Consider the following 111699-nt stretch of genomic DNA (forward strand, 5'->3'; position numbering starts at 1 on the left):
AGCCGCGAATACAGGCCGTCGACCGTCAGCAGCGTGGCGTCGGTCGGCTGGAACTGCAGCGACAGCGCGGCGCCCAGCCGTTCCTGTTCGATGTCATAGCTGACGAGGCCCGGGATGCGCGGGTGGAACAGCGCGGTGTCGGGATTGGTGTCGTTGATCTGCGCCTGCGTATAGCCCGCGATCGTCGATCCGGGCGCGAAGCCGCCGTTGAACCCGCCATAGGTCCAGCGCGTGATGTTCGCCCCTTCCTCGCGCAGCCGCCGCTTTTCATAGGCGACCGACAGCAGCACGCCGAACCGGCCGTCCTGCGTCGTGGTGGTCAGCAGCGTCGAGACGCGCGGCGTCACTCGTTCGGACAGGTCGTTATAGCTGGCCTGTGCCGACACGACGGCGGTCGCCTTCTTGAAATCGAACGGGCGTGCGGTCTGAAGGTCGACGGTCGCGCCCAGCGATCCTTCCTCGACATCGGCGGTCGCGGTCTTGCGGACGGCAAGGCTGTTGAACAGGTCGGACGAGAAGATGTTGAAGTCGAACCCGCGACCACGGTTCACGCCGCCCGAATTGTCGGTCCCGCCGGTGGTGCCGATCGCTTCCATGCCGTTGATGCGGACGCGGGTATATTCCGGCCCCAGCCCGCGGACCGAGATGTTGCGCCCTTCGCCGTTCACGCGGCTGATCGCCACGCCGGGAATGCGCTGCAACGATTCGGCGAGGTTCAGGTCGGGAAACTCGGCGATGTCCTCCGCCTTGATCGCGTCGATCGCCGACGTGCTGTTGCGCTTGATGTTGATCGCGCTGGTCAGGCTTTCGCGAAAGCCGGTGACGACGATCTCGTCCGCCGGTGCGTCGGTCACGTCGGGCGTCGCGGCGACGGCGGGCGATGCCGGCGGGCTGGCGGTATCGCCCTGCTGGCCGGCGGCGCGCGCGTCCTTTTCGACATTGGTTTCGGGCATGCCCTGCGCCAGCGCCATGCCCGGCGCGACGATCGCGCTGGACAGGATGAGCATATGCCTGATGGTTGCGATGCCGGTCATGGATCATCCCCTAGTTTGTCCGGCATCTTCGGCCGGTTCGTCCTGATCCTTGCCTATCCGGCACGCGGCATCGAATGCCAATTCCGATTGCGCATCGATCGTTGCGCGAATGAGGCATCAACCGGGCGAACCGATTGGAAACCCGCCGTCATCCAGTCGTGCCGTGGCTGGATCATGCCCGCTTTTGGCTTGGACCCGACGGAGACGGCGGGCTAGCCTGCCCCCAACGCCAAAAGCGCCGGAACCGCATCCGGCCGGGCACGGGAGGGATGCATGACCAGTCAGGCCGCCATGGGCGAGGCACGCCCCACCCACGTCCGATACCGCATCATCGCGCTGATATTTCTCATCACGTCGATCAACTATGCGGATCGGGCGACCTTTTCGATCGCGGGCAGCGCGGCGTCGGAGGAACTGGGGCTGTCGACGGTCGCCACCGGGTACATCCTGTCGGCGTTCGCATGGGCCTATGTCATCGCACAGGTGCCGGGCGGGGCGATGCTCGACCGGTTCGGGACGCGGCGCGTCTATGCCGGCGCGATCGGGCTGTGGTCGCTGTTCACCGCAACGCAGGGGTTCGTCGGGCTGGTCCCCGGCGTGTCGGCGATCACCATGCTGTTCGCGCTGCGGTTTCTGGTCGGACTGGCCGAAGCGCCAAGTTTCCCGGGCAATGCCCGGCTGGTTGCCGCGTGGTTTCCGGGGCGCGAGCGCGGGACCGCGTCGGCGATCTTCAATTCGGCGCAGTATTTCTCGCTGGTCGCCTTCGCCCCGTTCATGGGGTGGCTGGTCCACAGTTTCGGTTGGCGATCGGTATTCTATGCGATGGGCGCGATCGGGCTGGTCGCGGCAGCGGTGTTCGTCCGCTATATCCGCAGCCCGGTGGGCCACCCGTCGATCAACGCCGCCGAACTGGCGCTGATCGAGGAAGGCGGCGGGCTGATCCGCATGGAGGATGCGGTGGTCGACCGCGTGTCCACCTTCACCTGGGTCAACGTCCGGCAATTGCTGGCCAGCCGGATGATGATCGGCATCTATCTGGGCCAATATTGCATCAACGTGCTGACCTATTTCTTCGTGACGTGGTTTCCGATCTATCTGGTCAAGGAACGCGGGCTGAACATCATGGAGGCGGGGTTCGCCGCCGCCGCGCCCGCGCTGTGCGGGTTCGTCGGGGGTCTGCTGGGCGGGATGCTGTCCGACCGGTTGCTGGCGCGCACCGGATCGCTCGACACCGCGCGAAAGCTGCCGTTGCTGATCGGCATGATCCTCGCCAGCTCAATCATCGGATGCGTGTTCGTCGATCAGCAATGGATGGTCGTCGCGCTGATGTCGCTGGCGTTCTTTGGCAAGGGGATCGCATCGCTCGGCTGGGCGGTGATGTCCGACGTCGCGCCGCGCGAGCTTGCGGGCACGGCGGGCGGCGTGTTCAACATGTTCGGCAACATGGCAGGGATCGTGACGCCGATCGTCATCGGTTATCTGGTCGCGGCGACCGGGTCGTTCGATCTGGCGCTGGTGTTCGTCGGCGCGCACTGCCTGCTGACCATCGTCGCCTTTTACGGGATCGTCGGTCCAATCCGGCGGCTGGAGCTGACCAAATGATCGCACGGCGCGGGTTCCTGATCGGTGCGGGGGCGAGCGCGCTGCTGCCCGCCGCCGTCCGCGCCGCGACGCCCGCGATCCGGGTGGCGACGCCGATGCAGCCACCGCGATGGGCTGTGCTGCAACGTCAATTGCTGGCCGCCAACGCCGCCGCCTGTCGCGCCTATTACGACAAGTATGTCGACGCGCGCGGGTATCTGAAGGTCTTTCCACGGTGGGGCGCGAACGACGGGCCGGACGACGCGGCGGAAGCGACCAACGACTGGGAACTGCTCCACGCGCTGGGCGGCGCGGACGAGGTGCTGACGCTGTCGCGCCGGTTCTGGGAAGGGCATCTGCGGCAATATGCCGCCGCGCGGACGCAGGACGTGGCGATCGCCCGGCGGGGCATGTACCACCGCGAATTCCCGGTGCAGATGGACTGGCAGCATAATTCGGAAGGGCTGACCAGCTTCAACCGGATGGGGCTGTCGACGCCGCGCGACGCGACGCTGGTCGAGCGCACCTGTCGCTTCGCCGATTTCTATACCGGACGCGATGCGACCGCCCCCAATTATGATCCGCGCCACCGCATCGTGCGCAGCGCGATGAACGGCAGCCTAGGGCCGATGCTGCACCCGGCCAGCGCGCTCGACTGGGCGGGCGACCCGTTCGACACGTCGCGCTTCCGCATGGAGCATGGCGAGGAGAATTACGCGCAGACGCTGGGCCATTACGCCGAATATATGGAAGTGGTGGGCGATACCCCGCTCAACACCCATTGCACGATGCTGGGCCTGAACGCCTATGCGCTGGGCGGGGGCGAGCGGTATCGCCGCTGGGTGCTCGACTATCTGGACGCATGGGTCGAGCGGGCGCGTGCCAATGACGACATCCTGCCGAGCAATATCGGGCTGGACGGCACGATCGGCGGCGCGGCGCGCGGGCGCTGGTGGGGCGGGGTCTATGGCTGGGGCTTTTCGCCGCTGGTGCCGCAGACCGGCGAGCGCGAGAACCGCAACCGCGTGCTGCGCGCGCTGCCCGCATTCCTGAACGGCACGCTGTTGACCGGGGACGCCGTCTATATCGACCTGTGGCGGCGGCAGCGCGACCGGATCGATGCGGCGGGGCGGACGATCGGCGGCGTGTGGCACACGCCCACGATGTACGGCGCGGACGGCTGGTACGGATGGAAGCCCGGCGCGCATCGCACCAACGGGTTCGAGATCTGGTACGTCACGCAATCGGCGCAGGACCTCAAGGCGGCGGGCGACCATCCCTGGGTCGCGTTCCTCGACGGGACCAACGCCGCCTATCCCGAAGCGGCGCTGGAACAGGACCTGACGCGCGTCGCGCAGCGGCTGGCGCTGGTCGGGGCGGACACCACCCTGCCCGAGCGCCGGCTGGCCGACTGGACGCTCGACAAGAACCCGGCCAGCGTCACCGCGCTGATCCAACAGACGACCGGCGGGCTGCATATCGCGCGGCCGCCATGGTCGCCGACCACCGCGCCACAGGGCGGCGTGCCGCTGCATTGCCGGTTGCGCTGGTTCGATGCCGACCGTCGTCGTGCGGGACTGCCCGACGGTGTCGCCGCGCTGGTCGAGCGGATGGACGATCGCCGGACCGTGGTGACGCTGGTCAACCTGTCCGGTGCGGCGCGCACCGCCGTGATGCAGGGCGGCGCATGGGCCGAACACCGGATGGAGCGGGTGACGATCGACGGCACGACGCACGACGTTCCGGCGCGGGGCGTCGCGCTGACGCTGGAACCGGGATGCGGCGCGCGGGTCGAGGTGACGATGCGCCGCTATGCCCAGATGCCGACGCTGGCGTTCCCGTGGGACCGATAGAGCGCCAAAGGTCACGAAAGTCACACTCGTGACGAATTAGAATCGCGCCCGGTTTCCGGTCGATCGGGGACTTCAGGACCGTCGCCAAGTATTTACGCAAGAATGCTTTTCCGAGCGTCGGCGGCGTTCGCATGTCCCCCGACCGTAAAGCGTGTCCGACCGTAGTCGCCTGACGGACGCGCGTCGTGTGCGCAGCCCCGAAGGAGCGTCGGCGTGGGGCGTTTCGACCGGGTCAAAGAACGCCTAACATGGGCATATCCGTCGCGTGTAGGACAGCGATATCGCCCGGCCGCTATCCGCCCGGCTTGATATAGGGCGCGACCGCGAACAGCAGGCGTTCGTCGCGGCGGGGATCGTTCACCACGCGGGTGTCGCGATCGAACACCATCGTCGCACGATCCGCCAGCGCGAAGCGCGGCCATGCGGGCAGGACGCCGCCGTTCGGATCGCCGGTCGCGGCGAAGCGCACCAGCGCGTCCGCCATCGTCGCCGACACCGCCCGCGCGGCGGGACCGTCGCCGGTGCGCGCGCCCGGCAGCGCGGTGTTGGCGAAGACCAGCGGGATATCGAGCGTGTGGAACGCGCCCAACACGCCCCCTGCCTCCGGGGCCGGCAGGTCGAGCTGGTACATCCATGTCGGCGCGCCGATCGCGGCCCGCGCCTCCGCCTGGATCAGGTGCCCCGGCCACGATCGCCCGGCGGTCGATGCCGCCAGCAATATCTGGCCCGGCGTGCGGTCGGGATAGAAGGCGCGATAGCGTTCGACGACATGGCGCGCGTCGAGATCCTTGACCATCTGCGCGGCCAGCCGGTCGGGCAGGTTCGCCCAGTCGGTATCGCCACGCTTCAGCACGTCGCCCAGCCAGTACCCGGTTTCGTCGCGCGTGTTGCCGCAGATCAGCGGGATGTGCGCCGCTTCGCGCGGGGCATCGGGATAGAATGGGTGCCGCGCGAGTACGTGATGGTCGAGCGTCGAGGTGAAGCTGATCGACCCCTTGCCCTGGATCGGGTCGGGTGTCGCCATCGCCGCGACCAGCCGGTCGATCGGCAGGCGCGCCAGTTCGTTCGCATCCGCCGCACCCGCACGCTGCATCCATGTCCGCGCGCGGATGCCCGCGTTGCGCGGACCGGCGGCGGTGACGTGCTGGCCGCTCATCGTCATCGCCCGGTGGAACAGCGGGCGCGCCTCCGCCATCGCCATCAGCGTCACGACCTTCGCCCCGCCGCCCGACTGGCCGAACAGCGTCACCCGATCGGGGTCACCGCCGAACCGCGCGATGGCGGCCCGCACCCACCGCAGCGCCAGCACGATATCGAGATTGCCGACATTGCCCGATTCCGCCGGGCCGCCGACCGGCGATAGATAGGCATAGCCCAACCCCGCCAGCCGATGGTTGAGCGTCACGACCACGACGTCGCCGCGCCGCGCGAGGTTGCCGCCATCGGTCAGCGGATCGCTGCCCGATCCATGGGCGTGCGCTCCGCCGTGCAGATACACCAGCACCGGCCGCCGCCGATCGTCGAGCGCGGGCGTCCAGACATTGAGGAACAGGCAATCCTCGCCGGTCGGTTCGTCGGCGTTCGTTTGCGGCGCGGCGCGTCCGAAGCGGGTGGCATCCGCCACGTCGCGCCACGCGGCGGGCGGCACGGCGCGCGCGAACCGGCGCGGCGCGGTGTCGGCACCGTAGCGGATGCCGCGAAAGACCAGCACGCCGCGCTCGCGCAGCCCGCGCACCCGGCCGTGCGGCGTGGTCGCGACGGGATCGGCCGGACCGGCGCGCGCGGCGACCGGCGTGGCCGCCAGCGCCGCCAGCACGGTCCGCCGGTCGATCACGCGACCACGTCGGCGCACAGGCGGCGCATGGGGTCGAGCACCGGATTGGCATTGTCGCGCCGCCACGCCAGATGCAGTTCGACCGGGCGCGCCGGATCGGTGACCAGCGGGCGGAACTGGACGTCCATCAGATGCAGTCCCGTCGCCGATTCGGGGACGATCGCGGCGGCCAGACCGGCATGGACCAATCCCAGCATCGAATGGATCTGCGTCACGTGCTGCACGAAATCGGGGGCGACGCCGGCGGCATCGAACAACCCGGCCAGCAGCGCGTGGAAATATCCCGCGCCGCGCCGGGCATACATGATGAGCGGCGTGTCGTCGAAATCGGCGAGGGTAAATTCGGCCTGACCCGCGCGCGGATCGCCCGGCGGCAGCGCCACGACCAACGGTTCGTGCCGTACCGCCAGCGTTTCAAATTCGTGCCGGTCGACCGGCGGACGCACGAACGCGATATCGATCAGCCCGGTCAGCAGCGCGTCGACCTGATCGGTCGTGACCATTTCATGCAGTTCGAGCTGGATATTGGGCAGCGCCATGCGCGCCTGCGCCACCACCTGCGGCACCAGCGTATAGCCCGATACGGCGGTGAAGCCGATCGCGACCCGCCCCTCGTCCCCCTTCGCCACGCGCCGCGCCGCCATCGCCGCACTTTCGGACAGGCGGACGATCCGCTTGGCCTCCACGAGGAACAGCCGGCCGGCGGGCGTCAGCGCCACGGTCCGGCTGGTGCGTTCCAGCAGCGTCACGTCGAGAATGCGTTCGAGCAGCTGGATCTGGCGGCTGAGCGGCGATTGCGTCATGTTCAGCCGGATCGCCGCGCGACCGAAATGCAGTTCCTCCGCCGCGGCGACGAAGCAGCGTAGCTGGCTAAGTTCGAACATGACGTTCATGCTAGGCCAGCCCGCGCGCGGTGGCTAGGCGACGGCGCGCGCGTGCGCCGATTCGATCAGCGTGCGCAGTTCCTCCGTCTCCGCCGCCGACAGATCGGTGAGCGGCGATCGAACCGGGCCGGCATCGCGCCCGACGATGCGCATGCCCGCCTTCACGATCGACACGGCATAGCCGTTCCCGCGATTGCGCAGCGCGATATAGGGCAGCACGAACGCCTTGAGTTCGGCCAGCACCGTCGCCTGATCGTGGCTGCGCACCGCCGCGTAGAACGCCAGCGCCCATTCGGGCAGGAAGTTGAAGATCGCGGAGGAATAGGTCGTCACCCCGAGCGTGAGATAGGGCACGGCAAAGGTTTCCGCCGTCGGCAGCCCGCCGATATAGGTCAGCCGGTCGCCCATCCGCGCATGGATGCGCGTCATCAGTTCGATATCGCCGACGCCGTCCTTGTACCCGACCAGATTGGGGTTGCGTTCGCACAAACGCGCCAGCGTTTCATCGTCGACCACCGCATTGTCGCGGTTATAGACGATCACCGCCAGCCCGGTGGCGCGGCACACGCGCTCGATATGCGCCGCCAGCCCTTCCTGCTTCGATCCGACCAGATAGGGCGGCAGCAGCAACAGCCCGTCGGCCCCGGCGCGTTCCGCGTCGCGTGCGATGCCGACCGCGATTTCCGTGCCGTAGCCGCAGCCGGAAATGACCGGCACCTTGCCCGCCGCCGTTTCGACCGCCGCCGCGACGACCTGCGCCACCTCCGCCGGGGTCAACGAGAAGAACTCGCCGGTGCCGCCCGCCGCGAACAGGCCGGTCAGATCGTGGCTGAGCATCCATGCGCAATGTGCACGATAGGCATCCTCGACGAACCGGCCGTCCGCATCGAAATGCGTGACCGGAAACGACAGCAGCCCGCCGCCCATGCCCTGCATCATCGTTTTCGGATCTGTCTGCGCCATCGGGAAAAATCCTGTCGTTACAGTGCGCGGCTCCGGTCGTCGCGACCGTGCCCCTGTATCGTCGGACTAACGGCCGCGCGGCGCGCGGTCCAAACCAAAGCACGGGTCGATCGATGCGCGATGCGACTGGATCGGCGATGTCGCCGGATTGACCGCGTGCGCCGCAGCGACCGGTGGCGGCTAAAACCCGCCCGGATCAACAGGTAGCGATCGAACCCGACGGAAGGCTGGTGTCGTTCTTGATGCCGAAGGTCGTGCGGTCGCGCACGACCTGCGCACTGACGGCCCGCAGCGTCCGGCCGGCGGAGACGACCGAAAACGCATTGCCGATGATCGGTTGATAGGTGCTTTGCATTTCGGTCACCAGAATGGCGACGTTGTCGGTAGCCTTGATCCCGCCGACCGTCTGGAGCGACGCGTCCGTCTCGCCCTTGCCCTGCGCGCCATAGGCGGACCGGATCGTCTTTACGTCACCGGTACAGCGTTGCCATTCGATCCACTGTCCGCTGCGCGCGGGGTTCAGCCGTACCGACGACAGGATCACGCGCCCCTTCTGGATCAGCGGCGTGCCCTCGGCGGTCAGCCGCGCGGCGGTGAACACCTGCACGATATCCGCCTCGTCCATCTGCTGCGTACCCCGTGCCGCGTTCTGCGTCACCTGACTGGCGATCTGGGTCAGGCGTTGCTGCATCAGCGCCATGTTCGCCACTTCCAGCCCGCCCAGTGTCAGGATGAGCAGCACCGGCAGCCCCAGCGCGAATTCGATCAGCCCGACCGCGCGCCGGTCGCGAAGGAACCGGCGGACCGCGGCTGACGGGCGCGTCATCCCGGTCATGTCGCGATGCAGGTGACGGGGTTGCCCGCCGCCGCCGACATGCAGCATTCCTTGACCGTCTGGTCCTTGCCGCCTTCGAACGGCTCGTTCTGCAACGTCGCCTGCGCCTGAAGATCGATCTGCGCGTTCTTCGTCACCAGTTTCGTGACGAGCGGAAACAGCGCGGCATAGCGTAGCGTCACCTTGTAATTGATGATGTCGTTTGCCCCGCCGATTCCCGAACGCACCGGATCGGCGTCCCATTTCTGGTTCCCGTTCACGTCGGTCCAGCAATAGGGTGCGGTCGTGCCCGCCGTGTTCTTCTCCTCCGGCTGACGCACCTGGTCGAAGCTGTCGTAATAGGTCTTGTCGATGATGACCTGCGTGGTCCGGGTCAGCGAGAGTTCGCGCCGGACCATCGCGTCGATCGCGGTGCCGTCGACGCCGTTGGTATCCTCGCTGCCGGTCGTTGCCATCCGCGCCGCGCGTTCGAGGATGCCGCCCAGCCGCGCCTTGGCGAACATCATGAAGCCGAACTCGATACCGCTCATGATGACGACGAACAGCGGGATCGCGAGCATGGCGAATTCGATCGCCGCGACCCCGCGCCGGTCGCGCGCGAAACGGCGCAGTCGCAGCCCGACCTGCATATGGCGTGTCCTTGATGGCAAGAGCGGTCGCATCAATCGGACAGCCGCAGCGAGCCGATGCTCTTGCCGATGGTGGCGAACTTGGCGATCAGGTCGTTCGAATTGGCGGCGACCGCCGACTGGTCGGCGCTGCTGGCGCAGGTGTCGAGCGACGGAACCCGCCCGGTGCCGAACGCGATCGTCCAGATCGATATGCCCTTCGCCTTGGCGGCGTTGCACGCCATCAGGAAGCGCTTGGTATGGCGGCCATCGTTGTCGGTGTCGCTGGTCGCACCAGCGCGCCGGTCATAGGCTTCGATGCCATAGCCCGAATAAGCGAAGCTGCGATCGTAGGAGGTCGGATAACAATTGCTGTAATAACACGAGTCGCGCGGCGCGGAGATCGTACCGTCGGTCATATATACGATGTAGCGCTGCACCCCGATCTGGTTGAAGGTATCGGGGTTGCCCGGTCCCCAGATGCCGCCATTCGAGATCAGCCGCGTTCCCCAGATCATCCCGACGTCGTGATAGGTCGACCCGCGGGCCTCCAGCTTGGCCAACAGTCCGGTCATGTCCGCCGCCGTCATTTCGGTCAGTTCGGTCGCCCGCGTCGGGCAATAGGAATTAACGCCGTCGTCGGCGATATCGACCCCGGTATGCGGATCGAACAGATAGGCCTGAAACCTCGTATCGTCGGTGCCGTCGGGAATCCGATCGATGTCGAGATCGATCGCGCTGGCAGGCGCCGCGTCGCGAACGTCCTTTGCCGTAATGCCCGGATCGGTCCGGCGTTCCTCGACGCAGCCGTCCCAGCGCGCAGCGTAATCATCGTTGTTGCCGTTGATGTTGCCGAGCGCACCGCCCGCGACGAAATTGGACAAATTGTAGGTGCGCTGCGCGAAACTCCAGGAACCACGGCTACTCTTGTTCCATTGATAATAGGTCGCGTTGGCGCTGCGAATATAGGACGGGTTCTTCGCGTAGAGCAGCTTGCCGACATTGGCGGTCGCGGCATAGGGTACGATGCCGAAGCGCATGCGCAGCCCCTTGGCCTTCAGCAGCGACTGCGCCGGCGCGAGCTGGTCGTACAGCGCCTTCACCGCGGTCTTCAGCGCGTCGATCTTGCGCGTACCGTTGATGGGGTCGAGCATCGATCCGGTGGTGTCGAGCACCAGCATGATATCGACGTTCTTGAACGTCTGCACCGCCGTGCCGGTCGCCGCCAGTTCGATCCGACGATATCCGAACATGCCCATGACCGACGTCGGGATGGACGTGGTGGCCACGACCTTCACCGCGCCGACATCGGGCTTGGTCGTCGTGATCGTTACCGGGGCCGTACCATACAGGCCGCCGGGAAAGTTGAACGCCATGTACGTCGCGACTTCGGGCTTGGCGGTTTCGATATTGTCGCCGGTCATCACCCGGCGACCCGCCAGCGCGGCGGCATCGACCGCCTGCTGCAGCTTGGCCCTCGCCATCTGCGCGCGCCCGATGTCCAGTCCCGAACCGATCGCGGCCAGCAGCGGGAACATGGCGAACGCCATGATCATCAACGCATTGCCCCGTTCGTTCCGCAGGAACCGAACGAACGATTTCCGCGCGGAAGCTTTCGCTTTCGCCATGCAACCCTCTTCGAACGCCGCCGTCGCCGACGAACCCGAAGGTTCGACGACGTCGGATGGAACCGCGGTTCCGCCGCGGATCGGTGTAGCTCGCGCACCGATGGCGGCGCTCGCCCGGTATGCTTACCGGGCGGAAGCGGCCTCCGCCGACGCTGCCTTGCCGGCCGCGCGACGCAACGGGACGGCGCTGCGCTGAAGTTCCGAACGGCCTGCGACCGTCAGACCCTTGACGCCCAGACGCGCAAAGCCCTGCTGCCAGCTGACTAGCTCTTCGCGGCTCAGCGCATAGCGGTGCCGCGCCTCGACGACCGAAATCAGGCCCAGCTCGATACCGGCGACAACCTTTGCCTTCAGCGTCGCGGACCAGCGACGGTTGTAGCGCGGCGGAAGGTCTTCTTCGGTCATGTCGAGATAGGCTTCATCGATGCCCGGATGTAGTTCCGTGTCTTTTGTCATTGAATCGCACTCCTGTAACGACCCCCTGCCCCGATCCCGACATTGCCCGGCAAAAATTGCCGCGAGGTAAATCATCGTGGTTAACGACGCTTAATAAAATCCCGCTAAAGCATTGGTAACTAGTCTGCTTTATACCGGTGCGGGTATCACGACGCGTAGCGGGATCAACGAATGAGCAGGAAGCCGACGTCCGACAAGATCAGCGCGCCCGACCGGAGCGCGGCGTTTTCAAGTACCGGTCGCGTGTTGCGCAAGGCGTTCGCCGGCGGGCTGGTCGCCGCACAGGACCCGGTCATGGACGATTTCCTGCGGATTTTAAGCGAGACGTCGCCCCACGACATGGGTTCCTGCTGAACGCTGCGCCCGGCCGGCATGCCGGGCAGACCGTCATGCGGCCAGCCGGGCCTCACCGGTGCGATCGAGCAGCATCTTTGCCAGACCTTCGGGGTCGAGCAGCAGGATGGCGGACCGGTCGGTCGTCCCCGCCGATATGATCGCATCGACCGCGTCCGATCGGGGATCGCCGTTGCCGTCGCGCAGGACGCGGTCGGCATCGATCGGCCGTACTGTGCCCAGCGTATCGACCAGCAGGCCGTACAGCGTACCGGCGGCGCGGAACACGACCGTCGTGCGCGCCCGTGCCGGATCGTCGCCTGGTCCGATCCCGAACATCCGGCGCGGATCGAGCACCACCAGCCCCCGCCCTTCATACACCCCGTATCCCGCGATCGCGCCTGCCCGATCGGGCGGAAGCGCGATGCGATCGAGCACGATCGCTTCGACCACATCGTCGGCGTCGATCGCCAGATGCCGGTCGCCTAGCGTGAACGTCGCGATCTGACGGGACGGGCCGTCGATGCGCGCCGTGCCCGCGCCCGCGGCGATCACGCCACGCGCCGTCGCCGGCATATCGACGCACAGAAACGTCAGGCACACCGCAAACACCGTGTTGCGATAGCAATCCGTCGGCCCCTTGAACTCCCGATAGCCCGAACTGGCGCAAACACCGACGGCATAGAGACCGCCGCGCCATGCCAGCACGTCGGCGCGTGGACGGCCATCGGCAACGAACATCGCCGGCGGCAGGTCGATTGCCACCCCCACCGGCCAGTCGTCGAGCGTGGTCGCAAGCACGCGGCGGCGTTCGTCGACGAAGACCAGCCCGCTGCCCGGCACCTGCATCGCGGAGACATCGACCGGCACGCAATCGTCGAGGATCGATCGCAACTGCGGCGTCGTGTCGAACACGATCGCGATACCGCCAACGACCCGGCCCGGATCGACCGGATGCACGATCGGCGCGCCATAGATATAGGCCGGACAGTCGTCGTACAGCGGCGTGGCCGCGAAATCGGACACGCCGTAAAAGCTGCTGTCGGACCGCGCGGTAAAGCGGTCGGTCAGCGTCCGCGACAGCGACTGTCCCACCAGCGCGGCCTGCGCCGGATCGGACACGACAATGACCATGCCGTCCCGGTCGAACAGCAACAGGTTGGTGTACACCGTATAGAGATCGTTGATCGTGCGCAGGATGGCGGTCAGATCGGCGCGGTCGGCATCGCTCGCGTGCGATTGCGACAGCACGTCGCGAAACCGGCCGGTAAGTGCCCACCAGCGACAATCATTGGCACGTTCGTACAGGTTGCGATCCATGATATCGATCGCGAGGCTGGCCGCCGCGCCGCAATCGGCGACGATCGCGCCCACCGCCGTCTGGTTGAGCGACTGGATCGCGCCTGCGATGATCTGGCGCGTCCGCGCACCGGTCGCGCTGATTTCCGACAACAGCGTCCGCCGCGCCGCCGTCTGGCTGTCGTCGCGCGCCGTTCCCCGCGACAATGCCAGCGCGCCGTTCCACACGATGCGGTCCAGTTCGGCCTGGATCGCATCGCCCCGCGCCGGGATCACACGCACCTCGTCGGCGAACAGGCCGCGATTGCCCGCGATCGCCCGATAGCGATCCGCGTCGAGCCGGATCGTCGCACCTTCGTCCTCGAATGCCACATCGATCGGCACCAGCGCACAGGCGCGCCATCCGGGACCGGTATAGCCCTGATAGCCATTGGTGTCGCGGGTCGCCGCGATATAGCGCCGGCCGCCATGGCGCACGATCTGATGCCGTTCGCGCGGATCGATCGACAGCCGACAACCCGGCGCCAGTTGCCCCCCGTCGCTGGTGGCAATCACCACCCCTTGCGCATCCAGTAGCGTCAGGATCGTCCAGTCCTGCGGCGCGAGCAGGCGGGCGAAGATCCCGTCCAGCTCCGCTGTGAACCCGAACTGGAGCGCAAGGACGCCGACCGGCGGAGCGGCGGGCGCGGCCGGATCGGCGACGCGGTGGGCATAGATCAGCGCGGACCCGCCGCCCTGAACCAGATCGGAGCTGGCGAAACTTTCGACATAGGGGTCGAGGGTATCGATCGCACGGCGGACGAAGCCGTCGCCGATCGCGCCGGGCAGGCCGTCGGGGACCGCCGCCGCGCGGATGCGGCCATCGGTGCCGATCAGCAGGACGTTGTCGTAGACCGAATATTTCCGCCGATATTCGTCCAGTCGCGCGACGATCGCCGCCGTCGACGAAGACGGTTCGTCGGACAGGTACCGGAAGATGTCCAGATCGGTGGCGAGGAACCCGATATCGGCGGTACGTTCGAACAGGTTGCGGATCACGATATCGACCGTGACCTGCGCCTTCGCACCCAGCGATGCGGCGACCTTGTCGAGGCTTCCCGCCGCCAGCGCGCCGACCAGCGTTCCGGTCAGCGACTCGAACTCCATGCGCGTCGCGTTCACGTCGGCGCCGATGTCGACCACGCTGCTCATCACGTCGAGCATGTCCCAGCGGTATCCCAGCGCCGCCAGCGCTTCGCGATTCTCGTCGACGAACCGCATATGGGGAAGGACGGGGACCAGTTCGTCTGCGACTTCGATCCCCCGGTACGTCGCCATTCCCGCCCGATCCTTCCGGCCCCAAGCCATTCGTCCGCATCGGTGCAGACCCCACAATCATAGGACGGGACCGGCGTCGTTCGTGCGACGGCGGCCGCTATTTAACCGTTGGACGCATATTCGAATGCGGCCCGTGGCGCATGCGCGCGATCGTTTGCGTACCGCGCAAGCCGCCGATGCCACCAAAGCGCGAACGATGCGTTATCGCATCTTGCCCGGCCGCCCGACGCCCGGCACGATCGGTTCCGATACGTCCCCATTCAAGGATTCTGCCATGCCCCTTCCCGGCGACCTCGAAGTTTCGCGGCGCGGCGTTCTCGTCGGCGGCGCGGCATCGGCATCGCTTGCCGCCGTGCCGCTGGCCGCTGCCGCACAGGGCGCGCCGCAGCCGGCCCCGGTAACGATGGACGTGACGTTCGACGTCAACGGACAGCGCCGCGCACTAACGGTCGACACGCGCACGACGCTGCTCGATGCGCTGCGCGAGACGCTCAAGCTGACCGGCACCAAGAAAGGCTGCGACCACGGACAGTGCGGCGCATGCACCGTGCTGGTCGATGGCAAGCGGATCAACAGCTGCCTGACGCTGGCCGTGATGCACGAGGGCGACCGGATCACCACGATCGAGGGGCTGGGCACGCCCGAAAAGCTGCATCCGATGCAGAGCGCCTTCGTACGGCACGACGGGTATCAGTGCGGATATTGCACGCCGGGGCAGATATGTTCGGCGGTGGCGGTGCTGGACGAGATCCGCGCCGGCATCCCCAGCCATGCGACCGCCGACCTGTCGGCGCGTCCGCGCGCGACGACGGAGGAAATGCGCGAGCGGATGAGCGGCAACATCTGTCGTTGCGGCGCCTATTCCAACATCGTCGACGCGATGACCGACGTCGCGGGAGCACGTGCATGAGAGCCTTCAGCTACGAACGCGCCACATCCCCCGCGCAGGCGGCGGCGGCCGTCGCATCGCGGCCCGGCGCGCGCTTCATCGCGGGCGGCACCAACCTGCTCGACCTGATGAAGCTGGAAATCGAAACGCCGACGCATCTGGTCGATATCGGCGAACTGGGCCTGAACAGGGTCGAACGGACCGGCGATGGCGGGCTGCGCATCGGCGCGTTGGTCAGCAACACCGATCTGGCGAGCAACGACCGGGTGCGGCGCGATTACGGCGTGCTGACCCGCGCGATCGTCGCAGGGGCCAGCGGACAGTTGCGCAACAAGGCGACGACGGCGGGCAACCTGTTGCAACGCACGCGCTGCCCATATTTCTACGATACGGATCAGGCGTGCAACAAGCGCCGGGCGGGGTCGGGCTGTGCCGCGATCGGCGGGTACAGCCGGCAACTGGCGGTGATCGGCACCAGCGATCATTGTATCGCGACCTATCCCGGCGACATGGCGGTGGCGCTGCGCGTGCTGGACGCGAAGGTCGAGACGGTCGACGCGGCAGGCGCGACGCGCGCGATCCCGGTCGGCGAGTTCCACCGCCTGCCCGGCGACCGGCCCGACGTGGATACGGTGCTGACGCCCGGCGAGCTCATCACCGCTGTCACCCTGCCCCGCCCCGTGTCGGGCACGCATGTCTATCGCAAGGTGCGCGACCGCGCGTCCTATGCCTTCGCGCTGGTCTCGGTCGCCGCGATCGTGCGGCGCGACGGCAGCGGGCAGATCGCGATCGGCGGCATCGCGCCCCGTCCGTGGCGGATCGAGGCGGCGGAAGCGCAACTGCCCAAGGGGGCGAAGGCGGTGACCACCACGCTGCTGGCCGATGCGCGCCCGACCGCCGACAATGCGTTCAAGATACCGCTGGTCGAGCGTACGCTTGCCGCGGTCCTCGCTGAAACCAAGGGGTAAGCCATGAAGTTCGACTCCCCCGCCGGGAAGAACCCGATCGACCGGATGCAGGTGATTGGCAAGCCGACCGATCGCATCGACGGCAAGTTCAAGACCACCGGCACCGCACCCTATGCCTATGAGCGCCACGATCAGGTCGCCGACCCCGCCTATGGCTATATCGTCGGCGCGGGCATCGCCAAGGGGCGGATCAACGCGATCGACATGGCCGATGCCCGCCGCGCGCCGGGCGTGCTGGCGATCGTCACCGCCGCCAATGCGGGCAAGCTGACGAAGGGCAGCTTCAATACCGCCAAGCTGCTGGGCGGGCCGGAGGTCGACCATTATCATCAGGCCGTCGCGCTGGTCGTCGCCGCCACGTTCGAACAGGCGCGCGCCGCCGCCAAGCTGATCCGCATCGACTATGCCCGCGGCAAGGGCCGGTTCGATCTGGCCGAAGCGCTCAAGACCGCACCGCTGGAAGGCGCGAACAGTGGCGAGGGCAGCGCCGCGCCGCCGATCGACCGGGTCGGCGATTTCGATGCCGCCTATGCCGCCGCACCGGTCAAGCTGGACGCCGAATATACCACGCCCGATCACAGCCATGCGATGATGGAGCCGCACGCGTCCACCGCGCGGTGGGACGGCGACGAACTGACGTTGTGGACGTCGAACCAGATGATCGATTGGGGTCGCGGCGACGTGGCCAAGACGCTGGGCATCCCGAAGGAAAAGGTGCGGCTCGATTCGCCCTATATCGGCGGCGGATTCGGCGGAAAGCTGTTCGTGCGGGCCGACGCGATCCTTGCGGCGCTGGGCGCGAAGGCGGCGGGACGGCCGGTCAAGGTCGCGTTGCAGCGTCCGCTCATCATCAACAACACTACGCATCGCCCGGCGACCGTGCAGCGCATTCGCATCGGTGCGACGCCCGACGGCACGATCACCGCGATCGCGCATGAAAGCGGGTCGGGCGACCTGCCCGGCGGCGGACCGGAAACGGCAGTGGCGCAGACCAAGCTGTTATACGCCGGCGCCAACCGGTTGACCGCGATGCGGCTGGCGGTGCTCGACCTGCCCGAAGGCAATGCGATGCGCGCACCGGGCGAGGCACCCGGACTGATGGCGCTGGAAATCGCGATGGACGAGATGGCGGAGAAGCTGAAGCTCGACCCCATCGAGTTCCGCATCCGCAACGACACGCAGGTCGATCCCGAAAAGCCCGACCGTCCGTTTTCGCAACGGCAGCTGGTGCGGTGTCTGCGCGAGGGTGCGGAGCGGTTCGGTTGGACGGCACGGCGCGAACCGCGCGCAGTGCGACAGGGCCGCTGGTTCGTCGGCATGGGCGTGGCGGCGGCGTTCCGCAACAATATGCTGATGCAGTCGGCGGCGCGCGTACGGCTGGAAACCGACGGGCGGCTGACGGTGGAAACCGACATGACCGATATCGGCACCGGCACCTATACCATCCTTGCCCAGACGGCGGCGGAGATGATGGGGGTCGGGCTGGACCGGGTCACCGTCCGGCTGGGCGACAGCCGCTTTCCGGTGTCGGCCGGATCGGGCGGGCAATGGGGCGCCGCCAATTCGACGGCGGGCGTCTATGCCGCCTGCGTCAAGCTGCGCGAGGCGGTGGCGGCCAAGCTGGGCCTGACCGGCGACGTCGATTTCATCGGCGGGCAGGTGACGGCGGGCGGACGCAGCGTGCCGCTGACCGATGCCGCGCGCGGCGCGCCGATCGTCGGCGAGGACAAGATCGAATATGGCAAGATCGCCGAACGCGCGCAGCAATCGACGTTCGCGGGGCATTTCTGCGAAGTCGGCGTCGATGCCTTTACCGGTGAGACACGCATCCGCCGCATGCTGGCGGTGTGTGCCGCGGGGCGCATCCTGAACCCCAAATCCGCGCGCAGCCAGGTGATCGGCGGCATGACGATGGGCGCGGGCGCGGCGTTGATGGAGGATCTGGCGGTCGACAAGCGCTTCGGTTTCTTCGTCAATCACGACCTTGCTGGATATGAGGTGCCGGTCCATGCCGACATTCCGCATCAGGAGGTCGTGTTCCTCGACGAAGCCGACGCCTATTCCACGCCGATGAAGGCGAAGGGCGTGGGCGAACTGGGTATTTGCGGCGTCGGCGGCGCGGTGGCCAACGCGATCTACAATGCATGCGGCGTGCGCGTGCGCGACTATCCGATCACGCTCGACAAGCTGTTGGGCCAGTTGCCCGCGGTGGCGTGACGATGACGATGCAGACGATCTCCACCGCGCGCGCGTTCGGCGGAACGCAGGGCGTGTTCTCGCACCCGTCGACGGCGACCGGCACTGCCATGACCTTTGCCGTCTATGTCCCGCCGCTGCCGAAGGGCCAGCGCGCGCCGGTGCTGTGGTATCTGTCGGGACTGACCTGCACCCATGCGAACGTCACGGACAAGGGCGAGTATCGCCGCGCCTGCGCCGAACGCGGCATCGCGTTCATCGCCCCCGACACGTCGCCGCGTGGCGACGACGTTCCCGATGCCCCGGACAAGGCATGGGATTTCGGGCTGGGTGCAGGCTTCTATGTCGATGCGACCGAAGACCCGTGGCAGCCGCATTATCGCATGCGCTCCTATGTCGAAGACGAGTTGCCCGCGCTGATCGCGGCGGAGTTTCCCATGCTCGACCTGTCGCGTCAGTCGATCATGGGCCATTCGATGGGCGGGCATGGCGCGCTCACGCTGGCGCTGCGTAATCCCGACCGGTTCCGGTCGGTATCGGCCTTCGCCCCGATCGTCGCGCCGTCCCAGGTGCCGTGGGGCAAAAAGGCGCTGGGCGGATATCTGGGCGCGGATCGTTCGGCGTGGCGCGGTGCGGATGCGGTCGCGATGATCGAGGACGGTATGCGGGTGCCCGCGATACTGGTCGATCAGGGGGATGCCGACCCGTTCCTTGCCGAACAGCTTCGCCCGCAACTGCTGGCGGCGGCCTGTGCGGATGCGGGCATCGACCTGACGCTGCGGATGCAGCCGGGGTACGATCACAGCTATTACTGCATCGCGACGTTCATGGCGGATCATGTCGCATGGCATGCCGACCGGCTGGGATAGCTCACGAGCGTCCGGGGCGGTCTTCAGCGAAGTTGCGCTGCCTTCGCCGGGCCTCGCCGGGTCCCTGCCTGGCGGGGCGGTGGCTTCGGTCCGTTCCGGCGTTCTGGCCCCGCGCGACGAACGGGACGCTCCCGCGTTCCGGTGGAGCCGCCCGAACGGGAACCGTTGCGAGGGCGACCGACGCAGGCGCAATAACCCATATCGCCGGCCCCTGAAACGAAACGGGCGACCGGTCCGAAAACCGGTCGCCCGCGTGTGTCGTTCCGAAGACCGGATCAGTAGACCCGCTTCTTCGGCTTGATATATTCCGCCTCGTCGGTGAGCGTATAGTCGTGCACCGGGCGATAATCGATCGCAGTGGTGCCGAGCGTCCCGCCCCAGCCGGTGAATGTGGCGATCGTGTGCTTCATCCAGTTGGCGTCATCGCGATCGGGGAAATCCTCGTTCACGTGCGCGCCACGGCTTTCCTTGCGGTTTTGCGCCGATCGCATCGTCACCACCGCCTGCGCCAGCAGATTGTCGAGTTCGAGCGTTTCAACCAGATCGGTGTTCCAGATCAGCGAGCGATCGGTAACCTGCACGTCGGCGAGCGAGGCATAGATCGCCTCCATCCGCGTCACGCCTTCGTCGAGCAGCGCATTGTCGCGGAACACCGCGCAATGCTTCTGCATCGTCTTCTGCATTTCCAGCCGGATATGCGCCGTCGGACGGTTGCCCGCCGCGTTGCGGAATCGGTCGAGCCGCGCCAGCGCCAGATCGGCCGAGCCTTCGGGCAGCGGCTTGTGCGGCGTGTTGGGCTTCAACACTTCCTTGAGCCGCAGCCCGGTCGCGCGACCGAACACGACCAGATCGATCAGCGAGTTCGATCCGAGGCGGTTGGCGCCATGGACCGAAACGCAGGCCGCCTCACCCACCGCGAACAGGCCGGGGACGATCGCATCGGCATCGTCGCCGCGCCGGGTGACGACCTCGCCATGATAGTTGGTCGGGATACCGCCCATATTGTAATGGACCGTCGGCGTGACCGGCAGCGGCTGGCGCGTCAGGTCGACACCGGCGAAGATCTTGCCGGTTTCGGTGATTCCGGGCAGGCGTTCGGCCAGTACCTTCGGATCGATATGATCGAGGTGCAGGAAGATGTGGTCGCCGTCCTTGCCGACGCCGCGTCCCTCGCGCATTTCCATTGCCATCGACCGCGACACGACGTCACGCGACGCCAGATCCTTGGCCGACGGGGCATAGCGTTCCATGAAACGCTCGCCATCCTTGTTGGTCAGATACCCGCCTTCGCCGCGCGCACCCTCGGTGATCAGCACGCCCGCGCCGTAGATGCCGGTCGGGTGGAACTGCACGAATTCCATGTCCTGCAGCGGCAGGCCGGCGCGCAGCACCATCGCATTGCCGTCGCCGGTGCAGGTGTGCGCCGAGGTGGCGGAGAAATAGCAGCGGCCATAGCCGCCGGTCGCCAGCACCACGGCATGCGCGCGGAACCGGTGGATCGACCCGTCTTCCATACACAGCGCGATGACGCCGCGGCACACGCCGTCCTCCATGATGAGGTCGAGCGCGAAATATTCGATGAAGAAGGTCGCGTCGTGCTTCAACGACTGCTGGTACAGCGCATGCAGCATCGCGTGGCCGGTGCGGTCGGCGGCGGCGCAGGTGCGCTGGACCGGCGGGCCTTCGCCCATATTCTGCATGTGGCCGCCGAACGGACGCTGATAGATCGTCCCGTCCTCGTTCCGGCTGAACGGCACGCCGGCATGTTCCAGCTCGATCACCGCCTGCGGCGCTTCGCGCACCATATATTCGATCGCGTCCTGATCGCCGAGCCAGTCGGACCCCTTGACGGTATCGTACATGTGCCACGACCAGTGGTCGGGCGAATTGTTGCCGAGCGAGGCGGCGATGCCGCCCTGTGCGGCGACGGTGTGCGACCGGGTCGGGAACACCTTGGTGATGCAGGCGGTCTTCAACCCCGCTTCGGCGATGCCCATCGTCGCGCGCAGGCCGGAGCCGCCCGCACCGACGACGATCGCGTCATAGCTGTGGTCGATGATCTTGTACGAGTCGGCAGCCATTATGCGGGAGTCCCGGTGAAGGCGATACGAAGGATCGAGAAGGCGGCGAACAGCCACCCGCCGCCATAGACGAGCTGGAGCAGGATCATCAGCACGACGCGCGTTTCGTCATGCTGGTAATCCTCGATCACCGTCTGCAGGCCGATCTTGGCGTGATAGAAGACCGAACTGACCAGCAGCAGCATCGGCACCGCCGCCCATGCCGACGACAGCCATGCGAAGACGGTGTCATAGTCCCATGCCGGCAGCATCGCGAGCGAGAAGACGAACCACAGCATCAGGAGCAGGTTCGATGCCGCCGTCAGCCGTTGATACCAGAAATGATGCGATCCGGTCTTGGCGGACCCGAGGCCGCGGACGCGACCGATGCTCGTACCGTTGCCCATCAGGCTTTCCCCACCAGCAGCCACGTCCACAATGCGATCGTCGCGATCACCGCGAACACGATCGTCCCGATCGCGCCCCGGCGGTTGCGGCGCAGTTCATAGCCCGCGCCGACATCGAGGACGAAGTGGCGCATGCCCGTTCCCATATGCTGGAACAGCACATAGGTGAAACCAATGCCGAACAGATAGCCGAGCGGCGCCCATTCGCCGGTGAACCACGACAGGAAGCGCGCATAGCTGTCCTCGCCTCCCGCGATCGCGGCGAGCCACCATGCCAGCAGCGCAAGGCCGACCGTGCCCATGGCGACGCCGGTCGCACGGTGCAGGATCGACACCAGCATGTGCGGCCCCCACCGCCAAATCTGGAGATGCGGTGAAAGAGGACGGGATTTCGGACGAACACTAGCCAAGTCGGGCTTCCTTCCAGCGGATGCGGTCTATCTACGCCCCCCTTGCTGCGATGCAAGGGGCGGCGGCGCGGGTTTCGGCCCTCAAGGGGCTGGTCAACCCATAGTTAAGACCTTTTGCATAAGCCGGACGGCGAAGCGTCGATGCCGGACCACAGGCGGTCCATCGGCCGAATCGACATGGGGGATTACCGGGTGAGGACCAAACAGCTTCCTGCGGCCGAAAGCGTCAGTTCGACCATCGATCTGCCTGCCCGGTTGCGGATGTTCGATTTCGGACCCGAGGACGTGGCGACGGCGCGCGACCTGTGGACCGTGATCGAGCCGCATGCGCGCGAAATCTCCGCCGCGATCCTGCCCCATTCGGAAAAGATCGGCGGGACCGGCGTGCTGGCGTCCGACGCCGAACGCATCATCGAGCTGGGCGCCGCCTATCTGCGTAACCAGTTCACCGACCTGCTGGGCCTCGCATGGCCGCAATCCGCCGAACGCACCGTTGCCCGCGCCTTTTCGAACGACGTGTCGCTGACGGCGGTGCTGGCGATCATCGATGCGTGCGGACGCCGGACGGTGAGCGTGCTGCAACGCGAACTGATCGGCGACCCGGCCGAACTGCAAAAGCTGACGACGCTGCTGCTGCGCATCCGGTCGGTCGAAAACGACGTCTATGTGACGTTGTACAACGCCTATCAGAGCTACAACATGCAATGCGCCCGTGATCAGCTGTCGCATGAATTCCGCGACAATATCGGCGCGACCGTCGAACGCGCGAGCCAGGAAAGCGACGCGCTGCGCATCCATGCCGGCCGCACATCGGCATCGGCGCGCGGCATGCTGGGCAAGGCGTCCGAAGTCGCCGCCGCCGCCGAACAGTCGGCTGTGGCGATGCGCGAGGCGGCGGCGACGTCCGCCGGGCTGATCCGCGCGATCGAGGATGCGCGCAACGAAGTCGAGGTGGCGGCCGAGATCGCTACCCGTGCGTCGTCGCAGGCCGGCACGGCGGTCGGCATGTCCGAAACGCTGTCGGACCATGCCAAGTCGATCGAATCGATCCTAGGCCTGATCCGCGACATTGCGGGCCAGACCAACCTGCTGGCGCTGAACGCGACGATCGAGGCGGCACGCGCCGGCGACGCCGGACGCGGGTTCGCGGTGGTGGCGCAGGAAGTGAAAAGCCTCGCCAGCCAGACGGCGCGCGCGACCGACGACATCGCCGCCAAGATCGCGGCGATCCAGGCGGCGACCCGATCGACCGTCGAAACCAACGCATCGATTCGCGCGACGGTGAGCGAGGTGCAGGAAAGCGCCATCCGCATCCGCCACGCGATGGAGGTACAGGCGCAGACGGTCACCGCGATCACCGCCGCGGTCGACGAAACCGCGCTTGCCGCCGATTCGATGTCGTCGACCATCGCCGCGATCCGCGAGGATACCGAAGCGGTCGCATCCGGCATCGACCGCGTCGGCGACGGCTTCACCGCGCTGGATGGCGAACTGGGCGCACTCAAGACCAGCGCGGTCGATTTCAGCGGCAAGGTCGCAGCGTAACCGGCACGATTGCCCGATGCGTCCGCGCCGCCTAAACGGCGGGGTATGGCCAATATCCTTCTGACCGGCGGGTCGCGTGGCATCGGCGCGGCGATCGCCGACCTGCTGCGCGACGATCATGCGCTGGCGATCCAGTCGACCAGCGGCGATCTGCCCGCCGACTTCGCCGATCCGGCCGCGCCGGCCGACCTTTGGGCGCGCGCGCTCGACCGGCTGGATGGGCGGATCGACATTCTTATCAACAATGCCGGGTTGTTCGAGGCGACGCCGGTCGACCTGCCGCACGACCAGTGGGTCGCGGGCTGGGAACGGACGATGCGCATCAACCTGACCGCCGCTGCCGAGCTCAGCCGGCTGGCGGTGCGGCACTGGCAGGATGGTGGCACGCCCGGCCGGATCGTCAACATCGCCAGCCGCGCGGCGCATCGCGGCGACAGCCCGGCGCACTGGCATTACGCGGCGGCGAAGGCCGGCATGGTCGCGATGACCAAGACGATCGCGCGTGGCTATGCCGCGCAGGGCATCCTTGCCTTCGCCATCTGTCCCGGCTTCACGATGACCGGCATGGCGGAAGACTATCTGGCCAGCCGGGGCGGCGACCGGTTGCTGGCCGACATTCCGCTGGGCCGGGTGGCGATGCCGGACGAAGTGGCGGTAATGGCGCGGTTCTGCGCGATCGAGGCACCGGCGTCGATGACCGGCGCGGTGCTGGACGTCAACGGCGCGAGCTACGTCCGATGAGCTGGAAACTGACGCTGCCGTGCACCCGCGCCGAAGCGGAAGCGATCGACGCGGCCGAGGATTTCGGGATCGATCCCGCCCCCGTGCTGATGACGGCCGAGACGGTCGAGGACGACACCGAGACATGGCGGCTCGACGCCTATTTCGAGGATGCGCCCGATGCGCGGGCGGTAGCCGTCATCGCCGCGCTGGTGCCGAGCGCCACCGGGCGTGCGCCCCGGATCGAGGAACTGGGCGACGAGGACTGGGTGACGATGAGCCAGTCGGGGCTGGCACCGCTGCATGTCGGGCGGTTCTATGTCCACACCGCCGCGCAGGGGGGCGACGTGCCACCGGATGCGCGTGCGTTCCTGATCGATGCGGGGCGCGCGTTCGGGACGGGGCATCACGAAACGACCAGCGGCTGCCTGGCGATGCTCGATTCGCTGGCGGAGGATCGGTTCGCGAACGTCATCGATCTGGGCACGGGCACCGGGCTGCTGGCGTTTGCCGCGCGCGAATTGTGGCCGGCGGCGCGGGTGATCGCGACCGATATCGATGCGGTGGCGATCGATGTGACCGTCGCCAACGCCGCGCTGAACCGGGTGGAGCGGATCGAGACGATCGTCGCCGACGGCGCGCTGTCCGACACGATCGTCGATGCCGCCCCCTATGACCTGCTGATCGCGAACATCCTTGCAGGGCCATTGATGTCGATGGCCCCGGAGGTCGCTGCGATCGCGGCACCCCGTGCGACGATCGTGCTGGCCGGATTGCTTGAAACGCAGCGTGCCGACGTGGTCGCGGCGTTCACGGCATGCGGCTGTACGCTGGCGAGCGTCGACCGGCGGGGCGACTGGAGCGTGTTGCGACTGACGGCCGGTGCGGAACGCCATATCCCGACCGCGCCGATCGATCCGAAGGGCCGCGACGGCTGGGCGCTCGACCTGTAGCATCTGTAAAGATGGTTCGCGCAGAAGCGCGGAGGCGCCGAGAGAAGCGGCGACGGTAACGATCGGAAGACCTACCACGATCGAGAAACGCCGGCGATCCGTCCGGCATGCAACTACTCCGCGCCTTCGCGCCTCCGCGTGAACCAATCTTTTCTTCCGGCGCCGTGCAGAAGAAGAACGGGTTCACGCGGAGGCGCGGAGACGCGGAGGGGATTCGGTCCTCAGATCAGCGTGGCGGATCTAACGAGCGCCAGAGGTCTTCCGGTCGTGGCACTTAGCCCGTTTTGGACCGTGCGTACTCCTGCGTGCCGTGCGTCACTACGTCGTCTTCCGGCACGATGGCATCCACCGCGATCTTGGGCAGGTCGCGGATTCTGTCGTAGACCGGGGCAAAGTCGGTTTCGACGGTCACGCGGAGCAGGTCGTCGAACGACGGAATGACGAAATAGGTCTGCTGGAAATCGTCGATCCGATAGTCGGTACGCATCACGCGCGCGAGGTCGAGCATCACCCGGTTGGGGCTGGCATCCTCCAGCGAGAAGCGCGTTTCGGCGGCGCTGGACACGATGCCCGCGCCATAGATGCGCAGATCGTCCCCTTCGCGCACCAGCCCGAATTCGACCGTGTACCAGTAGAGCCGCGCCAGTTGGCCGAGCGATCCCAGTTCCAGCGCGCGCAGTCCGCCGCGACCATAGGCGGCGAGGTAATCGGCGAAGACCGGATCGGCCAGCATCGGGACATGGCCGAACACGTCGTGGAACACGTCGGGTTCCTGAAGATAGTCGAGCTGGTCCGGGCGACGGATGAAATTGCCCGCGACGAAGCGGCGATTGGCCATGTGCGTGAAGAACACGTCGTCGGGCACCAGTCCCGGCACCGCCACGACCCGCCAGCCGGTCAGCGCCTCCAGCCGGTCCGACAGTTCCCCGAAATCGGGAATCCCGGATTCGGACAGTTTCAACGCGTCCAGCCCGCGCAGGAACGCGTACGACGCGCGGCCGGGCAGCAGCTTCATCTGCCGTTCGTACAGCGTGTCCCACGTCGCGTGGTCCTGCGCGGTGTAGTCGTCCCATCCTTGCGGGATGGTCCAGTCGGGCGCGGCACCGGCGGGAGGGCGGTCGAGGACGTGGGTTTCACTTGGCATGCAGCGATAGTAGCATGACCCGCGATGCGACGGAAATCGATCGGGCGGGCTGCGGCCGCGCTGTTGCTGGTGCCGGGCGGCTATGCGCTCGCGGGCCTCGCGGGCGGGGCGATCCCGGCCAATGCCGGTGCGCGCCAACCGGTGGACGGCATCCGTATCTATGTCGAGGACAACGGCATCCATACCGGGATCGTCGTGCCGAAACATGCCGCCGGGATCGGGTTCGACGATCTGGTGCGGCCCGGCGACATCGCCGACCCGCGCTATGCCGGACATGGCTGGCTGTCGGTCGGCTGGGGGGATCGCAGCTTCTATATCGGCACGCCGACATGGGGCGACCTGAAACCGGCCACCGTCGCGGCGGCGGCGATCGGCAGCGACGCGACCGTGCTGCACGTCGGACATCTGGCCGACCCGGCGGGGCAGCCGGGGGTGTATGCGATCACGCTGACCCCCGACCAGTATCGCGCGCTGGCCGCGCATATCCGCGCGACCTTTGCGGACCGGCCCGCGCCGGTCCATGGCTATGGCGCATCGGACGCCTTCTACGTCGCGCGCGGACGGTACAGCGCGGTCACGACCTGCAATGCATGGACCGGTGCGGCGCTGCGCGCGGCGGGGGTGGAGATGGGCGCATGGACGCCGTTTCCGATCACGGTGACGGCGTGGCTGTAACCCCGCTTGGCCCGCCGACGCTGGGCCAGTTCGCGGTGGAGGGACCGCGTGCGGTGCTGGCGCTGGCCGGTTTGCCGTTCCGGTGGCGCGGACTGCTCGACGCGCCGCGCGGCGCTGGACAGCCGGTGCTGCTGCTGCCCGGCCTGTTCAACACCGACCGTTCGATGGGGATCATGGCGCGGTATCTGCGCACGATCGGTTATGACGTGCATGGCTGGACGCTGGGCCGCAATTACGGACAGCGCAGTATCGGCGCGCAGGGCGAGGCGCTGTTCGCGCGGATCGCGGCCGTGTCGGATCGCGCGGGACAGCCGGTAGCGCTGGTCGGGGTCAGCATGGGCGGGATCATGGCCCGGCTGGCGGCGCATCGCGTACCCGACCATGTGGCACAGGTCGTAACGGTCGCATCGCCCTATGCCGGGCCGGCGCGCGCGACGCGGGTCTGGCGGCTGTACGAATGGATCAGCGGCGAATCGGTCGACGATCCGGTCGTGCTGGCGCTGGCCGACGAGGTCCGCCGCCCCCTGCCGGTGCCGGCCACCGCGATCTGGAGCGCCAGCGACGGGCTGGTCAACGGGCTGGGCTGTCATGTCGTGGGCGAACCCGGCTGCCGCACGGTCGAGGTGCCGAGCAGCCATTACGGCGTCCAGACACGCCCGACGATCCTGCGCGCCGTGGCGGAGGCGCTGGCGGCGGGGCGGTGATGCCGCACGGGATCGGGCGATTTTGAAACAGGCCGCTCTTCCCAATTCACCAACGGGTCGCGCAAAAAGGGTATCGACGGATGGCCGCCGTGTTTCGACAGGTTCTGCGCCTGTACCGCAGGAACGGACAGCGTTCGATGCACCGCACCCCGGAGTGTGATGATGTACGGTGCGGCCGTGTATTCCGAGTGCAATCGAGCTTGTCGCAATGGCGCATCGAAGGACTGCTACGGATGCTTCGATAATGACCGGGCAAACGATGCGCGGCATGGTTCAGGATCGGTCCGGGAACGATCCCAGCCGGTCATCCTTCGACTTCGCTCAGTCGCTACCCGGCACGAACGGGCGTACCCAAATTCCCGTGTGCGCCGGTCGCTCAATCCTCGCGGTCGCGGGCTTCCTGACGGCGGCGTTCCTTCTCGCGCTTGCGCATCTCGCGGCCTTCGCGCGCTTCCTGCTTGCGCATCTTGCGGCCATAGTTGCGATCGGATTCGGACTGGCTGGTCGTCGTCCAGTCGACCACCTGCGCGCCCGCGCGGACCGGCGCGGTGGCGACGTTCCATACCGTGCTGACGCACCCGCCGGTCATCGGCGCCAGCGCCAGCAAAATCCACGCAGATCGCATTCTTCGTCCTCAATACGGCATGTCGCGTACCTGCGCCCCGATTAGCGGAAAGTCGGTAAAGAAACCATCCACGCCCGCCGCGACGGCATCGGCCAGTTCCTGTCCGATCCGGCCGTGCGTCGCCGGGTCGCCGGGCACGCGATAGCGTTCGAGCAGAAAAGTGTTTTCGGCGCGATAGGTCCATGGATGGACCCGCAGCCCGGCGCGGTGCGCATCGGCGATCAGCGGCGCGCCGTCCGCCACCATCGCCTTGTTCGGGCCGATGCCCCATGCATAGGCCGCCACCGCCTTCAACCCGGCGGGCGTCGTCATCGCGGCATAGCTGGGCGCCGCGCCGTCGGCGGGCGCGCCGCGTGCGTCCATCAACTGGATCAGTCGGATCGGTGTCATCGTCTTGAGTCGTTGCAGGTTCGCGACCTCGAACGACTGGATGAACACCGGTGCTTCGGCCGAATCCCAGCCTGCCGCGTGCAGTTGCCGCACCAGCAGCGCCTCCATCGGATGGCCGATCGCCGCGAAGTAGCCGGGATGCTTGGTTTCGGGATAGATGCCGATCGTCCGCCCGGTTTCCGCCGACGCCGCCTTCGCCAGCGCAATCACCTCCGCCAGCGTCGGCACCGGATCGCGGCCGTCATACGCCACATTGTCCGGGCGCAGTTGCGGCAACCGTTCGCGGGCGCGCAGCGTGCGCAGTTCGGCGAGCGTAAAATCCTCGGTGAACCAGCCGGTCACCGCCGTGCCGTCGATCGTCTTGGTCGTACGCCGCGCGGCGAATTCGGGATGCGCGGCGATATCGGTGGTCCCCGAAATCTCGTTTTCGTGCCGCACCACGAACACATCGTCCTTCGTCAGGACCAGATCGGGTTCGATGAAGTCCGCACCCTGTTCGATCGCCAGCCGGTAGGCGGACAGCGTATGTTCGGGCCGCGATCCGCTGGCCCCGCGATGCGCGATCACGATCGGCGGCGACGACAGCGGACGTTCGTCCGAAACCGCGCCCGCCATCGACAATGCCATCAGCGTCCACCCAAGCATCTGCGATCCTCTCGCAACAGGAAACCCTTTGCGTGCCTTGCGTTAGCCTGAACGACCAACGGAGCGCGCCCATGCAATTCACCATCAACGGCCAGCCGCAACAGGCGGAGGTCGATATCCGCACCTCGCTGCTCGACCTGCTGCGCGAACATCTCTCGCTCACCGGCAGCAAGAAGGGGTGCGACCATGGCCAGTGCGGTGCGTGTACCGTGCTGGTGAATGGCCGGCGGATCAATTCGTGCCTCACGCTGGCTGTGATGCATCAGGATGACGAGATCGTGACGATCGAGGGTCTGGGCAGCCCGGACGCACTGCACCCGTTGCAGGACGCGTTCGTCCGCCACGACGGGTTCCAGTGCGGATATTGCACGCCGGGCCAGATCTGTTCGGCGGTCGGCATGCTCGACGAAGTCGCGAAGGGCTGGCCGAGCCACGTCAGCGCGGACCTGAACGACCCCCTCTTCGGCGACGAGGAAATTCGCGAGCGGATGAGCGGCAATCTGTGCCGCTGCGCCGCCTATCCCAACATCGTCGATGCCATTCGCGAAGTGGCGGCGAACGACCAGCGTGAGGCGGCGGAATGAAACTGTTCGAATATGCCCGGGCGGAATCGCCGGATACCGCCGTCGCCCAAGGGTCCGCCGACGGCGCGCGCTTCATCGCGGGCGGCACCAACCTGCTCGACCTGATGAAATTGCAGGTCGAGACGCCGCACCGGCTGATCGACATCAGCCGCCTGCCGCTGACTGACATCGAAGAGATCGCGGGCGGCGGGCTGCGCATCGGGGCGCTGGTGCCCAATTCCGACCTCGCCGCCGATCCGAAGATCCGCGACCGGTACGAGGTGCTGAGCCGCGCGCTGCTGGCCGGTGCGTCGGGACAGTTGCGCAACAAGGCGTCGACCGGCGGCAATCTGCTCCAGCGGACGCGCTGCTATTATTTCTACGAGACGGCGGCGCGCTGTAACAAGCGGCTGCCGGGTTCGGGCTGCGATGCGCAGGAAGGGTTCAACCGCATCCTCGCCGTGCTCGGCACGTCCGAACATTGCATCGCGACGCATCCCAGCGACATGGCGGTGGCGATGCAGGCGTTGGATGCGACGATCGTGACGCTGCGCGGCGATGGCGAGCGGCGGCGTATCCCGATCCGCGACTTCTATCGCCTGCCGGGCGATACGCCGCAGATCGAAAACGTGCTGACGCCGGGTGAACTCATCACGCATGTCGAGCTGCCCCCCGCGCCGACCGGTCGCCAGACCTATCGCAAGGTACGCGACCGCGCATCCTATGCGTTCGCGCTGGTATCGGTCGCGGGCATCGTCGGCATGGAAGACGGGCGGATCGCGTCGGCGCAACTCGCGTTCGGCGGGCTGGGGCCGATGCCGTGGCGGGACACCGCAGTCGAATCGACGCTGGTCGGACGCGCGCCGTCCGATGCGCTGTTTGCCGAGGCGGCCGACGTGCTGCTGCGCGACGCCAAGGGGTTCGGCAGCAACGATTTCAAGATTCCGCTGGCGCGTCGCACGCTGATCGCCACGTTGAGGGAGCTGACGGCATGAAGACCAATTCGCTCCGTATGGACGCACCCGTCGAACACAGCCTGCTGGACGACGGGGTGCAGGGTCTGATCGGCAAGGGGCTGGTGCGTGTCGACGGACCGCTGAAGGTTGCGGGACAGGCGACCTATGCCGCCGAATACGAGTTTCCCGATCTGGCGTACGGCTTCCTCGTCCGCGCGACCTTCCCCGCCGGCAAGATCACCTCCATCGATGCGGAAGGGGCGAAGGCGCTGCCCGGCGTGATCGACGTGGTGGTGGACCTGAAGACCTTCATCCGCAACGCGCAGCAGGGCGGGGAAACCTCCGCGCCGACACAGGGGGTGGCCGACGTCGCCTATTTCGGCGAACCGGTCGCGATCGTCGTGGCCGAAAGCTATGAGATCGCGCGCGACGCGGCGCAGCTGGTGGCGATCCGCTTTACGCCGCAGGACGGCGTGTTCACCTTCGACGACAATCTGTCGACCGCCGCCAAACCGGCACAGGGGACCATCCCGCCCTATCAGAAACAGGGAGATATCGACGCGGCGATGGAACGCGCGGCGTTCACCGTGGACGACGTATGGACCACGCCGTCGCAGAATTCGGCGGCGATGGAGCCGCATGCATCGATCGCGGTTTGGGACGACAACGGCCTGTCGCTGTACGGCGCGTATCAGATGCCGTCGTCGGACAAGCAGCAACTGGCCAAGGCGCTGGGCGAACGCGCGTCGAAGGTGCGGATCGTCGCACGCTATGTCGGCGGCGGGTTCGGATCGAAGCTGGGGATCGCGCCCGAATCGGTCGCGACCGCGATCGCCGCCAGGAAGATCGGACGACCGGTCAAGACGGTGATGACCCGGCAACAGGTATTCGACGCCACCGTGCGCCGGTCGAACACGCGCCAGCGTTTCCGGCTTGCCGCCAATGCCGATGGTACGCTGATCGGCATCGGGCACGAGACGATCTGTTCCAACCTGCCGGGCGAACAATATTTCGAACCGGCGGGCGCGGCGACGCAATTCCTGTATGCCGGTGAACACCGGTCGATCACGCACGACGTGGTCGAATTGAACCGTACGCTGTCGGGATCGATGCGCGCGCCGGGCGAGGCGGTCGGCCTGCTGGTGCAGGAGAACGCGATGGACGAGCTGGCGGAGGCGATCGGCATCGATCCGGTCGAGCTGCGCAAGCGCAACGACCCCGATCGCGATCCGATGAAGGACATTCCCTATTCCACCCGCGCGCTGACGCGGTGTCTGGACGAAGGGGCGAAGGCATTCGGATGGGCGGATCGCAACCCCACGCCCGGCGGACAGCGCGAGGGCGACTGGCTGATCGGACAGGGAATGGCATCGACCAGCCGGACCAACATGCTGCAACCGTCCGAAGCGGCGGTATCGATCGGCAGCGACGGTCGCGCGATGGTCGAAACCGACATGACCGATATCGGCACCGGCACCTACACGATCCTTGCGCAGATCGCGGGCGAGATGCTGGGGTTGCCGATCGAGCGCGTGACCGTGAAGCTGGGCGATACCGATTCGCCGCCGGGTGCCGGATCGGGCGGATCATGGGGTGCGGGCAGCAGCGGATCGTCGGTCTATCTGGCGTGCGAATCGCTGCGCGAACAGCTGGCGAAGGCGATGGACGTCGACCCCGCCGAGCTGACGCTGAAGGACGGCCATGCCATCGCCGGCAACCGGCAGGTGCCGATCGGGGATCTGGTCGGCAGCGGCATCGCCGCGCATGGCGCAATCAAGCCGGGCAAGCAGGAAAAGACGACCAGCCAGGCCAGTTACGGCGCGCATTTCTGCGAAGTGAAGGTCCATGCGGTGACCGGCGAGGTGCGGGTGACGCGCTGGCACGCGACGTTCGCGGCCGGTCGCATCCTGAACCAGCAGACCGCGCGGTCGCAATGTATCGGCGGCATCGTGTTCGGCATCGGTGCCGCGTTGACCGAAGAAGCGGTGCATGACGACCGCGACGGGCGGATCGTCAATCACGATCTGGCCGAATATCACGTGCCGGTCCATGCCGACATTCCGCCGATCGACATCGTCTTCCTCGACGAACGCGATCCCCACGCCAACCCGACGCATGCCAAGGGAATCGGCGAGCTGGGCATCGGCGGCGCGGGTGCGGCGGTGACGAACGCGATCTACAACGCGACAGGAATCCGCGTGCGCGACTATCCCGCGACGCTGGACAAGCTGCTGGAAGGATTGCCGGCGGTTTAGGTCGGCTCGTCCGTCATGGGGGACGCGGCCAAGCGATGCCGGAAGGGAAATCCGTCCGGCATCGCGCGCCCGCGCCCCGCGTGGGACCGCGCGATATATACCAAAGGGCGGATACCCCTTGTTCGCATTTGCGGCATGCCCACCTGTCATGTATCTGACGCGCAAACCCGCCGGTGGGCGTCCGTCCCCCGGCCAAGCTGACCGAGCGAGCACCATGGCCGAATTCCGTTTGCCCAAGAACAGCCGCATCCAGAAGGGCAAGACCTACAAGTCGGCCACGGCAGGCCGGATCAAGCAGTTCAAGGTCTATCGCTACGATCCCGATTCGGGCGCGAACCCGCGCTACGACACGTTCGAGATCGACCTCGACGAATGCGGCCCGATGGTGCTCGACGCACTCATCAAGATGAAGTCCGATCAGGACCCGTCGCTGACGTTCCGCCGGTCGTGCCGCGAAGGCATCTGCGGGTCGTGCTCGATGAACATTGACGGCCGCAACGGCCTTGCCTGCACCACCGCTATCGAGGACGTGAAGGGCGATATCCGCATCACGCCGTTGCCGCACATGGACGTCATCAAGGACCTGGTCCCCGACTTCACGCATTTCTATGCGCAATATGCGTCGATCAAGCCGTGGTTGCAGACGGTCACGCCCGAGCCTGCGGGCAAGGAACGGCTCCAGTCGCCCGAGGAGCGCGGCAAGCTGGACGGCCTGTACGAATGCATCCTGTGCGCGTGCTGCTCGACGTCGTGCCCTAGCTATTGGTGGAACAGCGACAAGTTCCTCGGTCCGGCGATCCTGTTGCAGGCATATCGCTGGCTGGCCGACAGCCGTGACGAGATGACCGGCGAGCGGCTGGACGAGCTGGAAGATCCGTTCCGCCTGTATCGCTGCCACACGATCATGAACTGCGCGAACGTGTGCCCCAAGGGGCTGAACCCGGCCAAGGCGATCGCCGAGATCAAGAAGATGGAAGTCGAACGCGCGATCTGATGGCTCTGCGGGGCAATTCTGCCTCCCCCGTTTGTCCTGAGTAGCCATTGAGCCTGTCGAAATGGCGTATCGAAGGATCGGCCCCGCCGCGCCAATCCCTCGATACGCGCCTTCATCTATGCTCAGTCGCTACTCAGGACGAACGGACTGGGGATGCAGGGACTATGGAACCCGACACCTGCCATGACCGTACTCGCCCGCTATGACTCGCTGATCGCCCACGGCGAGCTTCGCCCCGACCCCGAACAGCGCGCCGCCGCCGTGCGGCTCGATCGCCTCGCCACCGAAATCGACAGTCCGCCGTCGCGCGGGCTGTTCGCGCGATTGACGCGGCGCGACGCGGCGGTGCCGCGCGGCGTGTATCTGTGGGGCGGGGTCGGGCGCGGCAAGTCGATGCTGATGGACCTGTTCTACGACTGCGTCGCGACGACCGCCAAGCGCCGCGTCCATTTCCACGCCTTCATGATCGAGGTCCATGCCCGCCTTGCGGTCGAACGTGCGAAGGAACAGGGCAATCCGGTCCCGCCGGTAGCCGAGGCGCTGGCGAAAGACCTGAAGCTGCTCGCCTTCGATGAAATGGTCATCAACAATACCGCCGACGCGATGGTGCTGTCGCGGCTGTTCACCGAAATGGTCCGCCACGGCGTGACGATGGTGGCGACGTCGAACCGCCCGCCGGTCGACCTGTACAAGAACGGGTTGCAGCGCGACGGCTTCCTGCCGTTCATCGCGCTGCTTGAGGAACGGCTGGACGTGCTGCCGCTCAACGGCCCGACCGATTATCGCCGCGACCGGTTGGGACAGCTCGATACGTGGCTGGTGCCCAATGGCGCGGACGCGACCGCGCAACTGTCGGCGGCGTTCTTTCGCCTGACCGACCATGCGGTCGAGGATCGCGACCATGTCCCGTCCTGCGATATCGACGTGGGCGGCGGACGGATGCTGCATGTGCCGAAGGCGTTGAAGGGCGTTGCGGTGTTCAGCTTCAAACGGCTGTGCGGCGAAGCGCGCGGCGCGCCCGACTATCTGGCGGTGGCACGGGCGTTCCATACCGTCATCCTCGTCGGCATCCCCGTTCTAGGCCCGGAAAACCGCAACGAAGCGGCACGCTTCGTCACGTTGATCGACGCGCTGTACGAATATGGCGTCAAGCTGCTCGCCGCCGCCGACGCCCAGCCCGCCGACCTGTATCCGCATGGGGACGGACGGTTCGAATTCGACCGGACGATCAGCCGGCTGGAGGAAATGCGGTCCGAGGACTATCTGGCCAAGGGGCATGGCGAGGGGTAAGTTTGCCGACCCCGTTCTTCACTCCAATTCGTCACCCCAGCGAAGGCTGGGGTCTCCCGGTGGCAAAGGGCGCGTTTGGCCGCACCAGACCCCAGCCTTCGCTGGGGTGACGTTTAGGGTCCGTTTGGAAACACGCGAAAGAGCGAATTTCGAGGGCGCGCTTTCAAACAGACTCTAAAAACTTACCGCCGCGCATCCGCCTTCTTCGTGCGCAGCGTCGCCGATGCCGCCGCCGGATCGTCGGGCCATGGGTGGCGCGGATAGCGCCCGCGCATTTCCTTCGACACGTCGTGCCAGCTTCCCGCCCAGAAGCCCGGCAGATCGCGCGTCGTCTGGATCGGACGGCCGGCGGGCGACGTCAGGCTAAACGTCAGCGGGATGCCGGCAACCATCGGATGGTCCGCCAGCCCGAACAGCGCCTGCACGCGCAGTTCGACGCGCGGCCCGCCTTCCGCAGCATAGTCGATCGCATGGCTCGACCCCGCCGGACTGTCGAACCGCGCCGGGGCCAGCCGCCGCACCGTCTGCATCCAGTCCCAGCCCGCCTGCCCTTCCAGCGCGCCGGCCAAGGCACCCGGATCGATCGCCTCCAGCCGCCGCTTGCCGGCCACCAGCGGCGCGAACCATTGATCGAGCGCGGCAAGCAGCTCACCATCGCCCAGCGGATCGTCCTGACCACGCATCGCCGCGACGAACGCCGACCGCCGCCGCAGCGCATCGGCACCCTCGCCCCACGGCACCAGCGACAGGTCGCGCCGGACCCCTTCGACCAGCGCCACCGCGATCTCCGCCGCCGATGCCGCCGCGTCGGGACCGGACGACAGCCGGATCGCGCCCAGCCGCCGTTCGCGCAGCGCGACCACGCCGCTGGTCGCGGGGTCGAAGGTCACGCTGCGCCGCGTTTCGATGCGGTCGCCGAACAGCGCCTCGACACTCGCCTGCGATATCGCCACCGCCGACAGGATGCGCGCGCCCGCCGCGCTGCCCTGCGTCTCCGCCACCGCCAGCCATTCGGCCGACCCGAGCGGGGCACCTTCCAGCCGGAACCCGCGCCCGCCGACCGATGCCCAGCGCTCGCCCGCCGCATCGCGCCGTCGGGCAATCCGATCGGGAAACGCCAGCGCCACCGCCCGCGCCAGCGCGTCTTCTGGCGGATCGTCGTCCTGCCCCTTCACCAGCCGCCGCCAGCGTTCGCCCAGCCGTCGCGCGGCATCGGCGCGCTGGCCACGTTCGCTGCGCCAACGACGCCGACGCTGGTCGAGATCGACGTCGCTGCCGCCCAGCCCCCGTTCGCCCAGCAACACCGCGACATCGGCGGCCGCACCGGCGAACCCCTGTTCGGCGGCGCGTAGCAGCATATGCCCCAGACGCGGCGACAGGGGCAGTTCGGCGATCGCCAGCCCGTGCGGCGTCGGTCGCCCGTCGTCGTCGATCGCGCCCAGCGTCGTCAGTCGCGCACGAGCTTCCCCGATCGCGGCGGGCGGCGGCGGATCGAGCCAGCGCAGCGTCGTCGGATCGCCCACCCCCCATTTGCCGCATTCGAGCACCAGTGCCGACAGATCGGCCTCTAGTATCTCCGGCGGATCGAAGCGTGGCAGTCCCGCCGTCGCCGCCGCTTCCCACAGGCGATAGGCGATCCCCGGCCCCTGCCGCGCGGCGCGTCCGGCACGCTGGGTCACGGCGGCCTGGCTGGCGCGTTCGGTCGTCAGCCGGGTCATCCCCGCCGCCCGGTCGTAGCGCGGACGGCGGGCCATGCCCGAATCGACCACGATGCGGATGCCGTCGAGCGTCAGCGACGTTTCGGCGATGCTGGTGGCGAGCACCACCTTGCGCCGTCCATCGGGATCGGGCGCGATCGCGGCGCGCTGTTCGGCAGGTAACAGCGTGCCGTGCAGCCGGTGCAGCACGATATCGGTCGGCAGCGTCAGGCGCTGTGCGGTCCGCTCGATCTCCGCTACGCCGGGCAGGAACGCGAGGATACCGCCCTCCCCCTCGATCAGCGCGGTGCGGATCGCGGCGGCGACGGCATCCTCGATCCGCTGTTCGGCGTTGCGACCGATATGCCGCAGGTCGAGCGGGAAGGATCGGCCCTCGCTCTGCAACACCGGCGCATCGTCCATCAACGCGGCAAACCGGTCGCCGTCGAGCGTCGCCGACATGGCGACGATGCGCAGGTCGGGGCGCAATGCCGCCTGTGCATCGAGCGCGAGGGCGAGACCGAAATCGCTGTCGAGGCTGCGTTCGTGCACTTCGTCGAACAGCACCGCCGATACGCCCGCCAGTTCGGGGTCGGACTGGATCCTCGCGACGAAGATGCCTTCGGTCATCACCGTCACCCGCGTCGCGCCCGAACGCTTGCTGTCCATGCGGGTGGCGTAGCCGAAGGTCCGCCCGACCGGCTCGTCGGCGGTCGCCGCCATCCGTTCGGCGGCGGCGCGGGCGGCGATGCGGCGGGGGGAGAGCAACAGGATCTCGCCGTCGCACCATGGCTCGGCCAGCAGCGCGGGCGCGACGGCGGTGGTCTTGCCCGCGCCGGGTGGCGCGACCAGCACCGCCGATGTCCGTGCGCGCAGGACCGCGAGCAGATCGGGCAGGACGGCATGGATCGGCAGCATGCGGCGGGCCTATCAGGTCCGGCTCGTTACGGGGAGGGGCGACCGCGAACGGCGCGCGCAACACGGTGCGCGCGCCCTGCGAAGGTCACAGCGTGTCGGGGTTGGGGCCGAGGCGTCCGTCGGCATCGTCCATCGCATCGATCGTCGCGATATCCTCCGCCGACAGGGTGATATGTTGTGCCGCGAGATTCTCATCGATCCGCGCGCGCGACGATGCCTTCGGGATCACACCCAGCCCGGCCTGCAGATGCCATGCTAGGATCACCTGCGCCGGGGTCGCGCCGGTACGCGCGGCGATTTCGCCGATGACAGGATCGGCGATCGTCCTGCCCTGCCCCAGCGGGCTCCAGCTTTGCGTCACGATACCCAGCCGTTCATGCGCCGCACGGGCCGCACGCTGCTGGAAATTCGGGTGCAGTTCGATCTGGTTGAGCGCGGGCACCACGCCGGTGGCATCCACGATGCGATCGAGATGATCGGGCGAGAAGTTCGACACGCCGATCGATATCGCCCGCTTCTCATCGCGCAACCGGACCAGCGCGCGCCATGTTTCGACATACAGGCCGTGCGACGGCATCGGCCAGTGGATCAGGAACAAGTCGACGCTGTCGCGTCCCAGCTTCGCCAGACTGGCATCGAACGCACGCAGCGTGGCGTCGAACCCCATGTCGTCGCGCCACAGCTTGGTCGTCACGAACGCGTCGGTGCCCGCCGTCGCCTCGCCCACGCCGGCTTCGTTGCCGTAAAAGGCGGCGGTGTCGACCAGCCGGTATCCGGCGTCGAGCGCCTCACGCGACAGGCGCGCGGCGTCCTCGGGCGGCACCTGATAGGTGCCGAAGCCAATCGCGGGGATGGTGCGGCCGTCATTCAGGGTCAGATCGGTCATGCAGCGTCCTTGGGAGTTCTCGTAAGTTTTCCCAACGCCTTACCGAACGTCAATATCCCGACGGAAGCATTGCCAAACGTAGGGCGACGCTGGCCGGCTGAACCGGTTACCCCGTCGGCCGCCCGTCGGGGTCCATCAGCACCTCGCGCCGGCCGACATGATCGGGGCGGGATACCAGCCCCTCCTTCTCCATCCGTTCGATCAGGCGGGCGGCGGAATTATAGCCGACGCGCAACTGGCGTTGCAGCCAGCTGGTCGACGCCTTCTGGCTTTCCGCGACCAGCTGGCACGCCTGACGGAACATCTGTTCCTCCGGGCTGTCGTCGCCGGTCGGCGCGCCGTCGAGGCTGAAACCCGCATCGCCTTCGGGTTCGTTGACCACCGCGTCGATATAGTCGGGCGCACCCTGCGATCGCCAGAAGTCGGACACCGCCTGCACTTCGTCGTCGCTGACGAACGGGCCGTGGACGCGGGCCAGCGCCTTGCCGCCGGGCATGTAGAGCATGTCGCCGCGCCCCAGCAGCTGTTCGGCCCCCTGTTCGCCTAGGATGGTGCGCGAATCGATCTTCGACGTGACGTGGAAGCTGATCCGGGTCGGCAGATTGGCCTTGATGACGCCGGTGATGACGTCGACCGACGGACGCTGCGTCGCCATGATGAGGTGAATGCCCGCCGCCCGCGCCTTTTGCGCGAGCCGCTGGATCAGGAATTCGACTTCCTTGCCCGCCGTCATCATCAGATCGGCCAGCTCGTCGACGATCACCACGATCTGCGGCAGCGGCGACAGGTCGAGCGTCTCTTCCTCGTAGATCGGCTTGCCGTTCTCCGCATCGTAGCCGGTCTGGACCTTGCGCCCCAGCTGCTGCCCCTTGGCCTTCGCCGCGCGGACCTTTTCGTTGAAGCTGGCGAGGCTGCGGACGTTGACCGACGCCATCATGCGATAGCGGTCCTCCATCTGTTCGACCGCCCATTTAAGCGCGCGCACCGCCTTGGCCGGTTCGGTCACGACGTCGGCCAGCAGATGCGGGATGCCGCGATACATGCTGAGTTCGAGCATCTTCGGATCGATCATGATCATGCGGCACTGATCGGGGGTCAGCCGGTACAGCAGCGACAGGATCATGCAGTTCAGCCCGACCGACTTGCCCGATCCGGTCGTACCGGCGACCAGCAGATGCGGCATCGGGGCCAGATCGGCGACCACCGCGTCGCCCGCGATATTCTTGCCCAGCACGATCGGCAGCTGCGCATTCTGGTCGGCAAACGCCTGGCTGGCCATCAGTTCGTGCAAGTTGACCGTTTCGCGCCGCTGGTTGGGCAGTTCGATGCCGATCACGGTGCGCCCCGGAATCGTCGCGACGCGCGCGGAGATCGCCGACATGTTGCGCGCGATATCGTCGGCCAGCTGGATCACGCGGCTCGCCTTGATCCCCGGTGCCGGTTCGAGTTCGTACATGGTGACGACCGGGCCGGGCGACACCTTCACCACCTGCCCCTTCACGTTGAAGTCGTCGAGGACGCTTTCGAGCAGGCGCGAATTGCGTTCCAGCGCGACCTTGTCGACCACCGGGCCGCCGGTTTCGGGCGGCGGTGCGAGCAGGTCGAGCGAGGGCAGCTTGAAATTGTCGCGCAGGTCCAGCCCGGTCTGTTTCGGCGCGGCGCTGGCCAGCGCGGGCGCGGCGGCACGGTCCGCGATCACCGGCGGCGGACGGCGATCGGGTTCGGCGGTCTTGCGCGGCTGCGGCCGGACCGGCAGGTCGCCGTCATCCTCGCCGGCCCCCGTCAGCGCCACGGGCGGCGACGGCGGAGCATGGAACGGAACGTCGTCGGCATCGTCGATCAGGACGTCGCCGCCGCCATCGGCCACGGCGCGGGCGCGGCGTTCGAACTTCGGCAGGCGGAACGCGCCTTCGGGAATTTCGATCGTCAGCCCCTTGGCCCACAGCCAGACGCCCAACACCGCCGTCAACAACGCGAGGACGCGGACGATCCACAATTCGGCGACTGCATGGCCGATCAGCCCGACCAGTCCCTGCACCGCATGCGCGATGCTCCACGCGATCACGCCGCCCCAGCCGCCGGGCAGCGTCGGCACCGCATCGCCCGACACGAACGCCAGCGTGGTGCCCATCGCGACGATGCCGAGCAGACAGTCGCGCAGCATCCGCGGCCATGCGCCGACCGGCACGTCCCGCCACATCCGCACGCATATGATCAGCCCCAGCGGGAGCAGCAGCGCGACCGGCACGCCGAACACGGTCAGCAACAGATCGGCGACCAGCGCGCCGCCGCCGCCAAGCTTGTTGACCGCCGGTCCCCCGGCGGCGGTGCTGAACGACGGATCGGCCGACGAATAGCTGGCCAGCGCGATACCCGCCAGCAGCACCGCGACGAACAGGATCGTCGCGCCGATCATCGCCCCGCTGCGCTTCGCGCCCGCCTTCATCGCATCGCGCCACAACATCGGCTGCGCGTTGGTCGCCATCATTTCCATCCCTGTCCGGTACATGCCCGATGTGCGCCGTGCGAGGCCACGTCGTCAAGGCGGCGTTGCGGCGGGCGGGGCCAGCCCCTAAGTGCAATCAACAGCCTCCCGATCGGACGATTTACATGACACAGGCGGACGTCATCATCCTCGGCGGGGGGCTTGTCGGCAGCACGCTGGGCGTATCGCTCGCCGCGCACGGGCTGAGCGCGATCATCCTCGACCCCGCCGATCCGGCGGTGACGCTGGCCCCCGGCTTCGACGGGCGCGCTTCGGCGATCGCCAGTGCGACGCACCGCATGTTCGACGCGATCGGTATCACGCCGGGGCTGGCAGGCGAAGGCTGCCCCATCGCCGCGATCCGCGCGACCGACGGGCTGGCGCCGGGCAAGCTCGACTTCATTCCCGATGCCGCGGACGATCCGGTCGGCGTGATGTACGAAAACAAGCGGCTGCGCCGCGCGATCTTCGACGCCGCCACCGCATCGACGCTGATCGACCTGCGCTATCGCGATCGCGCGGCGGCGGTCGAGCGCGGTGCGACGGGCGTGACCGTGACCACCGGCCATGGCGACGCCGTCACCGCCCCGCTGCTGATCGCGGCCGAGGGTCGCAATTCGCCGACGCGCGAGGCGGCGGGCATCCGCGTCGCGCGCTGGTCGTACGATCATGCCGCGATCATCACCACGCTGGGCCACGAGCATCCGCACGAGAATGTGGCATATGAGATTTTCTATCCCGCCGGGCCGTTCGCGATCCTGCCGCTGAACGACGACGAACATGGCCGCCGCTCGGCGATCGTATGGACGGTCGATGCGAAGGACCGCGACGGAATGCTGAAACTGTCCGACCGGGCGTTCCTTGCCGAAGCATCGAAGAAGATGGGCGGGTTCCTCGGCACGCTGTCGAACCTGTCGGCGCGGTCGAGCTATCCGCTGGGCTTCCACCATGCCGCGCGGATCACCGCCGACCGGCTGGTGCTGGTCGGCGATGCGGCGCACGGCATCCACCCGATCGCGGGACAGGGACTGAACCTCGGCCTGCGCGACGTGGCTGCGCTGACCGAGATCCTGGTCGAGGGCAAGCGCACCGGCATGGACCTTGGCGACCCGTATCTGCTCGAACGCTATCAGCGGTGGCGCGGGCTGGACACCTTCTCGGTCGCGCTGGCGACCGACGGGCTGACCCGGCTGTTCGGCATCCCCGGCAAGACGGCGAGCGCGGTGCGCCGGTTCGGCCTGTCGGCGGTCGATGCGATCGCGCCGCTTAAGGCCGCGTTCATGGCCGAAGCGCGCGGCGAGACGGGTAACATGCCGAAATTGCTGCAGGGCGTGACCGTCTAAGCGGGACCAGCGCGTCGTCGCGACGGGCCAAAGGTCACGAAAGTCACACTCGCACGCATTTGGCGACGAGCCGTTCGGCACTGTCAAAAAGCCGGCTTGTCGTCGCGCTCGACTATGGTGGGTCCGGGGCATGTAGGAAAGTGGTCTGGACCGGTCGACGGCAACGTCCGCGGCGATCGCCGCCGCCTGACCCACGATGATGTTCGCATTGCTATGCTGCGATGTGTCGTCGGTACGATCGTATCGGCGGCCGGCATCATGTGCCGGCCGCTATCGTTACGCGCGTCTTGTCCGCCGATCCGATGCCGATAGGCGGTTTGCCGTCAGCGTGCGGGCGTCCTGGCGACGCCACCGCGAACCTTTTTCTCGACATACTCGACGAAATCCTTCGCATAGGCATCGCGAAGTTCGGCCGTTGCCACCTCGGTATCCTCGGGCGTCTTTGCCGGAAACTTCTCCAGCGGATTCTTCACCGCACCGCTGAAAAATTTCGGCAGCGTGCCAGCCGTCTTGCCGAAGTCGCGAAAAATCCAGCCGGCAAACAGGTTACTGCCGTACATCATCGCCTTGTGATACATGATACCGCCGCCGACCAGTTCCGCGTAACAGGGAACCGTAGCGTCGCTCAGGCGGACTTTACCTTTCAGTTTCGCCGCCATTTCCTTCACGGTCTTCTTCACCGCCGGGTCCGCCTTGGCGTCTTCAATGGTCGGCAACGGCGGTTCGACGACGATCCGATAGCCCGACAGGCCCAGTACGCCGGCAACATCCGCCTTTCGCAGTTCTTCTATCTGTACCTCCGGTCCAAGATCGCCTCGCATCCGATCCTTGACCGTCATTACCCTGTCCTTGTGTACCGCCATATCAGCGAGCACGCCCACAACTCCAAGGCCGGAAAGCAATCCAGTATTAAATCCGATATAGTGTTCGGTCGGCTAGATATGATGTTCGCAATTTTCCGCTTCCGTCGAAACAACCTCTTGTCCATAAGCTGACGGTCCGAAACTCAACGCCGCCAATACGGTCGCATACAAACATAATTTCATACATTGCCCCCTTTGCGCCGAAAATATATCGGTCGCGCACAAGGTACAACAATATTAACATTACTATACTGTAATGCCACCAGTATAGTGCAGCGAAATACTTCGGACAGTATTCAAATGCTAGGACGAAACCGATCGTATCGGTCCATTCGGCGGCACGAACGCGCAACCATGGCTTCTGGCGACCTATTCTCCGCGTTGCAGATGCTCGCCGTCCGCCTGCACCTCTTCCCCCGCTTCCACGATCACCACCGCTGCCGGACGGATCATCAGGAACGTACCAGACCACACGCCCGGGATCGTCCAGCGCCCGCTGATTTCGGTGGCTTCGTCATTGAGCGTGCCGGTGTAGACGACCATGTCGTCATACCCCTCGCTCGCGTCGTAGAATTTGCTGAACGTGACCGATCGGCCGTCGCGATGGCCGTCGATCGCCGCCGCGATCAGCGCGCCGGGCGGGTTGGAATACAGGTTCGGCTCGTGGACCGTGCCGACGATCGATCCGCCCAGATCGGCGATGTCCGCTTCGAACGCGGTCGGCGGTTCGGTGTGGGGATAGTTGAAGATCCCGCTCCATTTCCCCGACAGGTCGTGGGTCACAGCGCGCGCGCTTCCTCGACCAGCATCACAGGGATGCCGTCGCGGATCGGATAGGCCAGCCCCGCCGCGTGCGACACCAGCTCGCCGCGATCCGGGTCATGGACCAACGCAGTGCGCGTCACCGGACAGACGAGGATCGACAACAGCCAAGGGTCGGGCATGGGCATCGTCACAGGCTCCGTGGGAACGACCGGACCGAGCGCGCCGTCATTGCAGCGTCGCCTCGTCCTCGTCGCCGTGGCGGCCGAAGAACTGCATCAACTGGACGATCAGGTCGGCGCGGGCGGCGATCGTGTCGACTTCGAGCAGCGCCTGTTTGGCGGCGACGTCGAACGGTGCGATCTGCGCGATACCGTTGACGAGGCTTTCATCGTCCAGCCGCGCGACCGAATCCCAATCGACGGCATAGCCCTGCGCATCGGCGAAGCGGCGCGATTCCATCTCTAGCGACGCGCGCTGCACTGCCGCCAGCGTCGCATCCGCCTCGGCCGGCAGGAAATCGACCTCGACCTGGCGGAAGGCTGTCGTCACCTCCAGTTCGCGGACGATGCGAAAGCGCGACACGCCCTGCAACACGATATCGTAGCGGCCGTCCTCCTGCGCCTCCACATCGACGATCTGCCCGACGCAGCCGATATCGAACAGCGGCGGACGATCGGTCGACCCGGTCGCCGGACGCGGCTGGACCATGCCGATCCGCCGGTCGCGGGCGAGTGCATCGGATACCATCGCACGATAGCGCGGCTCGAAGATGTGCAACGGCAGGTGCATGCCGGGAAACAGCAGCGCCCCGCCCAGCGGAAAGACCGATACGCGCTGGCTCATCCGAACAGGATCGCGGACAGCTTGCGCCGCTGCTGCGACACCCACGGGTCTTCCAGACCGACCGCTTCGAACAGTTTCAGCAACTGCTGACGCGCCGCGTCGTCGTTCCACGCGCGATCGGCGGCGACGATTGCCAGCAGCGATGCCGCCGCGCCGTCGCGGTCGCCCGCCGCCATCTGGCCGCCCGCCAGTCGGAACCGCGCATCATGATCGTCCGGGTTCGCGTCCACCTGCGCCTTCAGCCCCGCCAGATCGTCGACCGGCTGCGCATCGCGCGCCAGTGCCAGTGCGGCGCGCGCCTGATCGATCGCAGGCAGCTTCGCGACGTCGTCGGGCAGCGCGTCGATCGCCGACTGCGCTGCGTCATGCTCGCCCAGCGCCATCAGCGCGCGGATGCGGCCGGTCAGCACCTGCGGATGATCGGGTGCCAGATCGGCGACCTGTTCGAAGATCGACAGCGCGCGTTCGGCATCGCCCGCCGCCAGCACGTCCTCGCCCATCGCCACCAGCGGTTCGATATCCGGCCCGGCCGCACCCGCCGCGCCCGGATCGACCGGCAACTGGCGCAGCAGCTGGTCGATCATCTGCTTGAGCTGGCTTTCGGTCCGCGCCGGCGTCAGATCGGCGACCAGCTGCCCCTGGAACATCGCATAGACGGTCGGGATCGAGCGGATCTGGAATTGCGACGCGATGAACTGGTTCTTGTCGGTATCGATCTTGGCCAGCACCACGCCCTTGTCGGCATAGGCGGCGGCGACCTTTTCCAACAGCGGAGTCAGCGCCTTGCACGGGCCACACCATTCCGCCCAGAAATCGATGATGACGAGTTGCGTCATCGACGGTTCGACGACATCCCGGCGAAACGCCTCCACGGCTTCCTTTTCGGGCGCGGTCATTCCAAGCGTGGCCAAGCGTCGATTCCTTCCATCCAAGACAGCCGTCCCTATGTGGGCGCGCGTGCGGACGCATAAAAGAGTTTCTTTGGGGGTTGCGCGGGGGAAAACCCCCGGCTAATAGCGCGCCTCACCCAGCCGGTTTCGACCGGTTCGTGGCGCCAGAGCGGGCGTAGCTCAGGGGTAGAGCACAACCTTGCCAAGGTTGGGGTCGAGGGTTCGAATCCCTTCGCCCGCTCCAGTTTTCTACAAATATTGCCATGCAAGTATCGCGGTCCTTCGGGGCCGCTTCCTGCGTTTGCGGCCCAGTCCTGACGGCGAGTGTCTTGGGCCGAGGTCGAAGTGTCCGCTATCGCTCCTTCGTGATCGACAGGGCGATGCCGGACCTTCGCAGGACGCCGCTCAAGGCAGGGCGATCTCCGGCGTCAGCGCCGCGCGGATCGCCGCGCCGTCGCGGCCGGGGGGTGCGCCGAACAGGCGGTGATAGTCGCGGCTGAACTGCGACGGGCTTTCGTAGCCGATCGCATAGCCGACACCGGCCACGTCCTCCGCGCCGATCAGCAGGCGGCGCGCTTCCTGCAACCGGATCTGCTTCTGGAACTGTACCGGCGTCAGCGTGGTCGCCGCCTTGAAATGACGGTGGAAGCTGGGGACACTCATATGCGCCAGCGCGGCGAGGTCGGCGACGCGCAGCGGTTCGGCATAATGGTCGCGGATATGCGCGGTCGCGCGACGGATGCGCGCGGCATGGCCGTCCGCCAGCCCGACCTGCCGCAGCGTCGCGCCCAGCGGCCCGTTGAGCAACCGCCAGACGATCTCCTGCCGGACCAGCGGCGCGAGGACGGCAAGGTCACCGGGTGCGTCGAGCAGCGCCAGCAGCCGGGCGAGCGGATCGCACAGGACCGGATCGAGCGAAGCCACACGCAATGGCGCGAAGACGGGGGCTTCCGCCAGCCGGTCGCCTTCCGCGCTCAACAGGTCGGCGACCATCGCCGGATCGATCGCGAGGCTGAGCGCGAGATAGGGCTCGTCCGCACTCGCCCGCGTGATCCGCGCGGTCACGGGCAGGTCGATCGAAGCAAGCAGGCCCTGACCGGCAGCGTAGCGGAACGGCGTATCGCCCAGCATCGTCGTCTTTGCCCCCTGCACGACGACGCAGAAGGACGGGCGATAGACCGAGCGGAGGATACCGCTGGACGCATCGGCGCGGGTCAGCAGCAGCCCGTCGAGCGGCGTCTCCCGGCCATGCGCCTGCCATTGGCGGTCGACGAGGCGAGCAAGGTCGGAAAGGGTCGCGGTCATCGGCGGATCATAGCGCAGCCACGGCGTCCGCGCATCCGTCCGCATGTTCATCTGATAGGATCGGGCAAGAGGTTGAGAGGATCGTCGGCGCGGGTCGGATGCCCGTGCCGCTAAGGGGCAGGGCATCCGATCCCATCACAGGAGAACGACCCATGCGGATGCGTCAACTCGGGGCCAGCGGCCTCTTCGTCTCGGAACTCTGCCTTGGCACCATGACCTTTGGCGGCGGGGACGACGGCTTCTGGGGACAGATCGGGCGGCTGGATCAGGAGGCCGCCGACACGCTGGTGAAGACGGCGCTGGATGCCGGCATCAATTTCATCGACACCGCCAACGTCTATGCCGGCGGCCGTTCGGAAGAAATTCTCGGCGCGTCGCTGAAGAACCTCGGCATCGCCCGCGACGATGTCGTGGTCGCGACCAAGGTGATGGGGCCAATGGGCGACGGCCCGAATGCACGCGGCGCGTCACGAGGGCATATCCTGAGCCAGTGCACGGCCAGCCTCCGTCGGCTCGGGCTGGACCATATCGACCTGTACCAGATCCATGGTTTCGACCCGGCGACGCCGATCGAGGAAACGCTGGAGGCGCTCGATACGCTCGTCCGGCATGGCCATGTCCGCTACATCGGCCTGTCGAACTGGGCGGCGTGGCAGGTGGTGAAGGCGGTCGGCATCGCGCAGGCGCGGCGGCTTGCGCCCGTCCTGTCGCTGCAGGCCTATTACACGCTGGCCGGTCGCGATCTGGAGCGAGAGATCGTGCCGATGCTGCGTTCGGAAAAGATCGGGCTGATGGTGTGGTCGCCGCTCGCCGGCGGCTTCCTGTCGGGGAAATACGACCGCGACGGCCGGGCGGCCGACGGGCGGCGTGCGACGTTCGACTTCCCGCCGGTGGACAAGGACCGGGGCCATGCCGCGATCGACGTCATGCGCGGCATCGCCGGGGCGAAGAACGCGACCGTCGCCCAGATCGCGCTGGCATGGCTGCTGCACCAGCCGGTGGTGACCAGCGTGATCGTCGGTGCGAAGCGGGTCGAGCAACTTACCGACAATATCGCCGCGACGCAGGTCACGCTGGATGCGGACGAACTGGCGGCGCTCGACGCGGTCACGGCGTTGCCGGCGGAATATCCCGGCTGGATGCTGGAGCGGCAGGGCGGATACCGGTCGTGACGGGCGGGGTGCGGTCGCCCCACCTTCGCCCGGTCGACCCGGCGGGCGGCGTCGTACCCGGCATCGCGCAGGGCATGGTGATTACCGGCGGACAGTTGCTCGTCCTGTCGGGCCATGTCCCGCTGGACGCCGATGGCGCGGTGGTCGGTACGGACCATGCCGCCCAGCTCGAACAGGTGTTCGTCAACATGCTGGCGACGCTGGCGGCAGCCGGCGGCGACTTCGGATCGGTCGCGCGGCTGACCTTCTACGTCCGCGATTATCGTCCCGAACTGCTGCCGGTGATCCGCAGCGTGCGCGATCGGTGGATCGATTCGGCCCGGCCGCCCGCCAGTGCGTTGATCGGGGTGGCGGCACTGTTCCATTCGCAGGTGCTGATCGAAGTCGATGGGTTGGCGGTGATCGGACGATGACCCGTCCATAGCGCCGACGAAACCGATACGCCGGCGTGCCCGGTGAAGTGCGGCGGGACGGCGCGTGCTTGACAGTTCCGACCGGATCGGGCCGGCTGAACCCGGGGGCCGGCGGGCGACCGGCAAGGCGAGACGGGAGCAGGACGATGAAGCGGATCGCGCGATGGGCGCTGGCCACGGCGATGGGCGGGCTGGTCTGCCCCCTGCCCGCGCTTGCCCGGCCGGAGATCGACGTGCGGCGGGTGGCGGCGGCGCGGTTCGGCAACGACGCGCCATGGTATGTCGATCGAATCCCCTTCTTCGAATCGTCCGATCCACAGATCGACGCAGTCTATTATTACCGCTGGGGGCTGTTCCGCGCGCACCAGCGCGATCTGGGCGCGGAAGGATATATTTCGACCGAGTTTCTCGACGACGTGTCGTGGCAGCGGAATCCCTATGCCAGCCTGAACGACGCGACCGGTTTCCATATCGGCGAGGGTCGCTGGCTGCGCGATCCGCGCTTCACGGACGATTATATCGACTTCATGTATACCGGCGGCAACGACCGGCATTTCACCGATTATATGGCCGATTCGGTGTGGGGCCGGTATCTGGTCGATGGCGATGCCGCGCGGGCCACACGGCATCTGGGCGTGATGCGCCACATCTATCGCCTGTGGGACGACCGGTTCGATTTCACCAAGGGGCTGTACTGGATCGAGCCGCTGGCCGACGCGACCGAATACACCATTTCGTCGATCGATGCGTCGGGGGGCAAGGACGGGTTCAACGGGGGCGAGGCGTTCCGGCCGTCGATCAACGCCTATATGGCCGCCAACGCCCGCGCCATCGCCCGCCTTGCCCGACTGGCGGGACAGCCCGAGGCGGTCGCGCGCGATCATGACGCGCGGGCCGCCGCCATCGTCGCGCGAATGCATGCCGATCTGTGGAGCCCCACGCTCGGCCACTTCATCGACCGGTACAAGGTCGACAACGCGTATGTGAAATACTGGTCGCCGATCCGGGGACGCGAACTGGTCGGCTACCTGCCATGGACGTTCGACCTGGCGGACGACACCCCGGTGCGGGCGGCGGCATGGGCGCACCTGCTCGACCCCGCGCGGCTGGGCGGCAAGGCCGGGATGCGGACCGTCGAGCCGAGCTATCAATATTATATGCGGCAGTTCCGGTACGAAGGCGGCACGTTCGATGGCACCCGCCCGCCCGAATGCCAGTGGAACGGACCGATCTGGCCGTTCCAGACGACGCAGGTGCTGCTGGGGCTGGCCAATCTTCTGGACCATTACGACCAGTCGGTGGCGACGCGCGGCGATTACTGGCGGCTGCTCCGGCAATATACCCGGCTGCATTATCAGGGTGCCCGGCTGGACCTTGAAGAGGATTACCATCCCGATACCGGCAAGCCGATCGTCGGGCTGGCGCGCAGCCACCATTATTTCCATTCGGGCTATGTCGATCTGATCCTTGGCGGGTTGGTCGGCATCCGGCCGCGCGCCGACGACCGGATCGAGGTGAACCCGTTGCTGCCCGCCGACGATGCCAGCGCCCCGCGCTGGTTCCGGGTGCAGGACGTGCCGTATCACGGGCGTCGCGTCGCGATCACATGGGACGCCGATGGCCGCCATTATGGCCGAAAGGGGCTGACGATCGAGGTGGATGGACAGCAGGTCGCGTCGCGGCCGACGCTGGGGCGGCTGGTCGCGCCGGTCGAACGTCGCGCGGCGGCCCCCGCCCCCCGCCCGATCGCGCGATCGGTGCAGCTGGTCCGTGGCAGCTATCCGATCGGCAGCGCATCCAGCGCGACCGAGGCGGAGAACGTCCACGACGCGATCGACGGCCGGATCTGGTTCTATCCTGAATTGCCGAACGGCTGGTCGTCGGACGCGACATCGCGCGACCAATGGTACGCGATCGATTTCGGCAAGCCGGTGCCTCTCGACCGCGCGGAGATCGCCTTCTTCGCCGACGGGAAAGGCTTTGCCGCGCCCAGCGGATACCGGATCGAGGCGTGGATCGACGGAGCATGGCGACCGGTCGGCGGAACCGCCGCCGCGCCGGTCGGGAACGGCATCACCGACGCGCGCTGGCCGGCGGTCGAAACGAGCAAGGTGCGGCTGGCGATGCGATTGCCGGCGGGCAAGGCGGTGCGGCTGGCGGAATGGAAGCTGTTCTGACCGGGGGATCGGCCGGCGTCGGGGGTGCCGGCCGAAGCTATGTCGGCATCGCCACGCCCGCCGTTGCGACGGTGATACGCTAGTTCGACCCGGTCTTTCGCCTGTCCGCGACAGGCTTACCCCGCGGCCGGTAGTTGCCGCCCCCGCGTCAGCGGGAGCGCCACGGCATCAATATGCCCGCGCGACCGCGAATTCGACCGCCTCGACCATCGCGTCCTTCGCCGCGCCACCGGGGAAACCGCCCAGCGAATCGATCGCACGCTGGCCGTAATGGCGGGCGCGGGCAAGCGTATCGTCGACGGCGCGGCTCGACTGGACCAGCGCGATCGCCTGCGCGAAATCGGCGTCCGATGCGCGCTTGCCCGATACGGCGTCGCGCCAGAAGCTGCGCGCCGCATCGTCGCCGCGCGCATAGGCGAGGATGACGGGCAGCGTCATCTTGCCTTCGCGGAAGTCGTCGCCCGCGTCCTTGCCCATCGTATCGGCGTCGGACACGTAATCGATCGCATCGTCGACCAGCTGGAACGCGATGCCCAGATTACGACCATAGGCATCGAGCGCCGCTTCGTCCGCGTCCGATCGCTCGGCGACCACGGCGGCGATGCGGCATGCGGCGGCGAACAGCGCGGCGGTCTTTGCCCCGATGATGTCGAGATAGCGGTCCTCGGGCGTATCGACCCGGCGGATCGCGGTCAGCTGGTTCACCTCGCCCTCCGCGATCACCGCCGACGCGCCCGACAGGATGCGCAGCGCCTTCAGGCTTTCCGCCTCGACCATCAGTTCGAAGCTTTTGGAAAACAGGAAATCGCCGACCAGGACGCTGGCCGGGTTGCCCCAGATGATGTTCGCGGTCCGCCGCCCACGGCGCAGGTCGGAACCATCGACCACGTCGTCGTGCAGCAGCGTGGCGGTGTGAATGAATTCGACGGCGGCGGCCAACAGATGGTGCCGCGTGCCGGGATAGCCGATCAGCCGGGCGCAGGCGAGCGTCAGCATCGGGCGCAGCCGCTTGCCCCCGCCTGCGATCAGATGGCCGGCAAGTTCGGGGATCAGCGGGATTTTCGACTGCATGCGATCGAGGATGACCGCGTTGACGCGGTTCATGTCGTCCGCGACCAACGCCATCAGCGGATCGAGCGAAGGGTCGGTCCGCTTGTCGAGGCGGTGGAGCGTGGCGGTCATGTTCCAGCGATGTGGCCGCTCACGGTTGCGAACGCAAGGGAAAGGCGGGTTGCGCACCGTCGCCGGTCGCGCGAAAGGATCGGAACGACCGCCCGCCGCGCCGCCGGGCATCAGGAAAGACGCCATGCCCGACACGACGCTGCAACGTTTCCGCCAGAGCATCGATAATATCGACGCCGCGCTGGTGTTCCTGCTCGCCGAACGGTTCAAGGTGACGCAGGCGGTCGGCCGCTACAAGGCGGAGGAAGGGTTGCCCCCCGCCGATCCGGGTCGCGAGGAATCGCAGATCGCCCGGCTGCGTGCGCTGGCGCGCGACGCCGATCTCGACCCCGAATTTTCGGAAAAATTCCTGCGCTTCATCATCGACGAGGTGATCCGGCATCACCAGTCGATGCAGGACGACGCCGAACCGAACGAAGGTCGCCCCGACGCATGAGCGACGACCGGATCGTCTTCGCCCCCGACGATGTCGACCTGTCGCGATCCCCGTTGCGGCGCGGGATCGACGAACCGACCTATGTGCTGGGCGCGTTCAATCCGGGGCTGACTCGATTGCCCGGCGGCAACCTGTTGCTGCTGGTGCGGATCGCGGAAGCGCTGGTCGATCCGGTGCGCGACGGACGGGTACGATCGATTCGCTGGACGCCGGGGGGCTACAGGCTGGACGCATTCGATGCCGCCACCGCCGACGTGCGCGATCCGCGCTTCTTCGCGCTGACCGGCGGTGCATACCCGTTCCTTGGTCTGACCTCGCTGTCGTGGCTGTTACCGGTCGAACTGTCCCCCGACGGCGCACGCGTGGTGGCGGTGCATTACGACCGTGCGGTCGAACCGTCCGCCGACCATGCGCAATATGGCATCGAGGACCCGCGCATCGTCGCGATCGACGGCGTCTATTGGATGACGGTGTGCGGCGTGTCGGGCGGGCGGCTGTGCACCATCCTGTACCGGTCGGACGACGGGTTCGGATGGGTGTCGCAGGGCATGGTGCTGGACCATGGCAACAAGGACATGGTGCCGTTCGAGGGGCGGATCGGCGACCGTTATGCCGCGCTGACCCGCCCGCTGTCCGACGCATGGTTCGTCGCCGCACCGGACGAGGCGGTAACCAGCGGGCCGAGCATCAACCTCGCCACCTCCCCCGACATGCTGCACTGGCGGCCGGCCCCCGACGTCGCGCTGCGCCCGATGAAACATGCCGCCGCCTACAAGCTGGGGGGCGGCACGCCGCCGGTGCGGACGCGCGACGGGTGGATGCTATTGTATCACGGCGTCGAGAAACAGGGCGCGGTCGGGGTGTATCGCACCTATCGCGCGCTGATCGACGCCGATGCGACACGGGTGATCGAACGCGACGAATCGGTCGCGATCCTCGAAGCCGCACCGGCACTGATCGCGCCGATCGCGCATCAGGCGTATCTGCCGCAACCGGTGGTCTTCACCACCGGCATCGTCCGCGACGGCGACGACTGGATCGTCGCATCGGGCGAAGCGGACCTTGCGTGCCGGCTGACGCGGATCGCAGGAAGCGTTTTGGGCTAGGAACGTTCGCGGACGACAGGGTCGACCAAGGTCTACGCGGTTGCCAGCAGCGACACCGCGCCGCCCAGATCGACCGATACCAGCCGGCTGACGCCGCGTTCGACCATCGTCACGCCGAACAGCCGGTGCATCCGGCTCATCGTCGCGGCATTGTGGGTCACGATCAGATACCGGGTGTCGGTTTCGGTCGCCATCCGGTCGAGCAGGTCGCAGAAACGTTCGATATTCGCGTCGTCCAGCGGTGCGTCGACCTCGTCCAGCACACACACCGGCGCGGGGTTGGTCAGGAACAGTGCGAAGATCAGTGCGACGGCGGTCAGCGCCTGTTCGCCGCCCGACAACAATGTCAGCGATTGCAGACGCTTGCCTGGCGGCTGCGCGAGGATTTCCAGCCCTGCTTCCAGCGGATCGTCGGCGTCGACCAGTTCCAGCCGCGCCTGTCCACCGTCGAACAACGCACCGAACAGTCGCTGGAAATGCGTGTCGACCGCCGCGAACGCCGCCATCAGCCGTTGGCGCCCTTCGCGGTTCAGCGTGCCGATCGACCCGCGCAGCCGCTGGATCGCTTCTTCCAGTTCGGCACGGTCGCGGATCGTGCCGGCGGTGTCGAGCGCGTCGAGTTCCTGCTGCGCGATCAGATTGACCGGGCCGATACGCTCGCGATCGGCGAGCAGGCGGTCGTGCATCGCCGTTTCGGCCGCCGGGTCGCCGACCTCCGCCGCAACGAAGCCGATTCGCGGCAGCAACGGCGGCGGACACTGGAAACGCTCGCCCGACAGCCGGCCGGTCTCGACCCGCCGCTGGTCGTGATGTTCCGCGCGCGCTGCCGCCCCCGCGCGGGCTTCGCGAGCGGCGGACAACGCCTCCGCGATCGCCGCACCCGCCGCTTCGGCATCGCGCAGCGCATCGGCCGCGCCGGTTTCGGTCGCGATGGCTTCGGCGGAGGCAGCACGCAGTCCGGCGATCCGGGTGTCGAGCGTCGCGCGTTCCACCGCAAGGGCCGCCGGGCGATGCTCGATCGCGGCATGATCGGCAGCGATCGTCGCGACGCGGCGTTCGATTTCCGCCACGCGCGCATCGGCATCTGCGCTACGCGTCCGCCAGCCCGCGATCTCCGCCGTCGCAGCGTGCAGCCGGTCGCGGTCGCGGGTGATGGCGGCGGCGATGGCGTCGCGGTCGGCGCGCGCGGTGGCGGCGGTGCGACGGGCAACCTCCGCTGCGGACGTCAGCGACGCGACGCGGGCGGCCATGGCGGTGCCATTGGGCAGCGTCGCGACAGTGGCGGCGGCCCGTTCCGCCTCGGCCATGGCGTCGGTGCGGTCGACGGTCACGCGCCGCAACCGTTGGTCGAGGTCGTCGGCCTGCGCCTGCGCGCGTTCGATCGCGGCGGTGGCGCGATCTTCGGCACGGCCCGCCTCGCGCACGGTCGTTTCCGCCGCGTCGCGCGACTGGCGCGCAGCCGCCAGCGTCGCGCGTGCGCTCGCAATGCCGTGGTCCGCCGTCGTCAGCGCGGCGGCGGCGGCATCGCGCGCGGCCAGATGATCGGGTCGCGCGGCGTGCAGCGCGCGCAGCCGGTTCGCCCGCGCCAGCCGTTCCGCCGCCGCCGCGCCCGAACCGGCGCGCGCGCGAAACCCGTCCCAACGACGCAGCGCACCGTCCAGCGTCACCAGCCGCTGCCCAACCGCCAGCGTCATGCCGTCGTCGCGCTCCGCCACCACGATCTGTGCCAGCCGCCGGGTAAGCAGCGGGGCACGGACATGCGCGGCCAGCCGGACAGTGCCCGGCGGCACGGGCGGATCGGCCGCACCGTCGGTCGTCGTGCCCCAATGGCGGTCGTCGGCAGAGTCGATGCCCGCCTCCAGATCGTCGCCCAGCGCCGCCGCCAATGCAGCCTCGAACCCCGGATCGACTTCGATGCTATCGACGATCCGCGCATGGCCGCTGCGACGAAGCGCCCGTTCCAGCGCCGCAATCTCGCCGTCGATGGCGGCCAGCGCCGCCGCAGCATCCGCACGGGCGGCCTGCGCGGTCGCGCGCGCCTCCTGCGCCGCGCGTTCGTCGCCTTCGGCCCGTCCGATCAGCGTGCGCGCGGTGTCGGCGTCGGTTAGCGCGTCGCTCCGCCGTGCGATCGCGGCGTCGCGTGCGGCGACCAGCGGCGCTAGGTCGGACAGTCCGGCGCGTTCGGCGATCAGCCGCGCCTCGTCCCGCCGCATCCGGTCGAGCTGTAGCGCCGCTGCATCGCGCGCGGCGGTAGCGACCCGCGTTTCCGCCAGTTCCGCCGCCTGTTCGGCCAGCGCCTGCGCCTGGGCGACTTCCGCATCGCGCACCGACTGCTCGCGTAGCACCAGCGCGGCATCCAGCATCGGGCTTCGTACGACCGCATCGGCCAATGCCGCCTCCAGCCGCGCGATCTCGTCGGTCAGGCGCGCCGTGGCACTGGCTGCATCGGCCGCCAGCGTCGCTTCGCGCGCGCGGTCTCCGGCCAGACGCTGCGCCTGTCCGGCAAGGTCGCTCAGCCGCCGGACCGCCGCCGTCGCCTGCGCCGTCAGCCGTTCCTGCGCATGCCCCGCCTCGCCCAGTTGTTCGCGCAGGCGCTGCGCGGCGGCATGGGCGGTGGCCAGCGTGGCGATTGCCTGCGCGTGCGCCTGCGCTGCGCGGGTCTGATCGTCGGTACGCCGCACGACCAGCGCGTCGGCCGCGACCGCGTCGGCGCGCGCGACATCGGCGGCGGCGGCGGCATCGCGCCAGCGAGCGAAGATCGCGCGTGCCTCGGCAACGCGGATACGATCGGTCAGGTCGCGATAGCGTTCGGCCAGCTTCGCCTGTCGCCGCAGCACCCCGGCACGCGCTTCCTGTTCGGCGATCAGCTCGCCCAGCCGTTCCAGATTGGCCTCGGTCGCGCGCAGTTTCGATTCGGCATCGCGGCGGCGCACATGCAGACCGGAAATGCCTGCCGCGTCCTCCAGCATCGTTCGGCGTTCCGCCGGGCGCGCCGCGATCACCGCGCCGATGCGGTTCTGGCTCACCAACGCGGGCGAATGCGCCCCGGTCGCGGCGTCGGCGAACAGCAGCCCGACGTCCCTTGCCCGGACGTCGCGACCGTTGATGCGATAGGCCGATCCCGCGCCGCGTTCGATCCGGCGGACGATCTCCACCTCGTCGCCCACCGCATTTTCGGCAAGGATCGCCACTTCGGCGAAGTCGCGTTGCGGGCGGGTGGCGGTGCCCGCGAAGATGACGTCGTCCATCCCCGCGCCGCGCAGCGACTTCGCGCTGTTCTCGCCCATCGTCCAGCGCAACGCTTCGAGCAGGTTGGACTTGCCGCAGCCATTGGGGCCGACCACCCCGGTCAATCCGCCTTCGATCACCAGATCGGCGGGATCGACGAAACTCTTGAACCCCGTCAGCCGCAGGCGACGCAGCGTCAACCCGGCCGGGGGCAGGCGCGCAGGCTCGCCCCCGGCCATCGCGTCAGGCGCCGGCGGCCTTCAGCGCCGCTTCGACCTGCGCCCACGACACCGCGTTCTCGGCCTTTTCGCCGTTGATGAGGAAGGTCGGCGTGCCGGTGACGACGTCACCACCCGATTCGGTGATCTTCACGACCTGATCGAGCAGCGCCTTGTCGGCAAGGCACTGGCGCGCCTTCGCCTCGGGCACGCCGCGCTGCTTGACGAAATCGACATAGCCCGCCGCGTCGGCATAGCCCGACACCGCCTGCGCGGGCGGAATCGATCCCAGCCGTGCCTGTTCGGCCTGCGGGATCGCCTGGATCCGGTCCAGCGTCGCCAGCTGGTCCTGATACATCGCTTCGAGCAGCGGGAAGAACGCGGCGGTGCCGTTGCAGCGGCCCAGCACGGCGGCGGCGATGTCGGGTGCGCCATGGACCGCGAAATCGCGGAATTCGAAGCTGACCTTGCCGGTCGACACATAGTTGGCGATCAGCGGTTCGTTGGCTTCACGCCCAAACGCGCCACAGGTCGGGCAGGTGCGCGAGCCATATTCGACCAGCTTCACCGGCGCATCGGGATTGCCGATCCGATAGCCGCCTTCGGGCGTGACCGCGACGGTTTCGACCCAGCTTTGCCCGGCGGGCGCGGCGACGTTGGCGACCGGCGCGGCGGCGGTCGAATTGCCGCCGGTGCTGCCACCACAGGCCGACAGCGCGGCAAGGGCGATCAGGGGAAGGACGAAACGCATGGGCCTGACTCTCTTCATACGGGAAAACACGGGATTCAGCGGGTCGCGAGCAGTTGCGGCTTCAATTCGGCCCAGCTGTGCGCATCGACGCGGCGACCGCCGATCTCGAACGCCGGGGTGCCGGGAATGCCGGCGGTCTGCGCCGCTTCCGCAATGGCGATGACGCGTTTCTGCGCCGCTTCGTCGTTCAGGCAGCGCGTGGTTTGCGAATCGTTCAGCCCACGGGCGCGGATCGTCGCGCGCAGCCCGGTGGCGTCGGCCAACTGGTTCAACCGTGCGGCCAGCGTCGGCATGGGTGCGGCGGCGGCAGGGGTCGCCGAAAACGCCGTCGCCTTGTCGAGCATCGCCGCCTGCCCCGCGAACACGGCGTCGTGCGCCCCGGCGAAGCGCGCCTTCCCGCCGCAGCGGACCAGCAGGCCGGCGGCCAGATCGAGGCCGTCGCGCGGCAGCGTGCGATATTCGACCTGCACACTGCCCGCACGCACCATGGCGTGCAGTTCGACCTTCGATTCCTTCGCGAAATCCGCGCAGTGCGAACAAGTATAGCTGAGCCATTCGACCAGCTTCACTTTCGCCGCCGGATTGCCGACCGCGATGCCGCCACCGGGCTGTTCGACCACGTTGGTCGACCAGTCGCGCGCCGGTTGCGCCTTTGCCGGCGGCAGACCGATCAGCACGAGCAGGAACGAGAATACGATCAGAACGATGCGCATGGTCAACGAACCTTTCCCAGAATGGGGATGGCGGGCGGCGGCGGTGCGGCGACGGCGCTGGCCAGTGCGGACAGCACCGCCTTCAATTCGGGATCGGCGATGGTGCGCAGGCTGTCGCCCAGATCGACCGGGACCGGCGTCGCTTCGCGCCGCACGGGCAACGGACGGCGCGGACGGACCTCGCCATGGCGAAACACCAGCCGCGCGACGGCGGCATAGCCGAAGAACCGGTTCACCCGTTCGACGATCTCGGGCGCGATATGCTGCATCATCGTGCCGTGCGCGCCCGATACCACCAGCGTCAGCGTACCGTCGCCACGCTTGCCGTGCGGAAAGCGGATCGATTCGGGCGCCGACACGCGGGCGAAGCGTTCGCCCACGATCTCGCCCCAGCGACTGACCACCGCCGACTGGATGAACCCGAACTTGCGGAACGCGGCGCGTCCGATATCGGGCAACAGTTCGGCGACCTGGCGGGCGCCACCGCGACGGGGGGCGGGAATCGATTGGAGAGGGCGAGGGCGCGTCGTCATTACCGCCGTCCCATGCCATAGAGCCGGCGTGGACGCCAAGCATCTCTCTGTCGCCGACGCGCTGCTCGACTGGTACGACGTCGCGCATCGCACGCTGCCATGGCGCAGCCCGCCGGGGACGGCGGCACCCGATCCGTATCGCGTATGGCTGTCCGAAGTGATGCTGCAACAGACGCAGGTCGCGACGGTACGCCCCTTCTTCGAACGCTGGACCGCGCGGTGGCCGTCGTTCGCGGCGCTGGCGGCGGCGGAGGATGCCGATGTCATGGCGGCATGGGCGGGGCTGGGATATTATGCCCGGGCGCGCAACCTGCTGGCCTGTGCACGGGTCGTCGCGGCGCGCGGCGGGTTGCCCGATACCGAAGCGGAACTGCGTCGGTTGCCCGGCATCGGCGACTATACCGCCGCCGCCATCGCCGCCATCGCGTTCGGACGGCGCGCGGTGGTGGTGGATGCCAATGTCGAACGCGTCGTATCGCGGCTGTTCGCGATCGAAACGCCGCTGCCCGCCAGCCGTCCCGCGATCCGCACCCATGCCGATTCGATCACCCCCGATCGGCGTGCGGGCGATTTCGCGCAGGCGATGATGGACCTCGGCTCCACCCTCTGCACCGTGCGGGCGCCGAGTTGTCTGTTGTGCCCGTTGAGACCGGATTGCGCGGCCTTTCGCGGCGGGATGCCCGAAACCTATCCGCGCAAACTGCCGAAAAAGCGGAAGCCGCAACGCCATGGCACGTTGTTCTGGGCAGAACGCGACGGACAGGTGCTGCTGGTCCGGCGACCCGACCGGGGGCTGCTGGGCGGGATGCGCGCGCTGCCGACCGGGCCGTGGAGCGATGCCGATCCGGGGTTACAGGGGGCACCGTTCGACGCGCCATGGCGCAACGTCGGCGCCGTCGCGCATGGTTTCACCCATTTCGATCTTGCCTGCACCGTCATGGTGGCAGATGCAGCGGCGGAGCCGGTCGAGGGCGAATGGTGGCCGGTGGCGGAACTCGCCACCGCCGGGTTGCCGACGCTGTTCGCGCGGGCGATCGCAGTGGTGGAAGGATCGCGATGATGACGATGATGCGTACGGCATGGCTGTTTTCGAGTGCGCTGCTGCTCGCCGCGCCGATGCAGGCGCAGGTCGCGCCGCCCCGCCCGCCCGCCGCGCGGTCGCTGGCCGCGACCGACGCGCTGGCACGCGGCTATGTGGCGCAGCGCAAGGCTCCGGGAATCGCTATCGCAGTCGGCGGGCCGGACTGGACCAGCGTCCACGCCGCCGGACGCACCGCCGTCGAAGGTGGCGCACCGGTCGATCAGGATACGCTATGGCGGGTCTATTCGATGACCAAGCCGATCACCGGCATGGCGGCGATGATGCTGGTCGAGGACGGCAAGCTGAAGCTGGACCAGCCGATCGGCGATTTTATCCCCGCCTTCAAATCGGTGCGGGTGCTGACCGATCCCGCCAACAGCCTTGCCAGCCGCCCCGCCGCACGGCCGATCACCGTGCGCCACCTGCTGACGCACACCGCCGGCCTTGGCTATTCGATCGTCACCACCGGGCCGCTGAAGGCCGAATATGAGCGGCTGGGCATCCTGCCGCTGTCGGTCAATGCGCAGACCGAAGCCGCGATGGCGCGGGTCCGCCCCAAATCGCTGGAGGAATTCGCCAACCGCGTCGCCACGCTGCCGCTGATCGCCGATCCGGGGACGAAGTGGAGCTATTCGATCGGGCTGGACGTGATGGGCCGCGTGATCGAAGTGGCGAGCGGCATGTCGTTCGAACGATTCCTGCAGACGCGGATGTTCGATCCGCTGGGCATGCGGTCGACGTTCTGGCGCGTGCCGGATGCGCAGAAGGCGCGGCTGGTCACCAACTATGCGTTTGCCGGCGACAATCCGGTGCCGCTCGATCCGGGCGCAACATCGGTATTCCTGTCGCCGCCCGGCTTTCCCTATGGCGGCGCGGGGCTGGTCATGTCGCTGCGCGACTATGACCGGTTCCTGCACATGCTGCAGAATGGCGGGACGCTCGACGGACGACGGGTGATGAAGCCGGAGACGGTGGCGACCGGCATGTCGAACCTGTTGCCGGCGGGCGTGACGTTCGGCGGCGTCGATGGCGCGACCGGCGGGACCAATGCCGCGCGCATGGGCTATGGCGCGGGCGGATCGGTGTATCTGGACGGCGTGGCGGGCGGACCGGGCAAGGGCACTTATGGCTGGGGCGGCGCGGCCGGCACGATCGCGTTCGTCGATCCGGCGCGGCGCGTGCGCGGCACGGCGATGGTCAATTACTTCCCCGCCGACCGCTGGCCGCTGCGCGCCGATCTGGCGAAGGCACTCGCGACCGATCTGACACGATGACGGGGTTTACCGGCGCGCTGCTCGACCGCGCGGATCACGAACGGGACGATCCCGCCGCGTTCGCGCGGGCAAAGGCCGATCCCGCCGCGCGCCTGTTGCGGCTGAATGGACTCGAACCCACGGTCGATGCGGCGGGCGCGCTGGTGCTGGACGCGATGACGCCGGACGTGGACGCGGTGCTGCTCGGCTATCGCGACGGCGTACCGCTGTTCGCGGCCGGGGAAGGCACCGCGACGACGCCCGCGATGCGGTCACCGGCATTGATGACGATGCTGTCGGGGATGCCCGCCGACCAGATGGCGCTGTACGGCGTCGCGCGGAGCCTGCTCGACTGGCATCGCCGCCATGGGTTCTGCGCCAATTGCGGCCATGCCACCGTGCCCGCGCATGCCGGATGGGCGCGGGCCTGTGCCGGATGCGGGACGCAGCATTTCCCGCGCACCGATCCGGTCGTCATCATGCTGGCCGAACATGACGGGCGCGTCCTGCTGGGGCGACAGCCGTCATGGCCGCCGGGACGCTATTCGGCGCTGGCGGGGTTCGTCGAGGTCGGCGAATCGATCGAGGAAGCGGTCGCGCGCGAGGTGATGGAGGAAGCAGGCGTCGCCGTCACCGACGTGCGCTATATCGCCAGCCAGCCATGGCCGTTCCCGTCGCAACTGATGGTCGCGTGCATCGCACAGGCGGCAGACGACCGCATCCGCATCGATACCACCGAACTGGAAGACGCGTTCTGGGCCAGCCGGGACGAGGTTATCGCCGCACTGATGGGCGATCCGGGCGCGCGGTTTCTGGCACCGCCCCCCTATGCGATCGCGCATGGGCTGCTGGAGGCATGGCTGGCGGGATAGGTTACGGGTTACCCCGGTGCAGGGCCGTCGAGATCGATCGGCCCGGACAAGCGCCGTCTCGATACGCGTGCTCGACAGGCCCGATCGCTGCTCGAAGCGAACGGAGGACCGGATCGAACAGGAAGGCGCCGACGCCTAGCCCCGTTCGCGGGCGCGTCCGTAGCTGCCGAGCAACCGCACCCATTTGGTGTGGAAGCGCAACTCCTCCAGCGCGCGGTCGACGCCCGGTTCGCCGGGACGGCCTTCGATGTCGCAGAAGAACTCGGTCGCGGCGAAGCTGCCGCCGCGCTGATAGCTTTCCAGCTTGGTCATGTTGACGCCGTTGGTCGCGAACCCGCCCATCGCCTTGTACAGCGCGGCGGGGACGTTGCGCACCTCGAACACCAATGTCGTCATGCACGGCCCGTCGGGAAGCACCGGCGGCGCGGCGCGCGCCAGCACGACGAAACGCGTGGTGTTGTGATCGGCGTCGGCGATATCGTCGGCCAGTACCTGCAGGCCGTACAACTCGGCCGCCGCCGGCGGGGCGAGCGCCGCGACCGCGGGGTCGCCGATCGCCGCCGCCGATGCCGCCGCGCCCGCCGTGTCGGGGTGCGCGACCGGCTCGATCCCGCGCGCGCTCAACCAGTGGCGGCATTGGCCCAGCGCCTGTTCGTGGCTCATCGCCTGTCGCACCGCGTCGATCGGCCCCAGTCCCAGCAACGCATGGCGGATCGGCAGGAAATGTTCGCCGGTGATGACCAGCCCCGATTCGGGCAGCAGGAAATGCATGTCGGCGACACGGCCATGCAGCGAGTTTTCGATCGGAATGATCGCGCAATCGGCCAATCCCGCCTGCACCGCGTCGATCGCGTCGGCGAAGCCGAAACACGGCAGTGGCAGCGCATCGGGGAATGCCTGCACCAGCGCGACATGCGAATTGGCACCCGGCGCGCCCTGGAACGCGACCGCGCGGTGCGGCGCGCGTGCGGCGGCCTCGGTCATCTGCGCCACCAGCGGGCGCGCGGGGGCGGCATATTTGTGCATGGAGCGCGGCGATTATCGGCGGCGACGACGACAGGCAACCCCGTCTTGCCAGTATCGGACGGCGCGGCTAGGCTCCCGGGAAATAAACGACCTTTAGGCGAGACGACGCAGGCCATGGACGACCGGACGAACACGATCGCGGGCTGGGTTCTCGCGGGCTGCGCGGCAGCACTGGGCCTTTCGATCGCCAGCGGGATGATTTTTCATTCGGGCGCGCCCGACAAGCCGGGCTATCCGGTCGAAGGTGCGGTGGACGCAGGTGCCGGCGGCGCGGCGGCAGCGGTGCCGATCGCGACGCTGCTGGCCAGCGCCGATCCGGCCAAGGGCGCGGAAGTGTTCAAGAAATGCGCTGCGTGTCATTCGGTCAACCAGGGCGGGGCGAACGGGATCGGCCCCAATCTGTGGGGCGTGCTGGGCAAGAAGCATGGCCATCTGCCCGGTTTCGCCTATTCGGCGGCGCTGACCGGCGTACCGGGCAACTGGGACTTCGACGCGATGAATGCGTGGCTGACGTCGCCGCGCAAATATGCGCCGGGCACCAAGATGACCTTTGCCGGTCTCGGCAGCGCGGAGGATCGCGCGAACGTCATCGCCTATCTGAACCAGCAGGGATCGAACCTGCCGCTGCCCGCCGCCCCGGCTGCCGATGCAGCCGCTGCGCCGGATACGGCGGCGGAGGCCAATGTCGCCGATCCCGATTCGGGCAACACCGCCGATATCGTCAATTCCGCTACCCCGGCATCGGGTGCGCCCTCGGTCGATCCGGGCGCGGCGGAGCAGGCGGCGAAGAAGGGGCGGTAGGGCAGCTGATCGGGGTAGTCGGACTGCCTGCCCCGACGAACCGTCGTTCCAGTACACGCCGGCGTCGTCCGGGGGCGGGCAGGTGCTTTCCCTGCGGACACTCTGGCGACCCCTGAAGGGGTCCGGACCTGACTTCACCCGCGGACCGGCATCCCAGAGCAGGCTGGGATCGCTTGAGCGCGCGCGGGCGCGTTCCCGGTCAAGAACCCGGCGACTTCGGGTGGGGTTATCGATCGGCCTTCTACCCCAAGCCGTCATCCCAGCGGAGGCTGGGATCTCCCGGGGGCGGGCAGGCGCTCTCCTGATAGCGACCCCAGCCTTCGCTGGGGTGACGAACTAGCGCGTCGGATTATTCTACCAAATATTGGTAGAATGGCTGGTGAAAATTTCAGAACTTCCGCGATTGCACACCAAAAACCGCGCATTTCCGACGTTTCCAAAACTGGCACGCCCCCTGCAACACCCTAAATACCAATCGCGAAACGGTTCGCGACGGGTTCAGGGAGTAGCCACCATGTTCCGTTTCGACCAACTTCATCGCCAGATCGTCGCATTCACCGGCGCACTGGTCGTATCCGCCGTGCTGTTGTCGGCCGCTGCGCCGATCGTGCCGATCGCGTGACCTGCGCACGGACCCACCCGATCGCGACCGGCCTGTTCAGCTTCATTCTGACGGCGGTCGCGATCGTGGCGCAGTTGCCGGTCGCGTGATCGTTCAGCGCGGCGCGACCAGCGCGCGCGCCACCGCTTCCGCAACCTTGATCCCATCGACCGCCGCCGACAGGATGCCGCCGGCATAGCCCGCCCCTTCCCCCGCCGGATACAGACCGGCGGTGTTGACGCTCTGGAAATCCTCGCCGCGCGGAATGCGCACCGGCGACGAGGTCCGCGTCTCGACCCCGGTCATCACCGCGTCGGGATGATCGTATCCGGGGATCGTCCGCCCGAACGCCACCAGCGCCTCGCGCATTGCCGTCACCGCGAATTCGGGCAGGCAGGTCGCGAGATCGGTCAGTTCCACCCCCGGGCGATACGACGGAACCACGCTGCCCAGGGCGGTCGACGGCCTTCCGGCGACGAAATCGCCCAGAAGCTGCGCCGGCGCGCGGTAATCGCCCCCGCCCGCTTCGAACGCCCGTGATTCCCAGTGACGCTGCAACGCGATCCCCGCCAGCGGATCGCCCGGATAGTCGCGCGCCGGATCGATGCCGACGACGATGCCCGAATTGGCGTTGCGCTCGTTGCGCGAATACTGGCTCATGCCGTTGGTCGCGACGCGGCCCGGTTCGGACGTCGCGGCGACCACCGTACCGCCGGGACACATGCAGAAGCTGTAGACCGTGCGGTCGTTGCGGCAATGATGCGACAGCGTATACGCCGCCGCGCCCAGATCGGGATGCCCCGCGCACGGCCCGAAGCGCGCATCGTCGATCCAGCTTTGCGGATGTTCGATCCGCACGCCGATCGAAAACGGCTTGGCCTCCAGCATCACGCCGCGATCGCGCAGCATGTGGAAACTGTCGCGCGCACTGTGGCCCAGCGCCAGCACGACCGGCCCGGTCGCGATCGTCTCGCCGGTCGATAGCGTCAGCCCGGCCAGTCGCCGCATGCCGTCGCCGTCCTGTTCGACCACCAGATCGTCGACCCGGTGGCCGAACCGATATTCGCCGCCCAGCGCCTCGACCGTCGCGCGCATCTGTTCGACCATGGTGACGAGGCGGAAGGTGCCGATATGCGGATGCGCTTCGGTCAGGATTTCGGGCGGCGCGCCCGCCTTCACGAACTCGATCAGCACCTTGCGGCCCAGATGCCGGGGGTCCTTGATCTGGCTCCATAATTTGCCGTCGGAAAACGTCCCCGCCCCGCCCTCGCCGAACTGGACGTTCGATTCGGGGTTCAGCTCGCTGCGACGCCACAGTCCCCATGTATCCTGCGTGCGCTCACGCACCACCTTGCCGCGTTCGAGGATGATCGGACGAAAGCCCATCTGCGCGAGGATCAGTCCGGCGAACAGCCCGCACGGACCAGCACCCACGACCACCGGGCGCGGCCCGGCATAGTCGGCCGGTGCCTTCGCCACGAACCGATATCCGGTGTCGGGCGTCGGCCCGACATGCCGGTCGCGGCGCGCGCGGGTCAGCACGGGCGCTTCGTTCTTCACGGTCACGTCGACCGAATAGACCAGCTGGATATCGTCCTTGTCACGCGCATCGTGCGCGCGGCGCGCGACGGTATAGCGGACCAGATCGCGCGGTCCGATCCGCAACCGGTCGCGGATCGCCGCCGCCAGCGCCTCTTCCGGGTGGTTGAGCGGTAGTTTCAGTTCGGTGATGCGGAGCATCGCCGCGCTGTAGCGCACGGGGGTGCGATTGTCGCGTGCCGCCGATCTGGGGTAGGCGTGCGTCATGCCAAACCCGTTCCCGCACCTCGTCGCCGCGCTGTTGTTGCTGTTGTCCGCCCTGCCCGCATCGGCGCAGGAAGCCGCCCCGGATTATCCTGCCCGGCTGAACGCGGCGACGGCCGAACTGGCCGCGGTCGACGGCGCGCTCGATACCCGGCTGGAACCCGCAGATCGTGCCGCGCTGCGCGCACGGGCGCAGGCGGTACGCACGTCGACGCTCGATTCGGCAACGCAGGTCGAAGGCGATCTGGCGCAGATCGATGCACGGCTGGTGCAATTGGGCGCGGCGGCGGCAGCGGAAGACCCCGCGATCGCGTCGGAGCGTCGCGACCTGTCGCGGCAACGCACCACGCTCGATTCGGCGATGAAGCGCGCACGGCTCCTCGCGGTCGAGGCGCAGCAACTCGTCGATGAAATCCAGCAGGGCGAAGCGGCCGAGTTCAGCCAGAAGGTGCTGGGCCGCACGCCTTCGCCGCTGACCCCGGCCTTCTGGTCCGGCATCGTCCAGGCGTTGCCGCGCGACCTGCACCGCGTACACCGCTTCATCGCCGACGAAAGCGCCGCCGTGACGCGCGCGCCGGGCGGGATGCCATGGCCGCTGCTGATCGGGCTGATCGCGGCTATCCTGCTGCTGGTACCGGTGCGTCTGGCGGCGGGGCGGCTGGGCCAGCGGCTGTTGATCGACGGCGCGCCGGGGCGGCGGGTACGCCGGTCGGCGAATGCGCTGTGGCGGGTGCTGATCGGCACGATCGCCCCGCTGTTCGCCGCCGCCGCGCTGGCGGCGGGCGCGCGCTGGTCGGGGCTGGTATCGGCGCGGATGGACGAGGCGATCGACGCCGCGGTCGTGGCGATCGGGTTCGGCGCGTTCGCCAGTGCGGTGCTGGGCGCGGTGCTGATGCGCGGCCAGCCGAGCTGGCGGATCGCGCCGGTCGGCGATGCGGTCGCGCAGCAACTACGCCCCTATTCCTTCCTGCTGGCCGGATTGGCGAGCGCGGCGATCCTGATCGAAGCGCTGAATGCGGCGATCGGCACCAGCGCGGCGGCACGGATCGCGACGCAGGCGACCATTGCCTTGCTGCACATGGCACTGATCGCGTTCGCGCTGGGCGCGATCGGCCGGCTGCGCGCGACGCGCGACGCCGATGCCCCCGCCGAAACCGGGCTGGCGGCGGTCGCGCTGATCGCGTGGGGCATCGTCGCGCTGGCGCTGGGCGCGCTGGCGATCGGATTCGTCGGGTTCGCGCTGTTCCTGGGTCAGATGGTCGCATGGACGCTGGTGCTGGGATCGGCCGTCTATCTGTTGCTGGCGGCGATCGACGACATCGCGACATCGCTGTTCGAACGGCATAGCCGGTTGGGCGTGGCGATGACGCGCGGCTTCGGCATCGGCGGCGGCGCGATCGACCAGTTCGGCGTGTTGCTGTCGGGCGTGCTGCGCGTGCTGGTCGCGGTGCTGGCACTGGGGCTGTGGGTCGCACCGTTCGGCGGGGGCAGCGGGGTGACCAGCGCGTTCGGTCGGCTGGGCGAGTTGGCACGCGGCATCGACGTCGGCGGCGTGGCGATCTCGCCCGGTGCGATCCTGCGCAGCATTGTCGTACTGGCGATCGGGCTGGCGCTGGTTCGTGGCTTCATGCGCTGGCTGGAGGGGCGCTATCTGCCCGCGACCGACCTTGATGGCAGCGGACGCAATTCGATCAGCCTCGTCGCACGCTATGTCGGTATCGCGCTGGCGGTGATCTGGGCGTTGGCGTCGCTGGGCATCGGAGTCGAACGGATCGCGCTGCTGTTGTCGGCATTGTCGGTCGGCATCGGGTTCGGGTTGCAGGCGATCACGCAGAATTTCGTGTCGGGCCTGATCCTGCTGGCCGAACGCCCGATCAAGATCGGCGACCTGATCCGCGTCGGCACCGACGAGGGCGATGTGAAGCGGATCAGCGTGCGATCGACCGAAATCACGCTGGCGGATCATTCGACGCTGATCGTGCCCAATTCCGAACTCATCACCAAATCGGTGCTCAACAAGACGCTCGCCAGCCCGCTGGGACGGATTCAGATCCAGTTTTCGGTGCCGCTGGGCGTCGATGCGGCACGGGTGCGACAGATCGTGTTCGACGCGTTTGCGCGGGAGGAAGCGGTGCTGGCCGACCCCGCCCCGGCGGTGTTCGTCGATGCGATCGTCGACGGGCGGATCGCGTTCAACAGCTTTGCCCATGTCGATTCGCCGCGCACCGCCTATGGCGCGCGCAGCAACGTGTTTCTCGACCTGCTGACGCAGTTCCGCGAGGAAGGGATCGAGATGGGTACGGTGCCGCAGCGGCTGGAACTGGTGTCCGGCGCGCCGACGGCGGTTCCGGCCCCTTCACCCTGAGCGACGGGGTCGAGGTCGCGTCACGCGATCTGTTCGGCCCGCGCACCGCTGTCGGCGCGCCGGGCAAGGGATCGGTTCCTTGCCCAGTAGCTGGTCGCGGAACACGATGGGTTCGCGCTGCCCGTCGATGCTGGATCCTGCGTCCAGCCGCCTTCGGGAGTCGACGTTCGGACATTGCCTCAATGCCCCGAAACGATGTTCCGGCGGATCAGCCTTACAACATCGGCCTATATGCTTCGCGCCCTCCGGTACGGCGATAATCGGCGATCTGCGCCAGCGCCGCGCGATCGACGATGCGCGTGCGCCCCCGGCCGGTTTCGATCAGCCGTTCGCGACGCAATTGCTGCACGGTGCGGTTCGTATGCACGGTAGTCAGCCCCAGCACGTCGGACAGCGTTTCCTGCGTCAACGGCATCACGAAACGATCCGGTCCCTCGGTCGCCCCGACCAGCGCGAGGCGGTCGTACAGTTCGAGGAGCAACCCTGCCGTGCGTTCGATCGCGGATTGCCGTCCCAGCCGCGTGACCTGGGTATATAGATAGCCCCGCTGCATCGCGGCATCGATCCGCAACGCCCGCACGACCTGCGGATCGACCGATGCGAGCAGCGCGGCGGCCGGTGCGATCACCATTTCGGTCAATGCCATCACCGTCTCGTCGGACGGCACGTTATCAGGCGCGGTGGCGGGCAGGATATCGCCCGGAAGCAACAGCCGCACGATCTGCCGCCGACCGTCGGACAGGAGCCGGCAATGCGCCGCCCAGCCCGACATGATCGTCCGCGCCGGTTGCGCCGGCTGCCGCTCGCCGCTCAGTGTCGTGCGCGCCGGATACCGCTTGGACTGCGTTGCCGCCCGGTCGATCGGCATCGCGACGGTCAGGTCGATCGGCACCAGCGCGGTCAAACGACGCAGCACCGGCAGGTCGAACGCCGGGGCGCGACCGGAGATAGGGGAGACGCTGGCCATCACGCGGGTTGCCCGCACATGGTCGTTGCCTCACGCAACGCCGATACGAGGACACCGACAATATGCGCGCCGTTCGATTCCTGCGCGCGACGAAAATCATCCGCGATCCAGTAAACGTCTTCTACGACAAGGATCGCGCGTCCGTCGAGCCAATGATCGTCCGTGGCCATTCAAGGTCCTCCAAACTTTGTTGGAACACTTGTGCGACCATTTACGATTTCAATACAATAATATGGATCAACGGAACGCGCATGATACAGGTTAGCCCGCCCGGCGCGAAGACCAGTTCGGTCCGGGCATTCAGTTCGTACGGAAGGGCACGTTCGACCAATTCGCGGCCGAATCCGCTTCGCGAAGGTGCAGTATCGACGACTGCGACCCCCCGCTCCCGCCACCTCCACCGCAGTTGCTGCTCCCCGTCCGCTTCTTCCAGCGCCCAGTCGATATGCAGCGTTCCGCGTGTCGTGCCGAGCGCACCCCATGTGATCGCGTTGATGGTCAGTTCGTGGACCAGCAGGCCAAATGCCTGTGCGGCGTTCGCGCGCAACCGCACCGGGGGGCCATCCATCTGGATGCGGACGCCGTCCGGCCCGCCATCGATCAACAGTTCGCCCGCGACGAGTTCGGCCAGATCGACGGTATCGTCCGTTCCGCGCAACAGCATCGCATGCGTCCGCGCCAGTGCGTCGAGCCGTCCGGTAAAGCCGGCGGCAAGTTCGTCGCCGTCGCTGGTTTCGGCAGTGCGGCGGAATACGGAACGGACGACCGACAGGATGTTGCGCACCCGGTGTTGCGATATGTCGGACGCATCCGGCCGAAAATCGGGTGAAGCGAACTCGTCACGAAAGATCAGCAGCGCCGCCGCGTCCCCCTCGCCGGGTTCGAGCGCGATGGACACGGTGCGCGTACCGGCTGCCAGAACCAGGTCGTGCACGATGGTCGCGGTGCCATCCAGCAACCTGGCGATGGCCCCGCGCAAGGCCGGATCGATCGTTTGTTCGATCCGACGGCCAATCACGTCGGGCACCGGACCCAGATACCGTTCGATCGGTCCGCTACTGGCGATCGCGATACCGTCCGCATCGACCGCGACGATCCCAGCGGCGTGGCGCGCGATCACGGTTGCGGGGACGGATATCGACTCCATAGGTGCGGTGGTGCGCGTCTCCGCGCCGCTTGTATAGCGCGGTGAACGTACTCTTTGTCCGATTTTCAAGCGGTTCGGCATACGGCAAGCCACGGGGTTGGTCCGGCCGCGTTTGCATTCCCGATGCTGCCCATCCCTTCCTGATCGACCGGGGATGGCGGACGGTTCGGGCATGAATGCGAACGGGTCGACGTTCGTCGGCATAGCAGACCGATCGGCATCAGCACGCCTGCGACATCGCGTCCGTAGTGCCGTCCGCAGCGGGCTGCCGCCGGGATTCCCCGATCAACCGCAACAGTTCGGCATGACGGCGTCGCGCGTCGAGACCGCGCAGCCCGGTCACGCGTTCGAGCGCGCATGCGGCGGCATGGCAAGCATATCCCGACATATCGTCCATCGCGACGCCTTTCGAATCGAGCAACCGGACGATGTGCTGCTTCGCCATGGCCTTCCATCACCTTTGCGAAACTGCCGGAATTATACTGTGTTCGCCGACGAGGTAGGCGCGTCGGCGGTCCGACACCCGGATTGGTCCTGTCGTGCCTTGGTCGTCCCGTCGGCTTGCCATCGCGGCCCCGCCATCGCACAGGGCGATCATGATCCTGCACCCTGCCGAGCATACCGACCTCCCCGCCCCCGATGGCGGTGTGATGCGGACGCACGTTTTTCGGCCAGCGGGAGGCGATCGGTTTCCGGGGGTGATTCTGTATTCCGAAATCTATCAGGTCACTGATCCGATCCGGCGACTGGCGGCGTTCATCGCGGGGCATGGATATGTCGTGGCGGTGCCTGAAGTGTACCACGAATACGAGGCACCCGGCACGGTGCTGGCCTACGATCCGGCGGGGACCGATCGGGGCAATGCGCTGAAATTCGCCAAGCCGGTCGCGGCGTTCGATGCCGATGCCCAGCGGGCGATCGACTTTCTGACGGCGCATCCGGCGTGCAGCGGGCGGATCGGCGTCGCGGGCGTGTGTCTGGGCGGGCATCTGGCGTATCGCGCCGCGCTCGATCCGCGAGTCTCGGCCGCAGCCTGTTTCTATCCGACCGATATCCATGCGGGGTCGCTGGGCGAAGGACGTGCCGACGACAGCCTCGCGCGGATGGACCAGCTGGCAGCGGAGACGCTGTTCATATGGGGTCGGCAGGACCCGCACGTCCCCTTTGCCGGGCGCGAGGCGATCCGGGCGCGACTGGAACAGGTCGGCGCGCGGTACGAATGGCACGAGGTCAATGCGCAGCACGCCTTTCTGCGCGACGAAGGGCCGCGCTATGACCCGGCGTTGTTCGTGCAGGCAACGGGATGGATGCTGGCGCTGTTCCAGCGGGTACTGGGCGGACCGGTCCCAGCGCCGGTCAGCGCGCCGTTTTAAGATAGGCGATCAGGTCGGCGCGGGTGAGCGGGTCGGCAATGCCGCCGAACGCCATCCGCGTACCGGGAACCTGCCGCGACGGCGCGGCCAGCCATGCGTCCATCCGCGCATCGTCCCAACGCCCGCCCCAATCGATCAGCGCCTGGGTATAGCCGAAGCGCGCATCGGCCGCGACAGCCCGGCCCATGATGCCGTGCAGGTTGGGGCCGGCCAGTGCCTGACCGCCCTTGCCGATCGTATGGCATGCGGCGCACCGGCCGAACTGTCCCCGTCCGGCATCGGCACTTGCCACGCGCAGCATCGCCGCCAGGTCGGGGTTCGGCCCCGCCGCCTTCAGCCGCGACGCACGATCATCGTCACCACCGGAGCCGCATCCGCCCAGCACCAATACCGGTGCCAGCCACCAAAGCACCGACGGACGCGTCATCGATCGGCTCGCAGCGTGGCCCATGCCACCCGCTGCAACGCTTTCGCGGCGGCGGGCGTCAGCTTCAGTTCGGCGGCCGCGCGCTCCCCCGGCCCCAGCCGGCGGACGTCATGGCCCGTCACCCGCCCGAAGATCGTCAGCGCTTCCAGATAATAGCCCGCCGTGCTGCCATGATACCGGTCGTCCGCCCACAGGCCGATCCGGCCCGGATCGATCCCGTCATACGGGTTCGCATCGGCCAGCCCGCTCGTGATCGCCCGGTTCCACGCCCGTCCAACCGGAATCGCGCCCCGGATCGCCGGTGCCCGGCGCAACGCCACGCGGTTGCCCTCCGCCAGATCGTCGGCCATCGCCGTGATCGGTTTACCCGACCAGCGACTGCCGGGACGATAGATCAGGTCGGCACGCGACCATGTGCTGACCAGCTGCACCTGCACCCGTGGATTGCGCCGCCGGAACAGGTCGGTCAGTTTCCTTGCGGCATCGGCATGGCGCGTCGGATCGCCGGGGCGCTCCGCATCCAGCGTCGAATAGCCTTGCAGGATCACGACGTCCCACCGCCGGTCGATGACCGTGCGCCGCCGGTCGTAGTGATAGGCAAGGTCGGTGCCCGGCGCGGTTTCCAGATGGACCTGCCAGTCCAGTCCCGCCTGTTCGGCGAAGGCGCGAAACAGCGCGGGGACGCCGCCGATCCCTTCGCGGTTCAGGTCGGTGACGCTGTCGGGCCGCCATTCGCGCACCGGCGACCCCGCGCCGAAGGTGAAGCTGTTGCCGACGAACAGGATGTCACGCGCCGCAGCCGGCAGCGCGAGAAAGAGCGCGAGGAACGCGAGGAACGGTCGAATCATCGCCGACGCATAGCGCATCGTCCGTGTGGATCGAACCCGTTCAGGCCGCCGCCAGTTCGATACAGGCGGCATCGCCGAGGCTGGTGCCGTCGAGGATTCGCGCGGTTTCGTCGCGCACCCGCGCCATTGCGATGCGGATCGCGCAGGTCGCCTCGTCCTTGCAATCGCCGCAGGGACGGTACGCGGTGCGGCTGACGCACGGCACCAGTGCCAGCGGCCCTTCGATCACGCGGATGATCTCGCCCAGCGAGATGCGATGTGCCGGCCGCGCGAGGTGATAGCCGCCCGCCTTGCCGCGCGTCGAATGCAGGAACCCCGCCTCGCGCAGGTCGGCGAGGATCAGTTCGAGAAATTTTCGCGGCACGTTGGCGGCCACCGCGATGCGGTGCATCGGCATGGGCGGTGCGGCGGCAGGCTGTTCGGCCAGAAACAGCATCGCACGCAACGCATAGCGGGAACGCTGGGTCAGCATGATGCAGGGTCCATGCCATCATGCCGCACGATTGGGAAGTCGGGTTCTTTTCAAGTCGCTTCCGATCGCCTATATCCCGGTCGTCGGCTTCCAGCCGGCTATGGCGATAAACTGCGGCGTACAATAGGCGCAGCGGACCCGGGGGCAGTACCCGGCGGCTCCACCATAAGTGGTGGTGTTTCTGGACACCGTTTCTGACGGGGCCGAACCAGGATCGACGTGTGTTGAAAAGCGCTGTTTTCGCTCGGAATGGGACCACCGCAACGGCCCATTACACAAGTGCCAACGATAACGAAGCACTCGCGATTGCAGCGTAACTAAGGGCCTCACGGCCTGAAGTTACTCTACATAGCGCGGTTCGGGCCGCACCGGGCAACAGAAGCGGACACCAGCGGTACGGGGAGCACCGGGCAACAGAAGCTCCCCACCCACCCTTCCGTCGCTTTGGTTCCTCGCCGTACCGGCGTAAGCGGGCCCATGCACCTCACCTATGACATCGTCGCGCTGTTGATGGCGGCTGCGCTGGTTGCCGGGATCATCGATGCGATGGCGGGCGGCGGCGGGCTGATCACGATCCCTGCCCTGCTGGCGGCGGGCGTTCCCCCGGTCATGGCGCTGGGCACCGGCAAATTGCAAAGCGCGTGCGGCACGGCCGGCGCGGCCTATGCCTTCTGGCGCGGTGGACGGATCGATCTGGCGCGGTTCCGGGGACCGGCGATCGCGGCGTTCGTCGGATCGATCGGCGGTGCGGCGCTGGTCCAGATGATCGATTCGCGGTTCCTTGCCGGATTGCTGCCGTTGCTGCTTGTCGCGATGGCGGGATATTTCCTGTTCGGTCCGCGCCTGTCGGAGGTCGATACGCATACCCGCCTCGCCCCCATCGGCCTGTTGTCGGCGATCGGGGCGATCGGGGCGTATGACGGGTTCTTCGGACCGGGCACGGGGTCGTTCTACACGCTGTTGCTGGTCAGTGCCGCGGGGTTCGGGGTGACGCGGGCGGTGGCGCATGCGAAGCTGCTGAACCTTGCCAGCAACCTTGCCGGCTTCGCGATGCTGCTGGCGGGCGGGCATGTGCTGTGGATCGTCGGCATCGCGATGGCGGTGGCCAGCGTGATCGGCAATCAGATCGGGGCGGTGCTGGCGATCCGGTTCGGCGGACGCGCGATCCGGCCGCTGCTGGTCGCCATCTCGCTGGCGCTGACCGTCAAGCTGGTCGCCGATCCGGCGAACCCGTTGCGTGCTTGGCTGGGATGGGGATGACGTCAGGCGGGCAGCGTCAGACGCGCCGTCGTTCCCCGTCCGCCGACCAGTTCGAACCGGCCGTCAAGTTGCGCCGCCAGCATCGCCGCGATCTTCAGCCCCAGATTGTCGCTGGCCTCCATCACGAAACCGGGCGGCAGGCCGCATCCGTCGTCGCGGATCTCGACGCACACCTGATCGGCGCCGTCGCGCGACAGGCGCAGTTCGATCGTCCCGCCCTGACGACCGGCAAAGCCATGTTCGATCGCATTGGCGATCGCTTCCGCCACGATCAGCGCCAGCGGCACCGCTGCGTCGGGCCGCAGCGGGGCGTCGTCGACCATGTCGATCACATAGCGGACGTCGTCGCGGCCGCTGGCGGCGATCACATCGCTGCACAACGGCTCCAGAAAACCGCGCATGTCGCGCACGCCGCCGGCCGCATCATAGAGCTGCCGGCTGATCCGCCCGATCAGCGCCAGCCGTCGTGACGCCTCGTTCAGCGCATTCTGCGCCAGCGGATCGGCGATGCCGCGCCGTTGGAGCGACAGCAGCGCGGCTGCGACCTGAAGATTGTTCGAGACGCGGTGCTGGAGTTCGGCGAACAGCAACTGCCCCCGGTCGGCCAACGCCCGGCTGAGTTCGCGTTCGCGGGCCAGATGCCGGTTGGCGCGCTGCATCCAGTGGACCAGCGCGACGTCGGTGCCGACGACGACGGCATAGAACGCCATCGCCACGACCGTCTGGTACGACAGCTGGAACAGGTGGCCGGGCGATACGAAGAAGACCCATGCCAGCATGCCGCACAGCACCCCGGCGACCGCCCCCATCCGCGCTCCGAACAGGAACGATGCGATGATGACGGCGGGAAAGAAGCTGACGAACGGAAACCCCGGCGGCAACGAATCGTCTGCGACCCATCGCACCCCGAACGCCACCGCGACCAGCAACAGCGTCATCGCCAGCGCCATCCATGGTCGCGGCGCAAGCAACGGCAGCCGTTCGAGCCACCGGCCCGGCATCGGAGTTTCCGTTAGTTCCATATGGATGTGCGACCGGTTCCCGAACTGTATGGCCGGCCGGCATGCCGCGTTTCGGAACGCTTGGCAAACGAGCATGAAAAAGGGGAGCCGCATCGCTGCGGGCTCCCCCTGTCCGACCCGATGGTCGACCGATCAGTTATCGGTGATGAACGACGGCAGGCCGGCGTCGCCGCCCTCGCCCTTCGCTTCTTCGCGGCGTGGGCCACGGTCGCGGCGCGGACCACGATCAGCGCCTTCGCTGCGGGGGCCACGGTCGCCACCCTCACGGCGCGGGCCGCGATCGCCACCCTCGCCGCGCGGACGGTCGCCGCCGTCGCGACGCGGGCCGCGCGGGCCACGGTCGCCACCTTCGCGCGGTTCACGCACCGGACGGCTGTCTTCCAGCTCGGCACCGGTTTCCTGATCGACGACGCGCATCGACAGGCGAACCTTGCCGCGCGGATCGACTTCGAGAACCTTGACCTTCACTTCCTGCCCTTCGGACAGGACGTCGGCGACCTTCTCGACGCGCTCGTTGCGGATTTCGGAGACGTGAACCAGACCGTCCTTGCCGCCCATGAAATTCACGAACGCACCGAAATCGACGAGGTTGACGACCTTGCCGTTATAGATCTTGCCGACCTCGGCCTCTTCGACCAGCCCCTTGATCCAGTTGATCGCGGCTTCGATCTGCGCGGGATCGGACGACGACACCTTGATGACGCCCTCGTCGTCGATGTCGACCTTCGCGCCCGTGGTCGCCACGATCTCGCGAATCACCTTGCCGCCGGTGCCGATCACTTCACGGATCTTCGACTTGTCGATCGTGAAGGTTTCGATGCGCGGCGCGTGTGCCGACAGCTCGCCGCGCGTCTCGCCCAGCGCCTTGGCCATTTCGCCGAGGATGTGCGCACGGCCTTCGTTCGCCTGCGCGAGCGCGATCCGCATGATCTCTTCGGTGATGCCGGCGATCTTGATGTCCATCTGAAGGCTGGTGATGCCTTCACTGGTCCCGGCAACCTTGAAGTCCATGTCGCCCAGATGATCCTCGTCACCCAGGATGTCGCTGATGACCGCGAAATCCTTGCCTTCGAGGATCAGGCCCATCGCGATGCCCGACACCGGACGCTTCAGCGGCACGCCGGCGTCCATCATCGACAGCGAACCGCCGCAGACGGTCGCCATCGATGACGATCCGTTCGACTCGGTGATGTCCGACAGGACGCGGATCGTGTACGGAAACTCTTCCTTCGACGGCAGCACCGGGTGCAGCGCGCGCCATGCGAGCTTGCCGTGACCGACTTCGCGACGGCCCGGCGCGCCGAAGCGGCCGACTTCACCGACCGAATAGGGCGGGAAGTTATAGTGCAGCATGAAGTTTTCGTAGCTCAGGCCGTTCAGCCCGTCGATCATCTGCTCGGCGTCCTTGGTGCCAAGCGTGGTGGTGCAGATCGCCTGCGTCTCGCCACGCGTGAACAGTGCCGAACCATGGGCGCGCGGCAGGAAATGGACCATCGCCTCGATCGGGCGGACCGTCTTCGTGTCGCGACCGTCGATGCGGCGGCCGTCCTTCAGAATGGCGGTCCGGACGATCTCGGCTTCCAGCTTCTTCACCAGCTTGAGCGTGCCGAGATACTGCGCGGGATCGCTTTCCTTCAGGTCCGCGAACGCGTCGCGCGCCTTGGTACGCGCGTCGTTGATCGCGTTCTGGCGCGCCTGCTTGTCGGTCAGCTTGTAGGCGGCGGCCAGATCCTTGCCGATCAGGTCCTTGAGCTTCTTCTTCGCCTTCGACTGGTCGGCGACGGGGGAGAGTTCCCACGGCTCCTTGGCGGCCTGTTCCGCCAAGTCGATGATGCAGTTCACGATCTTCTTCGACGCATCGTGCGCGAACACGACCGCGCCCAGCATGATCTCTTCCGACAGTTCCTTGGCTTCGGATTCGACCATCATCACCGCACCGCCGGTGGCGGCGACGACCAGATCCAGATCGCCTTCCTTCACCTGTTCCAGCGTCGGGTTCAGCACATATTCGCCGTCGATATAGCCGACGCGCGCCGCGCCGATCGGACCCATGAACGGCACGCCCGAAATGGTCAGCGCCGCCGACGCCGCGATCATCGCGACGATGTCCGGCTCGTTCTCGCCATCATAGCTGAGAACCTGACAGATCACGTTGATCTCGTTGTAGAAGCCTTCCGGGAACAGCGGGCGGATCGGGCGATCGATCAGGCGGCTGGTCAGCGTTTCCTTTTCAGTCGCGCCGCGCTCACGCTTGAAGAAGCCGCCGGGAATGCGGCCGGCCGCCGAGTATTTTTCCTGATAGTGGACGGTCAGCGGAAAGAAGTCCTGCCCTTCCTTGACCGAACGCGCGGCGGTGACCGCGCACAACACCACCGTTTCGCCCAGCGTCGCGATGACCGCGCCGTCGGCCTGCCGCGCCACGCGGCCGGTTTCGAGGGTCAGCGTCTTGCCGCCCAGGTCCATGGTGCTTTTCTTGATATCGAACATGTCGTTTCCTTCACTCCGGCGGCCAGATGCACGCCGGGGCAGCTTGGGGCGGAACCTCCGCCCCATGGGTCGGGCCGTGTGGCCCTTGTCCCGCGACGCCGGATTGCGGCGGGACGGCTTGGCCGGATGTCCGGTCGCGAAGCCTATACCCCGTTTTCCGGGGCAATCTCGTGGCGGTTCGGCACCGCCGGGCACAAGAAAAAGGGGCGACCCTGCGGCCGCCCCCGATCCTTACTTCCGAAGACCGAGCTTCGCGATCAGCGACGTATAGCGCTCCGCGTCCTTCTTCTTCAGATAGTCGAGCAGCGAGCGCCGCTTGTTGACCAGCATCAACAGGCCGCGACGCGAGTGATTGTCCTTCGCGTGCGTCTTGAAATGGTCGGTCAGGTTCTGGATGCGGGTCGTCAGGATCGCGACCTGTACTTCGGGGCTGCCGGTATCGCCTTCGGCGCGGGCATGTTCCTGAATCAGCGCCTGGCGGCGCTCGGGAGTGATCGACATCGTCGTCCTTTCTATTCGAGGTTGAAGCCACGCACGACCCGGGTTTCCCCGGACAGGGTTTCGACCAGCGCGACCGGAACATCGTCCAGCGTCGCGAAGCCGAGCCCGTCGTCCGCAGCGGTCCCGATCAGCTTGAGCCCCCTGCGGAGCCGCTCTGCCTGATCGGGGTCGAGTGGTAGAGCCGGGATGTCGTCCAGCCCCGCACCCAGCGGCAGAAGCGTATGTTCAAGCGCGCGCCCCTGCCCCAATTCGGCTAGTTTGTCCAGCGAAATGGCGTTTTCCAGCCCGAACGGACCTGCGCGCGTCCGGCGAAGCATGGTCACATGCCCCACCGTCCCCACCGCCAGCGCAATGTCGCGCGCGAGGCTGCGGATGTACGTGCCCTTCGACACGTGCGCGAACAGGGTGATCTCCTGCACGTCCGCCCCGGCATCGGTCGGTCGGTCCGGGGTATCGGCGGGAATCTCCAGCGAAAACACCGTCACGTTGCGGGTCGCCAGCACCACATCCTCGCCCTTGCGCGCAAGGTCATAGGCGCGCTCGCCATCGACCTTCAGCGCCGAATAGGCGGGCGGCACCTGTTCGATCGGTCCGGTGAAGCGCGCCAGCACCGCCTGCACCGCCGCCAGCGTCGGCCGCACCGGCGATTCGACGATCACTTTTCCTTCCAGATCGAGCGTATCGGTCTGCGCGCCGAACCGGATCGTGAAGGCATATTCCTTCGACGCATCCAGCATCCGCCCGGCCAGCTTGGTCGCCTCGCCGATCGCGACCGGCAGCACGCCGCTGGCCAACGGGTCGAGCGTGCCGCCATGGCCGACCTTCCACTTGCCATAGCCGCCGCTGCGCAGCGCCCGCTTGACCGCCGAGACGACCTGCGTCGATCCCGGCCCCAACGGCTTGTCGATGACGATCCAGCCGTGCATCAGCCGCGCATCGCTTCACAAAAATGGCGACGGCACAGCGCGACGTAACGGTCGTTGCCGCCGATCTCGGTCTGCGCGCCCTCGCGCACTGCGTTGCCGTCTTCATCCACGCGCAGGTTCATCGTCGCCTTTCGTCCACAGGTACAGACCGATTTGAGTTCGATCAGCGCATCGGCGATCGCCAGCAACCGCGCCGATCCGGGGAACAGTGCCCCGCGAAAATCGGTGCGCAATCCGTACGCAAGCACCGGGACGCCCAGTTCGTCGGCCACGCGGGCCAGTTGGTCGACCTGTGCTTCCGACAGGAACTGCGCCTCGTCGACCAGCACGCACCCGACCGGATGATCGCGATGCTGCGCGGCGATCCGGGCGTGCAGGTCGCTGTCGCCATCGAACGTCGCGGCCGGCATCGCCAGCCCGATACGCGACCCGATCGTCCCCGCCCCTTCGCGCGTGTCGATGCCCGCCGTGAACAGCATCGTCGTCAGTCCGCGCTCGCGATAGTTGAAATCCGCCTGCAACAGCGTCGTCGATTTGCCGGCGTTCATCGACGCATAATAGAAGTACAGCTTGGCCATCAGAGCGTTTCGACGGCGACGGGGCTGTCCGGACCGGCGGCGATGGCGACACCCCGGTCGAAGGTGGCGAATGCGGTGGCGTCCCGCGCAGCGACCAGATGCAGCATGTCGGCAAAGTCGCCGCCATCGCCGAACCGACCCAACGCCCAGCGAACGATCGCCACCTCCGCAACCTGTACGCTTGGCAGGTCGATGAGGTTCAGAAGTGCCGCTGCCACGACTTCGCGACTCTGACGATACCGGGACGTCAGCAACCACCCAAGTTCGAGGAGGACCGTAAGCGGTATGTACACGCCGGACCCGATAATCGCGATGGCAGCGGCCGTCTGTTCGGGGTGATCGGCAAGCAGGAAACGTGCGGCGACGTTCGTATCAATCGCCCGCACGATCACTCCGCAGGGCTGATTCTTCCCAGCATTGGGCGATCGTTTCGTTCATTTCCTCGATTGTCACTGTCGGCCCGTCATATTTCACGATCGCGCGGATGCTCGCGGTGATTTCCTCGAACGAGCGACCGCTCTTTTCCGCGGTCGGCCGCAGCACGATCGCATCGCCCGACCGGGTGACGTCGAGCCGCTGGCCGGGTTTCAGCCCCAGTGCGTCGCGGACCTCTTTCGGGATCACGACCTGCCCTTTCGCCGACAGGGTGGTATGCGTGTTCATCTCGGTAAGATGCGTCTTACCGGTTCCCAAGTCAATCGTCGTCGCCGTCCTCGGCCAAATCGCGCGCGACCTTGGGATCACGCAACAACTGGTCGATTCGCGTCCCTTCGTCGAAACTGTCGTCGACGAGAAATTTGAGCTTCGCGGCGTATTTCAGGTTCACTCGCCCGGCGACTTCGGACTGGAGATAGGCGGTGTTGGTCCGCAATGCCTTGACCACGATCGCCTCGTCCTTGCCCAACAGCGGCTTCACGAACACCGTCGCGTGGCGCAGGTCGGGCGACATGCGGACTTCGGTGACGGATACCAGATGCTTTTCAAGCACCGGGTCGTGGACATCGCCGCGCGCAAGGATTTCCGAGAGGATGTGGCGGACCTGTTCGCCGACGCGCAGCAGACGGACGGAGCGGGTTTCGGGAGTGGTTTCTGGCATGGCTCAATCGAATTGGCAGTGGAACCATCGACTGTCGAGTCGCTGGCACCAGATGGTGTGATTACCAAAGGCGTCACGGATGTCAGCCGCGACCGGGCCGCCGTTCCAGCCGCGTGCGGCCGCCATGCGACCGGTCGGGTCGTGGACGATCCCCGCCCATGCGCCCAACATGCCGTTGACGGTGGGGAAGGCAGTACGCACCCTGCTGCGCTCGACCCTGCCGACGCCCGTCGGGACCGGCCCGCCCGCCAGCGCCGCGTCAAACGCGACACGTTCCGACCGCAGCAACCACCATGACGGTGCGACATGCGACCAGTAGAGCGCGTGGCTGGCCAGAAAACCGGCAAACGGAAGGGCGACGACGGCGATGCCCGGCAGCAGCAACGCCGGCATTCCCGCTGTCCGCCAACGCCACGCGGCCAACGCCGCGTCGAGCGCCAGCCACATCCACAGGACAGCCAGCAATACCAGAACGACCGGCATCGCCGGACCGCCCAGCATATTGGCGACGAACAACGCCGCCGCCCCGCCGCTCACCCACAACAGGCCGAACCGCAGCCGGGGCCGGATCGTGGCGGCAAGGGTTGCCCCCTGCCGCCCGGCATCCGTCACAGCGTCCGTTCGCGCAGTTCGACTTCGTAGGTTTCGAGGAAGTCGCCCGCCTTGATGTCGGTGAAGTTCTGCGTGAACGTCACACCGCATTCCAGACCGGCGCGCACTTCGGGAACATCGTCCTTGAAGCGGCGCAGCGACGCGATCTCACCCTGATAGATGATGACGTCGTTGCGCGTGATGCGCGCCTTGAGCGCCTTGCGGATGACGCCTTCGACCACCAGCAGACCGGCGGCCCGACCATGCTTGCCCGCCGAGAAGACTTCGCGGATTTCGGCGCGGCCGACGACCGTTTCGAACGCTTCCGGCCCCAGCGTACCCGCCATGCCCGCACGGATCTCGTCGGTCAGCGTGTAGATGACGTCGTAATATTTGAACGCCACCTTGTTCCGCTCGGCGATTTCACGCGCCTTGGCATTGGGACGGGTGTTGAAGCCGATGATCGGCGCTCCCGATGCCGCCGCCAGCGTCACGTCGCTCTCGGTGATGCCGCCGACGCCCGAATGCAGGATGCGCACCCGGATATCGTCGGTCGAAATCTTGTTGAGCGCACCCACGATCGCCTCGACCGACCCTTGCGTGTCGGCCTTGACCACCAGCGGATATTCGATCGCCTGCTTCGACTTGAGCGCCGAGAACATGCTTTCGAGGCTGGCCGGTGCCTGGGTCGTGCGTTTCTGAAGCTGCACGCCCTGACGGTACTCCGCGACTTCGCGGGCACGTGCCTCGTTCTCGACCACCTGCAACGGATCGCCCGCCATCGGCACACCCGACAGGCCGAGGATCTCGACCGGTACGGACGGGCCCGCTTCCTTGATCTGGCGACCCTTGTCGTCGATCAGCGCACGGACCTTGCCGCTTTCGGCACCGACGACGAACACGTCGCCGACGCGAAGCGTGCCACGCCGGACCAGTACGGTCGCGACAGGGCCACGACCCTTGTCCAGCTTCGCCTCGATCACGCTGGCTTCCGCCGGGCGGTCGGGGTTGGCCTGCAACTCGAGCAGTTCGGCCTGAAGCTGGATCTTCTCGATCAGCGCTTCCAGACCGGTCTTCTTGAGCGCCGACACCTCGACGTCCTGCGTCTCGCCGCCCATTTCCTCGACCTGCACGTCATGTTCGAGCAGGCGTTCGCGGATCCGCTGCGGGTTCGCCTCGTGCTTGTCGACCTTGTTGATCGCGACGATCATCGGCTTGCCTGCGGCACGCGTGTGATGGATCGCCTCGATCGTCTGCGGCATCAGCCCGTCATCGGCCGCCACCGCAAGGATGACGATGTCGGTAACGTCGGCACCGCGCGCCCGCATTTCGCTGAACGCTTCGTGGCCGGGGGTGTCGAGGAAGGTGATCTTCGACTTGTCCTTCAACGTCACCTGATACGCGCCGATATGCTGGGTGATGCCACCCGCTTCGCCGCGTACCACATCGGTGCCGCGCAACGCGTCGAGCAGCGACGTCTTGCCGTGATCGACATGCCCCATGATCGTGACGACCGGCGGACGCGGACGCAGCGATTCGACGGCGTCCTCCGCCGTGTCGAGCGCCAGATCGATGTCCGAGTCGCTGACCCGAACGATGTTGTGGCCGAATTCGGTCACCAGCAGTTCGGCGGTGTCCTGATCGATCGTCTGCGTCATCGTAACGGGCGAACCCATCTTGAACAGCGTCTTGACCAGATCCGCGCCCTTTTCGGCCATACGGTTGGCCAGTTCCTGCACGGTGATCGTCTCCGGCACCTGCACGTCGCGGATCTGCTTGATCTGCGGTTCGCGCGGGCCGCCAAAGCCGCGCTTTTCCTTTTCACGCGCACGCTTGAGCGCGGCGAGGCTGCGCGAACGCGCACCATCGTCGCCCAGCGCGCGAGTGACGGTCAGCTTGCCCGACTGGCGGCGATCGTCGCCCTTGCGGTCGCGCGACGGTGCCGGACGCGCCGGTTCGTTGCGACGCGGCGTCGCCTGACCGGTGCCCGACGGTGCCGGACGGCCCTGCTGGCCAGCAGCCGCAGGACGACCTGCCGCCGTGGCGGCGGGTGCCGCCGCAGCCGTCGCCGCCGCCGGGGCGGGAGCCGCCACGGGTTTCGGTTCGGGCTTCGGGATTTCCGGGCGCTGCACGGGCGTGAAGCGACGCGGTGCCGGACGACTGGGATCGGCCGTCAGGATGATCGGCGCAGGCGCTGGGGCCGGCGTCGGTGCCGGACGCGGCGCGGCGCGTGCCGGGGTGGGTGCAGGCTTCGCTGCGACCGGCGTCGGCGCGGGGGCCGGCGTCGGTGCAGGCGCAGGTGCCGCCGCAACCGGTTCGGGCGCAGGCGCAGGCGCAGGCGCCGGCTCGGGCGTCGGCTCCGCTGCCTTCACCGGTTCGGGTGCCGGTGCCGGTTCGGGTGCCGCGACAGGAGTCGGTTCGGGCGCGGGCTGCGGCTCGGGCGCCGCTTCCACGACGGGTTCCGGCTTCGGCTCGGCCGCGACGCGCGCCTTGTCCTCGATCCGCTGACGCTCGGTCTCGGCGGTTTCCCGCGCGATCCGGTCGTCACGCCGACGATTTTCCTCGTTGGCGTTCATGCGCGCCTCTTCGGCCTCGCGCAGCAGCTTCGCCTGAAGCTCGTGGCGCGACAGGCCGACATTGCTCGTCGCGGGACGCGACGGCGCGACCTGGCTGGGCGCGGCCTGCGCGGGAGCCGGCGCGGTCACGGGTTCCGCGGCCGTCTGTTCGGGCTGCTGTTCCTCGCCGGGACGGCCCAGCACGCGGCGGCGCTTCACCTCCACGACCACCGTATTGGACCGGCCGTGGCTGAAGCTCTGCTTTACCTTGCCGGTCTCTACGGTGCGCTTGAGGCCGAGCGGCGCGCGGGTGCCCAGCTTCGGCTTGTCGTTGTCGATGTCGCTCATCCGGTTACTCAGGTTCCTGCTTCGATGGGTCGCGGCCCAGTTCACCGGCATCAGAAACGCCGGAAATTTGCGCCGTCGATGCGCCCTGCGAAATGGTTTCGCAAGCCGCGGTAAGGGGTTCGGGTCCGATAAAGTGCAGCCAGCGCGACAGCGCTTCGTTGCTGCGCCGCGCCGCCCGTGCGTCGGTAATGCCGACATGTACCACATTTTCGCGCCCAAGCGCTAACGACAATATGGTGCGCGGGACCGGCAATGCCAATCCCCTGCGCCCCGAACCTTCGTCGTCGGTGCCAACACGCCATGCCTGCGCCAGTTTGCCGGCACCATCGGCGGCGGCGTCGGACGCATGGTACAGCGCGTGCAGCTTGCCGCTGCGCGCCGATTTCTCGATCGCGGTGCCGCCGATAACGACATAGCCGCTCTTCGATTCCAGCCCGAGCCGGTCGAGCGCATGCCGCCGCAGACCGTCCTCGATCCGGTCGGGCAGATCGGTCGGGATCGTCAGCGTCGCGCCCTTGAACGCACGCGCCAGCGCCCCGCGCAGTCGCCCCTTGGCGATCGCGGTTTCCAGCGTCGCCCGGTCGACGCCGATCCACGCCCCACGGCCCGGTGCCTTGGCCCGAATGTCGGGCAGCACCTCGCCATCGGGCGACAGCGCAAGCCGCACCAGCCCGCCGCGCGTGCCATGCTCGCGCGACAGGATGCAGCTGCGTTCGGCAACATGGCCGCCGTCCGCGCCATCGGGCGCGGGCGGTACGGTGTCGGTCAGCCCAGCCGGATCATTGTTCGGATTCCGCAACTGCGTCCTCCGCAGGCTGTTCGACGTCGTCCGCGCCGGCTTCGTCCTCATCGGCGAACCAGTGCGCGCGCGCCGCCATGATGATCTCGTTGCCCTGTTCGTCGCTCAGGCCATAGTCGCTCAGGATACCGCCCTTCGGCGCCTCGCGCTTCGGTGCCTCGTCGTTGCGGCGACGCGGTTCTGCCTTCTTCTTTTCGACCAGTTCGTCGGTCGCCAGATCGGCGAGGTCGTCGAGCGTCTTGATCCCGGCCTTGCCCAGCGTGACCAGCATCGCCTCGGTCAGATAGGGCAGTGCGGCCAGCGCGTCCTCGACGCCCAGTGCGGTACGCTCTTCGCGCGCCGCCTGTTCGCGACGATCGAGCGCTTCCTGCGCACGGCTTTGCAGCTCCTGCGCCAGATCCTCGTCGAACCCTTCGATCCCGGCCAGCTCTTCGATCTCGACGTACGCGACTTCTTCCAGTTCGCCGAAGCCTTCGGCGACCAGCAGCTGCGCCAGCGTCTCGTCGACGTCCAGTTCCTTCTCGAACATCCCCGAACGCTCGACGAATTCCTTCTGTCGCTTTTCCGACGCATCGGCTTCGGTCAGGATGTCGATCGCCTTGCCGGTCAACTGGCTGGCGAGGCGGACGTTCTGGCCGCGACGACCGATGGCGAGGCTGAGCTGATCGTCGGGAACGACCACTTCGATCCGGTCCTCTTCCTCGTCGATCACCACGCGCGCGACATTGGCCGGCTGCAACGCGTTGACGACGAAGGTCGCGGTGTCGGGCGACCACGGGATGATGTCGATCTTCTCGCCCTGCATCTCCTGCACGACGGCCTGCACGCGGCTGCCCTTCATGCCGACGCACGCGCCGACCGGATCGATCGACCCGTCATGGCTGATGACGCCGATCTTGGCGCGGCTGCCCGGATCGCGCGCCGCTGCCTTGATCTCGATGATGCCGTCGTAGATTTCGGGCACTTCCTGCGCGAACAGCTTCTTCATGAAATCGGGGTGCGCCCGGCTCAGGAAGATCTGCGGCCCGCGATTCTCGCGCCGCACGCTCAGGATCAGCGACCGGACGCGATCGCCGACGCGCACCGCTTCGCGCGGGATCTGCTGGTCGCGGCGAATGACGCCCTCCGCCCGGCCAAGGTCGACCACGACATGGCCGAATTCCACCCGCTTGACGACGCCGGTGATGATCTCGCTCTGGCGGTCCTTGAACTCTTCGAACTGGCGCTCACGCTCGGCGTCGCGCACCTTTTGCAGGATAACCTGCTTCGATGCCTGCGCCTGGATGCGGCCGAATTCGATCGGGGGCAGCGGGTCGACGATATAGTCGCCGATCGCCGCGCCCTTTTGCAGCTTCTGCGCGTCTTTCTCGCCGATCTGCTTGAAATGATCGTCGACCAGCTCGACCACTTCGAGCACGCGCCACAACCGCAGGTCGCCGGTGGTGGCGTCCAGCTTGGCGCGGATGTCGTTTTCGGAACCGTAGCGGGTCTTGGCGGCACGCTGGATCGCGTCCTCCATCGCCTCGATCACGATGCCCTTGTCGATCATCTTTTCCGACGCGACCGAATTCGCGATCGCGATCAGTTCCGCGCGGTTGGCGGTGACGGCGGTGGCCATGTCAGTTCTGTCCTTCTGCGTCGGCGACGTCGTCGTCGGCCGGTTCGTCTTCATATTCGTCGGCACCCTCGGCAGAGAGCGGCGCGGTCGCCTTCAGCAAGGCGTCGGTGATGACCAGCTTGGCATCGATGATCCGGGCGAAGGGCACGGTCATCGGCTTGTGCTTGCGCACGTCGATCGACACCTGATCCCCGTCGACGCCCAGCAGGATGCCGGTCAGCTGCTTCCGGCTGTCGATCGGCGCATCCAGCGTCAGCTTCGCCTCGAACCCCTGCCAGTCGGCATAGTCGGCAAGGCGCGTCAGCGGCCGGTCGATGCCGGGCGACGATACTTCCAGCCGGTACGCTTCCTCGATCGGGTCCGATTCGTCCATGACTTCGGAAATACGGCGCGACAGCGCGGCGCAATCGTCGATCGTAAGCTGGCGGGTGTCGGGCCGTTCGGCCATCACCTGCAACGTCGGATCGGATTTGCCGCCGAAGAACTTTACGCGCACCAGCGCGAAGCCCAGCGCCTGCGCCTCCGGCTCGATCATCCGCGTCAGTTCGGCGATATCCGCCATGCCGTCTCCATTACAAACGCCGCCTCGCCGCCGGACCCTGTCGGGACCGGCCTCGGCACTGTGACGATGTCGAGGAAGCAACGGTCCTATACGTCGGCCCCGTCCGGTCGGCAAGGGGGTGGATCGTGTCGGCGGGGCCGGGCGTTGTCGATGCGATATCCAGATCCCCGAGAGGCTGCCGATGCTCCGTTCGCTCATTCCCGCCTTCGCCCTGCTTGCCGCGTGCAGTTCGGGCGAATCCGCCACGCCCGCGTCCGATACCGGTGTCGTCGTGCCCGCCCCGGTCCCCGCGCCAACCGCGTCGGGTACCGCCGCCGCCGCACGTCCGTTCACCGTGACCGAAGTGGCATCGTTCGATGCGCCATGGGCGATGGCATTCCTGCCCGATCGCCGGATGCTGGTGACGCAGAAGGGCGGACAGATGCTGCTGGTCGGCGCGGACGGGACGCAACGACAGGTGGTGGCGACCATTCCCGTCGATTCGGCGGGACAGGGCGGATTGATGGACGTGGTCCCCGCCCCCGACTTCGCGACCAGCCAGCGCGTCTATTTCAGCTATTCGGTGGCGGGGGACGGCGGCAAGGGCGTGGTGCTGGCACGCGGCCGGTTGCGTCCCGTCGAAGGGAGCCCCGGCGTCGAGCGGCTGGGCGAGATCGAAACGCTGTTCCGCGCGTCGCTGTTCGTGTCGGGCGACGGTCATTATTCGGGGCGCATCGCCTTTGCCCCCGACGGGCAGCACCTGTTCTTCACCAACGGCGAACGCCAGAAATTCGACCCGGCACAGGACCCGAAAGCGACGCTGGGCAAGGTACTGCGCCTGACGCTCGACGGGAAGCCGGCGGGCGATCCGGGCCTGACCGCAAAGGGGTTCCACCCGGCAGTCTGGTCGTACGGCCACCGCAACCTGCTGGGCATCGCATTCGATGCGCAGGGCAATTTGTGGGAACAGGAGATGGGGCCGAAGGGTGGCGACGAGGTCAACCTGATCGTCGCCGGACGCAATTACGGCTATCCGATCGTATCGGACGGCGATCATTACGACGGTCGCCCGATCCCGCGCCACGCCACCCGACCCGATCTGGAAGCACCCAAGGTCAGCTGGAACCCCGTCATCTCGCCGGGTGGGCTGATCGTCTATTCGGGCGCGATGTTCCCGCAATGGCGGGGCGACCTGTTCATCGGCGGTCTGTCGAGCGAGGCGCTGGTGCGCGTCGATGTCAACGGCACCGGCGCGGCCAAGGGCGATCAATGGTCGATGGGCACGCGCATCCGCGAGGTCGAACAGGGCCCCGATGGCGCGATCTGGCTGTTGGGCGACGGCGCGGGCGGCAAACTGATGAAGCTGACCAACGGATAGGGCGAACGCGCGGGGCGGCGGTTCGTGCGGCCGCCCCGACCCTATCCCTTCAGGAATCGCAGCGTCGCGGCATCGCGTTCACCGTCGTAAAATGCCCGCAGCACGACCTCGAACGGCAGGTCGTTGACGGGAGGGGCGACCGCGTCGAACAGCGTCATCGACGATCGCAGCTTCTTCGCATCGACGTCCCCCATGATCCGCACGATCGGACGGTCGCGGTGATCGAGCAGCGCGTTCGCCCCTTCGACCAGCCGTGCGCCCAGCAACGGATGCGCCAGATACGCCCGCGCCTCCGCCACATCGGCGATCGCATATCGCTGCGCCATCGTGCTGAACCCCAGCCCGCGCGCCTGCGGAAAAATGAACCACATCCAGTGACCGTGCTTCGCCCCCGCCTTCAGTTCGAACAGCGCGGCATCCCAGGTCTCGCGCTGGGCATCGACGAAGCGGGCGAGCGGATCGGTCATCGCGGGACAGACTATCCGTAAACGCCGCCATCGCAATTCATGATTTCGGTTGATTCGCGTCGTTCGCGAAGCCTAGCCTCGCGATACGAAAACAGCATCCTTGGGAGGGGATATGAATCGATACTGGCTGGCGGCCGCGATGGTCGCCACGGTCGCCGCGCCGTCGATCGCGCAGACCGCCGACGATTTCGCCGCAAAGGTCATCAACGCCCCGCTGCCCGCCAGCCTCCAGGTCTTCGGCCTGTCCAGCCCGCCGCCGGTCGTGCGTGTGAAGGAGGTCGAGGGCGGCAAGGTGAAGCGGGTGAAGATCCCCGGCGCCGACAAGGACGCGTGGCGCATCTCGCTGCAATCGGCGACGACGCAGCCGGTGAAGAAGGGCGACCGGCTGGTCCTCGCCTTCCATGCCCGCGCGACCGACATCGCACCGGGAACGAAGGCGCGCATCGCCAACGCATCGGTCCAATTGACAAAGGCACCCTATACCGGGCTGTTCGGCAACCCGATCGACGTGGGCGAGCAGTTCGAATTCCATCAGGTACAGGGCCGGGCCGATCGCGACTATGCGGCGGGCGAGATCGGCGCGTCGCTGCAACTGGCGACGGGCAAGCAGACGTTCGACTTCGGCCCGCTGTTCATCATCAATCTGGACCGGAAATAGCCCTGCCCGCCCCTTCCGTCCGCAGGCGGAAGGGGCGCGGCCCGATTATACCCGCGTGGCGGTCAGGAAATAATCCAGCCCGACATCGTCCGACAGCACGAACCCCCGCGCCACCGAAAAGGCGAGGCCGGTCGGCGGCGATACGATCAGCCCGGCATCCTGCAAATGCCCCGTCAGTTCGTCGGGCGTCAGGAACCGGTTCCAGTCGTGGGTGCCGCGCGGGATCATGCCCGCCCCCTCCCCCAACGCGATCAGCGCAAGGCGCGACAGCGCGGTGCGGTTGGGGGTGGAGATCACCAGCAGCCCGCCCGGCGCGACCGCATCGGCCAGCCCGCGCGCGAACGCCGCTGGATCGGCGACATGTTCGATGACTTCCAGCGATGCGACAAGGTCGAAGCGCCGGTCCGCCACCGCCTCTACCCCGCCCGCCAGATACTCGATCGACAGCCCGGCCAGCGCGGCATGCGCCGCCGCCGCGCCGATATTCTCGGGCGCGGCGTCGACGCCGGTCACCTGCGCCCCCAGCCGCGCCAGCGGTTCGGCCAGCAATCCGGCACCGCACCCGACGTCCAGCGCGCGCTTGCCCGCCAGCGGCGTGAAGCTACCGAAATCGCCGCCCCAATGCGTGTCGATCGCGGCGCGCATGAACGATAGCCGCACCGGGTTCAGCCGGTGGAGCATCGCCGAGCTGCCCTTCGGGTTCCACCAGTCCGCCGCCAGCCGTCCGAAATGCGCCGCTTCGGTCGCCACGACGCTTGATTGCACCGCGCCGGCTTTTGCGGGCACGAAGATTGCGTTGCTTGCGTTCGTCATGCCGTCCTCCTATCAGCCGCCGCCATTCCCCCCAAGGAAGAATGGCAGCACGCATGGCGCGGATCGTGATGAAGTTCGGTGGCACCTCGATGGCGGGGATCGAGCGTATTCGCAACGTCGCCGAGCGTGTGAAGCGCGAGGTGGAGGCTGGCAACCAGGTCGCGGTGGTCGTGTCGGCCATGGCGGGCGATACCGACCGGCTGGTCGGTTTCTGTCGCGAGGCATCGGCGCTGTACGACCCGCGCGAATATGACGCGGTCGTATCGTCGGGCGAACAGGTGACCAGCGGGCTGTTGGCGATCGCGTTGCAGGCGATCGGCGTGCCCGCGCGGTCGTGGCTGGGCTGGCAGTTGCCGATCCGCACCAGCGACGCGCATGCCACCGCCCGCATCGAATCGGTCGACACGACCGCGCTGGACGAAAGTCTCGCGCGCGGCGAAGTAGCTGTAATTCCCGGATTTCAGGGAGTGGCACCCGGCGACCGCATCACCACGCTGGGTCGCGGCGGGTCGGATACGTCCGCCGTGGCGATGGCGGCGGCAATGCAGGCGGATCGCTGCGACATCTATACCGACGTCGACGGCGTCTATACCACCGACCCGCGCATCGTGCCGCGTGCCCGCAAGCTGGCGCGCGTGACGTACGAAGAGATGCTGGAACTGGCATCGGTCGGCGCGAAGGTGTTGCAGACCCGATCGGTCGGGCTGGCAATGAAGGAAAAGGTCCGCGTCCGCGTGCTGTCGTCGTTCGACGATTCGCGCGACGAGGACGGTTATCGTGGAACGCTGATCGTCGGCGAAGAGGAAGTGACGGACATGGAACGCCAGCTCATCACCGGCATTGCGCACGACAAGAACGAGGCGAAGATCACGCTGGTCGCGGTCCCCGACCGCCCCGGTGCGGTCGCGTCGATCTTCGCCCCGCTGGCGGCGGCGGGGATCAACGTCGACATGATCGTGCAGAACATCGCACATTCGGCGGGGTCGACCGACGTCACCTTCACCGTTCCCGCTGCCGAACTGGCGCGCGCGCTCGACACGCTGGACAAGGCCAGCGGCGACATCGGCTATGGCAAGGTGATCCACGACACCCGCGTCGCGAAGATTTCGGTCGTCGGCGTCGGCATGCGCAGCCATGCGGGCGTCGCGTCCACCATGTTCACCACGCTGGGCGAACGCGGCATCAACATCCAGGCGATCACGACGTCGGAGATCAAGGTCAGCGTGCTGATCGAGGAAGACTATACCGAACTGGCGGTGCGCGTTCTCCACACCGCCTACGGCCTCGACGCGGAGTAAGATCGGGAGATCCTTTCGCTTCGTGGGACCGTCAACCCGCGATGCTTGTCGCAGGGATGTTCACGCGAAGGCGCGAAGACGCGAAGAAGTAAGGTGTTGGTCACGCGGAGGCGCGGAGGCGCAGAAGAGGTTCGGACGCGAAAGCGTCTCTCACGCCACAACGCCGATCATCGAAGCGCCTGACGGCGCGGCACGAGCAAACGCCACTTTTTCTTCTCTCCGCGCCTCCGCGTGCCAAACCCTTTCCTTCTTCTCTTCGCGCCTTCGCGTGAAAACCTCTTCTCCTCTACCCGCAGAACAACCGCCTCACTCGCCCATCATATGCGCCGCGATCCGCCGCCGGTGTGCCGCGCGGCGATGTTCGAACAGGTAGATGCCCTGCCATGTCCCCAGCACCGGGCGATGCCCCGATACCGGGATCGTCAGCGTCGTGGCGGTCAGTGCGGTGCGCAGATGCGCGGGCATGTCGTCCGCGCCTTCATCCGCATGCGCATAGCGGTCGCTTTCCGGCGCGATGTGGCGGAAGAATCGTTCGAGATCGTCGCGCGCCGTCTCGCTCGTATTCTCCTGAATCAGTAGCGACGCCGACGTATGCCGGCAGAACAGCGTCAACAGCCCGAGGCTCATGTCCTGTGCCTCGACCCAGTGCCGGACCTGACCGGTAATCAGCACCAGCCCTTGTCCGTTGGTCGTCACCACCAGTTCGCCGCTTGCCTGTCGCATCATCGCACCTGCTTGCCCGAAGCGGGTGCGGCGCGCTAGGCGGGGGAATGACGAACCTATCGACCGGGGCCGAACGCCTCACCCGCCGCATGGCCCGTGGCTGCGAGTTTCTGGGCAGCGATACCGCGATCCTGTGCGGGGCCATGTCGTGGGTCAGCGAACGCAACCTCGTCGCCGCCATTTCCAACGCGGGCGGATTCGGCGTGATCGCGTGCGGTGCGATGACGCCCGACCTGCTCGATGCGGAGATCGCGGGCACGAAGGCGCTGACCGACCGGCCGTTCGGCGTGAACCTGATCACCATGCACCCCGCGTTGTTCGACCTGATCGAGGTCTGCGCGCGGCACCGCGTCACCCATGTCGTGCTGGCCGGTGGTTTGCCACCCAAGGGGTCGCTGGAAGCGATCAAGGCGACCGGTGCGAAAGTGATCGCCTTTGCCCCCGCGCTGGCGCTGGCGAAGAAGCTGATCCGCAGCGGCGTCGATGCGCTGGTGATCGAGGGGATGGAGGCCGGCGGCCATATCGGCCCGGTGTCGACCAGCGTGCTGGCACAGGAGATGCTGCCCGAAGTCGCATCGCAGGTGCCGGTGTTCGTCGCAGGCGGCATCGGCCGGGGCGAAGCGATCGCCGGTTATCTCGACATGGGCGCGGCCGGCGTACAGCTTGGCACGCGGTTCGTCTGCGCCACCGAATCGATCGCGCATCCCGCGTTCAAGAAGGCGTTCCTGCGCGCCTCCGCCCGCGATGCGGTGGCCAGCGTCCAGATCGACGCGCGGCTGCCGGTCATCCCGGTGCGCGCGCTCAAGAATGCCGGCGGCGACCTGTTCACCGCCAAGCAGCGGGAAGTCGCACAGCATCTGGATGAAGGCCGCGTCGTGATGGCGGAGGCGCAGTTGCAGATCGAACATTACTGGGCCGGGGCGCTGCGCCGCGCGGTGATCGACGGCGACGTGGAACATGGCAGTCTGATGGCGGGCCAGTCGGTCGGCATGGTGACGAAGGAAGAACCTGCGACGGAGATCATCGCGACGCTGATGACCGAAGCCGCCACCGCACTGGAACGGCGCGCGGCGTAAGGCCGGGCGGGGGCGGACGCGATCGGCCCCGCCCCCACGCCTTTAGACGATCGGCGGCACCTGCGGCGACGCGGTCGGCTTGCCGCTGCGCAACTCATCGCGAATCTCGCGCAGGATCGTCAGTTCGGGCGGATCGGCGGCGGGTTCGACGTCGCCGGTCTTCTGTTCTTCGTGCACTACCGCGATCGCGCGGTTCACGACCTTGACCAGCAGGAACACGATGAACGCGAGGATCAGGAAGTTGATGAACACGCTGACGAACTGGCCATAGCCGAACAGCGGCACGCCCGCCGCCTTCAGCGCCAGATAATTGTCGGGCGATCCTGCATAATTGGCCGGCGTCGGCCCCAGTTGCAGGAAATAGCTCGAAAAATCGAACCCGCCGAACAGCCAGCCGATGACCGGCATGATCATGTCGTCGGTCAGCGATTTGGTGATCGTGCCGAACGCCGCGCCGATGATGACGCCGACGGCGAGGTCCAGCACGTTGCCGCGCGCGATGAACGTCCTGAATTCCTTGACGATGGACATGCCCCTGCCTTTCGACCGTGCTTGAGGACACCCTTGTGCTTCGATACCATGGCGTTAGGCAAGACAGGGTTTCGATCGATGGATATGCGCAGGGCGATCATCATGGCGACGGCACTGCCGCTCGCGGCGTGCGGCGTGAACAGCGTGCCGACCGCCGAGGAAGCGGTGAACGCCAAATGGGCCGAAGTGCAGAACCAGTATCAGCGCCGGGCCGACCTGATCCCCAATCTGGTGGCGACGGTGAAAGGGTTCGCCGGGCAGGAAGAACGCGTGCTGACCCGCGTGACGCAGGCCCGTGCGCAGGCGACCGCGATCAACGTCACCACCGACGACCTGTCGGACCCCGCGACGTTTCAGCGGTTTCAGGGCGCACAGAACCAGCTGACGCAGGCGCTGGGCCAGTTGCGGACGGTGGTCGAGGCGTATCCGCAGCTGACGTCGAACCAGAATTTCCTGTCGCTGCAATCGCAGCTGGAAGGGACCGAGAACCGCATCACCATCGCCCGGCGCGACTATAACGAAGCGGTGCAGGCGTATAATACGCGCATCCGCACCTTCCCCGACGCGATCGGCGCGCGCGTTTTTTATGGTGCCAAGCCCAAACAGAGTTTCCAGGCGCAGGCGGGCAGCGAGGTTGCGCCGTCGGTGGACTTCGGCAACGGCGCCTGATGTCGCGCATCCTGCTGTTCCTGCTGGCGCTGGTCCTTGCCGGACCGGCACAGGCGCAGACGTTGCCGAAGTTCACCGGGTTCGTGGTCGATGCCGCCAACGTCCTGCCGCCCGAACAGGAAGCAACGCTGACCCGCCGGCTGGACGAGTTGCAGCGCGCGACGGGTAATCAGCTGGTCGTGGCGACCATCCCTGATCTTCAGGGCTTTGCGATCGAGGAATATGGCATCGCGCTGCTGCGCGGATGGCAGGTCGGACTGAAGGATGTCGGCAACGGCGCGATCCTGATCGTCGCGCCAACCGACCGCAAGGTGCGGATCGAGGTGGGATACGGGCTGGAACCGGTGCTGACCGACGCGTTTTCCAGCATCGTGATCAACACCGCGATCCTGCCACGGTTCAAGGCAGGCGACCTGCCCGGCGGGATCGTTGCCGGGGCCGAACAGATCGCCAGCCAGCTGGCGCTGCCCGACGACGATGCGCGGGCAAAGGTGATCGAGGCGGCGAAACGGTTCGACCACAGCCGCGCCGCGCCCGCCGGACGCAGCGGTGGCGGTGGCGGCTTGACGGTGCCGTCCGAACTGATCGTATTCGCGATATTCGCTGTGGTGTTCGCCATTCTGGCCTTGTCGCGGCGCGGCGGCGGTGGCGGACGGCGCTATCGTGGCGGCAGCGGCGGCAGCGCCATGCCGGTCATCCTGTGGACCATCGCCAACGAAGCCGCGCGCCAGTCGAGCCGGGGCAGCGGCTGGAGCGGCGGTGGCGGCTTCGGCGGCGGGGGCGGCGGCTGGATGGGCGGCGGCTTCACCGGCGGCGGTGGTGGGTCGGGCGGCGGCGGCGGGGCGTCGGGAAGCTGGTGATGCGCCTTTCGCAACAGGATCATGCGCGGATCAGCGCGGCGGTGACGCAGGCCGAACGCGACACCGCGGGCGAGATCGTCGTGATCGTCGCGCCCCGGTCGGACGCCTATCATGACGTCGGGCTGCATATGGCGGTGCTGGCGATGCTGGCCGTCGTGCTGGCCACGGCATGGGGGCCGGGCTGGATCGGATGGCTGCACGGCCTGATCGAACCATGGAGCACCGCGCCGTCGACCACCTTCCTGTTGGTGGCGCTGGCATGGGCACAGGCTGCGGCCTTCCTGATCGTGCGCGTCGCCTGTGCATGGATGCCGCTGCGCATGGTGCTGACCCCGCGTGGGACCAAGGCACGGCGGGTGCGGCGACAGGCGACGACGCTGTTCCGCGCAAGCGCGGAGCATCGCACCCGCGCCGCCACCGGGGTGCTGCTGTACCTGTCGCTGGCCGAACATCGCGCGGAAATCGTCGCCGATGCCGCGATCCACGACCGGGTTGCGCCCGAAGTCTGGGGCGACGTACTGGCACCGCTGCTGGTCGCGCTGCGCGCGGGCACGCCGGGCGACGGGATGATCGCGGCAGTAGGAGCGATCGGCACGATCCTGACCGACCATTTTCCAAAGGGAGCGCATGACGTGAACGAACTGTCCGACCGGGTGATCGAACTGTGATCGACGCCGACGCTCCCGAAGAGATCATGTGGGCCGGACGCTTCATCACCGCGAAGAAACGCGGACGGTGGGAATATGTCGGGCGTGCCAACGGCATCGGCGCGGCGGTGATGGTCGCGATCGACGACGGCCATGTCCTGCTGGTCGAACAATATCGCGTGCCGTTGGGCCGCACCTGCATCGAACTGCCTGCCGGACTGGTCGGCGATACCGATGCCGGTGAAGCCGCCGAAGCGGCCGAAGCGGCCGCCGCGCGCGAACTCGAAGAAGAGACCGGCTATCGCGCGGCAACGATGGTGTCGCTGGGCAGCTATCATTCGTCGCCCGGCATGGTGTCGGAAAGCTTCACGCTGTTCCGCGCAAGCGACCTGACGCGGACGGGCGATGGCGGCGGCGTCGACGGTGAGGATATCGTCGTTCACCGCGTGGCGCTGACGGACCTGCCAGCCTTCGTCGCTGCGAAGCGTGCGGACGGCGTTGCGGTGGACGTAAAGCTGTTGCTGCTGCTCGCGCCCTATCTGCTGGGGTAACCGCCGGGCAAACCTGAACCGTCGGTCGAGGTCCGGCCGCTGCCGCGTAGAACCTGTCCGATGCTGTATCGGTCGAGGCTTGCGCCGATGATGCACCATCGACGTCCGGGATCAGACATCCCGGACGGGATGAGGCAACGGGTTTGACGTCGGCAACCGATCGGCCGCCGCAAACACCGATGCCTTTCCGTTACTCGGCACGCCGGACGGAATGCGCCGGTTACACACGCATCGGCATCAATACGTACAGCGCCTGCGACTGGTCGTTTTCGCGAATCAGCGTCGGCGCGGCGGCATCGGCCAGATGGACCTCGCACAGGTCGCTGTCGATCTGCCCCAGGATGTCGAGCAGGTAGCGGCTGTTGAACCCGATCTCGAACGGCAGCGCGACATAGTCGCCCGGCACTTCCTCTGCCGCCGCGCCGTTTTCGGGCGAGGTGACCGACAGGGTGATCTTGTCGCGATCGAGCGCCATCTTCACCGCGCGGGTCTTTTCGGTGGCGATGGTCGACACCCGGTCAACGCCCGCCATGAAGCTGCGCGGATCGATCTTGAGGATCTTGTCGTTCGCGGTCGGGATGACGCGCGAATAATCGGGGAAGGTGCCGTCGATCAGCTTGCTGGTCAGGATCGCCTGCCCCAGATCGAAGCGGATCTTGCTGCCCGACAGCGATACGCCGACCGATCCGTCGACCTCGTCCAGCAGCTTGCGCAGTTCGCCGACGCATTTGCGCGGCACGATTACGTCGGGCATCTTTTCCGCGCCTTCGGGCCGGTCGACCGTCATCCGCGCGAGGCGATGGCCGTCGGTCGCCGCCGCCTTCAGCACAGGCTTGCCCGCATCCTCCGCGACATGCAGGAAGATGCCGTTGAGGTAATAGCGCGTTTCCTCGGTCGAGATCGCGAAGCGGGTCTTGTCGATGATCGATTTCAGCGTGGTCGCCGGCAATTCGAACTGCGTCGGCAATTCACCTTCGGCGATCACCGGAAAATCGTCGCGCGGCAGCGTGGCGAGATTGAAGCGCGCACGCCCGGCGACGACGGTCAGCCGCCCTTCGGCCGCCGCCAGCTGCACCTGCGATCCTTCGGGCAGCTTGCGCGCTATGTCGAACAGCGTGTGCGCCGATACGGTGATCGCACCCGGCTGGTCGACCGCCGCCGCGATCGTCTCGTCGATCTGGAGGTCGAGGTCGGTCGCCATCAGCCGGATCGACGATTCGCCCGCTTCGATCAGCACGTTCGACAGGATCGGGATCGTATTGCGCCGCTCGACCACCGACTGGACATGGCTGAGACCCTTCAACAGGGTCGCACGTTCGATCGTCGCCTTCATGAATATCCCCCGCGCGATTGCGCTAGCCCTGTGGCCGGCAGCAACGGCGCCGGCACCTGAAAATCCCGAACAGCACCCCTAGCGCAAAGAAAGGCCGGAGCAAACTGCTGCTCCGGCCTTCCTCGCGCGGAAATGGTTAACGACGGATCAACGCTGGGATCAGAATCGGATGCCTACGCCCGCGACCACCTGATGCCGGTCGGTGTCGATCCCGAAATTGTCGGTCGTCACGCCGTCGGTGAACTGGAAATCGGCGTTCGAATAATTGGAATAGCGATATTCCAGCTTGGCATAGGCGCGCGTGCCGATCGCCTGTTCCACGCCGGCACCCAGACGATAGCCATCCAGCTCGAAATTCTCGCGCTGGTCGGTCGTGCCGTCGCTGGCCAGCACGTTCAGCCGGGCATTGGTATAGCCGCCCTTGACATATGCCAGCGTCGACGGCGTCGCGAGGATGCCCGCGCGGGCGCCGACATACAGGTCACGGCCGGTCGATACGCGGCCGAACCCGAAGAAATTGGGATCGGTGCGGCTGGTTTCGACCTTGCCGGTCGATCCGGTATATTCGCCCTCTACGCCGACCAGCACGCCGCTCAGCGCGAAGTCATAGCCGACCTCGCCGCCATACAGGAAGCCGTTGACGGTCTGGTCGTCGCCGTCGAGATCCGAATCCTCGCTGCTGCCCGGACGGATGCCGTCGTAACCGGCCAGCGCGCCGACGCGGAAACCGGTAAAGGCGGGGTTGGCGTCCTGTGCCAGCGCCGGGGTGGCGAGCGCGGTGGCGGCGACTAGACCGAGAATGAGGGTACGCATGAACAAACTCCTTGCATGGTGCCCGCGACGAAACCGGCGGGCGCGGCGTTCCAATGACCGATTTGCAGCGGCGTTGCATGAACCCTACCTAAACAGCAAAATCCGTTGCATTTGCGCAACACGGGCTTGAAAGCAGGACCATGACGACCAACGCATCCCCGGCCCGCCGCGGCCGCGATTTCATCGCCCGGCACGGCGAAACGGTCTATAATATCGCGCAGCGGATGCAGGGCGATCACCCGCACACCCCGCTGACCCGCGCCGGATTCGCACAGGCCGATGCGATGGGCGCGGCGCTGCGCGACCTGTTGGGCGTGAAGCCCGCGATCACGCTGTGGGCGTCGAGCGCGGGGCGTGCGCTGCAGACGCTGGCGATCATCGCCGAGCATCTCGAACTCGACTGGCATGCCGCGCGGCGCGACGACCGGCTGGTCGAGATCGGCATGGGCGAATGGTCGGGGCGCTATTATCGCGAACTGACCGGCGCGGACGCCGATTTTTTGGACGTCGAGGCGCGGCTGTACCGCCGCCCCGCCCCCGGTGGCGAATGGTATGACGCGATCGCGACGCGGGTCGCGGGATGGGCGGCGGACACGAACGACGATCCGGGCGACCGGCTGGTCATCATGCACGGCATGTCCAGCCGCGTGCTGCGCGGCGTGCTGACCGGCGCGGACGTGCTGCCGCAATTCGACGCCCCGGTCGCGCCCGACCTGCCGCAGGGATCGATCGTACGGATCGAAGGGGGTCGCGAGCGCGTGGTGCATACCGGATCTGGGCGCGCATCGGTGGCGGCCCCGGCGTGATCGCACTGCTGCTGGCGTTGGCGCTGGCGGTGCCGCAGACGATCGGCATCCACCATCGCTGGGGCGCGTTTCGCGACGACGCGCCCCGCCGCTGCTATGCGATCGCCCAGCCGGTGCGGTCGCGCGTGGGCACGCCGTTCGCCAGCGTGTCGAACTGGCCCGGCGTGGGACTGCGCAACCAGTTGCACGTCCGCTTGAGCCGCCCGCGCGCCGAACGGGCGCGCGTCGTGCTGGCGGTCGGCGAGCGCCGGTTCGAGCTGAAGGCCGGCGCGCTCGACGCATGGGCCGCCGACGCGCAGGCCGACCGCGCGATCGTCGCGGCGATGCGCGGCGCACGATCGATGAGCGTCGAGACGGAGGCGGTATCGGGCGCGCCCTTCGCCGACGTCTATGCGCTGAACGGTGCGGCGACTGCGATTGACGCGGCGGCGCTGGGGTGCCTGTAGCGCCACAGTGGAAAACCGTGCCGATATCGGCTATATCGCGGCGATGCTGACAGTCTCGACGCCGCCCATGCCGATCCCCGGCCATGTCGACCCCGTGCCGGTGCCGCGCGGTCTTGCCCCGCGTGCCGACGGGCGGACCGATCTGGTCGGGCTGTCCAAACCGGAAATCCGTGCCGCGCTGGAAGCGATCGGACTGGACCAGCGACAGGCCAAGATGCGCGCCAAGCAGTTGTGGCACTGGATCTACAATCGCGGTGCGACCGAATTCGCGGTGATGACCGATATTGCGAAGGCGCAGCATCCGCTGCTGGAAACGCATTTCGTCATCGCCCGCCCCGACGTGAAGGAAGCGCAGGTTTCGCGCGACGGGACGCGCAAATGGCTGCTCACCTCGCCCGATGGGCAGGATTACGAGATGGTGTTCATCCCCGATGCGGATCGCGGCACGCTGTGCGTGTCGAGCCAGGTCGGATGCACGCTCAACTGCACCTTCTGTCACACCGGCACGATGCGGCTGGTCCGCAACCTGACGGCGGGCGAGATCGTGGGACAGGTGATGCTGGCGCGCGACGCGCTGGGCGAATGGCCTTCCACGCCCGAAGGGCGGATGCTCACCAACATCGTGATGATGGGCATGGGCGAGCCGCTGTATAATTTCGACCAGGTGCGCGACGCGCTGTCGGTGGTGATGGACGGCGACGGGCTGGCGCTCAGCAAGCGGCGGATCACGCTCAGCACGTCGGGCGTCGTGCCGATGATGGCGCGCGCCGGGGCGGAGATCGGCGTGAACCTCGCGGTATCGCTGCACGCGGTGACCAAGGAAGTGCGCGATGAGATCGTGCCGCTGAACCGCAAATACGGCATCGAGGAACTGTTGCAGGCGTGCGCCGATTATCCCGGTGCCAACAATGCGCGGCGGATCACGTTCGAATACGTGATGCTGAAGGACAAGAACGACAGCGACGCCGATGCGCACGAACTGGTGCGGCTGCTGCGCAAATACCAGTTGCCGGCGAAGGTGAACCTGATCCCGTTCAATCCGTGGCCGGGCGCGAATTATGAATGTTCGACCCCGGACCGCATCCGGGCGTTCAGCGACATCGTGTTCGAAGGCGGCATCTCCGCTCCCGTCCGCCGCCCGCGCGGACGCGACATCGATGCGGCCTGCGGCCAGTTGAAGACCGCGAGCGAAAAGAAGAGCCGCGCCGAACTCGACCGGATCGCCGCCGAGAAACAGGCCGCGCTGGCCTGACGCGGTAAGCATACTGCCGGAGCCGGCGCGCCTGTAGTCGCGCCCCCTGCATCGATCCTGCACCGGAATCGTGCGGAACAGGCACGCGGCGCGGACCATCAGTCCACGCCGACCCCGCATTCCCGCCCTTCCTCGATGGTGAAGGGATGCGGGATGCGGTTCGGCTTCTGGTGGAAAGGTGCGATCCTGATCGTGCTGGTCGTGCTGTTCGACCGGCTGGTCAGCGCGGGTACGGGCGGCGTCGTGGTGGCGGGGTTCGCGCTCGCGTGGCTGATCGGCGTGATCGCTGCGCGGCGCGACGTCCGGCACAGCCGGCGCGCGTGGATCGCGGCGGGCGCGGCGTGCCTGTTCGTGGTCTCGCTCGCCGACGATCCGGGGGCGCTGGCATGGGTGCTGTTCTGGTGTGCGCTGTCGATGGCGGCGCTGCTGCCGCGTACCGCCGGGTTCGACAGCGCCGCGCACTGGACCGCGCGGCTGATGCTGCACGGTCTTACCGGGATCGGCACCGTCCTGCGCGACGTCGGCCTGCTGGCGGCGTGGCGGTCGCGTACCGGTAACGGCGTATCGGGGGTCGCCACGACGCTCGCGCTGCCGGTGATCGGCGGGGCATTGTTCATGACGCTGTTCGCCAGCGCCAACCCGCTGATCGCACGGGCATTCGCCGGAATCGAACTGCCGTCGTTCTGGCAGATACTGCTATGGGGGTTCGGCACCGTCTGCATCTGGCCGGCGCTGCGCCCGCATGCCGCGACGATCCGTCTGGCGGCGCGGATGCCCGATCCCGAACCGCGCCTGCCGGGCACGTCGCTGACGTCGGTGCTGCTGGCGCTGGCGCTGTTCAACGCGATCTTCGCAGTGCAGAACATCCTCGACATCGCGTTCCTGTGGAGTGGTGCCGCGCTGCCGGCGGGTACGACGCAGACCGACTATGTCCATCGCGGCGCCTATCCGCTGATCGCGACCGCGCTGATCGCCGGGTTCCTTTCGCTTGCGATGCTGCGCCCGGACCGGGCGAGCGCGCGGCATCCGCTGGCGCGGCGACTGGTCACGCTGTGGGTGGTGCAGAACATCGTGCTGGTGGCGTCCAGTGCGCTGCGAACCGTCGACTATGTCGCCACGTCGATGCTGACGACATGGCGGATCGCGGCGTTGCTGTGGATGGCGCTGGTCGCGTTCGGGCTGGCGACGATCCTGTGGCGGATACTGGCGGGCCGCAGCGCGCGCTGGCTGGTCGATCGCAACATGCTGGCTGCACTGATCGTGCTGGTGCCGTGTACGTTCGTCGATTTCGGTGCCGTGGCCGCGCGGTGGAACGTCCGTACCGACAGCCCCGAGCGCGTCGACCTGTGCTATCTGCAACAGGTCGGCCCGGCGGCGCTGCTGCCGCTGATCGAACTGGAGCGGCGGCCGCTGACCCCGGCCAAGCGCGACCGGGTACGTGCAGTGAGCGAGCGGGTGCTGGCCGACCTGTCGTTCCGGCAGCGCGACTGGCGGTCGTGGACGCCACGCGGTGCACGCCGCCTGACGCTGGCGACGGCCCGTCTCGGTCCCGACCGGGCGATGCCGATCAAGGTACGCAGAGGCGCATGGCAGACCTGCGACGGCAGCACCGCGTACGCCGAACCCGGCACCCGGCCTTGACCGGCGGCTCCGCAACCATGATCCAGTGTCCGATGCCGCGCACCATCCTGATCGCCGACGACGACCCGCATATCCGCCAGCTGCTGGCGTTCGCGCTGGCGCGTGCCGGGCTGGACGCGATCGAGGCGGAGGATGGCGAGGCGGCGCTGGCGATGGTCGCGGCGCGCGTGCCCGATCTGGTGATCCTCGACATCAACATGCCGCGCATGGACGGGATCGAGACGTGTCGTCGGCTGCGCGCGGCGGGCGACCTGCCGATCCTGTTCCTGTCGAGCCGCGATGACGAGATCGACCGCATCCTTGGCATCGAACTGGGCGCGGACGATTACGTCACCAAGCCGTTCTCGCCGCGTGAGGTGGTGGCGCGGGTGATGGCGATCCTGCGCCGCACGGCCGGGCGTCCGCCGGTCGTGGCGCAGGCGACCGGACCGATCGCGCACGGTCGGCTGACGCTGGACCCCGATGGCTGGACCGCTGGCTGGTCGGGCGAGCCGGTGGCGCTGACGGCGACCGAATTCGGCATCCTGCGCACGCTGGCGACGATGCCGGCCAAGGTGTTCAGCCGCGAAGCGATCATCGACCGGCTGCACGGCCCCGGCTTCGCGATCACCGACCGCACGATCGACAGCCACATCCGCAACCTGCGCGCCAAATTCGCCCGCGCTGGCGGGGAAGACGTGATCGAGACGCGCGCCGGCATCGGATATCGGCTGGGCGCGTGCGGAACGGCGTGATCGAACCGTTCAAGCGGGTCGTGCGGCGGCACTGGCCGCGCCTGCGACTCCGCACGATCCTGTTGCTGACGTTCGTGTTCGTCGCGGCGCTGCCCGGTGTCGGCGCGCTGTTCCTGCGCGTGTACGAAAACGCGCTGGTCCGCCAGACCGAGGCGGAACTGGTCGCGCAGGGTGCGGCGCTGGCTGCTGCCGCCGGCGCGGCGTGGCCCGGCGCGACGCCGCGGGTGCCGGTGGCGGCCGCACCCGAACCGCCGCGCATCGACCTGCGCTTCGCCACCGTGCTGCCCGAACGCCCCGCGCCCCGTGCGATGGCGCGACCGACCGATCCACGGGCGGCGGCATGGGGCCGGCGCGTCGCACCGATACTGGACACGACCGCCGCCACGACGCTGGCGTCGATCCTGCTGCTCGACCGTGCGGGCCGGATCGTTGCAGGGCCGGGAGCCGGCGCGGCGCTGGATCGGGCGGCGGAGGTGCGCGCCGCGCTGTCGGGCCGGCCGGCCACCGTGCTGCGCCACAATGCCGGCTATGCCGCCGCCTATCCGTTCGAATGGCTCAGTCGCGCGTCGGGGCTGCGGATCCATCATGCGCGGCCGGTGGTCGCGAACGGCCGGGTGATCGGCGTGCTGCTGCTGGCGCAGTCGCCGCGCGCGCTGTTCGTCGGCATGTTCGAGGATCGCGGCAAGATCGCGACCGGCGTCGTGCTGATCTTCGCCGCGCTGGTCGTGCTGAGTGGGCTGTTGTCGCGCGGGATCGTGCGGCCGGTCGAAACGCTGGGCGAGGCGACGCGCGCGGTGGCGGCGGGGCGCGGCAGCGTGCCCGACGTGCCGACCACCGCCGCGATCGAGATTCAGGCGCTGTACCGCGACTTCGCGGTCATGGCTGCCGCGATCGAGCATCGCTCGCGCTATCTGCGCGACTTCGCCCATGCGGTCAGCCATGAATTCAAGACGCCGCTGGCCGCGATCGGCGGCGCGGTCGAACTGTTACAGGATCATCCCGACATGGCGGCCGCCGACCGCGACCGGTTCCTGACCAACATGGGCAAGGACGCACAGCGGTTGTCGCTGCTGGTGCGACGACTGCTCGACCTCGCGCGCGCCGACATGACGCAGGCGGCGGGCGGAGAGGCGACCGACGTCGCGGTCGTGCTCGCCCGGCTGGCCGATGCGTGGCGCGGCGATCGGTTCGCGGTGGAGATCGTGGGGGCCGCACGGCTGCCCCCGGTCGCGGCACCGGCGGCGATGATCGAGGCGGTGCTGGCGGCACTGATCGAAAACAGCCGGCAGGCGGGCGCGGGCCAGGTCGCGATCGATACGGACGCGCGCGACGGCATGCTGTGCCTGACGCTGCGCGACGACGGGCCGGGCATTCCGCCGGGGGACCGGGAGCGGATCTTCGAACCGTTCTTCACCAGCCGCCGGGGATCGGGGGGCACTGGCCTTGGCCTGCCGATCGCGCGGTCGCTGCTGCAGGCGCATGGCGGCACGATCGATCTGGCGCAGGGAGCGGACGGTGCGGGGTTCGTGGTGCGGTTGCCGGCGGCATAGCCCCCGGAGCGGTTCCGATCCGATCGAATCCCGGTCGCGACAGCGAACCGCGCCGCGAGCCTATCGGTAGCGCAATTCCGCTTCGGCATGCGCCGGGACCGTCGGCGACCATGTCATCACCCCGTCGACCTGCACCAGCGCATCACGGTCGCCCTTGATCGCCGATCCCGGCCGGCCGATCGGGACGTCGATCGTGACCGGCCATGGATTGGCGTTGGTGACGCGCAGCACCGAATCGCCACCTGCCTCGACGCGCTGTTCCAGCTGTACCTGCGAACTCACTCCTGCCGATATCCGCACCGTTTCCCCCTCCGCACGGTCGTCGATGCGACCCTGCCCGACCAGCAGCCGGTCGCCCCCCGGTCGGACGGCATAGACCGCCGTGCCGCCCGCCGGGAGCGGCAGGCCCAGCCCCGCATCCTTGCGGTTGCGCAACACGACGGTCAGCGCGGTCGGGGTCGGCAAGATCATCTGTCCCGGCGCGACGGCGCGGCGATAGCGGCGTTCGAACGGCACGGTATCGCGCGCCAGCAACGCGACCTGTTTCTGTCCACGCGCGGTGACGGTCACGCGTTCGGGCACGCGGTAGAGTTTGAGGTCGCCCAGATCCTCGGGCGGGGGCGGCGCCGCCGGCGCGGGTGGTGGCGGCGGCGTGTTCACCGAAAATATCCCAACATCATTCCGACTGACCCGCACGGCGGACATTACGATCTCACGCTCGAACGACTCGTGACGCAGGTCGGACGTGGTCGTACCCAACGGATAGCAGGACAGGCGCAGTGCCCCCACCTCCGCCGGAATACGTCGCGTGAACACCCGGTTCAGCCGCCCCGCGACCGCCGACACGTCCGCGTCGGCAAAGGCGGTGCCGTCGCCATTGGCCAGCGTCAGCCACGCGAACAGGTCGATCGTGCCGCCGCCCGCCGGAATGGTCGCGACATAGTTCGCGCGCCAGTCGAAGCCCGATGCCAGATAGCTGAGCCGAACGGTAACAGTGCGCGCGACCGGGCTGACGGTGGTAACGCTCAGGACCGGTTTTGCCGACAGGCCTGCCGGCACTGCATCGAACGCGAGCTTTTCCCGCAGGCCGGAACAGCGCAACGCCTCCACGCCGGTCGCGGTGCGCACCACCACGCCTCGCGCCGGGCCGGCGACGATCGTCGCATCCTCGCTGATCTGCCGGCCGGTCGCCCGGTGGGTGCGGGTCAGCGTGACGCGGCGGCCCAGCGTGCCGTCGATCAATGCGGCGGGTGACAGCAGCCGTGCATCGCGGTTCTTTTCGCCCACACCGCCGGGGAGGCCGTCGATCACCGCGCTGACCGGCACGATCCCTTCCGCCACCCCTTCGAACCGCAGCACCGCCGGTCCGCGCGGCAGGCGGATGCGGCGCGTCTCGCTCACCAGCGCGAAGCCCTGAAGATAGTTCAGGTTCATGTCGCTCTGGCCATAAGGTGCGCGATATACGGTCAGCGCTACCCGGTCGGGCGAGGCCGACGTCACGACACGTCCCTGTGCCGCCGCCGCGCCCGGCGACGCCACCGCCAACAGCAGCGAGAGAGCGAACGCCCGGCGCATCAGTAGCGCGTGTCGAAAGTGGCGGTGACGACCGCCTCTCCGTTCGCGGGCACCGGCACCTGCCACACCGCGGTTCCCGCATCGCGCCGTTCGCTCTTGCGGCTTTCCTCCGAAATGCGGGTATCGGTCCATTCCAGCCCGCCCTGCGCCAGTTCGACCGTGACCGGCCGGCTGCGGGCGTTGGTCAGGCGATAGCGCATTTGCGTGCGCCAGCGCGTAGCGTTGATGCGCGTACGGGCGACGGTGACCGGCTGCACCTTCACGTCGAACGCGTCGCCGGTCGGCAGCGCGATTGCCGAGCCTTGCGGCGTATGTTCGATCCGGTTCTCACCGGTGAATTGCGGTTGCCCGCGCGCATCGCGGACATACACCCGCACCGTACCGGCGGGCAGCGCGTCGCCCAGCCCCGCCGCGCCCGAATTGGCGAAGCGCAGGATGCTCTGCGCGCTTTGTGGTTCGTTCGGACTGTTCAGCCACGCATTTTCGAAGCGGTAGCCGCTGCTGGCCGCCACGCCCTTGGCATCGAGGAAGCTGACCTGTTTGGTCTGCTTGTCGGCGATGGTGGTCCGTTCGGCGAGGGGATAGAGATAGAAGTCGCCGAGCTGTTCACGCGTGCTGCCCTCGGTGCCAGGCTGGACGCGGGTCGGACGGCGTGGAGTCGGGGAATATTGCATGTTGTCGTTGCTGCTGCCGACCTCGCCCGCGACCAGCAGCGTCTTTGCGTTGGCGAAGGTCGTACCGCTGGTATTTGTCAGCGTGACCCATCCCTGCACGTCGATCGTGCCGCTCTTGTCATCGAACAGCGCGACGTAATCCGCGCTCCAGCCCAGCCCCCGGCTGAGATAGGACAGTGTTGCCGGACGGGTGCCGGCACGCGTGCTGGCCAGTGTCACCGACAGCGTCGGACGCGCGCGCAGCGATTCGGGCACGCGGTCGAAGATCGCGCGCACCGGCAGGCCGTCGTCGCGCAGCACCTCTACCCTGCCGTTCACTTCCAGCACGACGCCGCCATTGACCGCCAGCACGCGGGCGCGCTCGCGCGTTTCCGCACCGGTGCCGGGGTTGGTGCGCAGCAGCGTGATCGTCTCCCCCACCGCCTTTTCCATCAGGCTGGAGGGGGTGAGCAGGTCGAAATCGAAATTCTGTTCGACGATGGCGGCATCCGGCACCGTCAGCGACACGGTTTCGGGCCGGATGCGCGCGCTGACATCGGGGAAATCCTGTCGCACCCGTCCGTTACGGAGCGTCAGCGGCCGGACGTCCTGCACCAGCGCCACGTCGTTATTATAGATGGTGACCGAAACGTCGCCCTGCGCCGTACCCGCCGCTGGGGCGTCGGCCGGCGGCGGCAGTTGCTGTGCGCCGAGCGCGGCGGGAAGCGCCAGCGCCGATACGGTGATCCAGCCACGACGCATATATGTCCCCACCCTCGTTCCTGTCGCAGCATCATGGCGCGGGCGGCGGGCCAAGGCAACGGCACCCGTCGCCGCTAGAGCAGGAACGCGAACCCCAGCCCCAGCGTCACCCCCGCCTGCATCATGGCGATCAGATCGAGCCGCAGGCCGAACGGCTGTTTCCGCGTCTTGTGGCGGTACATCCGCCGTGCGGCATAGGCGGCCGGCGTTCCGCCGAGCAGCGCCCAGCGCAACAGATCCGCTTCGGGAATCCGACGCAGCCCGTCGACGGCACGCCGCTTGTCCTCCCGGAACCGCCACAGCGTGACGATATTGACGAAGGCGATCCATGCGACGGCAACGAACGCGATCAATCGTCCTCATCCTCGAACCCGACGAGGTCGAGCGCACGTGCCTTGATCTGGCGGGTCATGCACCAATGGACCAGCGCATCCTCGCGGCCATGCGTCACCCACACTTCCTTCGGTGCGATTTCGGTCAGCGTCTGCGTCAGTTCGTCCCAGTCGGCATGGTCCGACAGGATCAGCGGCAGTTCGACGCCGCGCTGCCGCGCGCGCTGTCGCACCCGCATCCATCCGCTGGCCATCGCGGTGATCGGATCGGGCAGCCGCCGCGACCAGCGATCGTTGAGCGCGGACGGCGGCGCGATCACGATCCTCCCCTGCAATTCCGCTTTCGCCACCCCGGTCGCGGGACGTAGTTCGCCCAGGTCGACGCCCAGTTCGACATACAGGTCGCACAGCCGCTGCAACGCGCCGTGCAGGTAGATCGGATCGTCGAAGCCCATCGCCCGCGCTTCCGCGATCACCCGCTGCGCCTTGCCCAGCGCATAGGCACCAACCAGCACGCAGCGTTCGGGTTCGGCGCGCAACGCCGCCAGCAGCTTGTCGATCTCGTCGCGCGTTTCGGGATGGCGGAATACCGGCAGCCCGAACGTCGCTTCGGTCACGAACACGTCGCACGGCACCGGCTGGAACGCGGCACAGGTCGGGTCGGGGCGGCGCTTGTAATCGCCCGATACGACGACACGCTCGCCGCCATGGTCCAGCACGATCTGCGCCGATCCCAGCACATGGCCTGCAGGCACGAACGCGATGTCGATCGGCCCCATGCGGATCGATTCGCCATAGGCGACCGGGTGCCCCGCCTGCGCGCCATAGCGCACGTCCATGATCGCCAACGTTTCGGGCGTCGCCCAGACCGCGCCATGTCCGCCGCGCGCATGATCGGCATGGCCGTGCGTCACCAGCGCGCGCGCCACCGGTTGCGACGGATCGATCCACGCATCGGCAAGCGGC

105 protein-coding genes, 1 tRNA gene and 1 other RNA gene (2 of these 107 only partly in view) are annotated in these 111699 nt (G+C 67.5%); 46 read left to right on the forward strand and 61 right to left on the reverse strand.

Annotated elements, in window-relative coordinates:
* A protein-coding gene (locus IFT55_RS08425) for a TonB-dependent receptor (protein ID WP_249403709.1) crosses the window boundary here: on the reverse strand, positions 1–1034 show its beginning. Its footprint begins 1816 nt before the window's first position; only the first 1034 of its 2850 coding nucleotides appear in the window; it begins with the start codon at positions 1032–1034; its stop codon lies off the left edge, out of view.
* Between the two features lie 273 nt (positions 1035–1307).
* Between IFT55_RS08425 and IFT55_RS08430 the strand changes: the two genes are divergently transcribed.
* Positions 1308–2636 carry an MFS transporter gene (locus tag IFT55_RS08430; RefSeq protein WP_192091029.1) on the forward strand — a complete coding sequence of 443 codons (1329 nt, stop codon included), beginning with the start codon at positions 1308–1310 and terminating at the stop codon, positions 2634–2636.
* On the forward strand, positions 2633–4468 hold the full coding sequence (locus IFT55_RS08435; protein WP_192091032.1) for a hypothetical protein: 1836 nt from the start codon (positions 2633–2635) through the stop codon (positions 4466–4468). Before IFT55_RS08430 ends, IFT55_RS08435 begins: the two co-directional genes overlap by 4 nt.
* Positions 4469–4760: 292 nt before the next feature.
* Here the strand turns inward: IFT55_RS08435 and IFT55_RS08440 are convergent, their stop codons facing one another.
* The 7 genes from IFT55_RS08440 to IFT55_RS08470 all read right to left on the reverse strand — a co-directional run bounded on the left by IFT55_RS08440 (position 4761) and on the right by IFT55_RS08470 (position 11676).
* Positions 4761–6302: a carboxylesterase/lipase family protein gene (locus IFT55_RS08440; protein WP_342029265.1), complete on the reverse strand. Its 1542-nt coding sequence runs from the start codon at positions 6300–6302 to the stop codon at positions 4761–4763.
* Positions 6299–7195 (reverse strand): LysR substrate-binding domain-containing protein, encoded by an 897-nt coding sequence (locus tag IFT55_RS08445; protein WP_249403710.1) that lies wholly within the window; start codon positions 7193–7195, stop codon positions 6299–6301. The genes IFT55_RS08440 and IFT55_RS08445 overlap by 4 nt, the downstream gene beginning before the upstream one ends.
* A gap of 24 nt (positions 7196–7219) precedes the next feature.
* Positions 7220–8149 carry a 5-dehydro-4-deoxyglucarate dehydratase gene (gene kdgD / locus IFT55_RS08450; protein WP_192091036.1) on the reverse strand — a complete coding sequence of 310 codons (930 nt, stop codon included), beginning with the start codon at positions 8147–8149 and terminating at the stop codon, positions 7220–7222.
* A 196-nt stretch (positions 8150–8345) separates the two neighbouring features.
* Positions 8346–8984, reverse strand: a complete 639-nt coding sequence (locus IFT55_RS08455; RefSeq protein WP_192091037.1) for a TadE/TadG family type IV pilus assembly protein — start codon at positions 8982–8984, stop codon at positions 8346–8348.
* Positions 8981–9613 carry a TadE/TadG family type IV pilus assembly protein gene (locus IFT55_RS08460; RefSeq protein ID WP_192091038.1) on the reverse strand — a complete coding sequence of 211 codons (633 nt, stop codon included), beginning with the start codon at positions 9611–9613 and terminating at the stop codon, positions 8981–8983. Before IFT55_RS08460 ends, IFT55_RS08455 begins: the two co-directional genes overlap by 4 nt.
* A gap of 32 nt (positions 9614–9645) precedes the next feature.
* Complete coding sequence (locus IFT55_RS08465; RefSeq protein ID WP_192091040.1) at positions 9646–11220, reverse strand: TadE/TadG family type IV pilus assembly protein; 1575 nt, start codon at positions 11218–11220, stop codon at positions 9646–9648.
* Between the two features lie 123 nt (positions 11221–11343).
* Entirely contained in the window at positions 11344–11676 is a 333-nt protein-coding gene (locus tag IFT55_RS08470) for a DUF1153 domain-containing protein (RefSeq protein ID WP_192091042.1), read from the reverse strand.
* A 171-nt stretch (positions 11677–11847) separates the two neighbouring features.
* Between IFT55_RS08470 and IFT55_RS08475 the strand changes: the two genes are divergently transcribed.
* Positions 11848–12030 carry a hypothetical protein gene (locus tag IFT55_RS08475; RefSeq protein ID WP_192091044.1) on the forward strand — a complete coding sequence of 61 codons (183 nt, stop codon included), beginning with the start codon at positions 11848–11850 and terminating at the stop codon, positions 12028–12030.
* 33 nt (positions 12031–12063) lie between these two features.
* Here IFT55_RS08475 and IFT55_RS08480 read toward each other — a convergent pair whose 3' ends face one another.
* On the reverse strand, positions 12064–14625 hold the full coding sequence (locus IFT55_RS08480; RefSeq protein ID WP_192091046.1) for a chemotaxis protein CheW: 2562 nt from the start codon (positions 14623–14625) through the stop codon (positions 12064–12066).
* A gap of 274 nt (positions 14626–14899) precedes the next feature.
* Between IFT55_RS08480 and paoA the strand changes: the two genes are divergently transcribed.
* The 4 genes from paoA to fghA are packed head-to-tail and all read left to right on the forward strand — an operon-like array spanning position 14900 to position 19547.
* The gene (gene paoA / locus IFT55_RS08485; protein WP_192091048.1) at positions 14900–15535 is read left to right on the forward strand and encodes an aldehyde dehydrogenase iron-sulfur subunit PaoA; all 636 of its coding nucleotides are present in this window, start codon (positions 14900–14902) and stop codon (positions 15533–15535) included.
* Positions 15532–16482 carry an FAD binding domain-containing protein gene (locus IFT55_RS08490; RefSeq protein ID WP_192091050.1) on the forward strand — a complete coding sequence of 317 codons (951 nt, stop codon included), beginning with the start codon at positions 15532–15534 and terminating at the stop codon, positions 16480–16482. The genes paoA and IFT55_RS08490 overlap by 4 nt, the downstream gene beginning before the upstream one ends.
* A gap of 3 nt (positions 16483–16485) precedes the next feature.
* Positions 16486–18699, forward strand: a complete 2214-nt coding sequence (gene paoC, locus IFT55_RS08495; RefSeq protein WP_192091052.1) for an aldehyde oxidoreductase molybdenum-binding subunit PaoC — start codon at positions 16486–16488, stop codon at positions 18697–18699.
* Positions 18700–18701: 2 nt separating this feature from the next.
* Positions 18702–19547 (forward strand): S-formylglutathione hydrolase, encoded by an 846-nt coding sequence (gene fghA, locus IFT55_RS08500; RefSeq protein WP_192091054.1) that lies wholly within the window; start codon positions 18702–18704, stop codon positions 19545–19547.
* Positions 19548–19822: 275 nt separating this feature from the next.
* Here fghA and sdhA read toward each other — a convergent pair whose 3' ends face one another.
* Genes sdhA through sdhC form a run of 3 tightly spaced genes read right to left on the reverse strand, consistent with a single transcriptional unit; the run spans position 19823 to position 22424 of the window.
* Positions 19823–21628 carry a succinate dehydrogenase flavoprotein subunit gene (gene sdhA / locus IFT55_RS08505; protein WP_192091056.1) on the reverse strand — a complete coding sequence of 602 codons (1806 nt, stop codon included), beginning with the start codon at positions 21626–21628 and terminating at the stop codon, positions 19823–19825.
* Complete coding sequence (gene sdhD, locus IFT55_RS08510; protein ID WP_192091058.1) at positions 21628–22014, reverse strand: succinate dehydrogenase, hydrophobic membrane anchor protein; 387 nt, start codon at positions 22012–22014, stop codon at positions 21628–21630. Before sdhD ends, sdhA begins: the two co-directional genes overlap by 1 nt.
* Positions 22014–22424, reverse strand: a complete 411-nt coding sequence (gene sdhC, locus IFT55_RS08515; protein ID WP_192091060.1) for a succinate dehydrogenase, cytochrome b556 subunit — start codon at positions 22422–22424, stop codon at positions 22014–22016. The genes sdhD and sdhC overlap by 1 nt, the downstream gene beginning before the upstream one ends.
* A gap of 192 nt (positions 22425–22616) precedes the next feature.
* On the opposite strand from sdhC, the gene IFT55_RS08520 reads away from it, so the two are divergent.
* From IFT55_RS08520 to IFT55_RS08530, 3 genes are read left to right on the forward strand one after another with little or no spacing between them, the layout of a single operon-like run.
* Positions 22617–23969, forward strand: coding sequence for a methyl-accepting chemotaxis protein (locus tag IFT55_RS08520; protein ID WP_446740711.1), 1353 nt, complete (start codon positions 22617–22619; stop codon positions 23967–23969).
* Between the two features lie 45 nt (positions 23970–24014).
* Positions 24015–24710 (forward strand): SDR family NAD(P)-dependent oxidoreductase, encoded by a 696-nt coding sequence (locus IFT55_RS08525; protein ID WP_192091064.1) that lies wholly within the window; start codon positions 24015–24017, stop codon positions 24708–24710.
* Positions 24707–25642: a 50S ribosomal protein L11 methyltransferase gene (locus IFT55_RS08530; protein ID WP_192091066.1), complete on the forward strand. Its 936-nt coding sequence runs from the start codon at positions 24707–24709 to the stop codon at positions 25640–25642. Before IFT55_RS08525 ends, IFT55_RS08530 begins: the two co-directional genes overlap by 4 nt.
* 274 nt (positions 25643–25916) lie before the next feature.
* On the opposite strand, the gene phhA is transcribed toward IFT55_RS08530, so the two are convergent.
* A complete protein-coding gene (gene phhA / locus IFT55_RS08535; protein WP_192091068.1) occupies positions 25917–26786 on the reverse strand; it encodes a phenylalanine 4-monooxygenase in 870 nt (289 codons plus the stop codon).
* 24 nt (positions 26787–26810) lie between these two features.
* Between phhA and IFT55_RS08540 the strand changes: the two genes are divergently transcribed.
* Positions 26811–27461, forward strand: a complete 651-nt coding sequence (locus IFT55_RS08540) for a TIGR02117 family protein (RefSeq protein WP_192091070.1) — start codon at positions 26811–26813, stop codon at positions 27459–27461.
* Positions 27422–28165: an esterase/lipase family protein gene (locus IFT55_RS08545; protein WP_192091072.1), complete on the forward strand. Its 744-nt coding sequence runs from the start codon at positions 27422–27424 to the stop codon at positions 28163–28165. The genes IFT55_RS08540 and IFT55_RS08545 overlap by 40 nt, the downstream gene beginning before the upstream one ends.
* Before the next feature lie 376 nt (positions 28166–28541).
* Here the strand turns inward: IFT55_RS08545 and IFT55_RS08550 are convergent, their stop codons facing one another.
* Both IFT55_RS08550 and IFT55_RS08555 read right to left on the reverse strand, forming a co-directional pair.
* The gene (locus IFT55_RS08550) at positions 28542–28790 is read right to left on the reverse strand and encodes a hypothetical protein (protein WP_192091074.1); all 249 of its coding nucleotides are present in this window, start codon (positions 28788–28790) and stop codon (positions 28542–28544) included.
* Between the two features lie 9 nt (positions 28791–28799).
* The gene (locus IFT55_RS08555) at positions 28800–29825 is read right to left on the reverse strand and encodes a glycerophosphodiester phosphodiesterase (RefSeq protein WP_446740712.1); all 1026 of its coding nucleotides are present in this window, start codon (positions 29823–29825) and stop codon (positions 28800–28802) included.
* Between the two features lie 71 nt (positions 29826–29896).
* On the opposite strand from IFT55_RS08555, the gene IFT55_RS08560 reads away from it, so the two are divergent.
* From IFT55_RS08560 to zapE, 5 genes are all read left to right on the forward strand, one after another.
* Positions 29897–30409: a 2Fe-2S iron-sulfur cluster-binding protein gene (locus IFT55_RS08560; RefSeq protein ID WP_192091076.1), complete on the forward strand. Its 513-nt coding sequence runs from the start codon at positions 29897–29899 to the stop codon at positions 30407–30409.
* Complete coding sequence (locus IFT55_RS08565; RefSeq protein WP_192091077.1) at positions 30406–31383, forward strand: FAD binding domain-containing protein; 978 nt, start codon at positions 30406–30408, stop codon at positions 31381–31383. Before IFT55_RS08560 ends, IFT55_RS08565 begins: the two co-directional genes overlap by 4 nt.
* Positions 31380–33599 (forward strand): xanthine dehydrogenase family protein molybdopterin-binding subunit, encoded by a 2220-nt coding sequence (locus IFT55_RS08570; protein WP_192091078.1) that lies wholly within the window; start codon positions 31380–31382, stop codon positions 33597–33599. The genes IFT55_RS08565 and IFT55_RS08570 overlap by 4 nt, the downstream gene beginning before the upstream one ends.
* A 214-nt stretch (positions 33600–33813) precedes the next feature.
* Positions 33814–34593 (forward strand): succinate dehydrogenase iron-sulfur subunit, encoded by a 780-nt coding sequence (locus IFT55_RS08575; RefSeq protein ID WP_192091080.1) that lies wholly within the window; start codon positions 33814–33816, stop codon positions 34591–34593.
* A 183-nt stretch (positions 34594–34776) separates the two neighbouring features.
* On the forward strand, positions 34777–35883 hold the full coding sequence (zapE, locus tag IFT55_RS08580; protein ID WP_192091082.1) for a cell division protein ZapE: 1107 nt from the start codon (positions 34777–34779) through the stop codon (positions 35881–35883).
* A 182-nt stretch (positions 35884–36065) separates the two neighbouring features.
* Here zapE and hrpB read toward each other — a convergent pair whose 3' ends face one another.
* From hrpB to IFT55_RS08595, 3 genes are all read right to left on the reverse strand, one after another.
* Positions 36066–38498 (reverse strand): ATP-dependent helicase HrpB, encoded by a 2433-nt coding sequence (gene hrpB, locus IFT55_RS08585; protein ID WP_192091084.1) that lies wholly within the window; start codon positions 38496–38498, stop codon positions 36066–36068.
* Between the two features lie 85 nt (positions 38499–38583).
* Complete coding sequence (locus IFT55_RS08590) at positions 38584–39384, reverse strand: aldo/keto reductase (RefSeq protein ID WP_192091086.1); 801 nt, start codon at positions 39382–39384, stop codon at positions 38584–38586.
* Positions 39385–39490: 106 nt separating this feature from the next.
* On the reverse strand, positions 39491–41869 hold the full coding sequence (locus tag IFT55_RS08595; RefSeq protein ID WP_192091089.1) for an FtsK/SpoIIIE family DNA translocase: 2379 nt from the start codon (positions 41867–41869) through the stop codon (positions 39491–39493).
* 125 nt (positions 41870–41994) lie between these two features.
* On the opposite strand from IFT55_RS08595, the gene IFT55_RS08600 reads away from it, so the two are divergent.
* Positions 41995–43212, forward strand: a complete 1218-nt coding sequence (locus IFT55_RS08600; RefSeq protein WP_192091091.1) for a UbiH/UbiF/VisC/COQ6 family ubiquinone biosynthesis hydroxylase — start codon at positions 41995–41997, stop codon at positions 43210–43212.
* Between the two features lie 323 nt (positions 43213–43535).
* Here the strand turns inward: IFT55_RS08600 and IFT55_RS08605 are convergent, their stop codons facing one another.
* The 5 genes from IFT55_RS08605 to IFT55_RS08625 all read right to left on the reverse strand — a co-directional run bounded on the left by IFT55_RS08605 (position 43536) and on the right by IFT55_RS08625 (position 46579).
* Positions 43536–44051 (reverse strand): hypothetical protein, encoded by a 516-nt coding sequence (locus IFT55_RS08605; protein WP_192091093.1) that lies wholly within the window; start codon positions 44049–44051, stop codon positions 43536–43538.
* 393 nt (positions 44052–44444) lie between these two features.
* Positions 44445–44858: a hypothetical protein gene (locus IFT55_RS08610; protein ID WP_192091095.1), complete on the reverse strand. Its 414-nt coding sequence runs from the start codon at positions 44856–44858 to the stop codon at positions 44445–44447.
* Positions 44855–45019: a Trm112 family protein gene (locus tag IFT55_RS08615; RefSeq protein WP_446740718.1), complete on the reverse strand. Its 165-nt coding sequence runs from the start codon at positions 45017–45019 to the stop codon at positions 44855–44857. The genes IFT55_RS08610 and IFT55_RS08615 overlap by 4 nt, the downstream gene beginning before the upstream one ends.
* Before the next feature lie 46 nt (positions 45020–45065).
* Entirely contained in the window at positions 45066–45683 is a 618-nt protein-coding gene (locus tag IFT55_RS08620) for an LON peptidase substrate-binding domain-containing protein (protein ID WP_192091099.1), read from the reverse strand.
* Positions 45680–46579, reverse strand: coding sequence for a tetratricopeptide repeat protein (locus IFT55_RS08625; RefSeq protein WP_192091509.1), 900 nt, complete (start codon positions 46577–46579; stop codon positions 45680–45682). Before IFT55_RS08625 ends, IFT55_RS08620 begins: the two co-directional genes overlap by 4 nt.
* A 163-nt stretch (positions 46580–46742) precedes the next feature.
* Between IFT55_RS08625 and IFT55_RS08630 the strand changes: the two genes are divergently transcribed.
* A tRNA-Gly gene (locus IFT55_RS08630) sits at positions 46743–46817 on the forward strand.
* Positions 46818–46978: 161 nt separating this feature from the next.
* Here IFT55_RS08630 and IFT55_RS08635 read toward each other — a convergent pair.
* Entirely contained in the window at positions 46979–47929 is a 951-nt protein-coding gene (locus IFT55_RS08635) for an AraC family transcriptional regulator (RefSeq protein WP_249403711.1), read from the reverse strand.
* Between the two features lie 101 nt (positions 47930–48030).
* Here IFT55_RS08635 and IFT55_RS08640 point away from each other — a divergent pair, with 101 nt between their 5' ends.
* The 3 genes from IFT55_RS08640 (at position 48031) to IFT55_RS08650 (ending at position 51640) form a co-directional block, all read left to right on the forward strand.
* The gene (locus IFT55_RS08640; RefSeq protein WP_192091101.1) at positions 48031–49050 is read left to right on the forward strand and encodes an aldo/keto reductase; all 1020 of its coding nucleotides are present in this window, start codon (positions 48031–48033) and stop codon (positions 49048–49050) included.
* A complete protein-coding gene (locus IFT55_RS08645) occupies positions 49047–49463 on the forward strand; it encodes a Rid family hydrolase (RefSeq protein WP_197976380.1) in 417 nt (138 codons plus the stop codon). The genes IFT55_RS08640 and IFT55_RS08645 overlap by 4 nt, the downstream gene beginning before the upstream one ends.
* A 146-nt stretch (positions 49464–49609) precedes the next feature.
* Positions 49610–51640 carry an MGH1-like glycoside hydrolase domain-containing protein gene (locus IFT55_RS08650; protein WP_192091103.1) on the forward strand — a complete coding sequence of 677 codons (2031 nt, stop codon included), beginning with the start codon at positions 49610–49612 and terminating at the stop codon, positions 51638–51640.
* A 168-nt stretch (positions 51641–51808) separates the two neighbouring features.
* Here the strand turns inward: IFT55_RS08650 and IFT55_RS08655 are convergent, their stop codons facing one another.
* On the reverse strand, positions 51809–52822 hold the full coding sequence (locus IFT55_RS08655; protein ID WP_192091105.1) for a polyprenyl synthetase family protein: 1014 nt from the start codon (positions 52820–52822) through the stop codon (positions 51809–51811).
* Positions 52823–52946: 124 nt separating this feature from the next.
* On the opposite strand from IFT55_RS08655, the gene IFT55_RS08660 reads away from it, so the two are divergent.
* Positions 52947–53258: a chorismate mutase gene (locus IFT55_RS08660; protein ID WP_192091107.1), complete on the forward strand. Its 312-nt coding sequence runs from the start codon at positions 52947–52949 to the stop codon at positions 53256–53258.
* Entirely contained in the window at positions 53255–54364 is a 1110-nt protein-coding gene (locus tag IFT55_RS08665) for a glycoside hydrolase family 130 protein (RefSeq protein ID WP_192091109.1), read from the forward strand. Before IFT55_RS08660 ends, IFT55_RS08665 begins: the two co-directional genes overlap by 4 nt.
* Positions 54365–54396: 32 nt before the next feature.
* On the opposite strand, the gene IFT55_RS08670 is transcribed toward IFT55_RS08665, so the two are convergent.
* Genes IFT55_RS08670 through IFT55_RS08685 form a run of 4 tightly spaced genes read right to left on the reverse strand, consistent with a single transcriptional unit; the run spans position 54397 to position 59807 of the window.
* Entirely contained in the window at positions 54397–57792 is a 3396-nt protein-coding gene (locus tag IFT55_RS08670; RefSeq protein WP_192091515.1) for a chromosome segregation SMC family protein, read from the reverse strand.
* A gap of 43 nt (positions 57793–57835) precedes the next feature.
* Complete coding sequence (locus IFT55_RS08675) at positions 57836–58561, reverse strand: thioredoxin domain-containing protein (RefSeq protein WP_192091111.1); 726 nt, start codon at positions 58559–58561, stop codon at positions 57836–57838.
* 35 nt (positions 58562–58596) lie between these two features.
* Positions 58597–59274 (reverse strand): thioredoxin domain-containing protein, encoded by a 678-nt coding sequence (locus tag IFT55_RS08680; RefSeq protein WP_192091113.1) that lies wholly within the window; start codon positions 59272–59274, stop codon positions 58597–58599.
* Positions 59275–59276: 2 nt separating this feature from the next.
* Entirely contained in the window at positions 59277–59807 is a 531-nt protein-coding gene (locus IFT55_RS08685) for a DUF721 domain-containing protein (protein WP_192091117.1), read from the reverse strand.
* 28 nt (positions 59808–59835) lie between these two features.
* Here IFT55_RS08685 and IFT55_RS08690 point away from each other — a divergent pair, with 28 nt between their 5' ends.
* From IFT55_RS08690 to nudC, 3 genes are read left to right on the forward strand one after another with little or no spacing between them, the layout of a single operon-like run.
* Positions 59836–60867 carry an A/G-specific adenine glycosylase gene (locus tag IFT55_RS08690; RefSeq protein ID WP_342029267.1) on the forward strand — a complete coding sequence of 344 codons (1032 nt, stop codon included), beginning with the start codon at positions 59836–59838 and terminating at the stop codon, positions 60865–60867.
* Positions 60867–62162, forward strand: coding sequence for a serine hydrolase domain-containing protein (locus IFT55_RS08695; RefSeq protein ID WP_446740713.1), 1296 nt, complete (start codon positions 60867–60869; stop codon positions 62160–62162). The genes IFT55_RS08690 and IFT55_RS08695 overlap by 1 nt, the downstream gene beginning before the upstream one ends.
* On the forward strand, positions 62159–63013 hold the full coding sequence (gene nudC / locus IFT55_RS08700) for an NAD(+) diphosphatase (RefSeq protein ID WP_192091121.1): 855 nt from the start codon (positions 62159–62161) through the stop codon (positions 63011–63013). Before IFT55_RS08695 ends, nudC begins: the two co-directional genes overlap by 4 nt.
* 135 nt (positions 63014–63148) lie before the next feature.
* Here the strand turns inward: nudC and IFT55_RS08705 are convergent, their stop codons facing one another.
* Entirely contained in the window at positions 63149–64039 is an 891-nt protein-coding gene (locus IFT55_RS08705) for a prephenate dehydratase (protein WP_192091123.1), read from the reverse strand.
* Between the two features lie 114 nt (positions 64040–64153).
* Here IFT55_RS08705 and IFT55_RS08710 point away from each other — a divergent pair, with 114 nt between their 5' ends.
* The gene (locus tag IFT55_RS08710) at positions 64154–64840 is read left to right on the forward strand and encodes a c-type cytochrome (RefSeq protein ID WP_192091125.1); all 687 of its coding nucleotides are present in this window, start codon (positions 64154–64156) and stop codon (positions 64838–64840) included.
* A 715-nt stretch (positions 64841–65555) separates the two neighbouring features.
* On the opposite strand, the gene IFT55_RS08715 is transcribed toward IFT55_RS08710, so the two are convergent.
* The gene (locus IFT55_RS08715) at positions 65556–67181 is read right to left on the reverse strand and encodes an NAD(P)/FAD-dependent oxidoreductase (RefSeq protein ID WP_192091519.1); all 1626 of its coding nucleotides are present in this window, start codon (positions 67179–67181) and stop codon (positions 65556–65558) included.
* A gap of 64 nt (positions 67182–67245) precedes the next feature.
* Between IFT55_RS08715 and IFT55_RS08720 the strand changes: the two genes are divergently transcribed.
* Positions 67246–69609: a DUF3772 domain-containing protein gene (locus IFT55_RS08720; protein ID WP_192091127.1), complete on the forward strand. Its 2364-nt coding sequence runs from the start codon at positions 67246–67248 to the stop codon at positions 69607–69609.
* A 214-nt stretch (positions 69610–69823) separates the two neighbouring features.
* Here the strand turns inward: IFT55_RS08720 and IFT55_RS17685 are convergent, their stop codons facing one another.
* The 4 genes from IFT55_RS17685 to IFT55_RS08740 all read right to left on the reverse strand — a co-directional run bounded on the left by IFT55_RS17685 (position 69824) and on the right by IFT55_RS08740 (position 72168).
* On the reverse strand, positions 69824–70594 hold the full coding sequence (locus tag IFT55_RS17685) for a helix-turn-helix domain-containing protein (RefSeq protein ID WP_192091128.1): 771 nt from the start codon (positions 70592–70594) through the stop codon (positions 69824–69826).
* Positions 70576–70746 (reverse strand): hypothetical protein, encoded by a 171-nt coding sequence (locus IFT55_RS08730; protein WP_192091130.1) that lies wholly within the window; start codon positions 70744–70746, stop codon positions 70576–70578. Before IFT55_RS08730 ends, IFT55_RS17685 begins: the two co-directional genes overlap by 19 nt.
* A gap of 41 nt (positions 70747–70787) precedes the next feature.
* The gene (locus IFT55_RS08735) at positions 70788–71723 is read right to left on the reverse strand and encodes a sensor histidine kinase (protein ID WP_192091132.1); all 936 of its coding nucleotides are present in this window, start codon (positions 71721–71723) and stop codon (positions 70788–70790) included.
* Between the two features lie 220 nt (positions 71724–71943).
* Positions 71944–72168, reverse strand: coding sequence for a hypothetical protein (locus IFT55_RS08740; protein ID WP_192091134.1), 225 nt, complete (start codon positions 72166–72168; stop codon positions 71944–71946).
* Between the two features lie 205 nt (positions 72169–72373).
* Between IFT55_RS08740 and IFT55_RS08745 the strand changes: the two genes are divergently transcribed.
* Positions 72374–73096: a dienelactone hydrolase family protein gene (locus IFT55_RS08745; protein WP_249403736.1), complete on the forward strand. Its 723-nt coding sequence runs from the start codon at positions 72374–72376 to the stop codon at positions 73094–73096.
* Here IFT55_RS08745 and IFT55_RS08750 read toward each other — a convergent pair.
* From IFT55_RS08750 to IFT55_RS08760, 3 genes are read right to left on the reverse strand one after another with little or no spacing between them, the layout of a single operon-like run.
* Positions 73080–73523: a c-type cytochrome gene (locus tag IFT55_RS08750; protein WP_192091138.1), complete on the reverse strand. Its 444-nt coding sequence runs from the start codon at positions 73521–73523 to the stop codon at positions 73080–73082. The genes IFT55_RS08745 and IFT55_RS08750 overlap by 17 nt on opposite strands.
* Complete coding sequence (locus IFT55_RS08755) at positions 73520–74371, reverse strand: PEP-CTERM sorting domain-containing protein (protein WP_192091140.1); 852 nt, start codon at positions 74369–74371, stop codon at positions 73520–73522. Before IFT55_RS08755 ends, IFT55_RS08750 begins: the two co-directional genes overlap by 4 nt.
* A gap of 40 nt (positions 74372–74411) precedes the next feature.
* Positions 74412–74843 (reverse strand): RrF2 family transcriptional regulator, encoded by a 432-nt coding sequence (locus tag IFT55_RS08760; protein WP_192091142.1) that lies wholly within the window; start codon positions 74841–74843, stop codon positions 74412–74414.
* 43 nt (positions 74844–74886) lie between these two features.
* On the opposite strand from IFT55_RS08760, the gene ssrA reads away from it, so the two are divergent.
* Together ssrA and IFT55_RS08770 are read left to right on the forward strand one after the other, a co-directional pair.
* Positions 74887–75233: a transfer-messenger RNA gene (ssrA, locus tag IFT55_RS08765) on the forward strand.
* A gap of 87 nt (positions 75234–75320) precedes the next feature.
* On the forward strand, positions 75321–76103 hold the full coding sequence (locus IFT55_RS08770; RefSeq protein WP_192091144.1) for a TSUP family transporter: 783 nt from the start codon (positions 75321–75323) through the stop codon (positions 76101–76103).
* Between the two features lie 2 nt (positions 76104–76105).
* Here the strand turns inward: IFT55_RS08770 and IFT55_RS08775 are convergent, their stop codons facing one another.
* The 13 genes from IFT55_RS08775 to rimP form a co-directional block, all read right to left on the reverse strand.
* Positions 76106–77104, reverse strand: coding sequence for a sensor histidine kinase (locus IFT55_RS08775; protein ID WP_192091146.1), 999 nt, complete (start codon positions 77102–77104; stop codon positions 76106–76108).
* Between the two features lie 153 nt (positions 77105–77257).
* Entirely contained in the window at positions 77258–79612 is a 2355-nt protein-coding gene (gene pnp, locus IFT55_RS08780) for a polyribonucleotide nucleotidyltransferase (protein ID WP_192091148.1), read from the reverse strand.
* A gap of 231 nt (positions 79613–79843) precedes the next feature.
* Positions 79844–80113 (reverse strand): 30S ribosomal protein S15, encoded by a 270-nt coding sequence (gene rpsO, locus IFT55_RS08785; RefSeq protein ID WP_192091151.1) that lies wholly within the window; start codon positions 80111–80113, stop codon positions 79844–79846.
* A gap of 11 nt (positions 80114–80124) precedes the next feature.
* Positions 80125–81039 carry a tRNA pseudouridine(55) synthase TruB gene (gene truB, locus IFT55_RS08790; RefSeq protein WP_192091153.1) on the reverse strand — a complete coding sequence of 305 codons (915 nt, stop codon included), beginning with the start codon at positions 81037–81039 and terminating at the stop codon, positions 80125–80127.
* Positions 81039–81617, reverse strand: a complete 579-nt coding sequence (locus IFT55_RS08795) for a thymidine kinase (RefSeq protein ID WP_192091155.1) — start codon at positions 81615–81617, stop codon at positions 81039–81041. The genes truB and IFT55_RS08795 overlap by 1 nt, the downstream gene beginning before the upstream one ends.
* Positions 81617–82009: a type II toxin-antitoxin system VapC family toxin gene (locus IFT55_RS08800; RefSeq protein WP_342029269.1), complete on the reverse strand. Its 393-nt coding sequence runs from the start codon at positions 82007–82009 to the stop codon at positions 81617–81619. Before IFT55_RS08800 ends, IFT55_RS08795 begins: the two co-directional genes overlap by 1 nt.
* Positions 81990–82280 (reverse strand): AbrB/MazE/SpoVT family DNA-binding domain-containing protein, encoded by a 291-nt coding sequence (locus tag IFT55_RS08805; protein ID WP_192091159.1) that lies wholly within the window; start codon positions 82278–82280, stop codon positions 81990–81992. Before IFT55_RS08805 ends, IFT55_RS08800 begins: the two co-directional genes overlap by 20 nt.
* A gap of 31 nt (positions 82281–82311) precedes the next feature.
* A complete protein-coding gene (gene rbfA, locus IFT55_RS08810) occupies positions 82312–82713 on the reverse strand; it encodes a 30S ribosome-binding factor RbfA (RefSeq protein WP_192091161.1) in 402 nt (133 codons plus the stop codon).
* A 3-nt stretch (positions 82714–82716) separates the two neighbouring features.
* Positions 82717–83325, reverse strand: a complete 609-nt coding sequence (locus IFT55_RS08815) for a hypothetical protein (protein ID WP_192091163.1) — start codon at positions 83323–83325, stop codon at positions 82717–82719.
* Positions 83322–86207: a translation initiation factor IF-2 gene (gene infB, locus IFT55_RS08820; protein ID WP_192091165.1), complete on the reverse strand. Its 2886-nt coding sequence runs from the start codon at positions 86205–86207 to the stop codon at positions 83322–83324. The genes IFT55_RS08815 and infB overlap by 4 nt, the downstream gene beginning before the upstream one ends.
* Positions 86208–86211: 4 nt before the next feature.
* Positions 86212–87006: a DUF448 domain-containing protein gene (locus IFT55_RS08825; protein WP_446740714.1), complete on the reverse strand. Its 795-nt coding sequence runs from the start codon at positions 87004–87006 to the stop codon at positions 86212–86214.
* The gene (gene nusA / locus IFT55_RS08830) at positions 86987–88624 is read right to left on the reverse strand and encodes a transcription termination factor NusA (RefSeq protein ID WP_192091169.1); all 1638 of its coding nucleotides are present in this window, start codon (positions 88622–88624) and stop codon (positions 86987–86989) included. Before nusA ends, IFT55_RS08825 begins: the two co-directional genes overlap by 20 nt.
* Position 88625: 1 nt before the next feature.
* A complete protein-coding gene (rimP, locus tag IFT55_RS08835) occupies positions 88626–89186 on the reverse strand; it encodes a ribosome maturation protein RimP (protein WP_192091171.1) in 561 nt (186 codons plus the stop codon).
* Between the two features lie 181 nt (positions 89187–89367).
* On the opposite strand from rimP, the gene IFT55_RS08840 reads away from it, so the two are divergent.
* The gene (locus tag IFT55_RS08840; protein ID WP_192091173.1) at positions 89368–90543 is read left to right on the forward strand and encodes a PQQ-dependent sugar dehydrogenase; all 1176 of its coding nucleotides are present in this window, start codon (positions 89368–89370) and stop codon (positions 90541–90543) included.
* 41 nt (positions 90544–90584) lie between these two features.
* Here the strand turns inward: IFT55_RS08840 and IFT55_RS08845 are convergent, their stop codons facing one another.
* Positions 90585–91010: a DUF1810 domain-containing protein gene (locus tag IFT55_RS08845; RefSeq protein WP_192091175.1), complete on the reverse strand. Its 426-nt coding sequence runs from the start codon at positions 91008–91010 to the stop codon at positions 90585–90587.
* A gap of 112 nt (positions 91011–91122) precedes the next feature.
* On the opposite strand from IFT55_RS08845, the gene IFT55_RS08850 reads away from it, so the two are divergent.
* Entirely contained in the window at positions 91123–91668 is a 546-nt protein-coding gene (locus tag IFT55_RS08850) for a hypothetical protein (RefSeq protein ID WP_192091177.1), read from the forward strand.
* 45 nt (positions 91669–91713) lie between these two features.
* Here the strand turns inward: IFT55_RS08850 and ubiG are convergent, their stop codons facing one another.
* The gene (ubiG, locus tag IFT55_RS08855; protein ID WP_192091179.1) at positions 91714–92481 is read right to left on the reverse strand and encodes a bifunctional 2-polyprenyl-6-hydroxyphenol methylase/3-demethylubiquinol 3-O-methyltransferase UbiG; all 768 of its coding nucleotides are present in this window, start codon (positions 92479–92481) and stop codon (positions 91714–91716) included.
* 53 nt (positions 92482–92534) lie between these two features.
* Here ubiG and IFT55_RS08860 point away from each other — a divergent pair, with 53 nt between their 5' ends.
* The gene (locus IFT55_RS08860; RefSeq protein ID WP_192091521.1) at positions 92535–93779 is read left to right on the forward strand and encodes an aspartate kinase; all 1245 of its coding nucleotides are present in this window, start codon (positions 92535–92537) and stop codon (positions 93777–93779) included.
* A gap of 306 nt (positions 93780–94085) precedes the next feature.
* On the opposite strand, the gene IFT55_RS08865 is transcribed toward IFT55_RS08860, so the two are convergent.
* Positions 94086–94502, reverse strand: a complete 417-nt coding sequence (locus IFT55_RS08865; protein WP_192091523.1) for a secondary thiamine-phosphate synthase enzyme YjbQ — start codon at positions 94500–94502, stop codon at positions 94086–94088.
* Positions 94503–94591: 89 nt separating this feature from the next.
* On the opposite strand from IFT55_RS08865, the gene IFT55_RS08870 reads away from it, so the two are divergent.
* Positions 94592–95578 carry an NAD(P)H-dependent flavin oxidoreductase gene (locus IFT55_RS08870; RefSeq protein WP_446740719.1) on the forward strand — a complete coding sequence of 329 codons (987 nt, stop codon included), beginning with the start codon at positions 94592–94594 and terminating at the stop codon, positions 95576–95578.
* A 42-nt stretch (positions 95579–95620) separates the two neighbouring features.
* On the opposite strand, the gene mscL is transcribed toward IFT55_RS08870, so the two are convergent.
* Complete coding sequence (gene mscL, locus IFT55_RS08875) at positions 95621–96109, reverse strand: large conductance mechanosensitive channel protein MscL (protein WP_192091184.1); 489 nt, start codon at positions 96107–96109, stop codon at positions 95621–95623.
* 78 nt (positions 96110–96187) lie between these two features.
* Between mscL and IFT55_RS08880 the strand changes: the two genes are divergently transcribed.
* The 4 genes from IFT55_RS08880 to IFT55_RS08895 are packed head-to-tail and all read left to right on the forward strand — an operon-like array spanning position 96188 to position 98836.
* Complete coding sequence (locus IFT55_RS08880; protein WP_192091186.1) at positions 96188–96778, forward strand: LemA family protein; 591 nt, start codon at positions 96188–96190, stop codon at positions 96776–96778.
* Positions 96778–97638 (forward strand): TPM domain-containing protein, encoded by an 861-nt coding sequence (locus IFT55_RS08885; protein WP_192091188.1) that lies wholly within the window; start codon positions 96778–96780, stop codon positions 97636–97638. The genes IFT55_RS08880 and IFT55_RS08885 overlap by 1 nt, the downstream gene beginning before the upstream one ends.
* Entirely contained in the window at positions 97638–98306 is a 669-nt protein-coding gene (locus tag IFT55_RS08890) for a TPM domain-containing protein (RefSeq protein WP_192091190.1), read from the forward strand. Before IFT55_RS08885 ends, IFT55_RS08890 begins: the two co-directional genes overlap by 1 nt.
* Positions 98307–98332: 26 nt before the next feature.
* Positions 98333–98836: an NUDIX hydrolase gene (locus IFT55_RS08895; RefSeq protein ID WP_192091525.1), complete on the forward strand. Its 504-nt coding sequence runs from the start codon at positions 98333–98335 to the stop codon at positions 98834–98836.
* Between the two features lie 220 nt (positions 98837–99056).
* Here the strand turns inward: IFT55_RS08895 and dnaN are convergent, their stop codons facing one another.
* A complete protein-coding gene (dnaN, locus tag IFT55_RS08900) occupies positions 99057–100169 on the reverse strand; it encodes a DNA polymerase III subunit beta (protein WP_192091192.1) in 1113 nt (370 codons plus the stop codon).
* Between the two features lie 159 nt (positions 100170–100328).
* Positions 100329–100982 (reverse strand): outer membrane protein, encoded by a 654-nt coding sequence (locus IFT55_RS08905; RefSeq protein WP_192091194.1) that lies wholly within the window; start codon positions 100980–100982, stop codon positions 100329–100331.
* 140 nt (positions 100983–101122) lie between these two features.
* Between IFT55_RS08905 and IFT55_RS08910 the strand changes: the two genes are divergently transcribed.
* The 6 genes from IFT55_RS08910 (at position 101123) to IFT55_RS08935 (ending at position 107411) form a co-directional block, all read left to right on the forward strand.
* On the forward strand, positions 101123–101788 hold the full coding sequence (locus IFT55_RS08910) for a histidine phosphatase family protein (protein ID WP_192091196.1): 666 nt from the start codon (positions 101123–101125) through the stop codon (positions 101786–101788).
* On the forward strand, positions 101785–102234 hold the full coding sequence (locus tag IFT55_RS08915) for a hypothetical protein (RefSeq protein WP_446740715.1): 450 nt from the start codon (positions 101785–101787) through the stop codon (positions 102232–102234). The genes IFT55_RS08910 and IFT55_RS08915 overlap by 4 nt, the downstream gene beginning before the upstream one ends.
* A 67-nt stretch (positions 102235–102301) precedes the next feature.
* A complete protein-coding gene (rlmN, locus tag IFT55_RS08920; protein WP_192091529.1) occupies positions 102302–103486 on the forward strand; it encodes a 23S rRNA (adenine(2503)-C(2))-methyltransferase RlmN in 1185 nt (394 codons plus the stop codon).
* A 153-nt stretch (positions 103487–103639) separates the two neighbouring features.
* Positions 103640–105127, forward strand: a complete 1488-nt coding sequence (locus IFT55_RS08925; protein WP_192091198.1) for a DUF4153 domain-containing protein — start codon at positions 103640–103642, stop codon at positions 105125–105127.
* Between the two features lie 32 nt (positions 105128–105159).
* Positions 105160–105861: a response regulator transcription factor gene (locus tag IFT55_RS08930; protein ID WP_192091200.1), complete on the forward strand. Its 702-nt coding sequence runs from the start codon at positions 105160–105162 to the stop codon at positions 105859–105861.
* Complete coding sequence (locus tag IFT55_RS08935) at positions 105858–107411, forward strand: ATP-binding protein (protein ID WP_192091202.1); 1554 nt, start codon at positions 105858–105860, stop codon at positions 107409–107411. Before IFT55_RS08930 ends, IFT55_RS08935 begins: the two co-directional genes overlap by 4 nt.
* A 60-nt stretch (positions 107412–107471) precedes the next feature.
* Here the strand turns inward: IFT55_RS08935 and IFT55_RS08940 are convergent, their stop codons facing one another.
* From IFT55_RS08940 to IFT55_RS08955, 4 genes are all read right to left on the reverse strand, one after another.
* Complete coding sequence (locus tag IFT55_RS08940) at positions 107472–108986, reverse strand: DUF4139 domain-containing protein (RefSeq protein WP_192091204.1); 1515 nt, start codon at positions 108984–108986, stop codon at positions 107472–107474.
* Positions 108986–110401: a DUF4139 domain-containing protein gene (locus IFT55_RS08945; RefSeq protein ID WP_192091206.1), complete on the reverse strand. Its 1416-nt coding sequence runs from the start codon at positions 110399–110401 to the stop codon at positions 108986–108988. Before IFT55_RS08945 ends, IFT55_RS08940 begins: the two co-directional genes overlap by 1 nt.
* Positions 110402–110475: 74 nt before the next feature.
* Positions 110476–110754 (reverse strand): DUF1294 domain-containing protein, encoded by a 279-nt coding sequence (locus IFT55_RS08950; protein WP_192091208.1) that lies wholly within the window; start codon positions 110752–110754, stop codon positions 110476–110478.
* Positions 110751–111699 carry the 3' portion of a ligase-associated DNA damage response exonuclease gene (locus tag IFT55_RS08955; RefSeq protein ID WP_192091210.1) on the reverse strand. It continues 47 nt past the right edge of the window, so the window shows 949 of its 996 coding nt (coding positions 48–996); its start codon lies off the right edge, out of view; it ends in the stop codon at positions 110751–110753. Before IFT55_RS08955 ends, IFT55_RS08950 begins: the two co-directional genes overlap by 4 nt.

The sequence above is a fragment of the Sphingomonas sp. CFBP 13720 genome (assembly GCF_014842075.1).
GTDB lineage: Bacteria > Pseudomonadota > Alphaproteobacteria > Sphingomonadales > Sphingomonadaceae > Sphingomonas.

Excerpts from the sequence above, each read along its gene's own strand:
- IFT55_RS08550 (WP_192091074.1), bottom strand. The coding sequence starts at position 28,790 with ATGCGATCTGCGTGGATTTTGCTGGCGCTGGCGCCGATGACCGGCGGG.
- IFT55_RS08655 (WP_192091105.1), bottom strand. The coding sequence starts at position 52,822 with ATGACCGCCACGCTCCACCGCCTCGACAAGCGGACCGACCCTTCGCTC.
- paoC (WP_192091052.1), top strand. The coding sequence starts at position 16,486 with ATGAAGTTCGACTCCCCCGCCGGGAAGAACCCGATCGACCGGATGCAG.
- IFT55_RS08615 (WP_446740718.1), bottom strand. The coding sequence starts at position 45,019 with ATGCCCGACCCTTGGCTGTTGTCGATCCTCGTCTGTCCGGTGACGCGC.
- dnaN (WP_192091192.1), bottom strand. The coding sequence starts at position 100,169 with ATGAAGGCGACGATCGAACGTGCGACCCTGTTGAAGGGTCTCAGCCAT.
- IFT55_RS08905 (WP_192091194.1), bottom strand. The coding sequence starts at position 100,982 with ATGCGTACCCTCATTCTCGGTCTAGTCGCCGCCACCGCGCTCGCCACC.
- zapE (WP_192091082.1), top strand. The coding sequence starts at position 34,777 with ATGACCGTACTCGCCCGCTATGACTCGCTGATCGCCCACGGCGAGCTT.
- IFT55_RS08575 (WP_192091080.1), top strand. The coding sequence starts at position 33,814 with ATGGCCGAATTCCGTTTGCCCAAGAACAGCCGCATCCAGAAGGGCAAG.
- IFT55_RS08795 (WP_192091155.1), bottom strand. The coding sequence starts at position 81,617 with ATGGCCAAGCTGTACTTCTATTATGCGTCGATGAACGCCGGCAAATCG.
- rimP (WP_192091171.1), bottom strand. The coding sequence starts at position 89,186 with ATGGCGGATATCGCCGAACTGACGCGGATGATCGAGCCGGAGGCGCAG.
- IFT55_RS08595 (WP_192091089.1), bottom strand. The coding sequence starts at position 41,869 with ATGGCGACCAACGCGCAGCCGATGTTGTGGCGCGATGCGATGAAGGCG.
- nudC (WP_192091121.1), top strand. The coding sequence starts at position 62,159 with ATGACGGGGTTTACCGGCGCGCTGCTCGACCGCGCGGATCACGAACGG.
- sdhA (WP_192091056.1), bottom strand. The coding sequence starts at position 21,628 with ATGGCTGCCGACTCGTACAAGATCATCGACCACAGCTATGACGCGATC.
- IFT55_RS08455 (WP_192091037.1), bottom strand. The coding sequence starts at position 8,984 with ATGACCGGGATGACGCGCCCGTCAGCCGCGGTCCGCCGGTTCCTTCGC.
- IFT55_RS08665 (WP_192091109.1), top strand. The coding sequence starts at position 53,255 with ATGAGCGACGACCGGATCGTCTTCGCCCCCGACGATGTCGACCTGTCG.
- infB (WP_192091165.1), bottom strand. The coding sequence starts at position 86,207 with ATGAGCGACATCGACAACGACAAGCCGAAGCTGGGCACCCGCGCGCCG.
- IFT55_RS08740 (WP_192091134.1), bottom strand. The coding sequence starts at position 72,168 with ATGGCGAAGCAGCACATCGTCCGGTTGCTCGATTCGAAAGGCGTCGCG.
- IFT55_RS08695 (WP_446740713.1), top strand. The coding sequence starts at position 60,867 with ATGACGATGATGCGTACGGCATGGCTGTTTTCGAGTGCGCTGCTGCTC.
- IFT55_RS08890 (WP_192091190.1), top strand. The coding sequence starts at position 97,638 with ATGCGCCTTTCGCAACAGGATCATGCGCGGATCAGCGCGGCGGTGACG.
- IFT55_RS08685 (WP_192091117.1), bottom strand. The coding sequence starts at position 59,807 with ATGACGACGCGCCCTCGCCCTCTCCAATCGATTCCCGCCCCCCGTCGC.
- hrpB (WP_192091084.1), bottom strand. The coding sequence starts at position 38,498 with ATGCTGCCGATCCATGCCGTCCTGCCCGATCTGCTCGCGGTCCTGCGC.
- mscL (WP_192091184.1), bottom strand. The coding sequence starts at position 96,109 with ATGTCCATCGTCAAGGAATTCAGGACGTTCATCGCGCGCGGCAACGTG.
- phhA (WP_192091068.1), bottom strand. The coding sequence starts at position 26,786 with ATGCCAAGTGAAACCCACGTCCTCGACCGCCCTCCCGCCGGTGCCGCG.
- truB (WP_192091153.1), bottom strand. The coding sequence starts at position 81,039 with ATGCACGGCTGGATCGTCATCGACAAGCCGTTGGGGCCGGGATCGACG.
- IFT55_RS08605 (WP_192091093.1), bottom strand. The coding sequence starts at position 44,051 with ATGACGGTCAAGGATCGGATGCGAGGCGATCTTGGACCGGAGGTACAG.
- rbfA (WP_192091161.1), bottom strand. The coding sequence starts at position 82,713 with ATGCCAGAAACCACTCCCGAAACCCGCTCCGTCCGTCTGCTGCGCGTC.
- IFT55_RS08755 (WP_192091140.1), bottom strand. The coding sequence starts at position 74,371 with ATGATTCGACCGTTCCTCGCGTTCCTCGCGCTCTTTCTCGCGCTGCCG.
- IFT55_RS08600 (WP_192091091.1), top strand. The coding sequence starts at position 41,995 with ATGACACAGGCGGACGTCATCATCCTCGGCGGGGGGCTTGTCGGCAGC.
- IFT55_RS08540 (WP_192091070.1), top strand. The coding sequence starts at position 26,811 with ATGCGACGGAAATCGATCGGGCGGGCTGCGGCCGCGCTGTTGCTGGTG.
- sdhD (WP_192091058.1), bottom strand. The coding sequence starts at position 22,014 with ATGGGCAACGGTACGAGCATCGGTCGCGTCCGCGGCCTCGGGTCCGCC.
- IFT55_RS08720 (WP_192091127.1), top strand. The coding sequence starts at position 67,246 with ATGCCAAACCCGTTCCCGCACCTCGTCGCCGCGCTGTTGTTGCTGTTG.
- ubiG (WP_192091179.1), bottom strand. The coding sequence starts at position 92,481 with ATGACGAACGCAAGCAACGCAATCTTCGTGCCCGCAAAAGCCGGCGCG.
- IFT55_RS08675 (WP_192091111.1), bottom strand. The coding sequence starts at position 58,561 with ATGCGTTTCGTCCTTCCCCTGATCGCCCTTGCCGCGCTGTCGGCCTGT.
- IFT55_RS08635 (WP_249403711.1), bottom strand. The coding sequence starts at position 47,929 with ATGAACATGCGGACGGATGCGCGGACGCCGTGGCTGCGCTATGATCCG.
- IFT55_RS08770 (WP_192091144.1), top strand. The coding sequence starts at position 75,321 with ATGCACCTCACCTATGACATCGTCGCGCTGTTGATGGCGGCTGCGCTG.
- IFT55_RS08470 (WP_192091042.1), bottom strand. The coding sequence starts at position 11,676 with ATGACAAAAGACACGGAACTACATCCGGGCATCGATGAAGCCTATCTC.
- IFT55_RS08435 (WP_192091032.1), top strand. The coding sequence starts at position 2,633 with ATGATCGCACGGCGCGGGTTCCTGATCGGTGCGGGGGCGAGCGCGCTG.
- IFT55_RS08865 (WP_192091523.1), bottom strand. The coding sequence starts at position 94,502 with ATGCGACAGGCAAGCGGCGAACTGGTGGTGACGACCAACGGACAAGGG.
- IFT55_RS08480 (WP_192091046.1), bottom strand. The coding sequence starts at position 14,625 with ATGGCGACGTACCGGGGGATCGAAGTCGCAGACGAACTGGTCCCCGTC.
- IFT55_RS08705 (WP_192091123.1), bottom strand. The coding sequence starts at position 64,039 with ATGCACAAATATGCCGCCCCCGCGCGCCCGCTGGTGGCGCAGATGACC.
- IFT55_RS08945 (WP_192091206.1), bottom strand. The coding sequence starts at position 110,401 with ATGCGTCGTGGCTGGATCACCGTATCGGCGCTGGCGCTTCCCGCCGCG.
- IFT55_RS08735 (WP_192091132.1), bottom strand. The coding sequence starts at position 71,723 with ATGGAGTCGATATCCGTCCCCGCAACCGTGATCGCGCGCCACGCCGCT.
- IFT55_RS08565 (WP_192091077.1), top strand. The coding sequence starts at position 30,406 with ATGAAACTGTTCGAATATGCCCGGGCGGAATCGCCGGATACCGCCGTC.
- IFT55_RS08850 (WP_192091177.1), top strand. The coding sequence starts at position 91,123 with ATGAATCGATACTGGCTGGCGGCCGCGATGGTCGCCACGGTCGCCGCG.
- IFT55_RS08925 (WP_192091198.1), top strand. The coding sequence starts at position 103,640 with ATGCGGTTCGGCTTCTGGTGGAAAGGTGCGATCCTGATCGTGCTGGTC.
- IFT55_RS08845 (WP_192091175.1), bottom strand. The coding sequence starts at position 91,010 with ATGACCGATCCGCTCGCCCGCTTCGTCGATGCCCAGCGCGAGACCTGG.
- IFT55_RS08445 (WP_249403710.1), bottom strand. The coding sequence starts at position 7,195 with ATGAACGTCATGTTCGAACTTAGCCAGCTACGCTGCTTCGTCGCCGCG.
- IFT55_RS08660 (WP_192091107.1), top strand. The coding sequence starts at position 52,947 with ATGCCCGACACGACGCTGCAACGTTTCCGCCAGAGCATCGATAATATC.
- IFT55_RS08530 (WP_192091066.1), top strand. The coding sequence starts at position 24,707 with ATGAGCTGGAAACTGACGCTGCCGTGCACCCGCGCCGAAGCGGAAGCG.
- IFT55_RS08805 (WP_192091159.1), bottom strand. The coding sequence starts at position 82,280 with ATGAACACGCATACCACCCTGTCGGCGAAAGGGCAGGTCGTGATCCCG.
- IFT55_RS08715 (WP_192091519.1), bottom strand. The coding sequence starts at position 67,181 with ATGCTCCGCATCACCGAACTGAAACTACCGCTCAACCACCCGGAAGAG.
- IFT55_RS08940 (WP_192091204.1), bottom strand. The coding sequence starts at position 108,986 with ATGCGCCGGGCGTTCGCTCTCTCGCTGCTGTTGGCGGTGGCGTCGCCG.
- IFT55_RS08465 (WP_192091040.1), bottom strand. The coding sequence starts at position 11,220 with ATGGCGAAAGCGAAAGCTTCCGCGCGGAAATCGTTCGTTCGGTTCCTG.
- IFT55_RS08475 (WP_192091044.1), top strand. The coding sequence starts at position 11,848 with ATGAGCAGGAAGCCGACGTCCGACAAGATCAGCGCGCCCGACCGGAGC.
- IFT55_RS08460 (WP_192091038.1), bottom strand. The coding sequence starts at position 9,613 with ATGCAGGTCGGGCTGCGACTGCGCCGTTTCGCGCGCGACCGGCGCGGG.
- IFT55_RS08880 (WP_192091186.1), top strand. The coding sequence starts at position 96,188 with ATGGATATGCGCAGGGCGATCATCATGGCGACGGCACTGCCGCTCGCG.
- IFT55_RS08750 (WP_192091138.1), bottom strand. The coding sequence starts at position 73,523 with ATGACGCGTCCGTCGGTGCTTTGGTGGCTGGCACCGGTATTGGTGCTG.
- IFT55_RS08870 (WP_446740719.1), top strand. The coding sequence starts at position 94,592 with ATGGCCCGTGGCTGCGAGTTTCTGGGCAGCGATACCGCGATCCTGTGC.
- IFT55_RS08775 (WP_192091146.1), bottom strand. The coding sequence starts at position 77,104 with ATGCCGGGCCGGTGGCTCGAACGGCTGCCGTTGCTTGCGCCGCGACCA.
- IFT55_RS08525 (WP_192091064.1), top strand. The coding sequence starts at position 24,015 with ATGGCCAATATCCTTCTGACCGGCGGGTCGCGTGGCATCGGCGCGGCG.
- IFT55_RS08745 (WP_249403736.1), top strand. The coding sequence starts at position 72,374 with ATGCGGACGCACGTTTTTCGGCCAGCGGGAGGCGATCGGTTTCCGGGG.
- kdgD (WP_192091036.1), bottom strand. The coding sequence starts at position 8,149 with ATGGCGCAGACAGATCCGAAAACGATGATGCAGGGCATGGGCGGCGGG.
- IFT55_RS08625 (WP_192091509.1), bottom strand. The coding sequence starts at position 46,579 with ATGACCGCGCCCGAAAAGGAAGCCGTGGAGGCGTTTCGCCGGGATGTC.
- IFT55_RS08555 (WP_446740712.1), bottom strand. The coding sequence starts at position 29,825 with ATGCTTGGGTGGACGCTGATGGCATTGTCGATGGCGGGCGCGGTTTCG.
- IFT55_RS08570 (WP_192091078.1), top strand. The coding sequence starts at position 31,380 with ATGAAGACCAATTCGCTCCGTATGGACGCACCCGTCGAACACAGCCTG.
- IFT55_RS08760 (WP_192091142.1), bottom strand. The coding sequence starts at position 74,843 with ATGCTGACCCAGCGTTCCCGCTATGCGTTGCGTGCGATGCTGTTTCTG.
- rlmN (WP_192091529.1), top strand. The coding sequence starts at position 102,302 with ATGCCGATCCCCGGCCATGTCGACCCCGTGCCGGTGCCGCGCGGTCTT.
- fghA (WP_192091054.1), top strand. The coding sequence starts at position 18,702 with ATGACGATGCAGACGATCTCCACCGCGCGCGCGTTCGGCGGAACGCAG.
- IFT55_RS08430 (WP_192091029.1), top strand. The coding sequence starts at position 1,308 with ATGACCAGTCAGGCCGCCATGGGCGAGGCACGCCCCACCCACGTCCGA.
- IFT55_RS08680 (WP_192091113.1), bottom strand. The coding sequence starts at position 59,274 with ATGCGCATCGTTCTGATCGTATTCTCGTTCCTGCTCGTGCTGATCGGT.
- paoA (WP_192091048.1), top strand. The coding sequence starts at position 14,900 with ATGCCCCTTCCCGGCGACCTCGAAGTTTCGCGGCGCGGCGTTCTCGTC.
- IFT55_RS08620 (WP_192091099.1), bottom strand. The coding sequence starts at position 45,683 with ATGAGCCAGCGCGTATCGGTCTTTCCGCTGGGCGGGGCGCTGCTGTTT.
- IFT55_RS08650 (WP_192091103.1), top strand. The coding sequence starts at position 49,610 with ATGAAGCGGATCGCGCGATGGGCGCTGGCCACGGCGATGGGCGGGCTG.
- IFT55_RS08930 (WP_192091200.1), top strand. The coding sequence starts at position 105,160 with ATGCCGCGCACCATCCTGATCGCCGACGACGACCCGCATATCCGCCAG.
- IFT55_RS08560 (WP_192091076.1), top strand. The coding sequence starts at position 29,897 with ATGCAATTCACCATCAACGGCCAGCCGCAACAGGCGGAGGTCGATATC.
- IFT55_RS08590 (WP_192091086.1), bottom strand. The coding sequence starts at position 39,384 with ATGACCGATCTGACCCTGAATGACGGCCGCACCATCCCCGCGATTGGC.
- IFT55_RS08730 (WP_192091130.1), bottom strand. The coding sequence starts at position 70,746 with ATGGCCACGGACGATCATTGGCTCGACGGACGCGCGATCCTTGTCGTA.
- IFT55_RS08490 (WP_192091050.1), top strand. The coding sequence starts at position 15,532 with ATGAGAGCCTTCAGCTACGAACGCGCCACATCCCCCGCGCAGGCGGCG.
- IFT55_RS08710 (WP_192091125.1), top strand. The coding sequence starts at position 64,154 with ATGGACGACCGGACGAACACGATCGCGGGCTGGGTTCTCGCGGGCTGC.
- rpsO (WP_192091151.1), bottom strand. The coding sequence starts at position 80,113 with ATGTCGATCACTCCCGAGCGCCGCCAGGCGCTGATTCAGGAACATGCC.
- nusA (WP_192091169.1), bottom strand. The coding sequence starts at position 88,624 with ATGGCCACCGCCGTCACCGCCAACCGCGCGGAACTGATCGCGATCGCG.
- IFT55_RS08885 (WP_192091188.1), top strand. The coding sequence starts at position 96,778 with ATGTCGCGCATCCTGCTGTTCCTGCTGGCGCTGGTCCTTGCCGGACCG.
- IFT55_RS08910 (WP_192091196.1), top strand. The coding sequence starts at position 101,123 with ATGACGACCAACGCATCCCCGGCCCGCCGCGGCCGCGATTTCATCGCC.
- pnp (WP_192091148.1), bottom strand. The coding sequence starts at position 79,612 with ATGTTCGATATCAAGAAAAGCACCATGGACCTGGGCGGCAAGACGCTG.
- IFT55_RS08860 (WP_192091521.1), top strand. The coding sequence starts at position 92,535 with ATGGCGCGGATCGTGATGAAGTTCGGTGGCACCTCGATGGCGGGGATC.
- IFT55_RS08545 (WP_192091072.1), top strand. The coding sequence starts at position 27,422 with ATGGACGCCGTTTCCGATCACGGTGACGGCGTGGCTGTAACCCCGCTT.
- IFT55_RS08840 (WP_192091173.1), top strand. The coding sequence starts at position 89,368 with ATGCTCCGTTCGCTCATTCCCGCCTTCGCCCTGCTTGCCGCGTGCAGT.
- IFT55_RS08640 (WP_192091101.1), top strand. The coding sequence starts at position 48,031 with ATGCGGATGCGTCAACTCGGGGCCAGCGGCCTCTTCGTCTCGGAACTC.
- IFT55_RS08895 (WP_192091525.1), top strand. The coding sequence starts at position 98,333 with ATGTGGGCCGGACGCTTCATCACCGCGAAGAAACGCGGACGGTGGGAA.